Below are 112,148 nucleotides of genomic sequence, written 5' to 3' on the forward strand. Positions count from 1 at the left end.
CCGAAGTGAGGCGACAGCTCGCTGAGCTTGCGGAGAGGACTCACGCGGACGAGCTCATGCTTGTGCATCAAGGCCCAACCCTCGCCGACCGAATTGCCTCGCTGCGCCTGACGGCACAGAACGCGTCCGACGATCTCGCGGCCAACAATTCAGACAGCTGACGAAGGAGACCCGTTGCCCAACATCAATACCATGCACGGCCCGATTCACTACGACGAGTTCGGCGACCCGAACCTGCCTCCCCTGCTCCTGGTTCACGGACTGATGGGAGACGCATCAACGGTCGCGCCGATCGCTGAAAAGCTCAGCAACCGGTTCCGCGTCATCACCCCGGATGCGCTCGGACACGGAAAATCGGCCCGGCCGGAGAGCTTCACCATCCAAGACCAGGGCCACATGCTCGTCGACCTGGCCGCCCGACTCGGCTATCAGTCGGCGAACCTGGTCGGCATCTCGATGGGCTCCTACCTCGCTGCGCAGGCGGCAATCCTCGCCCCGGACCGGATCAAGCGACTCGTGCTCGTCGTCAGCAAAGCCCACGGAACCACCTCTTCCGTAGCGGACTACGCTGCCCGACGAGGGGTCGACCTGGGGGCGTTGAGTCCACAGGAAACCATGGCGGTTATGTCCGAGGCCATCTGGTCGCCGCACACCGCGCAGGAGAAACGCGACCGAATACTGTCGTCCGCCGCGGTGAGGTCCCCTCTGAGCGCCGACGAACAAGCCATCGTCGAGCAATCCCTCGCCGGTTTCGACCTCCGTCCCGGTCTTCACCTGATCACAGCCCCGACCTTGGTGCTCGCAGGAGCAGCCGACGGCCTAAACCCGCCAGAGGCCGGCCGCGAACTCGCCGCACACATTCCCGGCTCCCGGTTCGCGGTGTATGAGCGGTCCGGGCACATGCTCGCTTACGAGGAGCAGGAAAGGCTTATCAACGACATCACCGCCTTCCTTACTCCTCTCGCCCAGCACTAATCAGCCGTCCGCACGCTCGACTTTGTACCTGCAGGTAGGTACAGTAGACGCATGAGCACGCGAGACGACCTGATCGAGGCGACCCGGGAACTGATGTGGGAGCGCGGCTACAGCGCGACCAGTCCAAGAGAGATCTTGGAGGCCGCTGGCGCCGGCAAGGGCAGCATGTACCACCACTTCCATGGCAAAGAGGCACTGGCACACGCAGCGATCGCGCGCAACACCGAACAGATGCGGGCGCAAGTCCAGACCGCATTGGCTTCGGGCACCACCGCCACCGCCCGGGTACGGGCGTATCTGACGCGGGACCGCGAGGTGATACTCAAGGGCTGCCAGTTCGGTCGGCTGGTGCAAGAGCCGGAGGTAATTGATACTCCCGCGCTGCGGACCGAGGTGCAGGAGATGTTCGTCTGGATCCGCGGGCAGCTTGCCGCTGTCATCGCCAGCGGCGTCGACAGCGGCGAGTTCCGCCCGGACCTCGACCCGACGCGCACGGCGGCCGCGATCGCGGCGACCCTGCAAGGCGGGTATGTGCTGGCACGGGCGGCACAGGATGCCTCAGTGTTCGACGATGCGGTCGAGGGCGTGCTGGCTCTGCTCGAGGCGGCGCGCGCGTGACCGCGCTCGCCGCACCCACGCGCACGGCCTGGTCGGCCCGCGGCTGGGCGATCTACCTCGGCTGGGTCGTCATCACCCTCGACGGCAGTGCACTGAACCTAGCGTTGCCGCGGATCGCCGCCGACCTGGGCGCCCAGGCCGGAGGGATCTCCTGGGTGGTCGACGCATACACGCTCCCGCTGGCCTCCCTGCTGCTTCTCGGGGGGAGTCTCGGCGATCGCATCGAGGCGGAGAGGCTGTTCCGTATCGGCGCGATCGGGTTCGCCGTGGCCTCTGTCGCATGTGCGCTCAGCCCGACGTTCACATTCCTGGTCGCCTGCCGAGTCGCACAGGGGGTGTTCGCAGCGTTGCTGCTGCCGATGGTCCTCGCGCTCGTCGGCAAGAGCTTCGACGACCCTACACATCGCTCCACCGCCGTAAACCTGATGACAATCTTCGGCGGGGCCGGAATGGCGGTCGGACCGTTCCTTGGCGGACTGTTGACCGACACGGTCGGGTGGCGTGCCGTGTTCTGGATCACTGCCCCGGTCGCCATCGCCGCCGCAACCCTCGTTGGGGCAGCAGACCGCGAGCCTGCCACGCAGCATCGTCGCCGCCTCGACCTGACGGGGCAACTCACGGGAACGGCGGGACTAGTGGCGGTGGTCGCCGGGCTCATCGAAGCCGGCCGAGACCCAGGTGCTCCCCTCACCTGGACACTCCTGCTAGGCGGTGTGGCGCTGCTCGCCGTCTTCGTTCTGGTCGAGTACCGCGTGAAGGACCCGATGATGCCACTCGGAGTGTTCCGCAGCCCAGGATTCCCCGGAGCCGTCCTCGGAGGCTTCGCGTTTCAGTTCGGCGCCTACGGCCTCCAGTTTTTCCTAGCTCTCTACGTCCAGGCCGCCTGGGGTGCCTCCGCGTCGACCGGTGGCCTGCTGTTGGCCTCCTTCGCTGTCGGCACCATCCTGGCGGGTGTATTCGTAAACCCGTACTTGCTGCGACGCGGGACGCGTCGGATGATCCTCGTCGGCTCCGGCAGCGCCGCCGCCGGAACGCTCCTGCTCCTCGGCGCGATGACAGCCCAAGGATGGTGGGTGCTCGTAATCGCGGAGTTTATCGTCGGAGCCGGCACCGCGATCTACTCCACCGCGTTGAATAAGACCGCCAGCATCTCCCTCGGCGCAGCCTCCGCAGGTCTCGCCTCGGGCATCTACAACACCTCGCGCCAGGTGGGACAGTCCGTCGGGATCGCCGTCCTCGGCGCCTTCGCCGCGCTCGCGGATGCCCGAGCCGGTTTCATCATCGGGATCGTTCTCATCACCTTGTGCGCGATCGCGATCGCTGTCATCGGAATGCGGACTCGCGACCACAACATCGCGAGCAACGGAAAGGTTCTCGCGCTCGAGACCCGTAAGTAGGTTGATCCAGTTGCGACCGAGGAGGGGGCGCCCGGCCGCAACTGGATCGGTCTAGAGGGACGAGATGCCCGCTTGCGGACGACCACGCGTTACGTGAGCGGACGCCATAATGCCAGCTAGCGTCGGCGCGAATCGCCGTCCGATGAGGTCGTGCGCGGCCGTGTCGGGGTGCAGTCCATCAGGCAAGGGAAGCTCGTCCGCGTCCGCCAGCCCGTAGAGGGTCAGCCCATCGACCAGGTGCAGCCCGGGGTCGGCGCGGTGCTCGACCACCTCGGCGATCGCCTCCCGCACGACTTGCAGCGTCAGCCGACCCAGCGCAGTGTCCCCTCGCGTGCCGGTCGCGATGAAGCGCACCTGATCTGTGCCGAGGCTGGCGGGGTCAATGGCGCCGGGGCCCGGGGTGTCCTCGTGAATGCCGCAGTAGATCGGTGTGACGACGAGCAACGGAGCGTCGGGATGGCCGCCGCGGATGGTGTCAAGGAACCCGTGAAGGGCCGCGGTGAACGCCCGCCGTCGCATGACGTCGAGGTTCACGATGTTGATTCCGACCTTCACGCTGATGATGTCTGCCGGCATGTCGGCCATGGCGCGTGCGACGAAAGGATCCAGAAGGGCGCTTCCGCCGAAGCCGAGATTTCGCAGCCGGACCCCTGCCGCTCGCGCTGCGACCGCGGGCCAGATAGCGGTTGGTCCGACAGCGTTCGACCCATGGCTGATCGAGCTGCCGTGATGCAGCCAGACGGCCCTGTCGTCTGGCTCCCGGCGGATCGGGGCGTCCGCTTGCAGCGCCATCAACTCTACCGACTCGTTATGCGGCAACCACAGCTCGATGACCTTGTCCCGCGCGGGGAGGTGTGCAAACGCGGCGGTGTGGGGGTCACCCGTCATGACGCTGGTCGCGCCCGTACGCAGGTCGGTCTCGGCGAGATCTCCTCCCGTGAGGACGGACGAGGCGACCGGTTCCCCGTCGATGCTGAGCTCCACCTGCCCGCGTGGACGGCTCAGACCGGCGAAGCTCAACCGGGTCGGCTGGAGGGTCAACGCCACCGCCGTGGCCTCGGACCGGAACGTCAACAGCACTCCGGAGGGCTGCGCTTCCATCGCGAGCAGCTGCGCGTCTGGGAACTGCTTTCGCAGCCATGCGGGGAGACGATGCGGCCGCAGACCACGGATCGTGTGTTCGACGTCGGCCACCTCCGAGAGGAAGGGCTCCAGGTCCGTGATCTGGATCATCGGTCCGCCTTATCTCTAGTAGCGTCGCTCGCGGTCGGCCATGCCGCGAAGAGCGCGTCGAGTGCGTCCAGCACGCGGGTCCAGGACACGTCGGGTTCGGGACGACTGTGCGCAAATCCGCCGGAAAGTTGCAGCGCGATGAAGCCGTTCACCGTGGAGCCGAGCAACCGGATCGCGTGGACCACGTCGGCGGTGGGAATGGGATAACTCCGCAGAGTGGCTTCGGCGAGCGCCGTTACCCGGCGCCCATCACTGACCTCCGCGATCTCCGCCGAGAGCGGGCGCTGCAACGCCGCCCAGAGGCCCGGCGAACGCTGAGCGAGCTCCCGATGAACGTCAGCGAACGCGCGCAGCGCCGAGAACCCTGAACGCCCCGCAAGTGCCGCCGCTAAGTTGTCAGCCAGCCGGCGCAACGCATAGACGGAAAGGCGGTCGAGCAACCCGCCACGGTCGTTCACATGACCGTACAGGCTCGGCGGCTGCACTCCGAGGTGCCGGGCAACGGAGCTCATGGTGACGGCATCCAGCCCCCCGACGTCGGCAATCGCTTCCGCCGCCCGCTCGAGGTCATTGTGTATCAATCGGCTAGCCACGCGACCATCCTACTATGCATAGGCCACACCTTTGACCCGTAGGGGGCCTGCCACCGCTGGGGCCCTGGTCTAGCCGTCAATCAACCACGCGGTGGAATTGGCGGACAGCAGAAGAGGGTCGTCGTCGACTTCGTCTGTGCGGAACACCATTTCTCCGGCCGGCAGCCGCGTGGGCGCGCCCGTGAAGTTCGTGACATTCAGCCAACCGTTAGAACGCCTGAATGCCACCACGCCGTCCCCCAGATCAACCCATTCGATCTTCTCGTCCGTACGAAGCCCCTCCCGAAGAGCCAGCGCACGCCTGTACAAGGCCAGAGTCGAAGAAGGTTCTCTCTGCTGCGCCTCCACGGAGAGCGCCCCGAACCAGCCCGGCTGCGGCAGATGCGCTGCCGAGTCGCTGAATCCGAAGAAATCACCTTCGATGGTCCACGGCAGCGGCACCCGGCATCCGTCGCGGCCAGATACCATCACGCCGTTCTCAATCCGCGCCGACGGATCCTGCACCCAACGTGCAGGAATCTCAGTGACCTCTGGGAGCCCGAGTTCCTCACCCTGATAGATGTACGCGCTTCCCGGAAGCGCCAGAGCGAGGGCTGTCGCCGCGCGCGCCCGAGCGAGGCCTCGGGCGATCGAGGCAGCGTCGTGCCGCTCCACGCGATTGGGAAAGGCCGGCTGCGGACCCTCCTGCGCATAGCGGGACACATGCCGCACCACGTCGTGATTGGAAAGCACCCACGTGCTGGTCGTACCGTTCACCTCGGCGAACTCGAGATTCGCCCGCAGCACCGAGGCGAACTCCTGGGCATCCCACGGCGCCGTCAGCAGATCGAAATTGAACGCCTGCCCGAGCCCTGACGTGCTGGCATAGCGCCCCCTCCGATGTGCCGGAACCCACGCCTCCGCGACAGCGAAGAGCGGCGGATCGTATGTATCGAAAACGCGGCGCCACGCCCCATAGATGTCATCGAGCTCGTCGCGATCGAAAAGCGGATGCTGCCCGTCGGCGAACAAGCCGTCCGAGCCGCCCATAAAAGCAGCGCCCTCTCGGATCTGCGCCCAGCTCGCGTAAGGTTCGCGCAGATCTTTTGCCAACGCCATCGCGACATCGACCCGGAACCCGTCGACGCCACGATCTCCCCAGAACCGGAGAGTGGATAAGAAGTCCTCGCGTACATCCTGGTTGTCCCAATTCCAGTCCGGCTGCTGGGGCGCGAACAGGTGCAAGTACCACTGCCCGGGGTTCCCGTCGGGCTCGACGACTCTCGTCCACGCCGGCCCGCCGAACAGCGACTGCCAATCGTTCGGTGGCAGCTCCCCATGGTCACCGGTGCCATCCCGGAAAATGTAGCGCGCGCGTTCCGGACTGCCGGGTGCGGCGGAGAGTGCTTCCCGGAACCGCTCGTGCCTATCCGAGCTGTGATTCGGAACCAGATCGATGATCACTTTGATGTTGCGGCGGTGCAGGTTGGAGACAATGGCCTCGAACTCGCCCAGTGTGCCGATCGACGGATCCACGTCGCGGTAATCATCAATGTCATATCCGCCGTCAGCAAGAGCCGACGGATAGAAGGGACTGAACCATACCGCGTCGACGCCGAGGGACTGGATGTAGTCCAGGTGCGAGAGGACCCCGGCAAAGTCGCCGATTCCGTCGCCGTTCCCATCGGCGAACGAGCGCGGATAGATCTGGTAGACGGCTGCCTGCCGCCACCAGTCCTCGCCGGTGGCACTGGGCGCCACGCTCGGCACAGGTACACCGTTCGCACTTGTCACTGTCGTGGGCCCTTCCACTCAACGGGCGGTTGTCTGCCCGCGCTGATCGCATCGCAATATAACACAAAAAGCCCCATTTGGAGCTTTCAGGAAACCAAGGGATGCGTGACCGCTGGCCGCAGAAGGCCCTCCAGCAGATCGATGCCTCGGTAGATGTCGACACTCGGGTCCAGCAGCCATTGCGTCGACAGGCCATCCAGGGCACCCACGACGAGTGCGGTCATGGCGTCGAGTGGGATATCGCTTCTCACGATTCCTTCATCCCGGGCCGCTGAGAGATGGTGCGCCAGCTCTTCGCGGACCGCTGCGTACCGATCAACGAAGAAGCGCTTCGAATGCTCATTCCCCGACTCCAGAGCGCGGGCCACCATGCTGTGCCGGAGCGCCATCAGGCCGGGCACCTGGGTGGCGTACTCGACCAGGCCCTCCGCAAGCCTGAGGGCCCCATAGATGCCATCCGGCGTCTCGAAGATTGTTCGGCGATCCTTTTCGCGCAAGACCTCGAGGAAGAGTTCCTCGCGGGTCTCGAAGTAACGTCGAAGCGCAGCGTGGCTCACACCGATCGCTTCGCCGAGCGCCCGCAAGCTCGCGCCTTCGAACCCGACGTCCGCGAAGACTTCGATCGAGCGATCGATGATCTCCTGGCGCCGCCTCACCCCTTTCGGGTATCGCCCGCGGCTTCCGGGTCCGGTCGCCGGGGAGTGATCACCCAAACGTTCGCTGGAAATTTCCATTGCTCGATCCTCCACCTCGAGGGGAACCAAAAATAAAGTTCCATTCGGAACATTTTGATGCTACCTTCGCGCTATGCACGACAGGGTCGTCCGATTTGCATAGCCGCCACGAACGCGCTGCGCGAGAGCTTCGCCCACGAAGTGATGAGACACGTCGGCATGATCGCCCCTCATCCGCCGCCTTGATCGCCCCGATCAGACCTGAAATCACGCCCGTCACGGTCGATGGGCAAGCTGGGGCTCCCATCAAGGCAGACAACACCGAGAGTCCCGAAAGGACACGGCATTGAAGACCCGAATCATCCCTGCGATGGCGACCGTCGCGATCGCGGCGCTGGCCCTGGCAGGCTGCTCCGCGACGACTCAGCCTCCGAAGCCCACCGATATCGCCGGCGACATCACCTATGGTTTTTGGGATCCGCTCCAGCAGCCCGCGATGGACGCCATCGTCAAGGCATTCGAGAAGAAATACCCGAAGGTCCACGTGACCGACGCGGTGACCCCCTTCACCGATTACTGGACGAAACTCCAGACGGAGGCCTCCTCCAGCACGCTTCCCGACGTGTTCTGGATCGACATGGCGCACTTCAAGCTGTACGCGTCGAACGCACAGCTGGCCCCCATAGACAATCTGGTGTCCTCCGGCGCGATTGACACGTCGCACTATCCCAAGAACCTCACCGAGTTCTACAAGCTCGACGGTAAGCAGTACGGCGTGCCTAAGGACGCCGACACCAACGCCATGTGGATCAATAAGGAACTATTCAAAAAGGCTGGCGTCTCCCTGCCTGCCCCGAACTGGAGCTACAACGACTTCCGCAAGACGTCCGCACAGATCCACGCCGCCCTCGGCGCCCAGGGCGTCTACGGCACCGCCTTCTATATCTACGGCCAAACCACGTACTACAGCTCCGTGTTCGCCTACGGCGGCTCCGTGATCTCACCCGACGGCAAGAGCGCTGAGTGGGAGAAGTCGGGCGCGCAGAAGGGCCTCCAGATCTGGGCGGACCTGATCAAAGACGGCTCAGCGCCGAGCGTGCAACAGCTTTCCGAGACGCGAGCCAACGACTGGTTCACTAGCGGCAAGGCGGCTATGTTCCCCAGCATCGCTGGCGCCAGCGTGGCCTTGATCGCCAACTCGCCCAACGCGGCCGATTACATGGCGGTCCCACTTCCGCAAGGAGATCGGAAGGCTACAGTCATCCACGCCATCTCCAATGTGGTCAATGCGAAGTCGAGCAACCTCGCTGCCGCTCAGGCCTTCCAAGCCTTCGCAGCCTCGAAGCAGGCCCAGCTGCTGCAATCGGAAAGCGGGGTCAGCCCATCGGCGTACGCGGGCACGCAGAACGCGTTCGTGAATAGCCACCCCGCGCTCGACCTGCAGGTCTTTGTGGACGCCATCAAGTACAGCTATCCGATGCCCGTCTCTCTGAACACCGACGCATGGGCAGCCGACGAGCCGAGGGTTGTCGCTGGCGCGTTTGCGGGCGCCACCACGGTCAAGGACGCAACGAAGAGCCTTGCCGCCAGCATGAACAAGGCACTGGCGAAAAAGTGACCTCGAACAGCATTAGCAGGCGGGGTGCGGCCTCGGCCGCGCCCCGCCCGGCCGAGGCCCGTCGGAGCCGCCTCGCCCGCTCCGGTTGGTGGCCGCTCCTCTTCGTCGGCCCGTTCTTCGTGGGCACTGTCACCTTCTACCTGTTCCCCATCATCCAGACCGTGTACTTCAGCTTCACCACCTGGGGAGCCTTCGGTGGGTCCACATTCACCGGTCTCAACAACTGGCAGGCGCTGTTTCAGGACCCCGAAATCCCCCTCGCACTGCTAAACACTGCGATCTACATCGGGATTGTTCTTCTCGGCATTCCGATCGCCGTGTGGCTGGCCAGCCTCATCAACCGACCAGGCCTACGCTTCGCGAACGTGTATAGAACGATGTTCTTCCTGCCCTACCTGGCAATGCCCATTGCGATCGCGTTGGTGTGGAAAGTCCTCTTCAACGGTGACTTCGGCGTATTCAACGCCGCCCTAGAACTAGTGGGGATTCGCGGTCCGCATTGGCTTTCCACTCCGGGCCTCGCGATCGTTGCCGTGTCCGTTGTCGGGCTCTGGATGTCGATCGGATTCAACATCATCATCTTGTCCGCCGGTTTGAAAGGCATTCCACCGGAGCTCTACGAAGCGGCGTCACTGGACGGAGCGAGCCCGAGGAAGCAGTTCTTCCAAATAACGATCCCGCTTCTGACACCTTCGATCTTCTTCGTTGCGGTCATCAATATCATTGCGGGCTTCCAACTGTTCGACCTGCTGTACGGGCTCATCGGTACCCAAAGCCCCGTCATCACGCAGTCCAAGTCGCTGGTTTTCCTCTACTACAACGAATCATTCATCAACAACAACCGTGGCTACGGTGCGGTGATCGCGATTGTCATCCTCATCGTTGTGGCCATCGTCACAGCAATCCAGTTCCGCCTTCAGCGCAGATGGGTGAACTATGTCTAAAACACGAAACAGCAACGCCACCGCGCACGTGATCTTGATCGTCGGCAGCCTCGTGATGGTCTTCCCGTTCGCGTGGCAGGTGCTGGCGTCCGTGTCAACAACCGCCGCGATAACGTCTGTACCCCCGACGATAATTCCGACCAGCTTGCACCCCGAGAACTTCGTAGCGGTGTTCCAGCGGCTTCCGTTCGTGTCCCAGTTCGCCGTGTCCGTTCTCATCACGGTCATCCGTGTTGGTGCGCAGTTGGTGCTGTGCTCCATCGCCGGCTACGCCTTCGCCCGAATGCGATTCCCCGGCAGGAACATCATCTTCTCCCTCGTGTTGGCGATCCTGCTAGTACCACCTCAGGTCTTCCTGATATCGCAGTACCAGATCGTTCAAGGCTTGGGACTACTCAACTCGATCGGCGGAATCGTCCTGCCTGGATTATTCAGCGCATTCGGGACCTTCCTAATGCGCCAGTTTTTCCTCGGACTCCCTGAGGAGCTGGAGGAAGCCGCGCGGATCGATGGCGCTAACCCTCTCCAGGTTTTCTGGCGCGTGATGCTCCCGCTCGCACGACCCGGCCTGTCCGCCCTGGCGGTGATCGGCGTACTGCTCTCCTGGAACGACCTGCTGTGGCCCCTGGTCGTTTCGACCCAGCCGGGAGCCCAGCCGCTTTCGGTAGGCCTCGCCGGACTTCAGGGTCAATACTCCACCGATTACCCCGTGATCATGGCAGCCGCCCTCCTGGCCAGCGCGCCGATCCTCATCTTGTTCCTCTTCCTGCAGCGCCGGGTGATCGAGGGCTTGGCCTTCTCGGGACTCAAATGACGCGGCCCGGAAAGATCGCACGCGTGGGGTTGGTGGGCGCGGGACGCATCGGGGGCCTGCATGCGAGCGCAATCAGAGCGGCGGGAGCAGAGATCGCGGGAGTGGTGTCCTCGACACCTCGCCGAAGTACCGAAGCTGCGGAACGACTAGGGATCCCCACCGCATACCCGAGTCTTACCGAGATGCTGTTCGATGACTCGATCCAGGCAGTGCACATCACCTCGCCGAACAGCCTCCATGCCGGTCAAGTGAGTCAGGTGATCGCCGCCGGCCGACACATCGTATCCGAAAAGCCCTTCACCACATCCCGCAGCGACGCGGAGACACTGGTCGCAGCGGCGAAAGCCGCAGGCGTCGTGGGAACGGTTGCATTCACCTACCGGTATCACCCGCTCGCACGAGAAGCGCGCGCGCGGGTGATCGCCGGAGAGGTCGGTTCGGTGCTCACGGTGCAGGCAGGCTATGTCCAGGACTGGTTGCTCGCAGCCCCGGAAACCGAATGGCGACTCGACACGAACCTCGTTGGACCCTCCCGGGCGTTCGCCGATGTCGGCTCGCATGTGACAGATCTGCTCGAGTTCGTCTCACAGCGACGCATCTCACGGCTTGCTGCTGTCGACCGCTCCGTCCTTCCCGCTCCAGGCGACAGCGTGGATGACGCAGTGGCGCTAGCTGTAGAGCTTGACAACGGCGCCATCGGAACCATTCTCGTCTCCCAAGTAACCGCAGGTCGCGGGCAAGCACTCACTCTCGAAGTCTCCGGAGACCTCGCGGGCATCGCACTGGACCAAGAGAACCCGACCGTCTTATGGAAAGGTGCGGCCGGGTCCAGTCGTCGCGAGCCGCTCACGCTCGTTTCAGAAGACTTGTCCGCGTCAGCTCAGCAGCTCGGCTTCACGCCAACCGGCACTCTCGAGGACTACTTCCACTCGTTCAACGCCTTCGTGCGGGACAGCTACGCAGCCATGGCGGGTGAACAGGTCGACGCACTGCCCACGCTGGAGGACGGCCTGCGGGCGGTGCGCATCGGCGACGCGGTCCGCCGTTCGGCGCGCGCATCGCAGTGGGTGCAGGTCTAGGCGATCCCCCCGGGCGGGACACGAGCAGTCAGATGGCCGCCTCGCGGAGGGAGGCACGCAACCGCGACGCGTCCGCCGCCGGCGGCCCACCGTACTCGCGCCGGTAATCACGAGAGAAATGCGAAGTACTTCGATAACCGACACGGGCGCCGGCTTCGGCGGCCGAGTCGCCAAGAAGAACCATGCGCCGGCGCGCCTCCCCCAGCCGGTTGCGCTTGAGAAACTGCATCGGAGTCAGGCCAGTGACCTGCTTGAACTTTCCGACCAGGGTCGACTCGCCGACGTGCAAACGCGCAGCGATGGACGCCGAACTCCACACCTCGTCGATCTCCTCGGTCAACAATGAGATCGCGCGACGCACAAGTTCCCCCTCCCCAGAATCAAGCGCCGCGAGCAGCCGCGGCGCTTGATCCGTCTGGAGGACCCTAAACACGATCTCACGCCGGATGCTCTGAGCGAGCATCGGGATCTCCTCCGGAGCGTCCAGCAAGAAAAGGAACCGCGTCACCGCGTCGGCAAGATCCCGCGTCCAGGTGCCGAGACGATCCGGAGGACTCCGCTGCAGCGCTTTGGTCGGCATCGCAGTCGCGACGTCGGCGATGAGGACCGGATCGAGATCGCATACGACCGAAACAAACCCGAGCTGCGGATCGGTCTCGACGACCCCCGCAACCACCGGCAGGTCGACGGGAGTGATGAGGAAGCGCTCCCGGCCCCACACCTGGTCATCCTCGCCGATGATCGAACGCTTACGGCCGACCAGCACAAAGGACAAGGACGGCTTGTAACGCTGGTAGCTCAGACCCGAGGGACGCGCAACATGGGTGACGCGCACGCCCAGGCGCGCGTTCGCCTCCTTGCGCCCGGCATGACGCACCCCGATTTCTGCGGCACGCTCCAGTGCTCCAGCGACTACACCATCCATGCGTCAGTTCTGCGAGATTCGGCAAGCATCGTATGGGTATGGGCAACCCTGCCTCCGCGCCGGACGGGCAGCATCGAGGTATGGAAACGAATGAAGAACGTATTGCAGGGCTGCCCACCGACGATCGACTCGCCGGACGGACCGCACTGGTAACAGGAGCATCGAGCGGAATCGGCGAAGCCATCGCGCGCGTGCTCGCACGCTCGGGGGCGACCGTTGCGGTGAACGGGCGCGACAAAGCACGCAGCCAGCGCGTAGTGGACGCGATCCGGGCAGCGGGCGGAAGGTCCGTGGCAGTGGTCGGGGACCTGTCCGCTCCGCCTTCCGCGGTGCGGGACCTCGCAGGGCGGGCGCGCTCCGCGCTCGAGGGTCGCGTCGACATCCTCGTGAACAACGCCGGCGTGTATCCGGGCTTTCTGACACCCACGGTGACCGACGAGGACATGGAAGCGCTCTGGGCCACGAACATTCGCGCTCCCCATCTCCTCGTCGCAGCCCTGGCACCGGCCATGGTCGAGCGCGGATCCGGATCGATCGTCAACGTCGGATCGTGGATGGCGCGAGTCGGCCTTCCCTTCAAAGCCCTCTACCCGGCGACGAAAGCAGCCATCGAGCAGCTCACCCGAGCATGGGCGGCCGAGTTCGGGCCACAGGGCGTGCGCGTGAACACTGTCGCGCCTGGCGCCACCGCCACGCCGGGGAACGCTGGCTCCTCCGACATGCTCGCCGCCATGACCGAGGGGACCCCTGCAGGAAGACCGGTTCGCCCTGTCGACATCGCCCTTGCAGTGCGATACCTCGTGTCCGACGACGCCGCCCTTGTGCACGGTGCGACGCTCGATGTCGACGGTGGAATCGCGGCAACGCGCCTCCACTGAGCGACGCGTCATCTCACCTTCTTCACCCGGGTCACACTGAGGGCGCCAAGCACGCCGAACACCGCACCGCTGAGGAAGAGGCCCGGGTACCCGAACGCGGCGATAAGAGCGGGCGCCGCTACCGGGATAAGCGACTGAGGCAGTGACTGGGCGAGGTTGGCAACACCCAAATCCTTCGCCGCCGTGTCTGGACTCGGCAGCACGTCGGTGAGGAGTGCGAGTTCCACGGCGAAAAAGGCTCCGAGGCCGGCGCCGAGGACAAGCTCACCGAGAAGCACGACCGGGATGGAAGGCGCCAGCGCGATGATCGTAAGACCGACGACGGCGATGATGGACGACAGGATGACGAAGGGCTTGCGCCGGCGCAGCCGGTCCGAAAGCCAGCCGAGGACCGGGGTGATCAGCAGAATGCCGACCGCATTGGCCAGGATCGCCTCGAACACCAACGTGGGGGCCTGAGAGTCGGCCACCCCGAACTGGGAAATAAGGAAGTACGCCAGGTAGCTGGTCGCCGTGAACTGCGTGGTCGTGAGGAAGAAGCGGGTCAGCCACGCCCAGCCGAAGTCGGGATGCTCCCGCGGGTTGAAGACGAAGGCGCCGAAGAACTCGCGTGCGTTGAACGGCTCCTTCGGGCCGCGCACGGCGATGCGGTCCTTCACCGGCAGCACCATGCCGATCATGAGCGCGACGCCGATCAGGCTCGGGACCAGGCTCTGGACCAGCCCAACGGGGAACAGCTGGACCAAGAACGTCGCGGCGACCCCGCCCACGTTCTGCGCCAGACTGATGAATGAAGCGGTGCGGCCGCGCCGTTCCGGGCTGACCTGGTCCGGAAGCATCGCGACCAAGGCGGCGAGCGCAAAGTTCAGGCCGACTTGGGCGATGATCCACCCGACCAAAACCAGTGCGACGTTGGGTGCAACCGCGATGACGACGATTCCCACATACCCGACCAGCCCACCGGCGACGATCCAGGGTTTCCGCATCCCAAACCTGCTGGTAGTCCGATCGGAGATCCGACCGGCGATCGGATTCGCGATCAAGGAGAAGAGCGCGCCAATGCCCAGGACGATGCCCAGATCGGCGGCCGAGTTGGCAAGGTCCAGCTCACGCAGCCGGAGCGCGATCGTGATCACCAAGGGAGGAACCAAAGCAATCGAAAAACCCAGGATCCCGAGAGGGATCGCGACTACCGGGTAGCGCGAAGGGCGCCTCGGACCGGCCGCCGATGAGTCGGTCGGGCCGGAAGAGACGACGTGCGTACCGGAGGCGGCGGGGACAGTGAGGGGCTTGGGCTCGTCCACGTTGACTTCTCTCTGCAAAACGTTTCCAGGGGGCGAATGCTCCCAACAGAGATCAAGATAACACTAAAAGCCCCACATGGAACTTTTCGACTCTTAGGAATGGACCGGCCGCAGCAACTGCTCATACAGCAGCATGCCGGCATGGAGGTCAACCTTCGGGTCCAGCAGCCACTGTGTGGACAACCCGTCCATCGCTGCAATCAGAAGCGCGGAGGCAGACTCCAGCGAGATGCCCTCCCGAACCAGGCCGGCGCCTTGAGCGAGGCGCAGGATCTCGAGCGCATCGGCGCGAAGGTGTTCATATCGCTCCACGAAGAAGGTCCGCGAGAACTCATTGCCCGGCTCCAGCGCGCGCGCAACCATGCTATGACGAAGCGACATCAGACCAGGGGCCCCCGACGCGTACGAGTCGAGGTGGCCGGCGAAGTCGGTGGACGGGCGACCGCTCTCCCGGGCATCGATCAACGCCTGGCGGTCCTTCTCGCGCAAGATCTCGAGGAAGAGCTCCTCGCGGGTCTCGAAATAACGTCGCAACGCGGCATGACTGACACCGATGGCTTCACCAATGGCCCGTAGACTCGTACCCTCCAGGCCCAGCTGAGCGAAAACCTCGATGGTGCGGTCGATAATCTGCTGGCGCCGCATGACACCCTTAGGGTAACGGCCGCGCGAACCGGGCCCTTTCGCTGGGGCGGTCGACACCGCATCAGCCCGCTCTTCCCCCGCCTGCTTGCTCTGCATGGGCATAACGGTACCAATCAGAGAATGTTCCATGCGGAACTTTCTGTTACCCTGCCCCTCATGACAGACGATCTCGACCGGGTGGAGCATCGCGTTGCGAACACCGTCCGCGACCAGCTAGCACCTGCGCTGCACCGCCGCAGCGCGCCCCTCACCATCTCCGCTTGGGAGGTCCCGGACGAACCGGTCCCCTTCGCCCAGGCCGTCCAGCAGGGTTTCGAGCCGTTCCAGGTCCGGCAGAAATGGAGCAAGCCCTGGGGCACTACGTGGTTCCACCTCACCGGGGAGGTGCCGGCCGAGTGGCGCGCGGGCTCGGAGGGGACGACGCTGCAGGTCATCGTCGACCTCGGCTTCTCCGGCCTGGTTCCCGCCTTCCAGTCCGAGGGGATGTTTTACCGGCCGGACGGCTCGATCATCAAAGGGCTCGAACCGTTCAACAACGCCATCGATATTGATCCGCACGAACGGGTGATCGACCTTTACATAGAGGCCGCTTCCAACCCGAACATGCTGGCGCACTTCTTCGTGTCTCCCCGCATCACTTCCGACGGCGGTGCCGGGTTGCCGGGCCCGTTCATGCCGGCCCCCCGACCGCCCGTCTCGCACTTCGGCGATAAGGCTACCGCCGGTTCTGAGCCGATCTACACCCTCCAGAACGTGGCACTGGTCCAGCGCGACGAGCAAGTGACGGAGTTGCTCTTGGATGTGTCGGTGCTTGCCGGGCTTGCCCGCCAGCTGGACCCCGGGCTTCCGCGTCGCGCCGAAATTATCCGCGCCCTGGACCGGATGTGCGACGTCATCGACCCGGACGACGTTGTCGGCTCGGCGGCTGCCGCCCGCGGCGCTCTCGCGGGCGCGCTCAGCGCACCGGCCCATGCCTCCGCGCACTCCATCGTTGCGATCGGCCATGCGCACCTGGATTCCGCTTGGCTTTGGCCGACGCGGGAGACGGTGCGCAAGGCAGCCCGTACCTTCTCTAACGTGCTCGATTTGATGGACGAGGATCCCGAGTTCGTCTTCGCCGCCTCCAGTGCACAGCAATTCGCCTGGGTGAAGGAGCACTACCCAGAGCTGTTCGAGAAGATTCGTGCCCGGGTCGCCGAAGGCAGGTTCGTCCCGGTCGGTGGGATGTGGGTCGAAAGTGATCTGAACATGCCGGGCGGTGAGTCCCTGGTGCGCCAGTTTCTTTACGGCCAGCGGTTCTTCCTGGAGGAGTTCGGGCGCATTTCCCGCGAGGCGTGGCTTCCGGACACGTTCGGCTTCACGGCGGCCTTCCCGCAGATTGCCCGATCGGCCGGCGCCGACAGCTTCCTCACCCAGAAAATGTCGTGGAACGATACCAACACGCTCCCGCATCACACCTTCCTCTGGGAGGGCATCGACGGTAGTCGTATTTTCACCCACTTTCCACCGAACGACACCTACGGCTCCGACCTCAGCGGCGCCGACTTGGCGAAGGCGCAGCGGCAATTCGCCGAGAAGGGCGCCTCGGACGTGTCGGCGACACTCTTCGGCTGGTCTGACGGCGGCGGCGGCCCGACCCGTGAGATGTTGGGCGCCGCCCACCGTGCGCATGATCTGGAAGGGTCACCGCGCGTGACTCTTGGCTCGCCCACACAGTTCTTCGAGCGAGCCAAGGCGGGGCTGACACACCCCGCCGTGTGGACGGGCGAGCTCTACCTCGAGACCCATCGCGGCACCTACACCTCGCAGGCGGAGACCAAACGGGGCAACCGTCGCAGCGAGCACCTGCTCCGGGAGGCGGAGCTGTGGAGCGCGGCCGCCGCCCTCCGCCATCTGGTGGACTACCCGTATGACAAGCTCGAGGCGATCTGGCGTACGGTGTTGCTGCATCAGTTCCACGACATCCTGCCTGGTTCTGCGATCGCGTGGGTGCACCAGGAGGCGGAGGCCGAGTACCGGAGGATCGAACGAGAGCTCGAATCGCTGATTACGCTGGCCCAGCGGGCGCTCGCCGGGGTGGGCGAGAGCACCGTGCTGTTCAACGCGTCCCCCGTCCCCCTGGAGGGTGTCGACCCGCTAAGCGCAGTCCCGGTCGTTTCCCCGGGCACCGGCCGCCCGTCGCCGGTCCGCACAGGCAACGGGTTCGAGCTGACGAACAACCGGGTGCGGGCCCGTTTTGACGCCGACGGTCTGCTGGTCTCCCTGCGAGACCTCGCCTCAACCCGAGACCTCATCCCGGCCGGAGACGCGGGCGCCGTGCTGCAGGTGTTCACTGACCGCCCCAATCTGTTCGAAGCGTGGGACATCGACCGCGCGTATGCGAACACCGTCACCGAGCTCCGCACCCCCGACAGCGTGGAGATCGTGGGCGACGCCCTTGTCGTTCGTCACTCGTTCGGCCGCTCCGCCGTCATCCAGCGCTACCGTCTCGGGTCCGGCGCTGCGGACCTGCAGGTGGAGACCGAGGTGGACTGGCACGAGCATGAGAAGCTGCTGAAGCTGGCTTTCCCGCTGGATATCCGCGCGGATTCCTTCAAGTCCGAGATCCAGTTCGGGCATGTGGACCGGCCGACGTTTGCCAATACTTCATGGGACACCGCCCGCTTTGAGACCGTCGCTCATCGCTGGGTGCACGTCGCGGAGCCGGGGTTCGGGGCGGTTGTGGCCAACGCCTCAACGTACGGGCATGACGTCACCCGTACCGTGCGGCCCGACGGCGGGACGACTACGCTGGTACGCCAGTCGCTGCTGCGGGCTCCGCTCTTCCCCGACCCTGCGGCCGACCAGGGCGTGCACGTGTTCAGCAGCAGCCTCGGGTTCGCGACCACACCGCTCGACGCGGCCCGATGCGGGTACGCGCTCAATCTGCCCCCGCGGGCAGTGCACCACGCCGCTGACGCCGCGATCGACCCGGTCGTTGCCGTGTCGACCCCTTCGGTGCTGGTGGAGTCGGTGAAGCTCGCGGAGGATCGATCCGGCGACCTGGTCGTCCGCCTCTTCGAGTCGCAGGGCACTCGTACGGATGCGTTGCTGACCTTCGGAGTCCCGTTCCGTGACGCCTGGCGCACGGATGTGCTGGAGCGGGAGACAGGCGAGGACTATTGGACCGCCGATGAGTCCGTCCAAGTCACCCTGCGCCCGTTCGAGATCGTCACCGTCCGGGTTCGGCCGCGCAGCTGAGCCTGGCATGGAGGAGGCCGGTCCCGCTCAACTCAGGAGCGGGACCGGCCTTTTCCTCTGGCTTCGTCGGTCAAAATGCGATGCCCGGGAACAATCCGGTGAACGAGCGCTCGGTTTCCGACAGTAGCTGGAAGCACTCGTCAGTGCCCGGGAACTATCGCGCCCGCCGTTAGTCGAGCCCCCGACTACCCACTTCGAGCGGCGAGGCTCCCAGAACCGGACCGCCGCGCTGGGCAACCCGATCAAGCGCCAGGAACGGCGCACACGATGTTTCCGCCGTCAGCGCGGCCAGACGGCCGATCAGCGTGCTCGGGTCGGCTGCGATCCCCCATCCATCCGCCGCGTACCGGCTTACCGTTTCCACGCACTCCTTCTTCTCCTCTGCGGTCGGGAACATGGAGCCGACCACCCCGATCAGTCCGCCTTGCAGTTCCGGGCCCATGTTTCTGGTGTCGATGACGAATACCCGCATCACAATCACTCCCCTGTCGATCGTTTTTGTTTGCCTTCCGGCGGAGAGATCGATGGCGAGTGGGAGGGGCGGAGTTCCGGGACCGTGGAATACCGGAGGGAGCGCAGCGAGTGAGGATATGCCGCGAAAGCCCGGCACGGTAAGCACCGGGAACGAGCTACGATCGGCAGCCGGAAAGACAAACAAAACCGGCCCGGACAGCGCCGCCGTAGGCGGCTCCGCTCAATGGCTGACGGCAACCTTGACCACCGCGCTCATCGCCGTCCAGTGACCAACGTGTCTGCGTCTGTTGTGGTCCTGCTGCGCAGGGCAGCGCTATCTGAGTGCAGTGCGGGCTGTCCGATCGTTCATCGTAGGTCGCTGACGCACCTTGCCGTTCCAACCGCGCTCTGACGCGCCCTCAGGGCTTATCTCGCCAGAGCGCGGTTGGCACTCACAGTGCTCCCACTCCCACCGACTCCCTCTATCGAACAGCCCACACCAATCAGGTTGACCACCAGGGAGCGCAGATCATGAACGAAACGAAGGGGCGGACCGCCGAACAGCGTAAGGCGCAAGCCGAGGCACTACACGCCTCGATCATTGACCAGGTTCAGCAGCTTGCTGACAGCGGGCAGTGGCGCCGATTCCTGGACTTCGCCCGCTCGTTCCACACCTACAGTCTGAACAACCTCCTGCTGATCCTCGCGCAGAACCCGGACGCGACCATGGTTGCCGGGTTCCGGCAATGGCAGGCCAAAGGCCGCCAAGTCCGCAAAGGCGAGCACGCAATCAAGATCTTCGGCTACAGCACGAAGAAGACAACCAGCACCACCCACGGGCCCGGAGCCGACCCGGAGGAAGGCGCCGTGCACTACTTCCCCGTCCTCTCCGTGTTCGACATCTCTCAAACCGACCCGATCGACGGGGCGACAGTGCCCGAAAACCCAACCCAGCCGCTCACCGGAATGGGCGACCATGGCCTCATTAGCCCGCTCACCGCGCACCTCGAGGCCACCGGATGGACTCTCGCACGCGAGCCGATCACCCACGCCAACGGGTACACCGACCCCGAAAAACACACGGTCACCTTGCGCCGTGGCCTCGCCCCAGAGCAGGCAGCGAAAACGCTCCTCCACGAGACAGCCCACATTCAACTCGGCCACATCGACAACCTCGAGCAATACCGCCACCACCGCGGACGGATGGAAGTCGAAGCCGAATCCGTCGCCTACATCGTCGCCGGCCTAACCGGAATGGACACCAGCGCCTACAGCATCGGCTACATCACCGGATGGGCCAACCAAGACACCCAACTCATCCGCGAGACCGCAACCCACGTCCTCAAAGCAGCACACACTATCGCTGACTACATTGCCTCCTAAAGCTGGACCATTCACATGCAGCTTCAGCATGCTGCCGAGGGCCCTGTTCGACAGGGGGCAGGCAGCCCCGCCACGGCGAGGCATCCGTTTGAAACATCGGCCACGACAGCGACCCATTTGACCCCTCATCCGGGCAAGCGCGCATTCGTGAAGGGCTTCGAGAGGCCGAGGGCCGGGAACTGACATCCCCTCCAGCCGACGCCCATCGATCGTGGACGACGACATGGAGGCTTTGCCGCCAGAAGCGTTTACCTGCAGCCCGGCGGCCTAGTTCTAGCGGTAGCAAGTACTCTGCCCTTCCGGGACTGACAAGCCGGGCCCGCTCCCTCTATTGGAGCGGACCCGGATTCGTCGTGATTGGTTGGTTCAGTCCTGGGCAATCTCCGAGAACAACCCGGTGAACGGGGTACCGGTTCCCACCAGTCGTTGGAAGAACTCGCCGGCGACCGGAGTGGCGACGGCGGCGGAGGCTTCCTCGTAGCTGTCAAAGTACAGGTCGAGGGTGCGGTGCGCGGGGGTCGGGCTGCCGTCCTCCTTCGGCCAGACCTTGGCCGCCTCTACTCGACGCAACCCCGGGAGACGGCGCGCGAGGGTCTCGACGTCCAGATAAGCGTCCTCGAATGCGGCGGGGTCGGCGGGGTTGTCGATGATGAGGGTGATCTTTGTGGGCATGACTGTTCTTCCTTCGGTTGTCGGTTCTTATCGGTCGCTCGTGACGAGCTGCGGGGTGGTTCGGGTGCGGGTGTCGCTGCCGGCGGTCTCCAGCAGACGCAACCACAACTCGCTCATCGTCGGGTAGGCGGGGACGGCGTGCCAGAGCCGCTCGATCGGCACCTCCCCGGTGATGGCCACGGTGGCGGCATGCACCAGTTCGGCGGTGTCGGGGCCGACGGCGGTGAAGCCGGCGATCGTGCCCGCGTCCTCGTCGATCAGCATGCTGACCCGGCCGGCGTAGCCGTCGGCGTGCAGGGATGCTCCCGCGACCGCGCCGAGGTCGTACTCGACCTGCCGCACCCGGAGGCCCGCCGCAGTGGCGCTGGCGAGCGTGTGCCCGACCGAGGCGATCTCGGGATGCGTGAAAACGACCTGTGGCACGGCGACGTGATCCGCGGTCGCCGCGTGGCGCCCCCAGGGGGCGTCGTCGACCTCGCCGCCGAGGGCGCGGGCGGCGATGACGTCGCCCGCGGCGCGGGCCTGGTACTTGCCCTGGTGGGTGAGCAGGGCGCGCCCGTTCACATCGCCTGTGGCGTACAGCCCGCCGCCCGCGACGGGGATGCCGGACGCATCCACTACCCGGAGCGACTCGTCGACCGTAAGGAAGCCGCCCGGTGCAAGGCCGACGGCCTCCAGACCGATATCGGCGGTGTTCGGCCGGCGACCGGTCGCCACCAGCACCTCGTCGGCGCGCACGGTGTCGCCGTCTGCGAGTCGGACGCTCACCGTGCCGTCGTCTTCGCGTGATACCCCGATGGGCTCAGCGCCGATCAGAAGCCGGACGCCGTCCGAGGCGAGAGCGGTCGCGACCTGCTCGGAGGCGAAGGGCTCCACGCGGGGAAGCAGCCCGTCGCGGGCGATAAGGGTCACCGCCGTCCCGAAGGCGCTGTACGCCGTGGCCAGTTCGGCGCCGACCACGCCGCCGCCGATGATCGCCAGACGCTCGGGGATGAGCTCGGCCGCCACCGCCTCGCGGCTCGTCCACGGCTTCGCCTCCGCAAGACCCGGGATCGGTGGAACCGATGCGCTCGTGCCGGTCGCGATGACGACGGCATGCCGGGCCTCCAGCACCGTGGTCGTCCCATCGGATCGGGTTACTGCGACAGTGCGCTCCCCGAGGATTCGGCCGTGGCCGCGGACGAGGGCGATGCCGGCGCTCTCGAGCCAGGAGACCTGGCCGTCGTCGTGCCAGTGCGCGGCGAACCGGTCGCGCCGCCCGAGCACGGCGGTTGTGTCCAGCCTGCCGGTGATCGCCGCGGACGCGCCGGGCAGGGTGCGCGCGGCTCGAAGAGCCGCGGCATCCCGTAAGAGGGCCTTGGTCGGCATGCAGGCCCAGTACGAGCACTCGCCGCCGACAAGCTCGGCTTCCACGATAGCCGCGGTCAGGCCGCCCTGCACTGCCCGGTCGGCCACGTTCTCTCCGACCGGGCCACCGCCAATGACGACGACGTCATACACGTCGCCGCTCATCGGGTCCCCGCCTTCGCTGCGCGGGAGAGGCGGATCGCCGACACGAGGAAGAAGATCCCGCCGAGCGTGGCGTAGCCGGCGAGGCTGACGAGCGACGCGGACGAACCGGCAGACTGCAGCGCGAACCCGGCACCGGCGAACACGGAAATCCCGCCGCTGAGGATCATCGGCCACTGGCCGCCCAGGGAGCGTCGGGAGATTCCGACGATCAGCTGCACGATCCCGGCCGTGATCGCCCACAATCCCCACACCAGGAGCACCGCCGACCGCCCGGACCCGGCCGCGAGAGCCAGGCCGACGGCAGCCAGCAGGCTCAGCGCCATGTTGACGTACAGCAGACCAGCCGACCGCGTGCCCCGCGAGGCCCGATGGTCGATCACGGCTGCGATGAGGTCGAAGACGGGGTAGAGCACGAGGAGCGTCGCGCTCAGCGGGGTGATGGCCGCTGCGGTGAGGACGATGATGATCGCCCACACGATCGCGAAGGCGAAGCGGACGAAGTAGAGAGCCCGCAGCGACGTGGCGATCGTCGCGCGCTCCGCGTCGGGGATGGTCGTGGTCATGTGCAGTCCGTTCGTAAAAGGTCAATGTAGAGTTACTAGTAACTCTACCAAAAGTGACCATAGTAAACATTTCTCGACGGCGCAACCATTGCCGCCCGAAGAGCTCGGTAGACGAACCAGTAGGTATGCGTCGTGTAAGCTGTCAGGTCAGATACATGCAAGCGACACGTACGGACGACATGGAGACCACAGTGGCGGACGCAGCAAGAACCGGTTTACTGACGCCGACTGACAGCGCGGCCCGACCGATTCGCGAGCGCATCCTGGATGAGGCGGCCGACCTGTTCTACGCGCAAGGGATCCGTGCGGTGAGCGCCGACAAGATCATCGAGCGCGTAGGAATCACGAAAGTAACCTTCTACCGCTACTTCCGCACCAAAGACAGCCTGGTCGTGGCCTATCTGGAGCAACAGGGCGCGCGGGAGCGCGGACAATTCGATCAGGTCCTCACCTCAGCGAACGACGCCGCCGAAGCGTTTCGCGAATTTGCCGAAGCAATCGGCGCCGCGAGCTGCCGCCCCGGTTTCCGCGGGTGCCCCTTCATCAATGCGGCCGCCGAGTACGCGGACCCGGACAGCCCCGTTCGGAAGGTGGTCGCCGATCATCGGGCCTGGTACCGAGACACCTTCGCCGCGATGCTCCAGCAGCTGGGGGTGACCGATCCGCAAGCCGCGGCGGGCGAGGTGATGATGCTGCGCGACGGGGCGATGGTGGCCGGCTACCTCGGCGACGCGCAACAGGTCGGACAGGAACTGGCGGCATCCATATTCGCGGTAGTTAAAGCTCATCAATCCCATCTCGACGCGTAGTTTCGATCACGCACCTGCGACATACCAGTAGGCCCGAGAGCCCGCCTCCACTGTGGAGGCGGGCTCTTTTGCGTGGCAGCGCGTCCCGCAAGAAGGGCCGATTTGCACTGCAGCCGACTTTCGCCATACGGTGAACGAACTAGTTCGTCTACATACGAACTCGCCTACCGAAAGGAACCCCATGAACCTCAAGTCTTCGAAGCGACGAGCGCTCGCAATCGCCGCCGGCCTGGCAGTGAGCGCGACGCTCGCACTGGGCGTCGCGGGCACCGCCCAGGCCGCCACCGGCCGCCACCAGGTCCAGGACTCGTCTACGAAGCCCACCGTCGTCCTCGTGCATGGTGCGTTCGCCGATTCCAGCGGTTGGGGCGGGGCCATCACCCAGCTCGAACACGACGGCTACCCAGTCATCGCAGTTGCCAACCCGCTGCGCGGCCTGGCATCCGACTCCGCCTACGTCCGAAGCGTCGTCGACTCCATCCATGGCCCGGTTGTTTTGGTGGGACACTCCTACGGGGGCGGGGTAATCACGAACGCCGCCACGGGCGCCCCCAACGTCAAGGCCCTCGTCTATGTTGCTGCGTTCGCGCCGGACCTGGGCGAAACGGTGGGCCAGTTCAACGACCCGGCCAAGTACCCGGGTAGCGAGCTCAAGCCGGAGTCTCTCGTGCTCCGCCCGTACCCGGGCGGCGTAGACGCCACGATCGACCCCGCGAGCTTCCGCGCGATCTTCGCCGCAGATCTGCCCGAACGACAGACCCGCATCATGGCCGCAAGCCAGCGCCCTGCCAACGTAGCGGTCCTCGAAGAGAAGTCGGGCGAGCCGGCTTGGAAGACCATCCCCAGCTGGTACCAGATCTCGGCCCAGGATCACGCCCTCTCCCCCGTTGCACAGCGCTTCTTCGCCAAGCGCATGGAGGCACACACCACGACGATCAACGCCTCGCACGCGGGGTACATCTCGCACCCGATCGAGACGGCGAACGTGATCGAGTCCGCTGCCCGCGCGACCCGCTAACTTCACCGCCTCCACGGCCAACACGGAGCCCTCCCCCATCGCAGTGGGGGAGGGCTTCGATACGCCCCGCCGAATTCCTAGCTACTGCCTCAGCATTTCGTCGACCTTTGGGCGCAGGCCGGCGCGTGACCGGGGAAGCAGGAGCGACTCGATTGTGGACGATGAAGCAGACAAGGAAGACTGTGTTTTCGTTCACAGGTCCTGCGGAGCAGCACTCGAGAGTTTCCTCGACCTAGAGCCACTTCTCGGCGAGGTGGTCGGCGATCACGCGGCGTGCGGTTCCCGACTTCGACCGCAGCACGATCGACTCGGTGCGGATGATCGGGCCCTTCCGGCTCACGCCCTCCACCAGGCCGCCGTCGGTGACACCGGTGGCCACGAAGAACGTGTTGTCGCCCTGAACGAGGTCGTCGATGCTGAGGATGGTGTCCATCTTCAGGCCCGCGGCGATCCCCCGGGCGCGCTCCTCGTCGTCGCCGGGCGCCAGCATCCCCTGCATGAACCCGCCGAGCGCCTTGATCGCCGCCGCCGTGATCACACCCTCCGGGCTGCCGCCGATGCCGACGCACATGTCGATGCGCGACTCGTACCGGGCCGCGTTGATCCCGCCCGCGACATCCCCGTCCAACATCAGACGCGTCCCGGCGCCGGCGGCTCGGATCTCCTCGATCAGCCCCTCATGCCGCGGCCGGTCCAGGATGGCGACACGGACCTCGCCGACCGGCTTGCCGAGGGCCTTGGCCAGCTCCCGGATGTTGTCCCCGATCGGCTGCGACAGGTCCACGACACCGCGCCCTGCGGCTCCGGTCACGATCTTGTTCATCCGGAACACGCTCGACGCGTCCAGCATCGTGCCGCGGTCGGACACCGCGATCACCGACAGCGCGTTCTGCCGCCCGGCCGCCGTCAACGACGTCCCGTCGATCGGGTCCACCGCGATGTCCACCGCCGGGCCCCGGCCGTTGCCGACGTGCTCCCCGTTGAACAGCATGGGCGCGTTGTCCTTCTCGCCCTCGCCGATCACGATCACGCCGTCGAAGTTGACCGTCCCGAGGAACTTGCGCATCGCGTCCACCGCCGCACCGTCGGCCGCGTTCTTGTGCCCGCGCCCGATCCACGGCGTCGCCCGGATCGCCGCCGCCTCCGTCGCCCGCACCAACTCCATCGCCAGGTTGCGGTCCGGATGCGTGAAATGGGGTGCGCTATTGATGCTGGTCAAGACGGTCCTTTGCTCACGTGTTGGGTTGCCGGGCCCGCACGGAGACGGAGTGCNGTGCGGGCCCGGCGCACGGGACGGGGGGATCCCGTGGATCGCTCCGACCACCCACGGACGGAGCGAACTCGTCAGGCGGTGATGCCTGCTCGGTCTTCTCGGCGGACCGGCTGGAGTCGGGTGAGCTGGGTCACGTGGGCGGGGGTCAGTTCGGCCAGCGACGACACCTGCAGCAGCTTCATCGTGCGCACCAGCTGGTCGGTGAGGATCTGGATGGTGCGGTCCACGCCCGCCCGCCCGCCGGCCATGAGCCCGTAGAGGTACGCGCGGCCGATCAGGGTGAACTTGGCGCCGAGCGCGTATGCGGCGACGATGTCGGCGCCGTTCATGATGCCGGTGTCGATCGCCACCTCGGTGTCGCGGCCGACCTCGCGCACCACCCCCGGCAGCAGGTGGAACGGGATGGGCGCCCGGTCGAGCTGGCGGCCGCCGTGGTTGGAGAGCACGATGCCGTCGACGCCGAGGTCGGTGAGCTTCTTGGCGTCCTCGACGTTCTGCACGCCCTTGATGACGAGCTTGCCCGGCCACATCCCGCGGATGATCTCCAGGTCCTCATAATCGATGGACGGATCCATCGCCGCGTTGAGCAGGTCGCCGACCGTGCCGCCGGTGGAGGACAGCGAGGCGAACTCGAGCTTCGGGGTGGTCAGGAAGTCGTACCACCACCACGGCCGCGGGATCGCGTTCACGATCGTGCCGAGGGTGAGCTGCGGCGGGATGGAGAACCCGTTGCGCTTGTCCCGCAGGCGTGCGCCGGCGATCGGCGTGTCCACCGTGAAGAACAGCGTGTCGAAGCCCGCGGCTGCCGCGCGCTCGACGAGGCCGTACGAGATCTCCCGCTGCCGCATCACGTACAGCTGGAACCAGTTGCGGCCGGCCGGGTTGGCGGCCTTCACGTTCTCGATGGAGGTCGTCCCCAGTGTGGACAGGGTGAACGGGATGCCCGCGGCGCCCGCGGCACCCGCTCCCGCGGTCTCGCCCTCGGTCTGCATGAGCCGGGTGAACCCGGTCGGGGCGATCCCGAACGGCAGCGCGGACGGGCCGCCCCAGATCTCGCACGACGTGTCCACGGTCGACACGTCGTGGAGGATCGACGGGTGGAACTCGACGTCCTGGAACGCCTGCCGCGCCCGGGCCTGCGACAGCTCGCCCTCGGCCGCGCCCTCGGTGTAGTCGAAGGCGGCCTTCGGGGTGCGGCGCTTGGCGATGCGCGCGAGGTCCTCGATGGTGAGCGCCGCCTCCAGGCGCCGCTTCTTCAGGTTCAGTTCCGGCTTCTTGAACTGCATGAGCTCCAGCAGCTCGGCCGGGCGGGGCAATTGACGGGTAACCATGGGGAGGGATCCTAACGGGGGTCGTAGCGGATGATTTGGGTGGTGCGGCCGACCAGGGTGCGAAGGGATTCCAGGTCGCCGGACAGGAAGCCGGCCGCGCGGGCCTGCACCAGGACGTTGCCGATGGCGGTCGCCTCGACCGGCCCGGCGAGCACGGGCAGCCCGCTGCGGTCGGCCGTGGCCTGGCACAGCAGCGCGTTACGCGCTCCTCCGCCGACGATGTGGACGGCCTCAACCGGCACTCCGGTGAGGGTTGCGGCCGTCTGAACGGTCGACGCGAACGCCGCGGCCAGGCTCTCGACGATGACGCGCACGATGCCGGCAGGCGAAGCGGGAGCGCGCAGTCCCCGCTCCTCGAACCACTCGACAATGCGGCCCGGGATGTCGCCTGGTGCAAGCAAGCGCGGGTCCTCAACGTCGAAGACATCGGCCGGGCGGGGCAGCTCGGCCGCCTCGGCCAGCAGGCCGGCGAGCTCGACGTGCAGGCCGCGGCGCTGCCACTCGCGGATGCTCTCGCTGAGCAGCCACAGCCCCATGACGTTGTGGAGATAGCGGATGCGCCCGTCCACCCCGCCCTCGTTGGTGAAGTTCGCCGCCCGACCCTCGTCGGAGATGACGCGGCTCTCGAGCTCGACGCCCACGAGACCCCAGGTGCCGCAGGAGATGTAGGCGGCACGGGACGCATCCATCGGCACGGCGACGACCGCCGATGCGGTGTCATGCGAGCCGACCGCCGTGACGGTGGGCCCGCTACGACTGAACCCGAATTTGTGCGAAGGGAGAAGCCGACCCAGACGAGTTCCGGGCGAGACCAGCGGAGGAAAAACTCGCCATGGAAGCCCCAACGAATCGATAAGCGCCTCGTTCCACCTGCCGTTATCCAAGAGAAGTCCGGTCGTCGAGGCGTTGGTCCGCTCCGAATATTGGGCACCGGTGAGCCAGTACCCGATGAGGTCCGGCACCAGCAGGAAACGGTCAGCGGCCGAGAGCGACCCCTCGGCCGCATCGACTGCCAGCTGGTACAGCGAGTTAAACGGCAAGAACTGCAGACCACCCTCACGATACAGTTGCGCCGGCTCCACGGCCGCGTGCACGAGCGACACCCCCCGCTGGGTGCGCTGGTCGCGGTAATGGTAGGGCTGGCCCAGCAGCCGGCCGCCACGGAGTAGCCCGTAGTCGACGGCCCACGAGTCCACTCCGATGCTGCGCAGCTCCGGATCGTTCCGAGCGACCGTCGCGAGGCCGTCGAGCACGTGCGCGTAAAGCCCGTTGAGGTCCCAGTGCAGGGCTTCGCGGTCGCCTTCCCAAACTCGAACGGGCGTGTTGGGGAACCGAGCTGCCTCCGTCAGCTCGAGCGTGTCCGGGCCGACGCGGGCGTGCATGACGCGGCCGCTGGTGGCGCCGAGATCGACCGCGGCGACCGTGCCCTTCTCGCTCATCGGAGGAAGGCGGCCGCGACCCCGGCATCTACCGGGATGTGCAGACCGGTGGTGTGGTCAAGATCCGTCGAGGTCAGGACCGCGACGGCGTTGGCGACGTTCTCGGGCAGCACTTCGCGCTTGAGGAGGGTGCGCTGGGCGTAGTACTTGCCCAGCTCCTCCTCGGGCACGCCGTAGACCGCGGCGCGCTTGGCGCCCCAGCCGCCGGCGAAGATGCCGGAGCCGCGCACGACGCCATCGGGGTTGATGCCGTTGACCTTCACCCCGTAGTCGCCGAGCTCGGCCGCGAGCAGCCGCACCTGATGCGCCTGGTCGGCCTTGGTCGCCGAGTAGGCGATGTTGTTCGGGCCGGCGAAGACGGAGTTCTTGGACGAGATGTAGACGATGTCGCCGCCGAGGCCCTGCTCGATGAGGACCTTCGCTGCCGCCTTCGAGACCAGGAACGAGCCCTTGGCCATGACGTCGTGCTGCAGGTCCCAGTCCGCCTCTGTCGTTTCCAGCAGCGGCTTCGAGATGGAAAGCCCGGCGTTGTTCACGATCAGGTCGAGGCCGCCGAACTGCAACAGCGCCTCCTGGATCCCCTTCTGGATGTCCGACTCGCTGGTGACGTTCGCCGCCACCCCGATCGCCACATCCGTGCCGCCGAGCTCCGCCGCGGCGGCCCGCGCCCTCTCCACGTCGAGGTCGGCGATGACGACGCACGCGCCCTCGGCCGCGAGCCGGGTCGCGATCGCCTTGCCGATCCCAGAGGCGGCACCCGTGACGAGCGCGATCCGGCCCGCGTGGGATTTCGGCTTCGGGAGACGCTGCAGCTTGGCCTCCTCCAGCGCCCAGTACTCGATCCGGAACTTCTCCGCCTCATCGATCGGCGCATACGACGAGATCGCCTCGGCACCGCGCATCACGTTGATCGCGTTGATATAGAACTCGCCCGCCACGCGCGCGGTCTGCTTGTCCTTGCCGTAGGAGAACATGCCCACGCCCGGGATGAGCACGATGGCCGGGTCCGCGCCCCGCATCGCCGGCGAGTCCGGGGTGGCGTACTTCTCGTAGTAGGCGGTGTACTCGACGCGGTACTGCTCGTGCAGCTGCTTCAGCCGCTCGATCGAGTCCTCGATGGACGCGTCGGCCGGCAGGTCGAGGATCAGCGGCTTCACCTTCGTGCGGAGGAAGTGGTCCGGGCACGAGGTGCCGAGCGCACCCAGCCGGACGTGCTCCTCCGAGGCGAGGAAGTCCAGCACGACGTCTGTGTCGGTGAACGAGCCGACCTGCGGCTTGTCGGTCGACGCGAGGCCGCGGAGGGTCGGCGCGAGGGCTGCCGCCTTCGCACGGCGCTCGGCCGGCTCCAGCGGTTCGTTGGCGACGATGCGGGCTCCGAACGGCTCCGCCCGGCCGTGCTCGGCGATGTAGTCGGCCGCGGTCCGGATGATCCACAGCGAGTTGGCTTCCGCCTCCTCGCTGGTGTCGCCCCACGCGGTGATCCCGTGGCCGCCGAGGATGGTGCCGATCGCCTCCGGGTTCTCCCGCTTGATCGCGGCGATGTCGAGGCCGAGCTGGAATCCGGGACGCCGCCAGGGCACCCACACCACGCGGCCGCCGAAGATCGTCTTCGTCAGCTCCTCGCCGTCCGCGGCGGTCGCGATCGCAATGCCGGAGTCGGGATGGAGGTGATCGACGTGGGCCGCATCCACCAGGCCGTGCATGGCCGTGTCGATCGACGGCGCCGCGCCGCCCTTGCCGTGAAGGGTGTAGTCGAAGGCTGCGACCATCTCATCCTCGCGCTCGACGCCCGGGTAGACGTTCTGCAGGGCGCGGAGGCGGTCGAGGCGCAGGACCGCGAGGCCCTGCTCCTTCAGGGTGCCGAGGTCTCCCCCGGATCCCTTCACCCACAGCAACTCGACCGGCTCGCCGGTCACGGGGTCGGTCTCGGTGCCCTTGGCGGAGGTGTTGCCGCCGGCGTAGTTCGTGTTCTTCGGGTCCGACCCGAGGCGGTTCGACCGAGTTAAGAGGCACTGAATCGTTTCATTTACCATTGTCGATTCCTTTGAGGTGGTGTCGTGAGGATGCCTTTGTGGCGACAGGGCGTGGGCTAGGCGCCCCATCCGGCCTGGGTGCCGCCCACGCGGTCAGCCTCGATCTTCTCCTGGTACCCGGACGCCTTGTAGGCCGCCATCGGGTCGGCGGGCAGCCCGCGCGACTCGCGCCAGGCGGCCAGGCCGCCGCGCACGTCCGTGTTGAACGCATCCATGAAGACGGTGTTGGCCGCCAGCACGTCGTTCGCGCGCTGGGCGGCGTCGAGCGCCTCGACATCCACCAGCAGAGCCTTGGCGGTCGCCTCCTGCACGTTCAGCACCGAGCGGATCTGGCCCGGGATCTTCGCCTCCAGGTTGTGGCACTGGTCGAGCATGAACGCGACCTCGGGGTTGCCGTACCCGCCGCCCTGGATCACCTCGAAGACGATCCGGAACAGCTGGAACGGGTCCGCCGCGCCCACGATCAGGTCGTCGTCGGCGTAGAACCGGCTGTTGAAATCGAACGAACCCAGCTTCCCGAGCCGCAGCAGCTGCATCACGATGAACTCGATGTTCGTCCCCGGCGCGTGGTGCCCGGTGTCGAGGCACACGAAGGCGCGGTCACCCAGCGCCGCGGTCTGGACGTAGCTCGTGCCCCAGTCGGGAACATCCGTGTGATAGAACGCCGGCTCGAAGAACTTGTACTCCAGCACCAGCCGCTGGCCCTCGCCGATCCGCTCGTAGATCTTCTGCAGGCTGTCCGCCAGACGGTCCTGCCGGGCGCGCATCGAGTCCTGACCCGGGTAGTTCGTGCCGTCGGCCAGCCAGATCTTCAGGTCGCGCGATCCGGTCTCGTTCATCACGTCGATGCACTCGAAGTGGTGGTCGATAGCCTTCTGGCGGATGCGGTCGTCGTGGTGCGTGATTGACCCGAACTTGTAGTCGTCGTCCTGGAACGTGTTCGAGTTGATCGTGCCCAGCGCGACGCCGTTGTCCTCCGCGTGCTTGCGCAGGTCGGCGTAGTCGTCGACCTTGTCCCACGGGATGTGCAACGCCACGCTCGGGGCGAGCCCGGTGTGCTTGTGCACCTGCGCCGCGTCCGAAATCTTCTCGAACGGGTCCCGCGCGGTGCCCGGGGTGCCGAACACCTTGAAGCGGGTGCCCGAGTTGCCGAACGCCCAGCTCGGCAGTTCGATCGCCTGCAACGCCAGCTGCGAGCGGATGTTAGTGGTGAGGGTCATCCATTTTCCTTAGTCTTCTATGCGGGTTATGTGCCCGGGTGAGATCGGCCGGCGCTCGTCCGCGTGGGGATTTCACGAGCATTGGAGTCGCAGCGCTGCTTGCGCGGATCACCAGTTCTGGTTGATACAGGACATGACGTGGTGCGCGCCCGGAATACTCGGCGTCCTGGAGGAGGAGGTCGATGGCGGCGCGGGCGATGAGCTCAGTTGGTTGTCGCACGGAGCTCAAGGGCACCGTCGAAGAGGCTGCAAAGGTGATGTCGTCGTAGCCGACAAGCCCCATCTGCTCGGGGGAAGCGGCTCGCGTTTCGGTGAACAGCGATGCGGCCAGGCCAATCGCGAGGAGGTCGTTCGCGGCGAACACGCCGTCAGGGCGATCCGCGGCGCGGCGCTGAGCTAGCTGGCGCCCAGCTGCGCGCCCCTCCTCTACCGTCATCTCGCGTAGCTCAATGTGCTCTAGCGAGACCGCCGCATATTTCCGGACTGCTCGGCTGGCGCCGGTGAAGCGATTGCTCACCTGTCGCATCGCGAGCGGCCCTCCGACGAATGCCAGTCGTCTGCGACCGGTGCGGACAAGGTGGTCGACCGCAATCGCGGCACCAGCGGCGTCGTCGACGGATACGGAACTGCAGGAGGCGTCACCGTCCGTTCCGACGAGCACGGCGGGAGTGCCTCGCCCTCGCATCTGTGCGAGTCGGGGGGTTGATTCGCCGACCGGGGCGACAAGAACTCCCCTGACCCGAAGCTTCTCGAAAAGCTCGAGGTAACCCGCTTCGCGCTCGAGACTGCCGTTGCTGTTCCCCACAATGACGGTGTAGCCAGCCTCGGCCGCGGCTTTCTCAGCGGCGACTGTCACATCAGCGAAGAACGGGTTGCTGGCGTCGGGAGTGATGACACCGAGGGTGTGACTGTGCCCAAGACGGAGTTGGCGCGCGGCCTCGTTAGGGACATAGGCCAGCTCCTCCATAGCAGCTTCGACACGCTTCACTGTCTCCGGAGCGACGAGCTGAGGTCGGTTGAGAACGTTCGAGACGGTGCCGATCGAAACGGAGGCTAACGCCGCGACATCTTTTATCCTCGCGGAATTCACCTCCCCTCCGATCCGCGTTGATGCTGTATCCAAGGGCTGTTGGTTGCTTGCGTTTGAATCGCGCTCACTGCGAGAGCGTGATCCTCCTCCTGGGAGAGTCCCGAAACGATTACGAACGCCTGAATAGCACCCGTAGCCTCTTCCCAAACCGGGACTGCACCCCCAAAGGCGGCATAGTCGGGGAATTCTAGTCCGGTGGCTTCCTCAAAGGTGGTGCCGCGATCTAGCCACAGATTGCGTTGATACAAACTTGAATGGCCAGAACGCCTGGCAGTGTTCCACTTCGCGGTCACCACAGCGTCATTGAGAGAGGTTGAACCGGGCAGGCCGGCGTGGAACACGCTGCGCTCGCCCAAGCGCACCGAGATCGTTAGCGGCTGACCTTTTGTTAGCCCGACCTTGGCGATGTGGTGCCCAAGCGAATAGCACGTGGCTTCGTCCACGTGTTGGAGAACGAGGCTCTCTTCCTCCCGGAGGAGCTCCGACGGGGAGGTGAAGGTGTTATCAGGCACGGCTCACCGATCCTTCCCGGGTGCCGAAGTCTTCATGAGGGCAGTGACGGGCCGCTTGCTAGATCGGTGTTGAGCCACCGTTGCTCCGCGTTGACGGGGACGTCGAATGCTTGGTGGGAGAAGGTAGTACGCATCGATGAAAGCAACCGCGACGTTCATGGCCACGGACGGCCACACCCCAAGTGCAATGTTGTACGCGATCAAGAGAAGCGCGGCGACAAGGTTGAGCACGCGAAGTGCGAGCATGCGCGACTGCAAAAGCGACACAACCAGGAGCACACTTCCCGCCCAGCCGAGGGCTTCTCGTGCGATGTCGATTACCATGCCTGTTCCTGCCGTTGGGTTGTGGCTGCGCTCATGTGATCGCGGACCCTGCGTTACCGGCATTGATGGCCGCGTCCACCTCCGCCCACACGCTCTCCATGGTGGCCAGGGTTCGAGCAGCGCTTTGCAGCGTGGACTCATTCGCCGCCTCACCGGCAGCAACATCGCGGAAATGCTGCAGCGCCGGGATGAATCCCATGGTTGTCAGACCGAAGTTCTCCGGTGCCGGCAGCGTGTAGTTGGGGCGCCAGACTTGCGCAGGACCGTCGACGGGGCGGTGGATGCAGGTATCCACGTTCTCGACGCGCACTGCTGATCCGTGCCCGTAGATTTCAGCGGATTCTCCCTGGTGGGCGAAGGAGGCGGTCGTGCAAAAGTCAAAGGAGCAGGTGGCGCCCTGGTCCGCTTTGGCAAGAACACTCACGCTCAGGCCGACGTCCGGTACGAGGTTGACCCGGGCTGTGAGGTGGCTTAGCTCGCCCAAGAAGAACCGGGCTAGGTCCACCATATGAACGGGGTTGTCGATGAGGTAGTGGCGCGGGTCGGCGAGGTACTCATCTATGCGCCCCATGGTGAAGGAAAAGTGAGCGAGCGTGGGCGTTCCGAACTCGATCGAGTCAATCAGCTGCCGGGCCCGCTGGTAGGCGGGGGCGAACCGTTTCATGTAACCGACCACTACAGGAGAGCTAGCGGCGTCGGATAGCGCGGAAAGTTCGAGAAGCTCACGGGCAGAGGCGCCAGCGGGTTTCTCGCAGAACACTGGCACGTCGGCCGTAATGCACTGTTCGATTAGGGGCCGGTAGGCGCCGGCTGGGACCGCGATGATCACGCCGTCTAGGCCGCCCGCGGCGAGCATCTCCTGGAGCGCGGTATGGTGCCGAGTCGCGCCCCACCGTTGCGCTGTGAGCTGCGCGCGCTCCCCCGAGCGGGCACATACGGCGACCAGTTCAAACCCGGCCTCCACAATCGCCGGGTACAGCGCGTTGTTGGCGTGGCGCCCAGCGCCCAAGACCCCTACCTTCATAGTGAGCGCGCGACGCTTCCGCTGGAGAGGACCTCGATTTCTGACGCCGCCTCGGTCAGGATCCCTTCGAGCGCGTCGGGCGCTCCGTAACCATCGACGAGGGCGCGTGACCACCGAGCAGCGATGTCGAGATACTCGGGCATAGGTGTGGGCAGAACACGCGAGGTGGTGCGGAGAAGCTCCAGGCTGTTGTCCATGAAGCCGTTCCACCGGGCCGCGTCGGCGCGGAACTCTTCGTTGCTGAGCGTGCTCAGGCGCGTCGGGTTCATGTTGCCCTCGGCCACCGCTCTGGTAAGGAACGATGAGGAGCTCGCCCATTCGATGAAGCGCCACGCGGACTGCTTTTCCTTGGAGGCACTGTTCATCACGAGCGACCAGGTCCACATATTCGCTTCGCGCTGACCGCCGGGGCCTACGGGCGGCTGGGTGTACGCCACCTGGCCACGCACCGCGGAATCCGGGCCCTCAAAGAAGGCAACGTAGTGGTCGGAGTCGACGATGAGACCGTAGTTTCCGGCGGCGAAGTCGCGAGCCACATCCAGCCAATGCCCATTCGGCCATGCCGTCGGACCCGACGCCCGAACCGCCGCAAGAAAGTCGCCGGTGGCTGCCAGCGCGGTGCTGCTCGCGATAGCGCTCCGCCCATCCTGGTCGAAGTCAACCGCGCCGTACGACCAGAACTGTGTGGCGAAACCGGTGTACATGGTGTGCCAGGTATCCGTGCCGCGCTGGGCGAAACCGCGCACGCCAGGCACCCGCTCGGCGATCCGCGCTGCCGCCGCGAAGTACTCCTCCCATGTCGCGGGCGGCTCGCTGAGACCGGCACGCTCCAGAACATCCGGCAGGTAGGCCATGTTATAGGTCTCCCAGTTCACCGGGATCTCAAGCAGCGGTCCCGCACCCAGTGCCTCACCACGGCGGCCAGTCCAACGGTTGACCTCGAGAAGCTCGGGAATGAAGTCCTCTGGGTCATAGCTCAAGGACGCGTTCCGCACGTAGTCGTCGAGCGGCTCCACAAGCCCTTCACCGGCCAGCTTCCACATTGAAACAGGCCCTGAGACGTAGACATCGGGCGCAGACTCGCCGCGCAGCCGTGCCCGGAGCGCGTCCAGCGAGTTGGTGACGTAGTCGGTCTCCGCAATGATCTCGAGCGTGGCGGGCAGGCCCGTGAGCTCTTCGAACTCGTCGATGTGGCGCGCGACGCTCGCGACGTAGGCGTCGTTATCGGGGCCGATGAAACGGACCATGTGTGTGCTCTCCTTGTCTGCGGGCATGACGGTGGCGCCGCGCCCGAGTATGTGGTGGATGAAGGTGCGGTTTTAGCCCGCGAATCGCCGTGCCGCGCGCTCGTGGAGCAGCGCCACGACCTCGTACAGGACGATCACTGTCACTGTCACCGCGACGACATCTGCCCACAGGCGGGAGTAGTCGAACGTGGTTGTCGCGGTGGTCATGGCCTGGGCGATGCCCGTGCCCGTTACCAGCCATTCGGCGACGAGTGCCCCGAACAGCGCAAGTGGAATGCTGATCCGGGCGGCGTTCAGAATGCCGGGAACAGCGCCGGGGAGCCGGACGAAGCGGAGGACGGACCAACGTCCGCCGCTAAAGACAGTCACGACGTCGATGGTCGAGCGTGATCGTTCTTCCAAGGCGGTGACAATGATGATCATTGCGGGGAAGAAGACCACTAGGAGGCCGGTGACCACGATGAAGGCCGGCCCCCGGCCGCAGATCGCAACCAAGAGGGGAATGAAAGCGATCTGCGGCACGCACTGCGAGGCGATGAGTAGCGGCAGCCCAAGGCGCAGCAGCACCGGGAAGCTGACCAGCACACATCCAGCAAGGAGGGCAGCGGCCATGCCGACGACGAAGATCATGCCCGTGTCGCGCATTGTTGTCAGCCAGTCCGACAGCAGTGCGTTGCGGTGATCCGCTGCCGCTTCGTTGCTGACGAGATAGTTCACGACATCGATGGGCGATTTGAAGACAAGCGGGCTTGCGCCGCCGAATGTGATCAACGCGAGCCAAATTACGATGAGCGCGAGCGCCGGGGTCAGGAACTCAAGCGCACGGCGCAGCGGGTTCACGCCCGGGCCGGCGGCGAACGATGTTTGTGCCTCAACTGGCTCTGCTCGCAGCCAGCGCCCGACAGCGGTGATGACAGCGTACAAAGCACCTCCGAGAACGGTGGCGACAATGGCGATTCCCCACGTCTGGGCGGTTTGGAGCTTCTGCTGGCTCACGACCAGGGCAACACCGAGCCCATTCTCGGCGCCGCTGAACTCAGCGACCAGCGCACCCAGAAGCGCTCCTGGTCCTGCGATGCGCATCCCTCCGATGATGTACGGCAGCGCGGACCGCACTCCCACCTTGAGCAGGATCTTCAGTCTTCCGCCGCCGGCGCAGTAGACGATCGCGGCAGTGTCGGCAGGAGTCGCGCGGAGACCGGCAAGAGTGCCGATGAGCATGGGGAAGAAGGAGAACAGGAAGGCCATCGTTATGCGAGTGGGTTGTCCGGGACCCTGAAGGCTCGAGATGAGAGGCAAGAGCGCAGGAAGGGGCAGGCAGTAGATCGCCAGGCCAACCCGGGACACGGACCGCTCCAGCAGTCCGGTCAGCGAGCCGATGGCCCCGAACACGAAGCTGACAACGACCGCGATAGCAAAGCCTTCGAGCGCCGTTACGAGGGTCGGCATGGCGTTGCTGAGGTAGAAAGGGAAATTGGCAACCAGGTCCCCGGCGACCGCTCCAGGGTTTGGAACTGAGGCAGCGGGAAGAACACCCGAGATCGCGACGATCCACCACAACGCCAGCGCGAGCGCAAAGCCACCAACTGTCCAGACGACCGCCGGCACCTGCCGTTCCGCCCGAGACTCGCGGGGAACCTTTGGCCGACGGGGCGAGCCGGACGGCGCAGCTCCCTGCCTGCGGGTAGTCTCGATCGTTGTCATCAGGCGCTCCGCGTGACCGGCTCGGTGGGAGCAGCACCTGCGGCGTCCTCGAAAAGCAGTTCGCTGAGCTCGTCGACCAAGCGGTGGAATTCCGGCGTTCGCATCATCTCAGGCACGCGTGGCCGCGGCAGATCGATGGGCACCATACGCAGGATGCGGCCGGGACGCGGCGTCATCACCACCACGACATCAGAGAGGAAGATTGCCTCTGACACACCGTGCGTCACCAGCAGCGTGGTCGCAGGACGTTCTGTCCATATTCGCTGGAGTTCCAGGTTCAGCCGCTGCCTGGTCATGTCATCAAGCGCTCCGAAAGGCTCGTCCAGGAGCAGAACTTCCGGTTCAAACGCGAGGGCCCTGGCAATCGAGACACGCTGGCGCATGCCGCCGGAGAGCTGGTTCGGCCGAGACTTCTCGAACCCGCGGAGGCCAACGAGGTCGATGATGTCCTGAATGGTCGAGCCGTCAGGTTTCCGCCCGGCTACCTCGAGAGGCAACCGGATATTGTCGGTCACGGTGCGCCAGGGCAAGAGAGCCGAGTCTTGGAATGCGACCCCCAGTCGCCCGCTCTTGCGGGCGACTGAGGGGCTGCGGCCGTTGATCGATACGTTTCCCGACGTGGGGCGGTCTAGGTCGGCGAGGAGCCGGAGAATGGTCGACTTACCGCAGCCAGAACGCCCGATGAGGCTTACGAACTGATTACGCTCCACTGTCAGGCTCACTCCGCCGAGAGCGTCTGTCCGCCTGCGGCGGGCAACGAAGGCCTTCGTGACGTCTTCGAGCTGGATGCCGGCGGGCGCCGTGGCGGGTGATTGGTCTACGTGTGCAGACATGACGAGCTCCTTCACTCCGGGGTGGGGACGGTCAGGGCAGCTTCTTCAGCTCGGGGTGTTCCTTGTACACCTCGTTCAGCAGGGAAAGGTCAAACAGATCGTTCGCGCTCGTCTTCACGCCGCTCAGCGCAAGGGTTTTCACGGTGTCCTTTTGAAGTTCATCCGTCACCGTGAGGATGCCGTTCTTTTCGGTGTCGGGCGTCTTCATCAGCGCAACCTCCGCCTGGTTAGCGGCTACCTGGTTGTCGAGGTTGAGCTTCAGTGACTTGCCGTACTTATTCACAGCCAGCTCCGCTCCCTTTTTGGGGTCGGCGATGTCCGCGCGCCAGCCCATGATGTCGGCAAGCAGGGCGGCCTTCAGCACGGCACGGTTCTTCGAAATTTGGTCTGTCGACGCGACGTACGTTTGGGTGACCGTGGCCCAGTGGAAGTCGGAGAACATCATCACGACCGGGTTCTGCCCGGCTTCCTTCAGGCTGATCGGCGAGTTCGTCGAATAGTCCAGGATGCCGTCCACTTGTCCTGCGACCAGCGGAGCCGGGTCGTACTGGAATGGAACGATATTCACGTCACTGTCCTTGAGCCCATTGACCTCCAGGAAGGCCTTCATGAACGGCTTGTCGGCATCAGACACAGCGATCGTTTTGCCCTTGAGATCGGCAGGAGTCTTCAGCGGCTTGCCGGCAAGCGACACAATCGCACGCGGGTCCTTCTGATACATCGCTCCGATGACCCGGAACGAGGCGCCGTTCTTGTTTGCACCGACAATCTCTGTCGGCGAAGACACGCCGAACTGGGCAGTTCCGTTCGCGAGCTGAGTGAGCACCGAGACGGCCGACGGGCCGCCGGAGATGAACTTGACCGAGGAGAACCCGGCCTTCGTGTAGTAGCCCTCCGTGTTAGCGATGTACGGACCCGCCTGGGTCACGTCGTTGAGCCACGAGAACGCATAGTTCAGCTGCCCAAGGTTACCCTTCGAGGTGGCGCTGGAGCCAGCGGATGCGCCCGAACACGCTGACAGCGCGACCGCAATCGCCGTCACCACACCGAGGCCGAGAATCGTCTTGCGCGTCTTGCCCCATCGGGAGCGGGACTTCATTGTCATTGTCGTGTCCTTACTTGTCGTTGGTGCCGTAGGCGACCGGGCGGAGGCGATCGAGTTCAGCAATGAACTCGGCGCGGAGGCGTGCGACGGTGGCGTCGTCCGCAAAGCAGGCGTCAAGGCCTGAAAGTGCGTACTTCTCGGCATCCTCGACAGACCAGCCCAGATGCGCAGCTGCGTCGACGAAGCATTCGTCGAGTTCTGGACCGATGAGGGCCGGGTCATCGGAGTTGACGGACAGGTTTAGCCCCGCCGCCGCCATGGCGGCGAGATCGCGACGGCGACCTTCCACTTCGAGGGCAGGCTCGTCGACGAACCAGCAGGCGGAGTAGGGAATCTGCGAGTCGACCGTGCGAGCAAGGAGTTGTGGATCGAGCAGAGCCGCATACCCGTGGTCGATGCGGTCGACCTTGAGGAGGTCCAGGCACTCCACCATCTCGGTAGAGTCACCATGCTCCCCGGCGTGAGCGGTGAGCCGAAGGCCGGCGCTGCGAGCGAGGTCGTAGGCTTCAACGAACTCTGAGGGCCTACCAGCTAACTCGTTGGAGTCGAGGCCAATGGCTACGACCTCATCATGCGGGTGCGCAATCACATCCTGCACCAACCGCACGGCAGCCTCTCCCCCGAGCTCGCGATTGATCGCGACGACAACTCGCGACACAACCCCCGCGGCCGCTTCAGCCGCACGGGCACCAGCCAGGATCCCGCCAATCATTTGGTCGTAGCTCAGCTCCGGATGGTTTTGCGGATTGAAAGCAATCTCCCGGTAACGCAGCCCGCCGCGGGCGCCGACCGTCAAGCTCTCGTACGTGACCGCTTCAAAGTCCTCAGGCGTCTGCATCGAGCGCGAAACGGCCACATAAATTGCCAGACCCTCATCGAAATTGAGGAAGTGATACCGGCCGTCCCCGACTCGCGCACCGGCGGGAAGTGTCACACCATTGCGCTCGGCGAGCGCGACTGCCGTGCTCGGCGGCACGCACCCCTCCAGGTGACAGTGCACCTCCGCCTTGGGCAGCTGACGGAGGTAATTCGCGCTGAGAATCGGGTTTTCCATGCCAGAGACAGTGACACACACCCGACGCCGTGTCAACACAATTGCGTGACTTTGTTTCTTTTGTTGCGTACGCAACACCGATCGGTATAGCCTTAGTCCGCGCAATGCGCCGCCATTCGCCGGAGGGGTTGAGCAGATGAGTATTCAGCAGGTCGCGAAGAGTGCGGCCGTCGCGCCGTCTACTGTGTCGAGGTATCTCAACGGCACTCTCGTCCTGAAGGGAGAGACCAAGGAGCGGGTGGATGCTGCCCTGGAATCAACCGGCTACGTGCACCGCCCTCGAGCCAAGCGCACCCCGCCAAAACGCAGCCCGATCGTGGGCATCATCGTTCCTGAGCTGACGAACCCCTACTTCGCTGTGCTCGCCGAGGAGCTCATAGCGGCTGCGGATCAGCAATCGCTCTCCACCGTCATTTTTTCCGCCACGAACCTTCCCGGTAACGAACGGCAGTACGTCGAGTTGGCCCAGCGCCTGAGCTTGAACGGGCTCCTCTATTTGGGCACCACATTTCGAAATGATGCGCTCGACGAAGCGATTCGCGCGAACTTCCCGCTGGTGGTCGTGGACGAACCGCAGGATTCGGAACTCGAGACGAATACCGTCTTCCAGGACGACTACTCGGGAGCCTTCCAAGCCGTTTCCTACTTGGTGGGGCAAGGACACCGCGATATCGGTTTCATCGCAGGCTCTAACATGCGAACCACTCAGGACAGGCTTCGCGCCTACGTTGATGTCCTCCGTCAAAACGGCATTGACCCCGATCAGCAATTCCGCGGCACAGGGTCATTCACGGAGGAGTACGGGGCGACAGTGCTTGCGCAGATCATGGCGTCAGAGCGTCGCCCCACCGCCGTGTTCGTGGCCAGCGACATCATTGCAGTCGGACTTATCGTTTCGGCGTCGTCGATGCGAATCCGGATCCCCAGCGATCTCTCTGTCGTCGGATACGACGACATACCCGCCGCTCACCATCTCACGCCGCCGCTGACCACCGTCCGCTCGCCCCTCCCCGAGATGGCGCGCGCGGCCGTGGACCTGCTCGTTGAGGCCATGAAGCATCCGGGCATGCAGCCGCGTCACGTAGTTGTCCCGGTCGGCATGGTCATCCGCGACTCCGCAACCGCGATGAGCCACGTGACCGCGTAGTGAGCTCACGAGAGGCATCACGATAGCCGAAGACGGTCAAGGTTGACGTGGACATTCGACAAAAGCCAGGTGTGCGCAGGCAGCTGTAACGCTCGGCGGGGAAACCCCGGAAGCGGGCACCCCGGTACCCTGGGGCGATGACCCATGAGGCCCTCCTTCAGCGCGGGGCGAGCACACGGCACTCGCTCGCCGAACTGACAGGGCTCAGCTTGCCGTCCACCTCCCGCATCGTGCGCGAATTGCGCGACGAAGGGTATCTCCTCGACGGGCGCGACCACCTCGCCAAACGCGAGAGCCGCCGGGTCGTCACCAACCCCGCGCTCGGAGTCGTAGGCGGCCTCGATCTCGGCGGGCGATCGATAGTCGCGGTGGTCACTGATCTTGCGGGACAGGTCTTGGCCGAACGCCGGCAGGGCGGCCGCTACGACATCGAGAGCGCCGCCTCGGCCGTCCACGACGCCGTGGCGTGGATGACGCCCTGCCAGCGCGAATCGCAAACGAGGGCCACGTTGCGGACGCACACCTCAGTGGGCGCTCTTGAACGGGGCGGGGACTCGTGCAGGCGCTCGATGTGTCGTCGTCTCGCCGTCGGCCCGGCCAACGACTCGGCGATGTCACTGGCGGCGGAGATCGATCGCGGGGCGGCAACAGGGCTCAGTGACGTCGCGCTGCTCATGGTCGGCGCATCGCTCGCCGCGGCTTTCACGTCGGCGGCCGGATCCTTCGCGGGGCTCATGGCGCGGCGGGCCAGGTGCCTCGGCTCCCCTTCGCCGGCGGGATGTGACCCGCCGAGCGATCACTTGTGATCTCATCCACCGGGCAGGCGCCCGACGAAGGCGCGTTCTTGGACGCTCTGGGCACTGTGAACGCGGGCATCGTCGCGACCCTCGATCCGGAGGCTGTCGTCTTCGAAGGACTAGTTCTAGTGCTCCCGACGATCGAGCCGCTTCTGCCCGCTCTCGCCGCGCGCCTGGCCGACGCCCACCTGCACGCCACAACGTGGCGACATGGGCGCAACTACTTTCGCAACCTGCCCTGCGCCGAACGACCCGGCTGGTTCACGGGCGACAAGGCCATCTCGCTCATCGAGCAGCGCTGCGCCGGGGCCGAGCCCGTCGCCGTCAGGCCTTCAGGACGTTTGGTGCGTCGTCATGGGCGTAATTCCGATTTGGTCGCGGCACGGTGCTGTCAGACCACGGAGAAGCCTTAGGACGGGAGCGAGCCGTAGAGCCAGCGGCGGCTGGCGACACCCGATCGGCACGCCAACGCCGGCGACGATCCCGAGCCAAAGCGTTTTCTAAGAGAAGCACGGAAGGGAAGGAACCGAGGAAGAGCAACGACAACAGGGAACGACGAGATGGAAGGGCGAACGGACAGAACGAGAGAGCCTACGAGCACGCAGAGGTAAGGCCTACACCAAGAGCCAATGCACGTAGGCACTCTTCGAGATGTGCGCGCGAGGTGCGCGCCAGAATGAGCGCGTAACCGGAAGTTCTAAGTGTGAGAGGTGGAGTGGCGCGCTGGAAGCGCGGGCAGGCAGCGCAGGGGGTGAGGCAGGCGGTGCAGTACGCTTTCGGCGGGGTCTGCGACGCCACTCTCACGGCCAAGACCGCCGACGGTGTCCTCGCTGCGGCCGGCTACGCAGACGCGGTGATGACCCGCTACATCGTCGAGAACGGCGCCATCCGTGACGACCTACTCACCCGCTCGCAGTTGAAGGATTGGGTCGACGGTGTGGACCCGCTCACCCGTGAGCGGCGAGGCCGGGATCTGGAGTCGCCGGTCGCTGATCTGATTCTGGATGCGACGATCAACTCGCCGAAGTCGTTCTCGATCGCGGCGATGCTGGACCCGGAGTTGGCGGCCGCGTACGAGGATCTGCAGGACCGGTTGCGGGATCGGATCATCAAGCTCTGGCAGACCGAGCTCAACGCGCGACGCGGAAAGCAGGGTTCCATTCGGGAGGAACTGGTGCGCATCGAAGTGGTCGAGCTGCGACACGAACGGTCTCGTTCACTGGATCCGCATAAGCACCGCCATCTGTGGTTGAACGTCAAGGTCCAAGGACTCGACGGGAAGTGGTCGAACGTCGACACTCGCGTTGCTCTCCGATTCCAGAACATCGTGAACGCCGAAGGCGACCTTGCCTCTAGGACCGACCCGACTTGGATCGGCGCGCTGGCTTCCAGGGGCTTCACCCTGAACTCTGACGGGGAGATCGCGCAATTGGAGCACGTGGTGCGACCGCTATCAAAGCGCGCGGTTCAGATTGAATCGAACAAGGCGGCACATCTCCGTCAGTGGATGGAGCAGCACGCCGGCGAGCAACCTTCCTCCAGCGTATTGGCCCAGATCGATCAGTGGGCGTGGGCAGCGGACCGGCCGAACAAGCCGGGCCAGTTGAACGAGGGGGATTGGGCGTCGATAGTAATGGCCGAGCTTTTGGCTGCTGATCCGGAACTCGGCCGCCCCAGGACCGCCGTGGCGGCACCATCGATCGGCATCGAGGCGCTCGATGTCAAGCTGCTTGCGGCAAAGGCTATCGTCGACGCGGACGGGAGGTCGACCAGAACGGGAGGTCGATTCAGCGACATGGACGTTCGAGCAGGGGCGATCCGAGCAGTGTCCGCAACTGGCGTCGTAGCCGATCGAACACAGCTAGCTGCGGTAGTCGACGAAGTGTGCTCGTTCGCGATCCGGACGCACACGGTCACCCTCTTGTCCGAACCGGACGTACCTCGGCATATCAAGAGCAGGATGGCGACCTCGACAGCGACCCTCAAAGCAAGTGTCGCTCGGCAGATAGAGTCGCTTGCTGCGCCCGGAGATGTACATCCGCTAGGAGAGATCACACGACTTGCAAGCTTGATGGAGCCAGAGCGAACCCTGGATCGGGGACAAGCGAGCGGCGCCTCGTCGGTTGCGGGAACTGACAGGCTCGTTGCGGTCTCGGGCGCCGCTGGAAGTGGGAAGACGACAATGCTCAAGGTGGCGGGAGCCGCCCTTCGTAGTCGCGGTCGGAACATGATCATCGTCGCCCCGACGAAGAAAGCGTCTGCTGTCGCGGGCCGCGAAGCCGAGAGCTCTTCGTCATCGCTCCACCAGCTGCTGTATGACTATGGCTGGCGGTGGGGCACGAATCAAGCCGGCGCGACAACATGGTCGTGCTTGCGAATCGGCGAGATAGATCCGGCAACCGGGGCTCGGTACTCGGGGCCTCGAATTAACATCCGCGTTGGCGACCGAATCGTTGTTGACGAAGCCGGCATGCTCGACCTCAAAGCCGCGAACGCGCTCTTGGAGATCGTCGGTCGAACAGGGGCGAGTGTTGCCCTCGTCGGAGACCAGCGTCAAGCACTTCCTGTCGGCCATTCGGGTGCCATGGCTCTCTTCTGGCGTCGTGCGACCCGGCAAGTCGAGCTCGACATCATCCACAGATTCAAGGATCCCGCATGGGCAGGTTTGAGCCTCAGACTCCGCGACCCGGACAGCCGCGAGGCCGCAGAAGTTGCTTACGAGCTCGTCCGAACCGGCCACGTCCGGATTTTGGAGAATGAAGTGGCCGCGCGCAACGAAATGGTAGCGGCATGGTTTGACGCAGCTCAGACCCGGCAGACAATTGCCCTAATAACGGCGACGCATTTAGAAGCTCAAGCGGTCAGCGAGGAGATTCAAGCGCGTCGCATCGCCGACGGATCGGTCGACGTCACAAACGGCACCTCTGGACAGTCAGGTCAGCCTATATTCGTTGGAGACGTCGTGCAGACGCGTCGCAACGACAGCGCTACGGACGTGCAGAATCGCCAAAGCTGGGTGGTGAAGCGCGTCACAGCCGATCATGTGATGCTCGCATCTAACCGAGATTCGACTGACGTGAGAAGGATCAGCCACGAGTATGCCGGCTCACACCTCCACTTGGCATACGCGACGACGGTTTACGGCGTGCAAGGTGAAACAACCGACTTGTCTTTTGTCGGCCCCGGCGTCGATGCCGCGGGTCTTTACGTCGGTCTCACCCGGGGCACGCAGAACAACGTGGCGGCGGTCATCGCCGCTAACCAGGCATCAGCGATTGCTGGCCTAGTTGGGACGATGCGGCGGGAGCCTGCTGAAGAGACGGTTGAAATGTCGCGTGCAGCTGCGCGAACTGAGCTTATTCGGGCGGCGCGGCCTCAAAGCGATCCAGTGCAAGCGGGCGCCGTCGATTCGTTCACCGGTCAATCGTTGCAGTGATCTCACCGTCAAGTGATCGCCAGCCCGCTCTCTCGGAGCCGGCGGCCGACGCGATTAACACCATCGAGGTTCCCTCCCTGAGCGTCAAACCGCAGGAGCGCTACGCCGGCGGCGTCCGCCTGGTCTTGAGCCTCAGGCAGCACACCACCTGAAAGGAAGACCAGGGCGTTCCGCCCGTCCCCAGCCGCAGTGTTCTTGGCCCAAAGAACTAACTCTGGGTCCAGATTTCCGCGGCGATTATCCACCCAGGCCAGATAGCGGCCGCTATACAGATGGCAAACTTCGCGGGCTCGATCGGCCGCCACGACGACATCATCCGCGCCCATGAAGACCATCCAGTCGCGGCAGAGTTCGATAGCTTCCTGGTCCGAAGCCCTCCACGGCTTGGGAGCTGGTGGTTCAAGCATGCATAAAGTGTGCACCGAGCCACCGAGGTTCCGTACCGACGTCGGTAAATCAATATGCGAAACCGCCGCAAATCGGGTCTCAACAGCGCGTTCCAATGAGCAAAGTGTCCTTGTGACATTGTCAGACTTCTTCGCCTTCTTGGCGCTCGTAGTCGCGGCAGCCAGCCTTGCATGGCAGTTCGCGCGCTCTCGTCTCGACCAGCCGATCATCGTAGTGACGGGGGAGATTCGATACATGCTCGACCTTGATTTCGACCCCGATCGGTGGGAACTGGTCGTAAATGTGTACAACGTAGGTGAACGACCAGCGACAGTGCTCGAGTGTGGGTGGGTGTTTGACCGAGAGGATCGATTCGTTTCGGACGAAGAGGCTGAAGGCCCGTCACGCCTAGAACCGCACGATCACCTCGAGATGGTCATCAGTAAGCCACTTGACTACGAGTGGCCCCGTAGCTTCGCTGAGCCGTTCGCGAGGGTGGTACGTCGGCCACATCGTTGGTGGACGCGAAGGCCCGGCGAGGCTACCCGCACCGTTTACGGGAGACCTCAGAGACCGATCGTTACACAGGTTGAGGTTGATGATTAGCCTGTCCACGCGCTCGCGCAACTATAAGGAAGCGCCGACAACAGCCCTTACTCGAGAAAGGATGGTGGCGTAGTCGTCCGTGGGAAACGGCTCAAGCGCGGTCGCAGAGCTCGCGTCGAATTGAGCGAGGATTGTTCTACGCGTTGGGTTCGACTTCACCGTGGCGGCGAAGGCCAGTTTCACCGGGGTGTCGACACCCTTTTGCAGACAGGAGACGGCTGTCTCAGCGACCGCGCGTTGATAAGGGCTGTCCCACTCGAAGGTCTCTAGGCACATGCTCGTGAGTAGCTGCATGGCGTATGACAACGTCCTGGGCACGAGGGTGAGTACAAGCTTTCGCGCTCGATCGATGTTCACGACATCGGGTACACGGATCTCCGAAATCGAAGCTTCGATGTCTCGAAACTGCGACCCGTCGATCCACGCGCGCGCTCCCCGGTGAGCAGCCCGCAGTCCGTCACTAATCGAACCGGAGCTCGTCAGCTTCTCGATCTGGCTATAGTCACCGCCGGCGAGGTCTCGGCACACATCTGGGTACATGTCGAGCATGGCGATGGTCGCAGTGAGCCACTCTCTGGTCGATTTTGGTTTAGCGGGTGAAAGCTCACGTCCGAATGTCTCTACTTGGGAAACAACTTGAGGAGAAAGCCCGCTTTGCCCTGATACCTCCAGAGCGATCGCGGAAGCGGCCGACCAATCGATGCTTTCGACGGTAGTGACGAGCTGCTCAAACTGGCGCTCGAGAGTCTCGAGCGTGCCCGTCTCCTGTGCTCTATAGAAGGCGAAGGACCTCCTGAGCACGTTGACGTTCACCCGAGGCCTGGACTCACCATCCATTACGAGTAGTCGGTTCAGCCCGTAAGCCTCGTCAGTGGTCAGCCTGCTCGCGGCGAAACGGTCCAGGACCCTTGAGAGAGGATCCGAGATCGTAATGCACCTATCGTCGTCCGGTAAGACGGCGCGCAACTTCTGCTGGAGTTCCGCATCAAGACTTCCGTCGACGTTCAGGGCAACTTGAGGCTCCGGGACGAGGAGCACTATCCCGTTAGCCAAGTGACCTGCTCGTCCCGCTCGTGCCGCCGCATTGAGGATTTCGTGCGCCTCAAGTTGCGTACGTTCGCGCGTATCAACGTTCATTCGGTGGTCTCCCGAAAGAATGGCTATCTGGGCCGGTAGATTCAGGCCCTGAGCTAGTGTCGGCGTAGCGACGATTGTGCGAGCGCCATCGGGACGCCTGAACAACATCTCCGCCAGCCTGCGCTCATGTCTCAGCAACTGACTGTGGTGAGGAACCGCATCCGCTGTGGGGTCGACAAGGGAAAGCTCGGGCGACCCTATCTCGTCCACAATTTCGTCCCAAAGCCTCTGCTCCAGGCGCGTCATTTCGTGAGAGCGAGCGGTAAGGCTGGAAATATTCGCCGCAACTGAGACGGCCCATGGCCTCGTGTTGACGAAGACGATGGTCTTGAGGCCTGCCTTTGCCGCCTGAGAGGCAATTGCGCTCGCAACTCCATTCGTGTTCGGAAGCAGCCGAATGGAACCACCCTCGAGCTTCCCACCCAGTTGAACCGGTTCTGGCAGCAGTGGCAAGGAGCTCACATTCGCCGTAAGCCGCCCGTTGCCGTCCAGGTAAAGCCAGTTGTGAACTAGGCCGAAAATGGCAAGCGCTCGTACCTTGAGCTCTCGCAGCGCTGCGGCGCGTAGCGACTTGGCCCTTCGACCGTCCGCGCGATCATTCGCCGCCTGCGTTGCCAGGGCACTTTGTGCAGCACTCTCAAGTTCACCCCGCGAATAGGCGACCACTCCACGCACCTGGCGAGTAGGTTTCCACAACGAGTCTTTGAAGATGCATGGACGCGAGGTGACAGCTTCGATCCACCTCGCGAGCTCCTTGCCATTTTCGACCATCGCTGACATGAGCACCCAATCGGCCTGAGGTGCGGCATCTGCGACCTTGAGCAGCGAGAACATGGCATCGATGGACCGACGGACTCCCGAGTCCGGGCTGAGTAGATGGCATTCATCGAAGATCAGCAAGCCAAGGTTTTCGAACGCGGAGGGCGCGAACGAAAGTAGTGCAAGGCACCGCTCGGGAGTCATCACCTCAAGCTGGGACAACTGCTCCGACACGAATAATCCGTCCAACGGATTCGAGCTAAGTCCCGCCACATCATCGAAGACTCGGCCCAACTCCTCTGTCAGCTGTTCAACCAGCGCGTGAGTGGGGGCGAGGAACACAACCTTCTGGCCGGCCTGCAGCGTCGCAGCTATCTTTGTCATGACGACGCTTGTCTTGCCTGCGCCAGTCGGCAGCACCAAGACTGCCGACTTGCCGCGATCTTGGAACCCATCGTTGAACAGCAGATCGAAGTGATTTGGCCATACGAAGGGCGCAACTTTGGCGCGCTCCGCGAGCCAGGCCGACCAGAGACGGCCGTCTGAATCGCGAGGCGGTGGGACGTTCACCAACGCGAGTCGACGAAGGGTTCCCATTGTCTTGTCCAACAGAGTCGCCAGCTGATGTGGACCGGGAAAGCCCGTGGTGAAGGAACGCGACTCGTCGACGTTCGTTTCGCGAGTTGTTAGAGAAAGAACATTGTCCACGATCGAAGCGGCAGACCTCGAGTCGAATGGCTCCTCGTTGAGTAGCTCAGCGGCGAATTGTTCCACCGATGTCAAGAGCTCATGGGCGAGTGACCACTCCGCAATCTCGGCCAGACGCTGACCCTCGATTGTGCGCCTGCCTTTGCGCTTCTGCCCATCCCGGTAGATGCGCAGAATCCGGCCTTCCCCCAAGTTCTTTATCGCCCGGCGCAGCAACGCGACAACCTCTGGATCGCTTCGATGGTCAAGTCGTTTTGCTGCGTCGCTTGCATCCGCGAATTGTTCTGCGATGAGGAAGAGCAGCACCGCGGAGACGTCTGGAGCTAGCGAATCGCGTGTAAGCGTGCGAGCGGTCTCCTCCTCAGGTGCGGGCGATAGAGCAGCAAGCTGCCGAGCGGTGGCAGCGACAAAGGCGCTGGGACGGCGAGTCAGGGGGTCCGACGAGGTAAGAGCTATTAGCTCATAGCAGTCCGCCACGGCGCCGAGGTCCCACGCACCCAAGTTTGAACGAGGTGTGCCTTCTGACAGGGCGAGGCGGTGAGCGGTGAGTTCCGAATATAGTCGCGCCAGTTCTGACGGCAGCGAAGCGCTCGGCAAACCCTCCACAGAGGGAGCGGACTGAAGCAGCGTCGTTGTTTCAGGGTCAAACATTCGAAGACACGCCGCCTTCGACTGGCGATCTCATCTGCTCGAGATACTCGATCGCCAATGCGGACACGTCCGCGAACCACTTCCGCAGGTCGTCATCCACAACCAAGACCTCTCCGATTCGGCGCCCCGCCGGCACGCGTTTGATGGCGTCATACCCTTTGAAGAGATTCGTGCGACGTCGGTCGGTGTCATGGCTCTGCTCGACAGCCAAGCTCGCCGCATACGCCCGATTGTCTGGACCGATAACCCGCTGAGCCGCCAGCGTTGCTTGGGTTCCGTCAAGGCCGAGCTGTTGAAGTAGCTCTGCCGCCGTTGCAAGAACCTGCCTAGTTCGATTCCCCGCTTCGTGGTCAAGAAACGCTGGAATAACCTTGTCCCTGAAGGTATCACGCGGGTTTTCACTACATTTGGCTTCGACGATGGTGACTAGTTCGATCTGAGACGTGGCGGCATCCCAGTCGATCAGTAGGCCGTCCAAACCTTGAGTCGTCGCGGACAGATGTGGGCTGAGGCTAAGTCGTCTTGGATGCGACTCCGCCCAACCAGCCATCCACACGATGCACTCGAAGACGAGACCGTCGCGGTGATACGTGAGGGCGTCGCGCTGCTCCTTAGTGGATCCGGTCACCGTTAGAGCCGCAATCGCTTCATCGATGAGCGCCTCGACCGTAGGAAGGGGTGCCACCGCGACCCCAGTCGCCTTGATTATTTCTGCGGCGTGCGATGCCTGGCCAAGGAAAATTATGGCGATCATCTGAGCTGCTGCTCGTCGATCCGGCACCAATAGTCGCTTGCCGACTCCAACACTACCTATGGTCGCGTTGGCTGCCACGATTGCATTCGCTGCCGCAGTCTCCCCCATACACCCGGACCTTTCTGGGCGCGAGTTTACAGGCGATGAATGCACCCTTCACGCTTGGCCGCGCGGCTACGACAGAAGCCACTGGGCAAAATTCAGGGGAGGCCGAAACCGGCCTCCCCTCCCACTCCAGTCAGCTGAGTGAAGCGCTGCTGCGCTCAGCCCCGGGAGTAACGGCCGGCCCGGTCGCGGATACGTCCGGGCCGTCAGCTTTTGGGGCGCGGCGGGTGACCTCTGCGGTGGTGTAGCGGAGCGAGGGGCCGACGCTGTCGGCGACGACTTCGGTGGCGGCTCGGGGTTCGCCGGTGGCCTGGTCGGTCCAGTGGCGGAACTCGAGATTGCCGTTGACGATGACGGTGTCGCCCTTGGCGAGGCTGGCGCGGACGTTCTCGGCGGTGCGGCCGAAGACGGTGGTGCGGTGGTACTGGGTGTCCCCGTCGACCCACTTGCCGTCTTCGAGCTTGCGGTCGGTGACGGCGACGGTGAACTTGGCGAACTTGGTGCCGTTCTGTGACTCACCGTAGTCGGGGTCGGCGACGAGGTTGCCTTCGATGCTGATCGGGACTCGTGTGCTCATGGTTCTTTCCTTTCCTCTGGCGCCCACATGATCGGGTCGCTCTCACTTAGAACTTCCGATTCGAAGCCGCAAAATGCGCGCAGACGGCGCGCATTTTGGCACCGTCACCAGCTACGAAATGGCGTGACTGTGGCGGATCCAGTCGGCCCATTCCGCCGGGAGGGCGTCGTCGCCGGTTTGTGTGAGTTCGGTGTGGCCGTTGTGGCATTCGCCGTTGTACCAAGTCGCCAGCCTGGGAAGGGCGACGGCGAGACGTTCGTGCCAGCCGATGGGTCCGTAGCCTGCGTCGAGGCTGTCGTAGGAGACCAGCCAGGCGGTGTGGAGGGCGGAGAGTTCCTCGACGAGGGCGCCGTGCTTGAACCAGCAAGGCGGGATCTTCCGTGTTGCGATGTTGTAGCGGTGGGTGAACCAGACCACCCAACTCCGGAGGTCGGTCCAAACCTGCGGGGCGTCTTCTTCTTCCAGGGTGCGCCAGTTGACGACGCGGATGCCGAGCATCCCCGGACTCTGCCGGGGTGCTTGGTCTCCCCAGCCCTCGGCGAGGGAAGCGACGAGGTCGTCGAGAGGGATGTCATCGCTCATTGCTGCTCCAGGGAAGCTTCTATGTAGTGCGCGATCTTGGCCTGTAGCCGAGCGATCGCTTGGACGGAGGCGGTACGGCGGGAAACGAACCCGGAGAGCGCGCGGTCGCGTTCGATTAGCTGGTGCACGTACTCGTGGCAGCGCGAGTGCAGCGCAGTCAGGTCCTCGTGGCGCTCGTGGGCGGTCCAGCCATGCGGGGTCTGGGTGACGCCGCGGTAGTCGAGGTGGTGCAGTTCGAGTGAGCGGGAGCTACCGGCGCCTAGGCAGAGGGCGCAGCGGATGGTGCCGTTGCGGTGTTCTTCATCGAGGAACCAGCGGTCGCGGCGGGCGAACCAGGCCAGCGAGTGTAGGTATCGGACGCGGTAGGTGTTGTCTCGGGAGGGGCGGCGACGGTTGGACATCAATGTCCCTCTCCCGCTGTTCCTCGGCGGTCCAGCGCGGCTTGATACTGTTCGGCAAAGACGACCTGCTGGTCGATTTCGGTGAGCCTTTTGTCCGCGCTGACCTGACGGGCGTCGTCGCGGTCGTTCCAGCCGCGCAGGTCGAGGAGGATTCCGCGACGGTTCCGGTATGCGAGAAGTCCGACGGTTTCGGGCATGCGGCGGATCTCGTCGAGTGTCATCACGGGCACCTTCTCGTTCTGTACGTTCGTGGATGACCCGTTGTCGTTGTAGGAGTGCCCGGTGCTTCGGATCCGCCGCGTCCCGAGGAGAGATTCGATGTCGCGGAGGTGGTCAACGTCGGACGCGCCACCGAGCAGGAGCTTGGCAGTGGCGGCGGACCAGATCGTGTCGGCCTCGGACCGGGACCACGCGGTCTCTGCTTGGGAGAGGGCTTGGAGGACGACGATGGTCGAGATGCCGATGCCGCCGCCATCGGCCATGATCCGCGGCAGTGCCGGCCAGGAGAACATGTTCGCGATCTCATCGAGAATCACCGCCAGTGGGAGGTCGAGGCGGGAGCCGGGTGAGGCGAGCGCTTTGCGGCGTGCGGTCTCAACGATGTCGTCGAGGACCGCGCCGAGGAAACCGCCGACCGAGCCTGCGCCAGCGCCGGTGCCGACGAGGTAGAGGCTGTTGGGTCCGGCGAGGAACGCGTCGAGGTCGAACTGCTCCCCCGGCCCAGGCGTCATAGCGCTCCGGATCGCCGGGATGGACAGCGGGCGGAGGGCGCCGAAGACGCCGAACCAGGTGTTGGCCAGGAGCTTCTCGTCGCCGTTGATGATCGCGTCCAGGTCCTCGGACCAGCCTGGCGTTCCTTGGTTGGCGAGCACGCTGACGGCTTCACGCGCGATCCTTGGGTTGGATCCCCACCGCGCCAGCGCGTCCGTGCCGCGGCCCGAGACGGCGGCGGCGTGCAGCAGCCGGGACAGCACGTTGGAGGACACCTGCGCCCATTCCTGGTTGGTCTTGGACGCGCCGAGGGCGGTGCCGGCAATGATCGCCTGACCGCGCTGGTCCGCAACGAGCGGATCCTCACATCCAGCCACCGGCGAAATTCGAAGTCCGGAGCGAATACCCGTGAGCTCTTGAGGGTCAAACACGGTAACCTCGCCGACCCGAGCGCGTTCACGCATCGTGACGGAGAGGTTGTCGTTGCGCGTCGAGGTGGTGATCAGGGGGCCGTCCCAGTCGAGGATCGCGTTGATGATGAACCGGTAGCCCTTACCGGAACGGGGCGCACCCTCCACGACGATCGAGTCCTCGATCGACACGTAGACGTCCTGCCCACGGGCGCTACCGACCTTCCACCCCGCGGAAGCCGGCGACGGATCGATTAGCGACGGGCGAAGGATTTTGGCGCGGTGTAGGGCTTTGCGCGCGGAGGTGTACTTGCGGACTTCGCCGGGCTTGGCGAGCCCGTCACGCCCCCGGAGATCGCGGATGAAGTACCGGTCGGACTGCCGGTAACGAAGCCACCAGATCACTGCGACTGCAATCGCGCTGAGAAGAAGGAAGACAGCAAGCAGATCCAGGACGCGGATCAATGTCACGGGAGCCGTGCATCCGGGCACTAGGGCGAACCCGCTTGGATCGCCGCTTATTGCCAGTTGCAGGCCAGCGAAGACACTCCCCGGCTGGCCGCCACCGTCACAAGTCGTGGTGATGGTCGCGCTCGCGACGCCGGTAGCTAATACGCCCGCGACGACGATCGCGAACAGGCTGTAGAGGGCAACATGCGTCCACGAGGAGCCGTGGGGTCTCATGCTCGTTCGCCGCCCATCGCGTCGGTGCGGAAGATGCCGAGTTCGTAGTCGGTGCAGATGTTGCGGACCTTGGCGACCCGGTCCTGGCCGATCTGCCAGAGCCCTTCGCCCTTATGCAGCTTGCGGACCAGGTCGGCTTGGGTGTCATTCCAGCCCAGAATCTCCCGCGACCGGGCAATCTCCCCCGAGTGCTGCGCGTACGAGATCCGGGTCTCGCAGTCCGCGAGCAGTCCAAGGGCGCGAGAGTGGAGGGCGCTGTTGCGGTCGCCCAGAGCGTCGAGGTCGGCGACCCGGTGCAAGAGGTACCAATTAGAAGTGCCGAGATGGCGGGCCACCTTCTCGTCCTCGACCCGGTCGGCGAGACCGTCGCCGCCGGAGACGTCGTTGAGCAGCTCGACCGCGGCCTCTTCATGGATGATCACCCGGGCCTGGCGGTTGGCACCGAGGGAGGAGCGGCGGATCCAGTTCGCGGTCGCCAGCCGGGCCAACGCCTGTGCTTCGGGCGAGGCTCCTTTCAGTGCGGAGGTGTCGACGACCATCATCGGAGCGTCGGCGTCGAAGCGGACGGTGGAGGGTCCGTCGAAGAACCCCGTGAGGTCGCCAGACACCATCCGGCGCAGCGAGTGCGCGAGCCGGTGGCCGGCTTCAACCACCTCGAGAGGCTGGGTTTGGTCGGGTTCAACCAGACGGTCGTAGACGTGCGTGATGGTGACGGTGGACTGGCCTCGGAGCGCATCCAGGGCGACGTCGAGGGCGGTGTGCTCGACCGGTTCCAGGTTTCCACCCTCGCGGAGGCGGCGGATGATCGTCTTCACCGTCGCCCGCCGGTACTGGAGGACATTCTGGTTCCAGTCCTCATCCGAGAACGACGCATCCCGCGGGCCCTCGTCGAGCAGGTTGATGCGGGCGGCCTTGCCGGGGCCGACGGAGATGGAGGTGCCGCCGACGTAGGCGGCAACGCGCACCCACTCCCCGTTCGGGTCGTGCGGCACGGCAATCTTCCGGCCCAGTCTCGCAAGCCGCGATGACCAGGACTTGGCCAGCATCGACTTCCCGGTCCCCTTCACCCCGAGGATCGCGACCGAGTGAGACCGGACCGCCTCGGCCGAGTAGGCGTCCCACGGGTCGAAGCAAAATGGCGCCCGCGAGAGGAGGTTCTCTCCGATGTACGCCCCCGTCAGGATGTCTCCGGTCTCAGCCAGGAATGGATACGCCCCGCCTAGGACCTTCGAGGAGCAGCGGTGTGCGGGCGGAGTGGCGCGCAGTGGGCCACGCAGGTTGTGCGCCTGCTTCCAGCCCCAGGCCGGCATCTTCGACGCCGGCAACTCCGCCGACTGGAGCTTCCAGCTCGAGGTCTTGTCCGCCAGGGCGGTCTGGCGGTGGCGGTCGTTGGCGCCGGGCTTTTCGTTCGCGGGGATGCGGCCGATGACTGCTGACTGCTTCATCTCATTCCCCTTCCAGCGGCACCGGCAGCGCCGCGGTCACGAACCCCGCGGCCTGCTGACCGGACATCGATGCAAGGACGAGGCGGGCGGGGTGCGAGGCCTGCTCGATGTCCGTGCGCGCTTTCGTGAGCGCGTCCTTAGACTCGGCGGAGATGGTGACGAAGCCGCGGTATTGGACATCGCCGAACCCGTCGACGAGGTCGTGCTCCCGCACAGCGAGGTCTTCCTCCTCGCGGAGGTGGGTGAGCGGGATCCGGGAGGACAGCTTCATCCGGATGGTCGCGGCGGTCTCCATGTCGGACTGGGCACGGTTCAGCTGGGCCAGTGCCTTGTGCGTGGCCACCGGTCGGACCTGGAGCGTAATCACCCGCGTGGCATCCCCGGCGTAGAGCAGCGGTTCAAGGAAGCCGGTGCGGACGTCGGTGCGCGGCCATTCAGCGACCCAGAACGTCTGATGCCAGGACTCGTCGACCCGCATCGAATCCCAGCCCTCGTCGATCCCCATCACCGGCGATGGCGCCGAGACGATCTCGGAGTCCTGCTCGCGCCGCGTCGCTGCAGCGACCGGATCCGCGGACAGCGCGTTCAACTCGTCGAGCTCGTCAGCGGTGAGCCAGCCGGCCGGAGTGAGCCGGGCGTGCTCCATCGAAGTCTCGATACCCGCGACGCGTTCCTTGAGAACCGCCGCCAGACCAGTGAGACCCTTGCCAGCGTCGCGGATGGCGCCATTGAGGGCGGCGGTGTCGAAGGTCAGAGTGATGTAGTTGGTGAACCCCATCGATCGCTTCGCCGCCGCCTTCGTCAGCGCCCAATACTGCTCGCGCAGCTCCACGCTCACCTGCGGGCCAAACTCATCCTCGCGGGCGACGAGGTAGTCCTTCAGCTGCGTCGACGACGCACGGTCAACTCGGATCCGGATCGTGGTCTCCCGCACACCAGGCAGGTTCTCCAGCGAACTGAGCCATTCGACGAAGCCGTCGTAGGCGGCCTCTTGGGTGCCCTTGTCCCGCAGCGCCCACGCTCTGGAGCCGACTCGTACAGTGACGGATGCGAGTCGGCCGCGGGCGTTGTAGATGAATCCGCCGGCGCCCGGGATCTGGATCACCTGGACGTCGCCGAGCGCTCCGGGAAGCAGGAACTTGGAGGTGACGACGGGTGCCACTGCGGCCACCTGGGCTTGGCCGACGTTCAGGGATGCCATGGTCACCCGGAGCCAGACGTCGCGGCGGAAGGCGGTCTGGCCGGTGAGGCTGCGGTAGGCGTAGCGGGCGGCCTGTGCGGCGATGACGAGCACGGGCTCACGCCGGTAGGAGGCGAGCGCGAAGAACACCACCAGAGCAACGAGCGGGAGCATCACCCAGAACGCGTTGGGGTTGATGAACAGCGTTGCCAGCAAGATGGCGACGGCGGCGCCGATGACGACGAGTTGGAGGAAGGTGAGGCCAAGAAAGATCCCTCGTCGTTCCCGGGCGGCGAAGCGGACCCGGGGTGCGCCCTCGTCGGTGAGGATCGGGTCGGCGATGAAGGTGGTCATGAGTTATCTCCCAACCTTGATGACCCGCGCGGCCGAGCGGACCGGAGCGGCGGCGGTGTTCACGCGCGAGAACTGGTCGCGCACCGAGAACCGATGGTGAAGAGCTGTGCCGACTTCGGCGCCGGCGAAGGACACGAGCTTCGTCGCCCACAACGGGGAAAACGAGGCGGCGATCACGGCCCCGGCAGCGACGAGGATGACCCCGATGCTGAGACTCGCCTTTGTCAGCTCCACGGCGAGGAGCACGACGCCGGCGGCGAGTGGTTTGGCGATCAGCAGGCCGATGGTCAGGTTCATCCATCGTTGTGCCCACGCGGTGAGCTTGGGCTGGCCGATCATCATGAGCCCCACCGGGGCCATCGCCGCCAGGGCCAGGAGCCCGAATTCGCGGATCGACATGGCGATGAAGAGGAAGAGCGAGGCGATCATCATCAGCCCGACTACGAGCAAGGCCATCACGTACTCCCCGACCGAGGCAGGACCTTGGGCACCTTGGGTGGCGATGGTGAAGATGACGCCACCTTGGGTGAATTGGGCGTTGTGCATGACCGCGTTGGGCGCTTGCCTTGTGACGTCCAGGAGCCCCACCACCCGAAGGAGCCCTTTGCTGAGGTCGCCGCCTTGGACGGTGGAGGTGAGGCTGGTGGTCACGGCGTCGGTGACTCCCGATGCCGTCTGCATCCCCCACACACAGATGGCCGAGAACGGGATGGCGAGGGCAGCGCCGGCGGCGGTGCGCCCAATCCGTGCCCAGTCCTGCAAAATCATCGCGATCCCGATCTGCACGAGCGCGACGATGAGAATGACAGGAGCCGTGACGGCGATCCAGAAGAGGAACTGCGAATGGGCGATCTCCCAGCTGCTCTGGTCGATGTTGGTGTTGAACGAGCCGGCAATCATGGTGGCGATGAAGTCGCCAAGGTTTCGGATCGTAGAACCCATGAACTGGGCGACGGTTTGTGAGGCTTGGCAGCCGAAATCGGCCATAAAGCAGCCGTAGTTCGGAGAGAACGGGTCCGGCGGAGCAGCAGCAGCAGCAATGGCGAGCATGATGTCACGCCACGTGAAGTGACTGGCCCCAGTTGATCAGTCCTGCGATTCCGGCGGCGACGGCGACCCCGGCGACGCAGCTCACCACCCCGACGATGCCCATCTTTTGGACTCGTCCGTTGCTTGAGATGTGGCCGACGACGATGAACCCGGCTGCGATCAGGCCGCCGATCACGCCGAGGGTGAGCACGATGGCGAACACGACGTTCGCGATCGACTGGAGGGCGCTCACGCCCGGGCCGGAGAAGTCGGGTGACGGGTTGTTTACCGTCAGCACATTGACCGATCGAGCGTGCGCGGTGACGAGCGCTTCGTTGAGTGCGTTCATGATTGGGTTTTCCTTTCGGCGGGATCTGTTCTCGACACGGGTTCTTCGGTCTCGGTCATTCGTCTCGCCGCCAACAGCCCGGAAACGACGATTCCGAGGAGTGTGATGCCGACGACGAGCAGGAGGCCGAGCACGTTCAGCAGGAGGTTCACGCGGCTACTCCCCACTCACGTTGGCTGCGTCCGCCGCGGACGTGGGCAGCGGCACGGTCAGATGCAAGGGCTGCCCCTCGGAGGGGACGTTCATGGTGAGGAGAAGCCGGTCGACGCCGGGCGGGAGGTACCACGCGGCGGCGAAGGAGCGCTCTTTGTCGTTCGGGATCGTCCAGGTCGACTTTCCGTGGAAGAGCCCGCTCGGCAGCCACGCGAGCCCAGCGGCCTTGGCGGCGGCGGGTCCATCGGCGGTGTCCAGGACGGCAGGTTCAGGGCGACCGTCGAACTGGGTCCCCTTGAGCGTGGTGCCGGTGACGTCCTGGTAGGTCTGGTTTCCCTGCGAGGGTTTCCATTCGCCGGTCATCGTGAACTTCACGAAGATGACAGGCGTCCCCATCGGGAAAAGTTCCTGGTTCGAATCCGGAAGGGTGCACCGGCAGCCGTGCTTCGCCGTGGAAGTCTTCGCGGGGAAGACCTGCACGTAGACGGTGTCAACGATGCCGTCAGCTGCGGGAGTCACGTCAGTGGACGGAGTCGCGGTCGGTGTGGCCGGCGCGACGGTCGCGAACGAGGGCTTTGGGGCTGGAGCACTTGCTGCGCAGCCCGTCAGAGCAAGGAACGGGAAGAGAGCCGCAATCGCGACCAGCCTCTTGTTCATCTCGATTCACCTCGGTTTCGTGTGCGCCTTCACTTAGAACTTCCGGTTCGGCACAGCTTTTGGCGCGCACCTTCCGGACTTCGTTGGTCAGGGCACCTGGATGTGTTGGTGGTTGCAGGTATCGGGGAAGTCGCTGGTGATATTCGCCAAGACACCCAGCGACATGTGGGCGCGGGCGCGGCAGTCGCTTTGCCCGGCCGATGACCCGCGGGGGGCATACGGGTCCAGCACGTGAATCAGCTGGACCGAGAGGGCGTCGGCACCCGTGAGGGACTGCCGGTTGATCGCGTAGAAGTCCACCGCTTTGCCCTTCCAGTGCGCCGACTTGGTTCCTGCGCCGGGGGTCATGCCGGTGCAGCGGCGGTTGAGGTCGCTGACGCCGACCTGTTGGAAGGTCTGGACGGCGACGACGATCAGCTGGAGGACGTGCGGGTCGATCGTGCAGTCGCGGGTTGCGGTCCCGTCGGCCATGTTGATGACCTGCTGCTGGTAGCGGGGCTCGAGGAAGTTCAGCTTCTTCGCCTGGATCGCACCGACCAAGACCAGGGCGGCGGCGCGGGCGTCCGGTGGCACCTGACAGGTGCCCGCACTCGCGCCGGTCAGAGCCACCAAGACGTGCTCCGCCGACGTCCAGAACGGGGCGTAGTGGTTGGGGTCGGCGTTGATCTGAACCGTGTGCGCGACGAGCGTTGGAGCGAGCGTCTGCCAGTCCGGGACGTGCAACATGCGTGTGTAGAACGCGGCTGCTGCAGTCCCCGGGTCCATTCGCTGCGCTGGGGTGCCGTAGCTGGCGCCCTGCTGGAAGACGCCGATAGTGGTGTTGTCGACGGCGTCCCCGTGATCGAGGTTTCGCAGCCCGGACTCGCCCATCGCAACCATCAACGCGAGAGTCTGGCCATGCGGGGGCACGCTCATCTGCTGGCCGACGCTGATGATCGTTGCTGCGATCTTCAACTGCTCCGGCCCGTACCCGTCCACGTTCCGGCCGGCCTCCACGGACGGGGCGGATCCACCGCACGCTCCCCCACCTCCACCGAAACCGCTCGCGCCCATCGCGAGCACCAGCGACACCGGAACGGCCACGAGCGCGACAGGAACGACCAGCACGATCATGGCGGCAACGATCAGCAGGTTCGAAATCCTCTTCGGATGCGTTACCCCATGAACTGCCGCCGCCCCAGCGCCGATCATTCAGCGGCCTCCTGCTCGAGGACGATCCGGGCGATCATCAGCAGCCGCTTCGCGGTCGCAATCCGAGCCCGCGCCGAGCCGGGGTGGATCTGCAGGGTGGCGGCGATGGTGGTGGCGTCCTCGCCGATCATCTCGGCGACCTCCCGGAAGCCACCGATCTCAGGGATGCAAGACACGATGACGGACCCGGTCAGCGGTAGCCCGGCGTCTGCGGCTGCCAGGGCGGCGAGTACGGTTCGGGCGGTCTGGCACACGCGGTCGTGCACCGAGCGGAGACCCCGTTTGGACATCTGATGGGCGTGCGCCACCCGGTCGACGTCGCCGTTGGCCAAGCTCAGGTCGCTCATCACGTGCCAGTCGGATGGACCGACGAAGTCGGCGACCAGCACCATCCAGCGGTGCGCGTCGAATCGACGGATCAGCGCATCCAGGGGGTCAATGTCCGTATCGGACTCGACGTCGATCGGAACCTCGTCCATGACGACGTGCTTCCGCGCGACCTCTCGAAGTACGACGTGGCGGGTGATGCCGAACACGAACGCGTGGGGTGAGCCGCGTTCAGGGTCGTACCGAGAGCTTCGGTGCCAGACCGTCTCCCGGGCCAGCTGTAGCACTGCGTCGACCTCGTTCGGCCAGCCGCGCAGTTGAAAGCGGACATACGGCAGCAGTGTGTCTACTTCGCTGAGCAGCTCCGTCAGTCGGGCATCGGCACGCGTGCGGAGTTGGATTCCTTCAGCCACGAGATCACTACCTTCCTTGTGCCGAGGTGGCTTGTGTGAAGGATCGGGTTCGGGTCTGAGGACCCGTTAGTGCGGGGCGCCGGCGCGCATGAGTGTGCGGCAGCCCGGAATGAGTGAGGGTGGTGAGCCGGGATCACGCCGGGAATTCAGGTGGGCGGCGTGCCCGGATTGGGAGATGGAGTGGCGAGGCGGACTCTGCGGTTCCGGAGTCTCAGCCACGATGCCTCACCGCCGCCCGGACTCGGTCTGTGAGTCGCGCGTCACGGTGAAGAGGGTAAGGATCGGCCGCTCCATTTGGTGCCGGACGCTACCCCCATTCGGGGGTTGCTCCGACGTGCCACGCCGAGGTGGACGGCGGGTTCTACTGACAGCTTTCGCACTGCAGGTCATTCATCGGATCGACCGGCACCAGGTAGCCGTCGACGAAGTCCTGAATGACGCCAGCCGGCTGGGTCGTCGGCAGGCTTACGCGTACGCCGTCGTCGCGGTCTGCGCGCTCGCCTCCAGCCATGCGATCACCTCCTCGCGCTTGTACAGCACCGTCCGCGGCGTCGGCTTATAGAACCGTGGCCCCTGCCCGCGATGGCGCAGCTGAGCTAGCGCCGCGATGGAGAGGCCGGTCAATTCAGTCACCTCCGCGGGCTGGATGAAGTCCCCCGTCATTTCGATCACCTCCGATTCGACAACTGAGGGATCAGTTGCTTGTCACGGCGACAATAGCGACTATCTGTTGCTTTGACAAGAGTTTCAGGGCTATTCTGTCGAAATGACGGACTTTCGATCGGAAACCAGCGTGGGTGCTCGCATCAAGCACGCCCGACGACAGCGGGGCTTCCGCACCACTCGGGACCTGGCCGACGCGATCCCCGGCGGCAACGTGACCGCCGCGATCCTGGAGAACATCGAGTCCGGGCGAAAGGCTGACATCAGCGTCAGCCAGCTCCTCAACATCGCACGTGCCCTCGGCGTTCCGCCAACCATGCTCCTCGCCCCGATCGGCCGACCGAACACCGAACTGGACCTGCCCAACCTCAGTGACGACTTCAATGGCATGACGGCCGCCGAGTTCGATTGCTGGCTTTCCGCGACAGCCGCAAGTTCTTACGTTCCTGGCCTGGCCGCCGAACGGTTCGACATCGACATCCTGACGTCATTGCGGGAGCTGGGAACACTGCGCCGGGAGGTCGACCGGCTCCGCATCGTCCGCGACGTCCACCTGACGTCCGGCGACCCGGAACTCTCGGCCTCGAGCGCCGAAATCGACGAGCGGATCGACCGCATTACCCGGGAGGCGGCCCGGGTGAGCGGCTTGCTTGAGAGCGCCGGGCTTATCGGAATCGCTAGCGAACCGGCCGGAGTTTAGGCGGTCAGCCTGAGCGCACAGGCAGCACCCGAGCGAACGCCGGCGCATCCAGCAGTCGGAAGGAGTGCAACATGGTTCGCCCGAGAACGCCGATCGGAAGCTATGGCAACGTCTCGGTGGCGCAGATCGAGGACGGGAAGTGGCGCGCCCGGACGCGATACCGCTTCGACGATGGCGTCCTTCGACAGATCGAGCGATTCGGCTCCACAAGGGCGAAGGCGCGCAACTCACTTCAGCGCGCCCTCACCGCCGTCGAGCCCAGCACCGGCAAGAGTCTCAAACGAGAGACCACTCTCTCTGCCCTCGCGGACGCCTTCCTGGAAAGCAAAGCAGATCGAGCTCCCCGCACGGTGGACACGTACCGTCAGACGATCGAACACCTAATCCGCCCGAGGATCGGCTCGCTCGCCGTTTCGGAAGCCACCACCGAACGACTCGACCGTTTCATCACTAGCGTGAGCTCCGCGAACGGCCCAGGGGCCGCCAAAGCATGCCGAGCCGTCCTGTCCGGAATGATGGGTCTTGCCGCGCGCTCAGACCTCGTGCGCACAAATCCCGTGCGCGAGATCGGCCACATCAAGCGTGCGCGTGAGGGTGCTGCGGCGATCACGCTGGACGAGCTTCCGGCGCTTCTCAACGCGGTCAAGAACGACGAACGCCTTCGTCAACTCGACCAAGTCGATGTGATCTTCTTCCTCGCCAGCACCGGCTGCCGGCTCGGCGAAGTACTGGCAGTCTCCTGGGATGCCGTCGATCTAGATGCCCGCCTGCTGACGATCAAGGCGAACGTTGTCCGAGCGCACGGTAAAGGGGTGATCATCCAGAACCATGCCAAGACCGCGGCTGGCACTCGGACCATCGCTATCGCTGACTCCCTCGTCGAGCTGCTGCGTCGTCGCCAGGCCGAGTTCAAGGTGGCCAACGCGCATGACCTAATTTTCCCGACGATCCGGGGCAAGATCCGCGACCCTCGCAACACTTCCCGCGACTGGCGCGACGCACGGGAACGGCTCGGCTTTCCTGAGGTCACCAGTCACAGCTTCAGGAAGACGGTCGCAACCGCCCTAGACCAGGCTGGGATGACTGCGCGCGAGATCGCCGAGTACCTCGGGCATGAGAATCCCTCTCTCACCCAGGACGTTTACATGGCCAAGAACACCGGCGGCGCACGGGCCGCAGCAGCGCTCAACAAGGTCGTGGGAGCGAAATGAATGTGCGGGGTTTATGCGGGGAGCGCCCTCCGCGGAGACGAAAAAGCCCCCGGAACCGTTGAGATTCCGGGGGTTTTGTAGCGAGGGCGGGACTCGAACCCGCGACACCACGATTATGAGCCGTGTGCTCTAACCACCTGAGCTACCCCGCCGTGGCATCCCCTGTCCGGCGACATGTCGCGAGACGGGAGACGGAGCCCCCTGTGGGAATCGGACCCACTACCTCTTCCTTACCAAGGAAGTGCTCTACCAATGAGCTAAGGGGGCGGAGCCGGTGCCGGCACGAGGTCCGGCCGCTTTCGGCAACCGTACGAGGATACCATCTGCGGCGACGTGCTCCGAACCATGACGGACCCGGCTCCGCCCCAGGGTCAGGCCGCCTTCGCGGCCTCCGAGGCGCCGTCGAGGGAGGCGAGCTCGTCGTCCGTCAAACGGAGGTCGACGGAGGCCAGCAGGTCGGGCAGCTGGTCGGTGGTGCGGGCGCTCGCGATCGGGGCGGTGATGGTGGGCTGGGCGGCCAGCCAGGCGAGTGCGACCGACGCCACGGAGGCGTCGTGCGCGGCCGCCACGTCGTCGAGGGCGGCCAGCACGGAGCGGCCGGTCTCGTCCAGGTACTTGGCGGCGCCGCCCGCGCGCGGGCTGTCCACCGTGACGCCGTCGCGGTACTTGCCGGTCAGGAAGCCGGCCGCCAGGGCGAAGTACGGCATGACGCCGAGGCCCTCGCGCTCGGCGATCGGGCGGTACGACGTCTCGTAGGCGCGCTCCACCAGGTTGTAGTGCGGCTGCAGCGCCACCGCGCGGTGCAGGCCCTCGCGCTCGGTGATGCGGAACCACTCCTCGATGCGCTCCGGCGAGTAGTTGGAGATGCCGATGTAGCGCACCTTGCCCGTGTCGACCAGGCCCGACAGGGCGGCGACCGTCTCCTCCAGCGGCACCGACTCGTCGTCGAAGTGCGCGTAGTAGAGGTCGATGTAGTCGGACTTGAGGCGCTCGAGCGACGCGTCAGCGGCTCGGCGGATGTTGTCGGGCGCGAGGCCCTTGAAGTCGGGGTGCTGGCTGACCTTGGTGGCGAGGACGACCTGGTCGCGGTTGCCTCGGGCGTCGAACCACTCGCCTAGGATGCGCTCCGAGTCGCCACCCGTGTTGCCCGGCACCCATGCCGAGTAGCCGTCCGCCGTGTCGACGAAGTTGCCGCCGGCGGCCGTGTACGCATCCAGGACGTCGAACGAGGTCTGGCGGTCGGCCGTCCAGCCGAAGACGTTGCCCCCGAGCGAGAGCGGGAAGACCTCGAGGTCGGATGAGCCGATCGTGCGGCGGGATGCAGTCATATGCGAGTCTCCTTCGTTGAGTCGGTCATTCCACGCTAACGCGGTCGTCCGGGGGCTATTCCGGGTGTTCCTGAAGATGTGGAAAGGTGACGCTGGGCACGTACTGTGGACGGGTGACGATCGTCCACGATTCACGCGACGCGCTCCGGGCCGACTGCTCGCAGTGCGTCGGCCTGTGCTGTGTGGCACTGGCCTTCGCGCGATCCGCCGACTTCGCCATCGACAAGGCGGCCGGCGATCCCTGCGTCAACCTGGCCGATGACGATCGCTGCCGCATCCACCCCGAGCTGCGCGAGCGCGGCTTCCGCGGGTGCACCGTCTTCGACTGCTTCGGCGCCGGACAGCAGGTGACGCAGCACACCGTGGGTGGCGCGAGCTGGCGCGACGACGCGGACACCAGGGCGACGATGTTCGGCGTCTTCCCGGTCATGCGGCAGCTGCACGAACTGCTCTGGTACCTGGAGGACGCGCTCGCGCTCCCCGCCGCGGCACGGCTGCACCCGGCTCTCCGGCAGGCGCGCGGCGACGTGCGCGACCTCGCGGACGCCGATCCCGAGACCATCCTGGCCGCCGACATCGAGGAGCTGCGTGCCCCCACCGCCCAGCTGCTCCGGGAGGCGGCACGGCTCGCCCGCGAGTCCGGCCCGATCGGCGCCGGCCCCCGTCGCGTCGCCCGCACCCGCATCCGCCCCGTCGCCGACCTCCTCGGAGCCGACCTGCGCGGCGCCGACCTTCGCGGGGCCGAACTGCGCGGCGCGCTGCTGATCGCCGCGGACCTCCGCGACGCCGACCTCGCCCGGGCCGAGCTCATCGGCGCCGACCTGCGCGATGCCCGCCTCGACGGCGCGGATCTGCGCGAGGCGATCTACCTCACCCAGGTGCAGGTGAACGCTGCGACCGGCGACGCACGGACCCGCCTGCCGGAGACGGTCTCCCGGCCGTCGCACTGGCGCTGACCCGGCGCCGTCCGTCACGGACTGCAACCGCTTCCACCCCAGTCGCTATACTCCCCCTGTGCCCGCGCGTGTCGCGGGCATCGGCGGTCGCAAGCGCTTCCACCGCAGGCGACGCAGACCGAAGCGAAGGACTCCAGGAGGTGGGATGGCCGGCATCGACGACGTCGCGCGTCTCGCCGGCGTCTCCACGGCCACCGTCTCGCGCGCGCTGAGCGGCAACGGGCCCGTCTCGCAGACCACCCGTGCACGCGTGGTTCGCGCGGCGTCCGACCTCGGCTACGTCGTCTCGTCGGACGCGTCGAGCCTGGCCTCCGGCCGCACGCGCAACATCGGCGCCGTCGTGCCGCACCTCAACCGCTGGTTCTTCACCTCGGTCATCGAGGGCGCCGAGCGCGTGCTGCTCCGCGAGGGCTACGACCTCACCCTCTACAACCTGGGCGGCGACGGCGGCGAGCGCCGCCGCGTCTTCGACCACCACCTGCTCCGCAACCGGGTGGATGCCGCCTTCACCGTCTCCCTGGAGCTCTCCGAGGAGGAGGCGGGCCGCCTGCTCGCGCTCGGCAAGCCCCTGGTCGGCGTCGGCGGACCGCTCGCCGGCGTCAGCACCGTCACGATCGACGACGTGGCCGTCGCCCACCTCGCGACCGACCACCTGGTGTCGCTGGGCCACCGCCGCATCGCCCACATCGGCGCCTCCCACGAGTTCGACCTCGACTTCCACATCCCGACCAGCCGCCGCCTCGGCTACGAGCAGGCGCTGCGCGAAGCGGGCCTTCCCGTCGACGAGCGCCTGCACCGCGCCGCCGACTTCACCCTCCCCGGCGGCTACGAGGCCGCGAAGCAGCTGCTCGGCACGCCGCACGACCGCCCGACGGCCATCTTCGCGGCGTCCGACGAGATGGCGATCGGCGCCATCCTGGCCGCCCGCGACCTCGGCCTCTCGGTGCCGCGCGATGTCTCCGTGATCGGGATCGACGACCATCCGCTCTCCGAGTTCTTCGGCCTGAGCACCGTGGCGCAGCATCCGGTCCGGCAGGGCGAGCGCGCCGCCGAGCTCCTCCTCGCCGCATTGGAGGGCGCCCGCCGGCCCGGCGGGGCCCCTGCGCCGGAGCCTGTCAGCCACACCGCGGCCGCCGACCTGATCGTCCGTTCCAGCACCGCCGTCCACCCCTGACCACCAACCGATACGAACACGAGGTGACCACCATCGCCGCATCCGCCCCGAACACCGCTTCCGCGCTCAGCCCCTCGGCCCCCGGCCGCGAGTGGTGGCGCTCCGCCGTGATCTACCAGGTGTACCCCCGCTCCTTCGCCGACTCCGACGGCGACGGGATGGGCGACCTCCCGGGCATCACCCGCCGCCTCCCCGCGCTCCGCGATCTCGGTGTCGACGCCGTCTGGCTGTCGCCGTTCCAGCGGTCGCCGCAGCGCGACGCGGGCTACGACGTCTCCGACTACCGCGACGTGGACCCGCGCTTCGGCACCCTGGACGACTTCGACCGGATGCTGACGGAGGCGCACAGCCTGGGCCTGCGGGTCATCATCGACATCGTCCCGAACCACTCATCCAGCGATCACGTCTGGTTCCAGGAGGCGCTGAAGGCCGCTCCCGGCAGCCCGGAGCGCGCGCGGTACATCTTCCGCGACGGCAAGGGCGAGAACGGCGAACTGCCGCCGAACAACTGGGAGTCCATCTTCGGCGGCGGCGCCTGGACGCGAATCACCGAGCCGGACGGCACCCCCGGCCAGTGGTACCTGCACCTCTTCGACAAGTCGCAGCCCGACCTCGACTGGGAGAACCCCTGGGTCTGGGAGCAGTTCCGCGGCATCCTGCGCTTCTGGCTGGACCGCGGCGTCGACGGCTTCCGGGTGGATGTGGCGCACGGCATGGTGAAGGAGGCCGGCCTCCCCGACTACACGCCGCCCGCCAACATGGGCAGCATGGGCGGCATCGCCCTGGAGCCGGAGATCGCGGCGCACGCTCAGAACGAACCGCCGACGCCGCCGTACTTCGCGCAGGACGGCGTCCACGCGATCTACCGCGACTGGCACAAGGTGCTCGAGGAGTACGAGGGCGACCGCGTGCTGTGCGGCGAGGCCTGGGTGGAGCCGCTCGACAAGCTGGCCCGCTGGGTGCGTCCCGACGAGATGCAGCAGACCTTCAACTTCGCCTACCTCGAGACCCCGTGGGATGCGGCGGCGCTGCGCAGCGTGATCGACCGCTCGATCGCGGCGTTCAGCAGTGTCGGCGCCCCGAGCACCTGGGTGCTCTCGAACCACGACGTCGTCCGCCACGCCACCCGCCTGGCGCTGGAGGGCGAGAACCTGCAGGGCCACGGCATCGGCCCGAAGACCCAGGGCCTCCCGGACCCGGCGTTCGCGCTGCACCGCGCCCGCGCGGCCACGGCACTCATGCTCGCTCTGCCGGGATCGGCCTACCTCTACCAGGGCGAGGAGCTCGGCCTCCCCGAGGCGATCGACCTGCCGGACGACGCCCGCCAGGACCCCACCTGGTTCCGCACCAACGGCGAGCGTTACGGTCGCGACGGCTGCCGCGTCCCCATCCCGTGGGAGGGCGATGAGGCTTCGTACGGCTTCGGGCCCGGCTCGGCCAGCTGGCTGCCCCAGCCCGCCGTCTGGGCGGAGTACACGCGGTCGTCGCAGGAGGGCGTCCCCGGGTCCACGCTCAGCATGTACCAGCAGGCGCTGGCGCTGCGCGGTCGCCACGACCTCGCCTTCGGCGCCCCCGAGTGGATCGACCTGGGCGGGAACACCCTCGCCTTCCGGTCGGGCGACGTGACGGTCGTCGTCAACTTCGGCACGGAGCCGGTCGAGCTGCCCGAGGGCGAGGTGCTGCTGGCGAGCGGCGAGCTGGACGGGCGGATGCTGCCCCGCGACACCACCGCCTGGCTCGTCTGAGTCCGGAAGGTCACTCCCACCCGGCGTAGAACGGCTCGACCCGCGGGTGGAGCTGGTCGAACAGGCCCGGCGCGGCCGCCACGAGCAGGCGGCGGTCCGCCGGGCCGCCGCCGATCCCGGCGACGCGCGCGCCGGCCTCCTCGGCGATGAGGCCTCCCGCCGCGTGGTCCCACGGGTTCAGGCCGCGCTCGAAGTAGCCGTCGAGCCGGCCGGCGGCTACGGAGCACAGGTCGAGCGACGCGGCGCCGATGCGCCGGATGTCGCGCACCTCGCCGATCAGGTCGGCGACGAGAGACGCCTGACGGCGGCGCACCTCCGCGTCGTAGCCGAACCCGGTCCCGACGAGCGCGAGCGGCAGGTCCACCCCCTCCGTCACGTGGATGCGCTCCCCGTTGAGGCGCGCGCCTCCCCCGGCCGAGGCGGTGAAGACCTCCTTGGTGACCGGGTTGACGACGGCGCCGGCGAGTGCGCGCCACGTGCTCGGGTCGGGGTCGCCCTCGACGACCGCGATGCTGACCGCCCAGGCCGGGATGCCGTAGAAGTAGTTGACCGTGCCGTCGATCGGGTCGACCACCCAGGTCAGTCCGCTCTGGCTGCTGCTGTCGCCGGACTCCTCGCCGAGGAAGCCGTCGCGCGGGCGCGAGGCGGCGAGCGCATCCCGGATCAGCTTCTCCGTCTCCCGGTCCGCCCGCGTCACGATGTCGCTGAGCGACGACTTCGAGGCCGCGATCTCGACCCCGTCGCGCCGCCGCTGCAGCGCGAAGGCGGCCGCCCGGCGGGCGACGGTGGCGGCGATCTCGAGCAGCTCGGCGTTGGAGGTCATGCCTCCAGCCTGTCAGACCCGTGCACCGCCGACGAGGCCGCGAGCCGATCGTCGGAGTTTTCGTTCCCTCCGTCGGAGATCCCCCACCGATCGCGCCGAAACTCCCGCTACAGAGCGTTGCGTCGGAGATTTCGGCACCAGTTTCCGACGATCGTCACGCCGCGACCCGACGAGAAAACCCCCGGCCGGAGCCGGGGGTTTCGATGGTGGCGAGTGAGGGATTCGAACCCCCGAAGTCGTAGACAGCTGATTTACAGTCAGATCCCTTTGGCCGCTTGGGTAACTCGCCAGGGCGCTCCCGACCACCAGTGTTCTCGTGACCGAAGGCGCCAGACAAGAATAGCCGCCGCGCGCCCGCACACGAAATCAGCGGCCGCCCAGCCGGCGCGGGGCCCACGCTCACGCGGCCAGAGCCACCACCGGGGGCTGGTTTCCGGTCGCAGCCGCCGCCGCGGGCGCCAGCTCGGTCGTCGTGACGAGCGGCCGTTCGGCCGTGTGTTCGGGCACCAGGCTGAGCACCTGCCCGACGCCGAACTCCGCCGCCACGCGGGTCAGGAGCTCGCCCTCGCTGACGCCGAGCACCCGGCAGAGCGCGGCGAGGATCTCCGACGACGCCTCCTTGCGGCCGCGTTCGATCTCCGAGAGGTAGGGGACGGAGACGCGCGAACTCGCGGAGAGCTCGCGCAGCGTCGTCCCCTGCTCCGTCCTGATCCGGCGGAGCACCGAGCCGATCGCGTGCCGCAGAAGCATGCGGACAGCCTATGTCGGATGCGGCGGGACCGCACCGGAATGTTTCGTCCGTTCTGCTCTGGGCATAACACCGCGGTTGAGCGTTCGGGCGCCGCCCGATCCCGGCGCGCGATCGCGACACCCCGGCGTGGCAACGACCGATGTCGGTGGTCCAGCGCACAATCGAGGCATGAGAACGTTGGAGATTTGCGAACGGTGCGACGGCACGGGCGCCGACCCGACGCAGCACGTCGAAGAGATCACCCTGTGCATCGAGTGCGGCGGCGACGGCTGCCACGTCACCTACTACGTCGAGCTCGCCCAGACCGCGTGAGATCCCTCAGGCCGCGGCGGCCTTCGCGGTCGCCAGGTCGTCGAACAGTTCCGTGTTGAAGCGGAACGCCAGCGCCACCTCGCCGATCACGCGGTCGCGCTCCTCGTCCGTCCACTCGACCGCGTCCAGCTCGTCGCGGTAGGTGTCCTTGAACAGCTTCGGTTTCGCGATGTCGGCGAACAGGTAGAAGCCGACACCGTTGGTCTCGAACCCGTACTGCCGCTGCAGCAGCGTCCGGATGATCTGCCCGCCCGACAGGTCGCCGAGGTAGCGCGTGTAGTGGTGGGCGACGAAGCCTCCGGGCCACGTGCGCCCGACCTCGCGGATGCGCGCGGTGTAGCGCAGCGTCGACGGCAGCGGTGCCACCCGCTCCCGCCACTCCTCACCGAGCAGGAACTCGAGGTCCGTCTCGATGGCCGGGAGGCGGGTCAGCTTCGGGCTGATGAACCGCGTCGCGACCGGATCCGCCGCCATCCACTGGGTCGCCTCCTCCAGCGCCTCGTAGATGAAGTAGTGCTGGGACAGCAGCATGATGTAGTCGTCGCGCGACCCGCGGCCGCTCATCAGGTCCTGCATGAAGACGGCGCCCTCGCTCTCCTGGTGGACGCCGCGCGTGCGCTCGCGCAGCGCCTGCGAGAAGGGGATGGGCTGCGCCATTCGGTCTCCAAACTGAGGTAAGCCTTACCTCAGCCTGACGCACGCCCGCGGTGGACGTCAAGGCGGCGGGCACCCCGCTGCGGCGGCCGCTCCCTCGTAGACTGGGGGCAGCTCAACACGGGAAGGACGGACATCATGGCAGACTCCTCGTTCGACGTCGTCAGCAAGGTCGACAAGATGGAGGCGGACAACGCCGTCAACCAGGCCCGCAAGGAGGTGGACCAGCGCTACGACTTCAAGAACGTCGGGGCGTCGGTCGAGTGGAGCGGCGAGAAGGTCCTCCTCAAAGCCAACACCGAGGAGCGCGTGAAGGCCGTGCTCGAGGTGCTCGAGTCCAAGTTCATCAAGCGCGGCATCACCCTCAAGTCGCTCGACACCGGAGCGCCGTACGCGTCCGGCAAGGAGTTCCGCATCGAGGTCGGGCTCAAGAACGGCATCGAGCAGGATGCGGCCAAGAAGATCAACAAGCTCATCCGCGACGAGGCACCCAAGAGCGTGAAGTCGCAGATCCAGGGCGACGAGCTGCGCGTCAGCTCGAAGAGCCGCGACGACCTGCAGGCCACGATGGCCCTGCTGAAGAACGCCGACCTCGACGTGGCCGTGCAGTTCGTCAACTTCCGCTGAGGCAGCGCGCGCCCAGGCCGGCAGGGCGGGCCGCGGTGGTCAGTTGAGCGCCGAGGTGAGCCGCGCCAGACCGTCGAGGAATGTCGCCTTGCCCGGCTGGTGACGCCACTCGTCCAGGGTCAGCTCGCGTCCGGCATCCCGGTACCCCTCCTCGACCTCGCGCATCCCGGCGACGAACGACCGGCCCCGCACCAGCAGTGAGGACTCGGCGTTGAGGCTGAACGAGCGGATGTCCATGTTGCTCGACCCGATGAAGGCGATGTCGTCGTCGATGGACAGGTGCTTGGCGTGCAGGATGTACGGCGCCGGGTACAGGAAGATGCGCACGCCCGCTTCGAGCAGGTCGCTGTAGTACGAGCGCTGTGCGTGATAGACGAGGCCCTGGTCGCCGATCTCCGAGACGAACAGCTGCACGTCCAGCCCCCGCTCGCAGGCGGTCGTGATGGCGTAGACCATGGCCTCGTCGGGGACGAAGTACGGGCTGGTGATGATGACGCGTTCGGTCGCCCCGTAGATCAGCGACAGGAACATCCGCAGGTTGTTCTCCGTCGGGTACGCCGGGCCGCTCGGCACCACCTGGCAGACCAGCTCCTCCGCGGACGCCGTCCGGGGCAGCACCGCGGCGGGGACGTGCTCCTGCTCCACGAACTCGCCGGTCTCGATCATCCAGTCCGACAGGAACACGGCGTTGACCGAGGCCACGACCGGCCCGGTCAGCCGCGTCATCAGCTCCTGCCACTGGAGGCCGCGCTTGATGTTCTTGGGCAGGTCGTAGCTGCGGTCGATGAGGTTCTGCGACCCCATGAAACCGACCTGGCCGTCCACGACGACCAGCTTGCGGTGGTTGCGCAGATCCGGACGCTGGTACTTGCCCTTGAACGGCATCACCGGCAGCATCCACGCCCACTTGACGCCGATGCGGTCGAGTTCGGCGAACGTCTCCTTGCTCCCGGGGATCTTCTGCGACGGGAGGTGGTCGGCGAGGAGCCGGACGGTGACGCCGCGGGCGACCGCACGCTCCATCGCCGAGAAGAAACCCCGGGTCGTGTCATCCCAGGCGACGATGAAGAACTCGACGTGCACGAACGAGGTCGCCGTGTCGATCTCCGCGGCCATCGCGTCGATCGAGCCGCGGTAGTCGCGCAGCAGCTCCGCGGAGTTGCCGCCGATGGCGGGTAGTGCGGTCAAGGACAGGTTCTGCTCGACGACCCGCTGGAACCACCGCGGCCAGCCCGCGGCCTCCTCCGGTTCTGTGCGGCCCGCGACCCGCTCGGCGATGATGGCGTTGATCCGCCGCTGCTCGTCGCGGCGCTTCCTCGGCAGCCGGAAACTTCCGATCAGGAGGAACAGCAGGATGCCGACGTACGGGATGAGGAAGATCGCCAGCAGCCACGCCATCGCGGCGGTCGGCTTGCGCCGTCGCGGGATGATGATGAGCGCCGCGATCTTGATGGCGAGATCGACAAGCGCCGCGATGATCCAGACGAGGTTGGTTCCTGTGGTGTCCATGGCAACGGGCGCCTCCATTCAGGGGCGGACGCGACCTGCGACACGAGGGCCTGCCGTCCGACGTGGCCACACCATAGCGGGAGGGCAAATCATCTGGCGATGCAGGAGATCCCGGGCGTCAGCGCTCGTCGAGGTAGCCCTGCATCCACCGCTCCACCGACGTGTACGCCGCCTGGCGCACCTCCGGGCGCGACAGGAACACGTCGTGCAGCGCATCCTGCACCCAGGACACGGTGATCGTCGGCCCCAGCCACAGCGCGCGCTCGGCGATGTCGCGGACGACCAGCACCACATCCGACCGCAGCATGTCGGGCGACCAGAACGGCAGCAGCGTCGACCGCGCGGAGAGCAGGGTGAGCACCGGCGCCTGGATGCTCAAGCCGGCGGCGACGCGGGCGTGGCCGGCGAGGATCGCGGTCAGCCAGGCGGGATGCACGGGGAAGCCGCGCACCGGACGCCACGCCAGGTCGTAGTCCCACTCGCCGTCCATCGTGCGGGAGACCGTCCGCGTGTAGAACCCGAGGTCGACGTTCGGCATGGGCGCGTTCGGCACCAGCTTCGCCCGGAGGTCCACCAGCGGGGTCAGCGCCGCACGCCCGGCGGAGTGCGCCTGGAACTCGAGCCACGGGCTGTTCAGGATGAGCGCATCCGCACGCCCCGGGTGCCGGTCGGCCCACAGGCTCAACGTCAGCCCTCCCGTGGAGTGCCCGAGCAGGATCAGCCGCCGGCGGCCCGTCGCGTCCTCGCCGTGCCCCATCGCCTCCAACGCCGCCGCGATGTCCTCGTCGTAGACGGCGAGGTCGTCGACGAAGCCGGGCGTCTGCCCCTCCCGCAGGCTGCGGCCGTACTTGCGCAGGTCGAGGGCGTGGAAGCGGGCGCCCTGGTCGTGCCAGAACCGGGCGAGCTCGGTCTGGAAGAAGTAGTCCGACCAGCCGTGCACGTACAGCACGTCGGCATCGGCGGCGGGCCCGCGGTGGAGGTGCAGCCGGGGGCGCGGCGAGTACCGCACGAGCGTCGCGACGACGTCGCCCTCGGCGTCCGTCCCGAGCGGGAGGGTCAGCTGCTCGAACGGCTCACCGAGGACGTCGGGTCGCCATTCGCGCGCGTCGCTCATGCCGGGGCGGTGGCTACTCGGCCTGTCCGGAGGGCTGGCCGGCGGACGCGGAGCCGCTTCCGACCGGTTCGCCGTTGGAGACGCGGACCATGTCGTCGCGGGGGACGACCTTGATGCGCACCCGGCCGCGCTCGGCGCCGAGCGCCTGCTCGTGCGCGTCGAGGTTGTGCCAGCCGTCGAGCGTCGTGTACTCCACACCGCGCTCGCGCAGCAGGTTCTCCACAGATTGCTCGGACGGGTCGGCGGGAGACCACCAGTTTCCCTGATCGTTGATCACATGCTTGATCGTCTCCATCGCATCCGACTTGGTGTGACCGATGAGTCCGACCGGACCGCGCTTGATCCACCCCGTCGCATACACGCCGTACATGCGCTCGTTGTCGCCCTTGCGCAGCACCTGGCCCTCGTGATTCGGGATCACGCCGTGCTTGCGGTCGAACGGGATGCCCGGAAGCGGCGACCCGAAGTAGCCCACCGCCCGGTAGATGGCGTCGATCTCGAGCTCGCGGATCTCGCCGGTGCCACGGACGCCGCCCTCCCCGTCGGGCGCGGTGCGCTCGTAGCGCAGGGCGCGGACATTGCCGTGCTCGTCGCCGACGACCTCGAGGGGCTTGGCGTAGAAGTGCAGGTGGAGGCGCCGCGAGGCACTGCCGACCTCGCGCCTTCGCCACTGCTGCAGCACGCGGTCGATCACCATGACCTGCTTGTTGCTCTGGATCGCGGCCTTCGACTGCTCATCGTAGTCGAAGTCCTCGTCGTAGAGGATCATGTCCACGTCGCGCAGCTCGCCGAGTTCGCGCAGCTCCAGCGGCGTGAACTTCACCTGCGCCGGTCCGCGCCGGCCGAACACGTGCACGTCCGTCACCGGAGAGTTCTTGAGCCCCTCGTACACGTTGTCGGGGATCTCGGTGGGCAGGAGGTCGTCCGCGTGCTTCGCCAGCATGCGGGAGATGTCGAGGGCCACGTTGCCGTTGCCGATCACGGCCACCGACTTCGCCTCGAGCGGCCAGGTGCGCGGAACATCCGGGTGGCCGTCGAACCAGCTGACGAAGTCCGCGGCGCCGTACGAGCCGTGGAGCTCCATGCCCGGGATCTCGAGGTCCGCATCCCGGACCGCGCCGGTCGCGAAGATGACGGCGTTGTAGTGGCGCTTCAGGTCGTCGAGGGTGATGTCGCGGCCGAACTGCACATTGCCGAAGATGCGGATGTCACCGCGGTCGAGCACCTCGCGCAGTGCGGTGATGATGCCCTTGATGCGTGGGTGGTCGGGGGCGACGCCGTAACGGACGAGGCCGTACGGGGCGGGAAGCTGCTCGAACAGGTCGATGGACACGTCGAAGCCGCGCTCCGCTTTCAGCAGGATGTCGGCGGCGTAGATGCCCGCCGGGCCGGCGCCGACGATGGCCAGTCGCAGTTTGGTCATTCGTTGATTCCTTCTGGTGTCGCGTCCGGCTCAGCTCGAGCGCTCGACGATGGTGTCCGCGAACCGGACGAGTGCCTTCTTCACCGGGCCGTCCGGCAGGGGCTCCAGAGCCTCCACCGCTTCGCGCGCCCAGCGGTGCGCCTCCTCCAGCGTCTGACGCGTCACGTCGTGCTCGCGCAGCGCCGCGATCGCGTCCATGGCCTCGGAAGTCACCTCGCCGTCCTCCGCGGAGCCCATGACGTCGCGCTCGAGGCGCTCGAGCAGGGCCGCCGCCTCCGGGTCCGAGACGGCGCGCTCGCGCAGGCGCAGCACGGGGAGGGTGGCGACACCCGCGCGCAGGTCGTTGCCGGGGGTCTTGCCGGTCTCGGCGACGCCCTGACCGGACAGGTCGATGACGTCGTCGATGAGCTGGAACGCCACGCCGATCTTCTCTCCGAAGGTCACGACGGGCTCCTCGTACGACGTCGGGGCGTTCGAGAACACGACGCCCATCTGAGCGGCCACGGCGATGAGAGAACCGGTCTTGTCCTTCAGGACGCCGATGTAGTGCTCGACCGGGTCCTCGCCCTCCTGCGGGCCGATGGTCTCGTGGAGCTGGCCGAGGCACAGCCGCTCGAACGTGTCCGCCTGGAGCTGGATGGCGCGCTCGCCCAGCGCGGAGACCAGCTTGCTGGCGCGCGCGAACAGCAGGTCACCGGTGAGCACGGCGACCGAGTTCCCCCACACGAACTGGGCGCTGGGGACGCCGCGGCGCATCTGCGAGTCGTCCATGACGTCGTCGTGGTAGAGCGACGCCAGGTGGGTGATCTCCACCGCCTCCGCGGCCTGGAGCACATCGGGGTTGGTGCCGTCGCCGAGCTGCGCGGCGAGCAGGGTGAGCATCGGGCGCACGCGCTTGCCGCCGGCCTCGAGCAGGTAGCGGGCCGTCACGTCGGCGAGGCCGTCGGCGAAGCGCATCTCGCGCAGCAGGCCGTCCTCGACGTGGGCGAGGCCGTCGTCGACGGCGTTGGCCAGCTCGCGGTCCTCACCGCGGATGAAGATCCGCTCGGTGAAGCCGAGCTGACCGGTCAGCGACGCGCGCCGCACGGCCGGGACACTTCGTGGCACTACTCCCCCTCGGACGGGACGGTGGACGCTGACGGTTCGGAACCGGCCGCGCCGGTGGATGCCGGCTTGGCGGGCGCGGCCTTCGGCTTCGCGGGCGCGGCCTTCGGCTTGGCGGGAGCGGCCTTCTGCTTCGCGGGCGCAGCCTTCGGCTTCGCGGGCGTCTTCGGCTTCGCAACGGGCGCCGCCTCCGGCTCCGGGACGGCCGCGCGCTCGGGCTTGAAGCCGCGGTGCAGCGCGACGATCCCCGCGGTCAGATTGCGGAAGGCCACCCGCTCGAAACCGGCCTCGCGCAGCCACCCGGCGAGCGTGCGCTGGTCGGGCCAGGCCTCGATCGACTCCATGAGGTACTCGTAGGCGGCCGGGTTGGAGCTGGCCACGCGGGCGAGCACGGGCATGCCGTACTTGAGGTAGGCGGAGTAGCCGGCACGGATCGGAGCGAGGGGCGGCTGGGAGAACTCGCACACGACCACGCGACCGCCCGGCTTCACGACCCGGTAGAACTCGGCGAGCGCCTTCTTGGGGTCGACGATGTTGCGCAGGCCGAACGAGATGGTCACCGCGTCGAACGAGTCGTCGTCGAACGGGAGCGCCATGGCGTCCGCCTGCACGAACCGGACGAACGGATTACCGGCCTGGCGCTGGCGCCCGACCTCGATCATCCCCTCGGAGAAGTCGGCCGCGACGACGGAGGCTCCGTTGCGGGCGAGAGAGGCGCTCGACGTCCCCGTTCCCGCGGCCACGTCGAGGATCGTCTCGCCCGGACGGGGGTCCACGGCTCGCGTCGTCGCCACGCGCCACAGCGCCGCATTGCCGACCGACAGGACGGCGTTGGTCCGGTCGTAGCGCGTCGACACCTGGTCGAACATGGCGGCGACCTGGGCGGGCTGCTTGCTGAGGTCGGCCTTACTCACTCCACCAGCTTAGGCTGCGGCGTCCGCGCGGTGCATTCCGGCCCCCGAATGCACGCCGAATGGTCAGCGAGCGCCGGGCGGGACCGGGAGGGTGGCATCCCACGGCATCGCTCAGTAACGCTGCCCCAGGGCCTTGGCCTTGAGGGCGTCGAACTCCCCCGCGCTGATCACGCCCTGATCGAGCAGGGTCTGCGCCTGCTGGATGTCCGCGGCCGGTGTCGCGGACGGTGTCGGATGCTGCCCCCAGCTGTCGTCCTCCGGGACCGTCGCCCGGCGCGCCAGGTTGCGGGCGGCCATCCCGCGCCCGCGCGCGATCAGGTACACCAGCAGCCCGATGCCGGGAAGGAAGATCAGGAAGATGACCCACAGCGCCTTCCACCAGCCGTTCAGCTCGGTGTCTCGGAACAGGTCCACCAGCACGGTGAACAGGACCATCAAGAACGCGACGAACGCGAAGATATAGAAGACGTACAGAAACGCATTCCAGAACGAACCCATCTCAGGCCCCTCTCATCGGCCACACGGTAATGCCGGGCCGGTGATCGTGGCTAGCAGGCATTTGCAGACTGCGGCGGGGCTACCATGCGTGCCAGGAGTCACGGGCCCGGCGATCGTGCCCGTGGGAGGAGGCCGGACGTGAGCGACGACAGCAGCTGGACCGAGGACCCGTACGAGGTGCTGCGGGTGCAGCCCGGATTCCGCCTGTCCGATCAGGACACCGACGCCTCTCCCGGCTTCGACGGCGGCAAGAAGGAGGGCGAGAAGGACCTCGCCGAGGGTGCCGGGCGCCTGGCCGACCTCCAGGAGAAGCTGTTCGCGTGCGGCCGCGAGGGCGAGCCCCGGTCGGTCCTCCTGGTGCTGCAGGCGATGGACACCGCCGGCAAGGGCGGTATCGTCTCCCACGTCATCGGGTCCATGAACCCCGGCGGCGTGCACTACGCCGGGTTCGGCAAGCCGACGCCCGACGAGCTGGCGCACGACTTCCTCTGGCGGGTCTGGCGCGAGGTCCCCGCCGCCGGACAGGTCGGCGTCTTCGACCGATCCCACTACGAGGATGTGCTCATCGGCCGCGTCCGTTCGCTCGCCCCACCCGAGGAGCTGGAGCGGCGCTACGGCGCGATCAATGCGTTCGAGAAGGAGCTCGCGCAGTCCGGCACCACCATCGTCAAGGTGATGCTCCACCTCGGCAAGGAGGAGCAGAAGAAGCGGCTCGCCTCCCGGCTCGAGCGGCCCGACAAGCTGTGGAAGTTCAACCCCGCCGACGTCGACGAGCGGCTGCACTGGGACTCGTACCAGGAGGCGTACCAGGTCGTCTTCGACCGGACGACCAGCGCCTACGCACCCTGGTTCGTCGTCCCCGCCGATCGCAAGTGGTACGCCCGCGCGGCGGTGCAGCGCATCCTCATCCGCGCCCTGGAGGGGCTGGGCCTCGAGTGGCCGGTGCCCGACTACGACGTCGAGGAGCAGAAGCGCCGCCTCGACGCGTCCTGACCGCGCCGGCGGATCAGCCGAACGCCTCCACGATCGGGCGGAACTTCATCGACGTCTCGGCGAGCTCGCGATCCGGGTCGGAGTCGGCGACGATCCCCGCCCCGGCGTACGCGGTCAGGTCCCCCGTCGGCGTCAGCTGGGCGCAGCGGAGGGCGATCGCCCACTCGCCGTCGCCGTCCCCGCCGACCCAGCCGACCGGTCCGGCGTAGCGTCCGCGGTCGAACGGCTCCAGCTCCCGGATGAGCGCGAGCGCCTCGCGGCGGGGCGTCCCGGCCACGGCGGCGGTCGGGTGCAGCGCAGCCGCGAGGTCGAGGGAACTGGACCCGTCACTGAGCATCCCGGCGATGTCGGTGGCCAGGTGCCAGAGGTTCGGGAGCTTCAGGGTGAACGGCTCGTCGCTGGCCGCGAGGTCCGCGCTGTGCGGGCGGAGCGCATCCATCACACTGGTGACCGCGAAGCGATGCTCGCCCTGGTCCTTGGCGCTCGCGACGAGTTCGGCTGCGGCGGCGGCATCCGCTGCGGCGTCCGGTCCGCGCGAGATCGTCCCGGCGAGCACGCGCGCGGTCACGGTTCCGTGGTGGACGCGGACCAGCGTCTCCGGCGACGAGCCGACCAGGCCGTCCACGGCGAAGGTCCAGCAGTCGGGGTACCCGAGCGCGAGCTCGACGAGCGCACGACGGAGGTCGGACTCGAGCGGCAGATGGCCGCGCAGATCGCGGGCCAGCACCACCTTCGAGAGGTCCTGCTCGCGGATCCGCTCGACCGCGTCCGCCACTGCCGACCGGTAGCCGTCGGACCCGAGCTCACCCGGCAACAGGCTCAGCCGGTACTCGTCGCCGAACGCCGTCGGGCGCGGGAGCCGGTCGTTCTCCGCGCCTCCGGCACGGCGGATGCGGGTGATCCAGCTGCGGCTCCCCCGGCGGCCGATGACGATCTCGGGGACGATCAGGGTGCTGACCGCGGAGCTCTCGTCATCGAACGCGAACGTCCCGAAGGCGACGAGGCCCGTCCCCGGGGTGCGGACGTCGTCCGCGACCGTCGCGGCCGCCGCGGTCGCGCGCCAGGCGGCCGACGCCTGCTCGATCCGGTCCGGCCCCGTGAAGTCGAGGCGGAGCACCTCGCCGATGCCGGCCATCCCCTCGCCTTTGCGCAGCCAGAGCAGGGGCGTGCGGGAATCGAGGAAGGGGATGAGCTGGCGGACGTCGTCGAGCGGTGTGGTCTCGGCCTCGAGGACCGTCGCGCCAGTCTCCCACCGAGTCGTCGGTGCGGATGTCACCCGCTCAGCCTACGCCCGCCAGACTGAGCGCCCGTTGGACGCCGGATGGGGACTTGATGGGCGTCGTCGTGCCGATATCGCCTGGATTACGCGCGTTCGACACTCTGCACATCAGCACCGTGACCCGAGAACCCGGGATGTAACATACATCCATGCCCGTGCCCGTGACCGGAGTCGCCAGCCCTCGCCGGCTCATCCGTGACGAAGTGTTCCTGCGCCTCCTCGACGCCATCGTCGGGGGCGACCTGCTTCCCGGCGAGCAGCTCTACGACGCCGAGATCGAGCGGTGGGTGGGCGTCTCCCGCACCCCCGTCCGCGAAGCACTGAATCAGCTGGCCACGATGGGTCTCGTCGAGATCCTCCCTCAGCGGCGCACGCGCGTCACGCCGATCGAGCCGGAGCGGGTCCGCCAGCTCATCGCCACGGTCGGCGTGGTGGTCGCCGGCGTCGTCCGCGACGCCACCCCCCTGCTCACCGACAGCGACCGTGCGGCTCTCCGCGACGCGGCGGAGGAGACCGACCCGGCGTCGCTCGTCCGCACCGGCCTGACCGCGGACGGATTCCTCGGCGTCTTCGTGCGCCGTCTCGACAACGGCACCGTCGCTCGCCTCCTGAAGCGGCACCTGCCCGAGGTGCAGCGTGCGCTGAACGCCACCCCGGGCACGGCCGCCTTCCGCAAGGCGCGGCCGTCGGTCACCGCGCTGATCGACGCGGCGGTCGCCGGCAAGGCCGAGAAGGCCGGCCGCGCCGCAGCGCAGCTGTTCGACCCGGCCCTCGTCGGCGTCGCGGACGAGTTCACCACGACCACGAAGGAGCTCCGCTGATGCCGTTGCCCGTGAACGACACCGCGCCGGTCGAGCGCCGGCTGCTGCGCGACGTGGTCTACACGCGGCTCTACGACGGCATCCTCGACGGCACCCTGGAACCCGGCGAGACGCTGCTCGACGAGAAGCTCACCGCCTGGCTCGGAGTCTCGCGCACGCCCATCCGTGAAGCGCTGATGAAACTGGCCGACATCGGGCTCGTCGAGATGGCGCCCAACCGCTACACCCGGGTCGCGCCCATCGACCTGAAGGCCATCGACGAGGCGATCTACACGACCGGACTGCTGCACGAGCACGCCGCGCGCACCATCGTGCCGACGCTCTCCAACGTCGCCGTCACGCGGATCGAGAAGGCGCACAAGGACGTCAAGAAGGCGGCGAAGTCGCGAGAGCTTCCGGCTCTCGGTCACGCCTTCAACGACTTCTTCCTCGAGCTGGCACGCGCCGGCGGCAACGAGGTGCTCGCCTCCGTGAGCGAGGGACTCAGCCCCCAGCTGCTCCGCTACATCTCGGTGTGGGACCGGCCGTTCGGGGTCGACGACCTCCCCGCTGCGCTCGGCGAGGTGCTGACCGCGATCAAGGAACGCGACGGCGACGCCGCGGGCGACCGGGTGAAGGCCCTCTACGCACGGACGCTCGCGCAGTTCCTCTCCGACTACCGCCGCAACGACGCCGACATCGATCGCACGCCCGTCCTCTGAGACCGGCTCATCGATCGCGGCTCGCGGCCTCGCGGCTCGCGTCGAGCGGCGCTCAGACCTCGAAGTCGACCGCCGCACGCCCCGCGACGACGGAGCGGATGAAGCCCGCGACCTCGAGGTGAGCCGGATGCTCCTGGTAGACGGCGATGTCGTCGAACGATTCGAAATCGCTGATGAGCACCACGTCGAAGTCGTCGCCGGGCGCGGCGCTCACGCCGACCTGCAGCGAGCGCAGCTGCGGGATCACCGCGGGGAGCGACTCCAGCCCGCGCTTGATGGTCGCCGCGTGCTCCGCGCGCACGGCGGGGTCGGAGGTGGCGAGCTTCCACGAGACGACGTGGCGGATGGTCATCGGGCCTCCAGCAGTGCGGTGCGCAGGCGGGCCGGGTCGACCCGCCAGTAGGTGTGGACACGTCCCTCGATCAGCACCACCGGGATCTCCTCCACGTACTTCTCGTGGAGGGCGGCATCCTGGAGGATGTCCTCCTCCGTCACCGCGACCTCCGGTGCCTCCGCGGGCAGGTCGTCGATGACCGTGCGGATGACCTCCCTGGCGTCATCGCACAGGTGGCAGCCGGGCTTGCCGATGAGGGTGAGGGAGACGGTGGACACGCCTCCACTCTAGACGGGACAGCAAAAAGCGCCGGGCCGAATGGACCGACGCTTGAGCCGCAGACCGGAGGTCTACTTCTTGTTGCGACGCTGGTGGCGCGTCTTGCGAAGAAGCTTGCGGTGCTTCTTCTTCGCCATACGCTTGCGACGCTTCTTGATAACGGAACCCACGTAGACCTCACAAAGAATCAGGGGTATGCCGCGGGGCGCGCGGCGACACGAAGTGACAGTCTACCCGACGTCACGCCGAGTCCGCGACGCCGCTTTCTTGGGAGGTGGCCGTCTGCAGCAGCTGCTCGACGGCGGACTCGGGCACGCGGAACGACCGCCCGAAACGGATCGCCGGCAACTCGCCGGCGTGGACGAGACGGTAGACGGTCATGCGGGAGACACGCATCATGTCGGCCACCTCGGCGACCGTCAGGAAGCGCACATCCTTCAGATCGTGTGCCATGGTCCCGTCCCTCTCCTGCCCGTCATGGTACTCGGGACGGTCAGTCCTTGCGCCACTTCTTCGGAGTCACGCGCTCGGTGGCCGACGAGACCCGGTGCCGGGTGTCGGCGAGCACCTTGCCGACCGTGCTCGCGAAGTCGCGCGTCTCCTCGGCCAGGCGGACGCTCAGCGCCACATCCTCATCGGATGCCGTGAACGGAATGACCCAGTCCTCCACGGCTTCGAGGGGCCCGGCGTCGAGCCGGTAGTAGCGGTGCTGGCCGAGCTCCCGCACCGAGACGAGGCCCGCCTCGCGCAGCACTTTCAGGTGCTTCGACACCGTCGGCTGGCTCAGTTCGAGCGTCGCCACGATCTCCGACACGGATATATCGCCTGCGGAATGCGTCGCATCCCCGCTGCGGTCGAGCAGAACGCGCAGGATCTCGCGCCGCGTCGGATCGGCGATCACGTCGAAGATGTCGGCCATGTCCCCAGGCTAGCCATTCCCCCGGCGCAGTACCATGTCCGAAGCCCGCCCCTGCACAGGAAGACGACGGGAAGGACCAGACATGAGCACCACCCGGACGGTCCGCGGACGCCCCGCCACCCCCAGTGAACGCGTGCGCGACGTCGTCAACGGCTTCGCGGCACGGAGCCCGTCGCGGTTCGCCATCCTGGTGTTCGCGCTGCTCATCCTCGTCTTCACGTTGCTGTTCTCGCTGCCGATCTCCTCTGCGAACGGCCAGTGGACAGGCCTCGCCGACTCGCTCTTCACCGCCATGTCGGTGATCTGCGTGACCGGCCTCTCGACCGTCGACATGGCCACCCACTGGTCCTACTTCGGCCATTTCCTGGTGTACATCGGCGTGCAGGTGGGCGCCGTCGGCGTGCTGACCATGGCGTCCATCCTCGGGCTGGTGGTGTCGCGGAAGCTCGGCCTGCGCGCCAAGCTGATGGCCGCCGGCGACAGCAATCCGCTGCGCGTGCACGGCGGCCCGGTCGACGAGGGGCAGGCGGTGCGGCTCGGGGATGTCGGCAAGCTGCTGACCACGGTCGCCCTCAGCATGGTGGTCATCGAGGGCGCGGTCGCGCTGCTGCTCTTCCCGCGGATGCTCATCGCGGGGATCGACGTGGGCACGGCCGTCTGGGAGTCGCTGTACTACTCGGCCATGGCGTTCACGAACACCGGCTTCACGCCGAACACCGAGGGCATCGACGCCTTCGCGACCGACTACTGGTTCCTGAGTGCGCTGATGATCGGCGTGTTCCTCGGGGCCATCGGGTTCCCGGTGATCCTGGCCATCGCCTCCAACCTCCGGCTCAAACGGCGCCGGTGGTCCATCCACGTGAAGCTGACGCTGCTCACGTCGCTGATCCTGCTCGTCGCGGGCGCCGTGCTCTACATCGTGCTCGAGTACGACAACCCGAAGACGTTCGGACGCCTGGATGCGGGTCACACGATCTTCCAGTCCCTGTTCCTCTCGACGATGGCGCGCTCGGGCGGCTTCTCGACCATCCCGATCGACGACCTCCACGGGTCGAGCCTGCTGGTCACGGACATGCTGATGTTCATCGGCGGCGGGTCCGCATCCACCGCCGGGGGCATCAAGGTGACGACGCTCGCCGTCCTGTTCCTGGCCGCTTTCGCCGAGGCGCGCGGGGTGGAGCCGATGGACGCGTTCCGCCGGCGCATCCCGACCGACGTCCTGCGCGTCTCCGTCGCCATCGCCCTCTGGGGAGCGACGATCGTCGCCGTGTCGACCATCCTGATCACGCAGATCACCAAGGCGCCGCTCGACCACGTGCTCTTCGACGTGATCTCCGGCTTCGCCACCTGCGGCCTCACGACGGGACTGACGGAGCGGTTGCCGGACGGGGGCATCTACATCATGGCCGCGACGATGTTCTGCGGGCGCGTTGGTACAGTGACTCTCGCTGCGGCCCTCGCCCAGAGGCAGCGGCGGCAGCTGTACCAGAACCCGGAGGAGAGGCCGCTCGTTGGTTGACCGGATCAAGCACAACGCCCCCGTGCTGGTGATCGGCCTCGGCCGGTTCGGCGCGGCGACCGCCGGCCAGCTCGACCGGCTCGGCCGCGAGGTGCTGGCGATCGACACGGACGCCGGGCTGGTGCAGAAGTGGGCCGACCGGGTCACGCACGCGGTGCAGGCGGACGCCCGCTCGATGGACACGCTGCGGCAGATCGGCGCGGAGGACTTCTCGATCGGGGTCGTCGCGGTCGGATCGTCGATCGAGGCCAGCGTGCTCATCACGGCCAACCTGGTCGACCTGAAGGTGCCGCAGATCTGGGCGAAGGCGATCTCGAAGTCGCACGGCAAGATCCTGGAGCGGATCGGCGCCAACCACGTCATCTACCCGGAGGCGGAGGCGGGCGAGCGCACCGCGCACCTGGTGTCCGGGCGGATGCTCGACTTCATCGAGTTCGACGACGACTTCGCCCTGGTCAAGCTGTACCCGCCGAAGTCGATCCGCGGGATGCGCCTGGGCGACTCGGGCGTGCGCTCCAAGTTCAACATCACGGTCGTCGGTGTGAAGAGCCCCGGCCGCCCCTTCACCTACGCCACCTCCGACACCGTGGTCTCCGACCACGACCTCGTCATCGTCTCCGGGGCCTCCGCCGACATCGAGCGCTTCGCCTCCCTCGACCCCTGACTGCCCCCCTCTCGTCTCTCCCTCGCCTCTCCGCCCTCCGTCGAGTACACGAAAAGTGCACGCGACTCGCCGTATTCGCGTGCACTTTTCGTGTACTCGACGGTGGGGGCTGTGGATAAGCCGCGGGCGGGGCGCGCGGACGGTTGAGTGGAGGCATGGATGAGATCGGCACGCGCACCCGGGACCTGATGGCGCATGGGACGTCCCGACGTCAGGTCTACGGGACGCGGATGCATCGGCCGTTCCATGGGATGCGGACGGAGGCTCCTCCCGAGGACCATCTCGCGCAGTGCCGGGCCGCCAGCGTGGTGCTGCCGCCGTACTCGCTGTTCAGCCACCGGTCGGCGGCGATGATCCACGGGCTCCCACTGCCGATCTGGGCTCTGCCCGAGAAGGTCGAAGTCGCCGTCTTCGAGCCGAACCGTCCACCACGGCTCCGCGGCGTGCGCGCCCATCAGCTCACCGCGGACGAGCACCGCTGGTCGGTGGTGGATGGGCTCCGAGTCGTCAGCGCCCACGACACCTGGGCTCAACTGAGCAGCCTGCTCCCCGTCCCCGACCTCGTCGCGATCGGCGACTACCTCATCACCGGCGACGAGCCGTACTCCGGGCTCACACCGCCGGCAACGCGGGCGGACCTGGACGCGGCGGTCCACCGTCACGGCCGCCGCCGGGGCGTCACCGCTCTCCGTCAGGCGCTCGAACGAGTGCGGTACGGATCACTCTCGCCCCAGGAGTCGCGGCTCCGGGTGGCTCTCGAGGACGCGGGCCTTCCGTCACCCGAACTGAACCATGTCGTCCACTCATCGGTGGATGGGCGACGCGAGGCAATGATCGACCTGGCGTATCCGGACGCTCACGTCGCGATCGAGTACCTCGGCGATCACCACCGCTCCGACCCGGACACCTATCGCCACGACATTCGCCGCCGCGAACGCCTCATCGAACTCGGCTGGGACGTGATCTTCGTCACCGCCGCCGATCCGTTCGACGCGGTCGCCCTCCGCGTGCGCCGGGCGCTCCGCCGATCGAGTACACGATAAGTGCACGCGACACGCCGCCCGGGCGTGCACTTTTTGTGTACTCGACGGAGGGGGGACGGGCGGGGTTAGCCGGCGGCTAGTTCGCGGGCGCGGGCCAGGGCGGCGTCGGTTGCCCGGGCGAAGAGGGTGGGGAGGTCGGCGGACTGGAGGACGGCGATCGCGCGCTCGGTGGTGCCGTTCGGGCTGGTGACGCGGCGGCGGAGCTCGGCCGGGTCCTCGCCGGACGAGACGAGGAGGTCGGCGGCGCCGAGGAAGGTTCCGTTCACGAGCGTGGCCGCCTGCTCCGGGGTGAAGCCCTTCTGCACGGCGGCCTCCGTCAGGGCCTCGATGAGGAGGAAGACGTAGGCCGGACCGGAGCCGGAGATCGTGCTCAGCGCATCCAGCTGCGACTCCGGCACCTCGACGACCTCGCCGACGGTCTCGAACAGGGCGCGGACGAGCGCGAGGTCGCCGGCGTCGGTGTGCGTGCCGGCGCTGACGCCGGTGACGGCCTTGCCGACGACGGCTGGCGTGTTCGGCATCGCGCGGACAACGGACACGGTGTCCGGGAGCAGCGACTCCATCGTCTCAGCGGTCACACCGGCGGCGACGCTCACGACGACCGTGCCGGGCGCCAGCGAGTCGCGGATCTCCGCGAGCAGGTCGCGCACCATGGTCGGCTTCACGGCGACCACGACGACGCCCGCGCCGTCCACCGCGAGGCGGTTCGCGTCGGCGCGGGTCTCGGTCGCGTAGGCGGTCACGCCCGGGGTCCCGGCGAGCTCCGCAGCGCGCGCCTCCGACCGGTTCGTCACGCGGATGCCGGCGACCTGCACGCCGGGTGCCAGCAGCCCGCTGAGGATCGCGCGGCCCATCGAGCCCGCCCCGAGCATCGCGATGGTCGGAAGGGTCACGTTCTGCGCGTCGTCCATGGCTCCATCCTAGGATTGGAGACATGAGCGCATCAGGTGGGACCAGGGCCATCGTCGCCGCCTTCGCGGCGAACCTCGGAATCGCGCTGACGAAGTTCATCGCGTGGGTGTTCTCCGGCTCGTCGTCGATGCTGGCGGAGGGCGTGCACTCGCTCGCCGACTCCGGCAACCAGCTGCTGCTCCTGCTGGGCGGCCGCCGGTCGCGGCGCAGCGCGGATCGGGAGCATCCCTTCGGCTACGGCCGCGAGCGGTACGTCTACGCCTTCGTCGTCTCGATCATCCTCTTCTCGGTCGGCGGCGTGTTCTCCATCTACGAGGGCATCGAGAAGCTGACGCACCCGCACCCGCTCGAGAACGCGTGGCTGCCCATCCTGGTGCTCGTCATCGCGATCTGCCTGGAGTCGTTCTCGCTCCGCACCGCCGTGCACGAGTCGCGGCCTCACAAGAAGGGGATGTCGTGGCCGCAGTTCATCCGGCGCGCGAAGGCCCCTGAACTCCCCGTCGTGCTCCTCGAGGACGTCGCCGCGTTGACCGGTCTCGTCTTCGCGCTCATCGGCGTCGGCATGACGATCATCACGGGCGACAGCGTCTGGGACGGCATCGGGACGCTGCTGATCGGCGCCCTGCTGGTCGCGGTCGCCGTCGTGCTCGGCATCGAGACGAAGAGCCTGCTGGTCGGCGAGGGCGCGAGCGACGCCGACGCCGCAGCGATCGAGCGGGCCATCACCTCCGGCGACGAGGTCGAGCGGATCATCCACATGAAGACGCTGTACCTCGGTCCGGAGGAGCTGATGGTCGCGGCGAAGCTGGCGTTCTCGGGCGAGCACCGCCTCGCCGACGTCGCCGCCGCGATCGACACCGTCGAGCGCCGCATCCGCGACGCCGTGCCGGCCGCCCGGGTCATCTACATCGAACCCGACGTCTGGATCGACCCGAACGACCGGGCGCCCGCCACCGACACCATCGTCATCAAAGGCCTCGAGTGACCCGCACCGCCGTCATCCTGCAGCACGACCCGAGCATCCACCTCGGCAACATCGGGCCCGTGCTCACCGAGCACGGCTACGACCTTCGGATCGTGGATGTGACGACGGAGGACGTGTCGTCCATCGACCCGGCGGAGGCGGACCTCGTGGTCGTGCTCGGCGGGGAGATGGGCGCGTACCAGACGGACGAGTTCCCGTTCCTGCAGGCCGAGCAGGAGCTGCTCCGCGCGCGGCTCGGCGCCGAGCGCCCGACGCTCGGCGTGTGCCTGGGCGCGCAGTTGATGGCGGGCGCGCTGGGCCGCAGGGTCTACCGGGGTGACACCACCCAGATCGGTTACCGCCGCGTCGACCCGACGGAGGCGGGGGCCTCCTCGCCCATCCGGCACTTCGACGGCGTCCCGGTGGTGGAGTGGCACGGCGACACGTTCGAGCTCCCGGAGGAGGCGACGCTGCTCGCGTCGTCGAGCGACTACTCCAACGAGGCGTTCGCGATCGGCGGCTACGCGCTCGCGGTGCAGTTCCATCCCGAGGTCACCGACGAGATGCACGAGTCCTGGGTCGCCGACGGCTACAACGAGCTGGATGAACTGGCGATCGACCCGGATGCGCTCCGGCGCGACCGCGAGGCCTACAACGCCCGGATGCAGGAGGCGTCGCGCGCGGCGTTCTCCGAGTGGCTGGAGAGCCTTCCCGCCTGAACGCGGCTCAGCGCTTCGCGCGGAAGAAGTCGAGCAGCAGCTCGCCGCAGTCCTCCGCGAGCACCCCGGCGAACACCTCGACGCGGTGGGTCAGCCGGCGATCGCGCAGCACGTCGTAGACCGAGCCTCCCGCTCCCGCCTTCTCGTCCCACGCGCCGAACACGACGGTCGGCACGCGCGCGGCGAGCACGGCGCCCGCGCACATCACGCAGGGCTCCAGGGTGACCACGAGCGTGCATCCCTCGAGGTGCCAGTCGTCGCGCGTAGCCGCGGCCTCCCGCAGGGCCAGCACCTCCGCGTGCGCGGTCGGGTCGTGCCGCAGCTCGCGCTCGTTCCGGCCGGTGCCGATCACCCGGCCCTGCTCGTCGATCACGAGGGCGGCGACCGGGACGTCCCCCGTGCCGAACGCCAGCCGCGCGTCGGCGATGGCGCGCCGCATCCACTCCTCGTAACGAGTGGGGACGGTGAGGCTCACGGCTGGATGCTCCCGGGGCTGCGGGCGGACGAGTTCGGCTAGCCTTGAGCCTATGCGAGTGCACGTTGCGGACCACCCACTCATCACCCACAAGCTGACGGTGCTCCGCGACAAGAGCACCCCGTCGCCGGTGTTCCGCCAGCTCACGGAGGAGCTCGTCACCCTGCTCGCCTACGAGGCGACGCGTGGCGTGCGCGTGGAGCCGGTGGAGATCGAGACGCCCGTGACGACGACCACCGGCGTCGCGCTGAGCGAGCCGCGTCCGCTCGTCGTCCCCATCCTGCGCGCCGGACTCGGGATGCTGGAGGGCATGGTGCGCCTGATGCCGACCGCCGAGGTGGGCTTCCTGGGCATGGTCCGCAACGAGGAGACGCTGGAGCCGACCACGTACGCCGAGCGCCTGCCGATGGACCTCTCCGACCGCCAGTGCTTCGTGCTCGACCCGATGCTCGCGACCGGCGGTTCGCTCGGCGCCGCCATCGACTTCCTGTTCCAGCGGAACGCCGTGGATGTGACCGCGATCTGCCTGCTCGCCGCCCCGGAGGGCCTCGCGGCGCTGGAGAAGGCGACCGAGGGCCGCAACGTCACCATCGTGCTGGGCTCGCTCGACGAGCGCCTGAACGAGAACGGCTACATCGTGCCCGGTCTCGGAGACGCCGGAGACCGCCTCTACGGCACGGTCTGATCGCCTGCAATAAACCGTAACCATTTGACACCGCGCGTCACGATCGGTTTTACTGTCCAGCATGACTGACAACGCGCGTACCCTGACCTCCTTCGAGGCCCTTGGGAATGCCGGCATGATGATGGCCGGCCGCGACTCGGTCATGTGTTGCCGAATGTGTCGCTAATCTGACGACCCTTCGCCGAGCAGCCGCCCTCCGACGTCACCCCGTCGTGATCGGGCGCACGCTCCCCGGGAGCTCCACACTCACGCTCCCGCGCATCGGCCCCTCTCTGTAGGGCCACAACACAACACTCCCCGCACAATCCCTGCACCTCCGCGTACCCGCGGAGTCTCGTCGCACCGGGATGCGGAACATCATCACTAAGGACGCGATCCCCATGTCTCTGGCCACCATCGACACCGCCTACCCCCGCACCTCCTCCGTCTCGCCGGTCAGCCCGGTCCGAGCCGCCGCTCCGGCTCCCGCCGCTGCCGCTCCCGCCGTTCCCGCCGAGCAGGCGCCCCGCATCCGCGCCGTCCCCGAGGGGACCGAAGCCCGCGGATTCGTCCTCTACGTCGGCATCGACGAGGCCAAGGCAGCCGCCGACGGCACCGACCTCGGCCGCATCGTCGAGGCGCTGAAGCGCCTGACCGCCGAGGTCGCGCCCTCCGCCGAGACCTACGCCGCCGTGGCGCTCGCCCCGGCCGGCGCCGGCGGCCGCGACGTGGACGTCGTCCGCCTCGCGCTGCAGGACCCGTCGGCGGTCGCGAAGCACCGCCAGGCCGTCACGATCGACGAGGACGAGGACCGCGCCGCCTCCGGCGTCGTCGTCGACATCTCGCGCAAGCGCCTCGTGCTCGACAACCAGACGGTCGCGCTCACCTACAAGGAGTTCGAGCTGCTGCAGTACCTCGTCCTGCGAGAGGGCCGCACGATCGAGCGCTCCGAGCTGATCAGCTCGCTGTGGAGCGACGCGGACGAGGACGAGGTGCCGAACGAGCGCACCATCGACGTGCACGTCCGCCGCCTGCGCGCCAAGCTGGCCCGCTACGAGGACATCGTGCGCACCGTCCGCGGCGTCGGCTACCGCTTCGACCGTCACGCCGACGTGTCCATCCGCTACGCGAGCGCGCCCTCCCCCGACCTGTTCTGATCCGGCCGCTCTGACCCGGCCGGCCCGCTGACTGCGGTAGCCAGAGGGCCGATCGACGATGCAGTAGGCTCGCCGACGGGAGCGCGGAAGCGCCGGGGAACGACCCGCACGCGCGGCCCGCAGGGGGAAATCCGGCGTGGATCCGAGACGGAACAACTTCGACGTTCTGAGGCTGCTGTTCGCGACGCTGGTGATCTTCTCCCATTCGTTCGCGCTCGTCGGGCAGGCGGAGCCGGTGCTCTGGGGCCGGACGCTCGGCAACCTCGGCGTCCACGGGTTCTTCGTGATCAGCGGCTACCTGATCGTGCAGAGCTTCCTGCGCAGCCGGTCCCTGCTGCAGTACGGCATGAACCGGGTGCTCCGCATCGTGCCGGGGCTCGTGGTGGCGCTCATCCTGTCGAGTCTCATCGCGCTGAGGCTGCACAGCTTCGCGAACAACCCGGTCCCGTACATCTCGAACGGCCCGGTGTGGACGCTGACCTGGGAGGTCGTCTGCTACGCCGCCGTGGCCGTGCTCGGCATCGTCGGGGCCCTCAACCGGACCGCCTTCCCCGCCGTGTTCGCGGCGGGCTGGGTGCTCTACCTCGCGGGCATCGGCGACACGTCCGACTTCATGCTGGCGATCGTGCCGATGTTCCTGATGTTCGCGGCGGGTGCGCTCTTCGCCCTGTACCTCACCAAGATCAGGCTGGAGGTGCTGATCCTCGCGCTGATCGGTCTCGCGCTCACGGCGGACTTCGGCGTCTTCTCGGCCGTCGTGCGCTTCGTGATGGCCGGGGTGCCCTTCCTCTACGGGCCCGACGTGAGCCTCGGCGAGATCCACCGGGTCATCTATCTCGCATCCTTCCCGGTGGTCGTGATCTGGGTGGGCAAGCTGGCCCGGCCGTCGCTCCCGCTGCGGAACGACATCTCCTACGGCACGTACATCTACGGCTGGCCCGTGGCGCAGGTGCTGGTGTTCGCCGCGCTCAAGTGGGCGCTGCCGCTGAACCCGTGGCTGCTGTTCCTGGCGACCATGCTGATCACCCTCCCGATCGCCTACCTCTCGTGGAGGTTCATCGAGAAGCCCGCGCTCGGGCTGAAGCGGCGCTTCCGCAAGCGCGCCGCCGCTCCCGCTCCGGAGCCGGAGTCCGCGGGGCCGGAGTCCGCGGAGGAGGAGCGGCCGGAGCCGGTCGGCGTCTGACCGGGCCGGCTCCGGCCGCGCGGTCAGCGCGAGCGCTGGTAGACGCGGAAGGCGCTCGTCGCCCAGGCGGCCATGACGACCGCGAGGGCCAGGAGCAGCCCGGCATGCGCCCACAGAGCGCCCCAGTCGGGATGCGCGCTGAGCGCCTGGCGTCCCACGATCACGGCCCACTCGAACGGGTTGTAGGCCGCGACGTTCTGCACCCATTCCGGCGACAGCTTCGTGTTCATGATCGCGGAGCTGAGGAACATGAGCGGCAGCGTGATCAGCTGCGAGATGCCGATCAGCGCAGTCTGCTCGCGCGCGAGCAGCGCGACGGCGTTCGACAGCGAGCAGAACACCGCGGTCAGCAGCACGACTCCGAGCAGCAGGAGCAGGATGCCGGCCAGGCCGCCGTCGAACCGCGCCCCCGCCCAGAACGCGATCGCCAGCACCACGAGCGACTGCGCGACCGCGAGGATCGACTGGTAGACGAGCGTCGAGACGATCATCGCCCCGCGGTTGGTCGGCGAGGTGAGGAAGCGGTCCATCACGCCGCGGTCCATGTCCTGGATGTAGACCGTGCCCGACCAGGCGCTTCCGAACAGGGCCAGCATCATGACGACGCCCGGCGTGAGGTACTCGAGGTAGCTCTGGCCGACGCCGAAGCCGGGGATCTCGATGACCGACTTGAACAGCTGCCCGAACAGCAGCAGCCAGATCACCGGCTGCACCAGGTTCATCACCAGGAAGGCCGGCATCCGCCACGCCGCGCGCAGCTGACGGCCGGTCAACAGGAGCGTGTGACGGAAGAAGGTCGGGCCGCCGCGGCGCAGGGTCCGGGACGGGGTGACGGCGATGGTGGTCATGATGCGCTCTCCAGAACGGACTCGGCGGACTCCTGCGCCCGCGTGAAGGTGCGGCCGGTGTGCCGCAGGTAGACGTCGTCCAGGCTCGGCCGGGCGACCGTGGCGGAGGCGACGGCGACGCCGGCGGCCTCCAGGGCGGCGAGGGCGAGCGGGAGCGTGGCCGCTCCGCTGTCGGCGCGGGCTCGCAGTGTCCGTCCGTCTCCCCCGATCTCGCGCAGCGCATCCACCCGGTCCAGGGCGGCGAGCGCTGCGGTGGGGTCGGCGTCGCCGCGGAGCTCGACGATGATCGCGTCGCCGCGGAGCCCGTTCTTGAGCTCCTCGGGCGTGCCGCCCGCCACCACCCGGCCGTGGTCGACGATCGCGAGGCGGTCCGCGAGCCGGTCGGCCTCGTCCAGGTAGTGGGTGGTGAGCAGCACCGTCAGCTGCTCGTCGGCCGTCATCCGCTCCAGTTCCAGCCAGAGCTCGGCGCGGGCCTCGGGGTCGAGTCCGGTGGTCGGCTCGTCCAGGAAGAGCACCTCCGGCCGGTGCATCAGGCCGATCGCGACGTCTAGCTTGCGGGCCATGCCGCCGGAGTACGACTTCACCTGGCGTCCGGCGTGCTCGGTGAGGCCGAACCGCTCGAGGAGCTCACGGGCGCGGGCTGTGGCCTCCCGACCGGAGAGCCCCTGCAGCCGCCCGGCGAGCACCAGGTTCTCGGCGCCGGTGTCGGACGGGTCGGACACCGGCTTCTGGGCGACGAAGCCGATGACCCGCCGCACGCGGGAAGGATGCCGGGCCACGTCGATCCCGGCGACGTACGCGGCGCCCGAGTCGGGACTCGCCAGGGTGGACAGGATCTTCATGGTGGTCGACTTGCCGGCTCCGTTGGGGCCGAGCAGACCGAAGACGGTCCCGGCCTCGACCTCGAAGCCGAGGTCGTCGAGGGCGCGGACGGCGGGCTTGCCCCTGCCGCCGCTGTAGGTCTTCACGAGATGGGCGGCGGCGAGCGCCGGCCCGGTTGCGGGTGCCATGGTGGCTTTCCTCTCTTTTTCGATGGCAGCCACCGGCACGGGGATATCCTTGAAGACAGCCCTCGGTGACTGTTGACGCAGGTTCCTCACGGAACGACTGAAGGTGTGGATGGCCGGAGAGTTGCCGCTCTCCGGCCATCGTTCATGCTCGCCCGTGTTATGTAATCGGTTCGGGGTCGGCCGCCTCCTTCCCGAAGGCGCCGGCGGCGATGCGCTCGGTCAGCTCCTCCATGCCGACTCCGTCGGCGAGCAGCCGGTGCAGCTCCTCCCAGGCGTCGTACCCGCCGATCGAGCGGTCGCGGATGCGGGCGGCGAGGTCGGCGACGAAGGCGCGCTCGGCCTGCAGCACGGCCACCCGGTAGTGGAACTCGACCATGAACAGTTCGGGCAGGCCTTTCGTCTGCTCCTGCAGCAGACGGCGCGCGGCCAGGTCGTCGTCGATGCGGTCGCGGCGGCTCTCCAGCAGGCCGGCCGCCACTTGCGGCGGGAGCATCGGCAGCAGCGAGAGCCCGGTCTCGATCGCCGGGTACTCCTTGACCGGCAGCTCGATCAGCTCGCGCAGCCATTCCTCGGCCTCTCGGCGACCCGACTCGGTGATGGCGTAGACCACGCGCTCGGGCCGGTTGCCCTCCCGCTCCGTCTGCGCGACCTCGATGAAGCCGTGCTTCTCGAGCGACTTGATGACCGAATACAGGGAGCCGAAGTTCAGCCGGATGCTGTCCTCCTTGCCCCGCTCGCGCATTGTGGTGGTCATCTCGTACGGATACATGGGGCGCTCCCAGAGGCACGCCAGCACGGCGAGAGCCAGCGGATTCGCCACAGCTCGCTTCGCCACAGGACGCCTCCGATCGATTATTCGAAACAGAGTATTCGATTTCGGATGTTCACGTCCAGCGCTTTCGCAGCTTTTCCGTCACGAACGCCTGCGGCCTCCGTCGTAATGAGCGGCGGGCGCAATCGCGCCGCCGCCATCCACCCCAGCGAAAGAGAACGCATGTCAACTGCCACGTCCACCGCCAAGCTGAACACGATGTCCATCCTGGGCTTCGTCTTCGTCTTCATCGCCAGCCCGCTCGCCGTGATCTTCGGCGCCATCGCCCTCTCGCAGATCAACCGCACGGGTGAGCGCGGCCGCGCCCTCGCGCTCTGGGCCATCGCCCTCGGCGCACTGAAGCTCGTGTTCGGATTCGTCCGCGTCATCCTCGCCGTCACGATCGGCTGGGATGCGGGCTTCTTCACGTACGTGTGGTGACGTCGCCGGTGCACCCTCGTGATCAGCGGACCGTCGCTCGATAGAAGATCGTCTGCACCGGGATCGTGGTGGGGGCGGCCCCGTATTCGGCGTCCAGCCGCCGGGCCACCTCCGCCACGACCGCGTCGAGGTCGGCGGATCGGCGCCGCAGCTGGTCCGCGACCGGGTTGCCCCGGATGAGACCGTCGGCGAATCCCTCCCAGGAGACGACGGGTGCGTCGTGGGGCACCACGTCGATCCGTACGGACCGGAATCCGGTGGACTGCGCGAGGGTGCGCAGGGCCTGAACGTCGCTCAGCCGGAACGGCACGCTGTAGAACGGCGGCGGGTCGTCCGGGAAGGTCTCCGCGAGGAGGCCGTCGACGATCGCGGCGAAGCGGTTCTCGGCATGACTGTCCCAGACCGAGAAGTGGAAGACACCGCGTGGCACCAGGACGCGCCGCGCCTCGCGGAACGCCCTCGGCAGTTCGGGCACGAACATGATGCCGAACTGGCAGGCGACCGCGTCGAACGACGCGTCGGGGAACGGAAGCGCCTGCGCGTCGGCCACCTCCACCCGGGCGGTCGCGGGCAGCGCGTGCCGTGCGAGCTCGAGCATCTCGGCGTTGAGGTCGGTGATCACGAGCTGGGCGTCCCGGTTCCGGGCCGCGATGGCAGCGGACGAGATGCCGGTGCCGGCCGCGGTCTCGAGGATGCGCCGCGGGCGCGCCTCGGCGACGGCCGCCCCCAGCACGTCGGCGTAGTGGCGGAACAGCACCGGTCCGAGACCGGAGTCGTAGTGTTCGGGGATCGAGCCCTGGAAGGCCGTGGAGTCGTCCACGAGCCCGACCATAGCGCCCAGCGTCCCGCTGGAGAACGCATAAACAATTCGCAGAAAAAATAACGACTTGGTAACTAGATGCCGTTACCTCTTCGTTATATAGTTCAAGAGCAATGGTTGTTTGCTGTGGCAGCCATCGCGGAATGTGATTGCAGGACACTCTTGGTGCAAGGGAGAGGGCCGGCCGCTAGCCTCTGCGGTCGGCCCTCAATCTTTTCCCCCGCCCGTCCTCTCACGCGCCTCCCCTCCTCCCGTCCCGTGGTGGCACGGATGCTGACCAACGCTCATGATGAGAAGATGCGAATGCATTGAGCAGGTGCGGGAGGGTGTGCCATGGCCGAGACGGCGACGCAGGGATCGACGAGTCGCGCGCGGATCAGCGCGGTGGCCGCCTGGGAGTCGTTGTTCCGCGCACAGGTCGCTGTGATGCGGACGCTCGCGGCGGAGTTCCCGACGCGGGACATCTCGTTCAACGAGTACGACGTGCTCTTCAACCTGTCGCGCCAGCCGAACCGCGAGCTCCGGCTGCGCGACCTGAACAAGCACGTGCTGCTCACCCAGCCGAGCGTGAGCCGTCTCGTCGACCGGCTCGTCGCCCGCGGGCTCGTCGCCAAGGAGCCGGAGCCCTCGGACGCGCGCGGCACGCTGATCCGCCTGACGGACACCGGATTCGAGATGTTCCGGCGGGTCGCCGTCGACCATATGAAGACCATCACAGATCGGGTCGGAGGCCGTCTCTCGCCCGAGGAGCTCGAGACCCTCGCCGATCTGTGCGACAAGCTGCGCGATCCCTCCTGACCCCATCCCCGCCCGGATCCCTCCACAGGTTCGGGACACCTTCGCTCTTCCCCCAACCTGAGCGCACGCCTGCCGGAGCAGCGAGCGGCGACGCGTAAGATTGCCGCCACGGACGCACGGTTCTAACGAGGAGAAGACGCATGAGATGGGGATGGGCGCCTGCCCTTGTCGGCTTCGTCGCCTTGAGCGGCCTGGCGGGGGTGCTCGCCGCCGCGGCGGTGACGCCGGCGGTGGCCCTGACGGGCTCGGCGGCCGATTCGACCATCAGCGTCTTCGACGGCTTGCCCGAGTACATCAAGGTCGAGCCGCTGGCTCAGGCCTCCACGATGTACGCGCTCAGCAACGGCCAGCAGGTCCCGATCGCCACGTTCTACTCCCAGAACCGCATCGAGGTCGGCTGGGACGGCATCTCGCAGAACCTCAAGGACGCGGCCATCGCCACGGAGGATCCGCGCTTCTACGAGCACGGGGGCGTCGACGTCACGGGAACCCTGCGCGGCGCGGTGCTCACGGCGCTGCACAAGTCGGTGCAGGGCGGATCGTCCATCACCCAGCAGTACGTCAAGAACATCCTCGTGCAGCGGTGTGAGAACAAGCAGCCGGATCCCACAGCGACCGACGCGGTGCAGAAGAAGCAGCTGGCCGCGTACGAGACCTGCTACGACGACGCGACCAAGGTCGACCCCTCGCGCAAGCTGAAGGAGATGCGCTACGCGATCGGGCTCGAGAAGGAGTACTCGAAGAACGACATCCTGCAGAGCTACCTGAACATCGCCCTGTTCGGCGGCCGCGTCTACGGCGTGCAGTCGGCGGCCGAGTACTACTTCGGGGTACCGGCGAAGGACGTCAACGTGCAGCAGGCGGCCACGCTGATCGCCATCCTGAACAACCCGGACAACCTGCGCATCGACCGTCCGGACGACAAGGAGAACGGCGCGGCCAACGGCTACCAGGAGACGCTCGACCGGCGCAATTACGTGCTCGACCGGATGCTCGCGAACGGCAAGATCACCAAGGAGGAGCACGACGCGGCGCGTGCCACCAAGGTCGAGCCGAAGATCACCCCGACGCAGAACGGCTGCATGACGGCGCAGCAGTACAACGCGGCGTTCTTCTGCGACTACGTCGAGCGTGTGATCGAGCAGGACCCGATCTTCGGCAAGACCGAGGACGACCGCTCCAACTTCCTGACCCGCGGCGGTCTCAAGATCTACACGACCCTGAACCTCGACCTGCAGAACCAGGCGCAGGCGGCGGTCAGCGCGTACATCCCGCCGACCAGCCCGCGGCTCGACCTCGGCTCGTCGAACGTGGCAGTGGAGGTGGGCACCGGACGCGTCGTGACCATGGTGCAGAACCGGCCGTACGACAACACGGCGCAGCCGGCACCCGGCACGACGGCGGTGAACTACAACACCGACTACGACTACGGCGGGTCCGAGGGCTTCCAGACCGGATCCGCGTACAAGGTGTTCGACCTCCTCGAGTGGCTGCAGGAGGGGCACTCCCTCTACCAGACGGTGAGCGGGACGCAGCACCTGTTCCCGCAGAACCAGTTCCACGCCAGCGACCCGTGCAACGACATCGGCGGGGCGCCGTGGCCGGTCGCGAACGACGAAGGCGAGACCGTCACCGCCACGACGGTGATGAACGCGACGGCGCAGTCGATCAACACGGTGTTCGCCAAGATGGCGACGCAGCTCGACCTCTGCGGCATCAAGGAGCGCGCGCAGGACCTCCTGGTGCACGGAGCGGACGAGCAGGCCAACAAGTTCATGGCCAACCCGTCGTCGGTGCTCGGCACCAACTACATCGCGCCGCTCACGATGGCCACGGCCTATGCCGGTCTCGCCAACAACGGCGTCGCCTGCAGCCCGGTCGCGATCGACAAGATCGTGAACGCCGACGGCACCGAGCACACGGTCCCCAAGTCGCAGTGCTCGACGCATCCGATCGACCCGCAGGTGGCCGCGGCCGCGATCTTCGCCCTCCAGGGCGTGCTGCGCGGCGGCGGCACGGCGGCATCCGCGAACCCGGGCGACGGCATCCCGATCTTCGGCAAGACGGGCACGACCGACAACTCGGTCGAGAACTGGCTGGTCACCTCCTCCACCAAGGTCGCTCAGGCCACCTGGGTGGGCAACGTGCAGGGCGGCGTCGCGCTCCGCAGCCAGAGCTTCCAGGGCGTCGGCGGCGGCAACGTCAAGTTCTCGATCGCCAAGCGCGTCATCACCGCCCTGAACGCCGCGTACGGCGGAGCGGCCTTCCCGTCCCCGATCGGCAAGTACACGACGGCGCCCGCGGTGCCCAAGCCGGCTCCCACGGCGCCGAGCGCGCCCGGGGCTCCGGCTCCCGCGCCGGGCGCCGGGCCCGGGAACGGGAACGGCGGCAACCCTCCGGGCAAGAAGCCCTGAACCCGCGTCCGGGCCCCACTACGGGGCCCGGGCCGGGCACCTACGCCACAGGTCATAGCGGCCGAGCTGTCTATCCATCGGGTGTGATATTCGGACTAGTGTTATCGCGTGGGACGCACACCAGATCCGAATCGCAAGCCGGAGCTCCTCGGCCGCATCATGGACCATGTCGCGACCGAACCTCTCTCGCGGATGACCTTCCGCAGCCTGGCGACCGCGCTCGGCGTCAGCACCTACTCGTTCGTCTACCACTTCGGTTCGCGGCAGGAGATGATCGACGCGATCCTCGAGGAGGGCGTGCGCCAGCAGTCCGAGTCGCTGACGGGCGTCGACGTGACGGCCTTCGACCGCGACCAGTTCCGCGACTGGTACAAGGAGGCGTTCCGCCACTCCCTGCGCGAGAACAACCGCACCGCACTGCGGCTGCAGTTCGAGGCGGGCGCCCTCGAGCCGATCGACCCGGACATCGGCAAGCGCGTCACCACGTCGTTCGTCCACTGGCGGGACACGGTCAAGACGTGGCTCAAGAAGCAGGGCATCGAGAGCCGTCGCGCGGGGGTGCTCGCGCACTGGCTCGTCGACTCGGCCGCCGGCCTGCACTTCGGCTTCCTCATCACCGGCGACCGCACCGGCACCGTTCAGGCGTTCGACGTCTTCCTCACGGCATTCCTGCGCGAAGCCTTCGGCGACTGACCCGGGCCGCGACCGGACCAGGCCGCCACGGAACGGAGCGCGACCGGCTCAGACCGACGGCCGCTCCGCGACCACCTTCACGCCCTCGAGCATCTTCGCCCAGTTCGCGCGCGAGTGCTCGGCCGCCTCGCGGGTCGGGTTGTTGTCCTGGTCCAGCGTGATCCGTGTGCCGCCGGGGATCTCATCCAGCTCGAAGCGGAGCGTGTGGTAGTTCTCCGGCTCGTCCGGCAGGCCACTCAACGGGCTGAAGTGCGTCAGCACGATCCGCCACGGCTCCTGCAGGTCCTCCAGTTCGATCACCCGGCCGTGGTCCTCGAAGCTCTGGCCCTGCCACTCGCCTCGCCACACGATCCGCGAGCCCAGGCGCCAGTCGGACACCACTTCGGCGCCGAACATGATCTCGGGATGCGCTCCGTTCGAGGTCAGCACCCGCCACACCGTGCGTCGCGGAGCCTCCACATCGATCTCCGCCCTCGCCACGTACTCGCCCATGTGCGCCTCCCGTCCGATGGTGCCGCCCATCCCACACCACGGCGCGCCGCCGCGCAAGGCACGGATCGAGCGGGCCGCCCCGGACCCGGCGCGCTCAGCGACGGGCGAGGACGACCGCCTCCCACGGACGCAGGCGCCCCGATGCGGCGGAGCCGGTCCCGAGATTCGCCAGCACGACCTCCGAATCGGCCCATCCCGGAAGCTCCCGGGGATCGAACTGCGCGTCGTCGCCCGTGAGGTTCGCGAGCACCAGCAGCGACTCGTCGCCGAGCGAGCGCGTGTAGGCGAAGATCTGCGGATGCTCGGAGAGCGCCGGCTCGTAGTCGCCGGTCGCCACCACCCGCGACCGATGGCGCAGCTCGATGAGGGCACGGTAGTGCGCGAACACCGAGCCGGGATGGCCGACCTCCGCCTCCGCGTTGATCTCCGCGGCGTTCGGGTTGACGGTGATCCACGGCGTTCCCGCGGTGAAGCCGGCGTTCGGGCCGCCGGTCCACTGCATCGGCGTGCGCGCGTTGTCGCGGCTCGTCCGCCGCAGCGCGACAAGCACATCCTCGGCGGGCTCGCCCTGGATGTCGACCGCCTCGGCGTAGTGGTTGAGCGTCTCGATGTCGCGGAAGTCGTCGATGGAGGCGAACGGCACATTCGTCATCCCGAGCTCCTCGCCCTGGTACACGTACGGCGTCCCGCGCATCAGGTGCAACACCGTGCCCAGCGCCTTTGCGGAGGCGACCCGGTGCTCGCCGTCGTCGCCGAAACGGCTGACGACGCGCGGCTGGTCGTGGTTGTTCCAGTAGAGGCTGTTCCAGCCCAGCCCGGCGAGCCCCTCCTGCCACTTCGAGAGGTTGCGCTTGAGGTCGAGCACCGACACGGGCCGGTAGTCCCACTTGCCGCCCGGCCCGTGGTCGAGGTCGACGTGCTCGAACTGGAACACCATGTCGAGCTCCGCGTTCTGCGGGTCGGTGAACCGGCGGGCCTGCTCGATGTCGACGCCGGGCATCTCGCCGACGGTGAGGTAGCGGTCGCCACGGCCTGTGAACACGCGCTGGTGCATCTCGTGGAGGAACTCGTGGATGCGCGGGCCCTGACCGAAGTACGGGTAGCCGTTGCCGTAGAGGCCGCCGGCCGGGATCTCGCCGTCGGGCAGGTCGGTGACCTTGGAGATGAAGTTGATGACGTCCATCCGGAAGCCGTCGACCCCGCGGTCGAGCCACCAGTTCATCATGTCGTAGACGGCCTCGCGCACCTCCGGGTTCTCCCAGTTGAGGTCGGGCTGCTTGCGCGAGAACAGGTGCAGGTAGTACTCGCCGGTCTGCGGATCGAGCTGCCAGGCGGGGCCGGAGAATGCCGAGCCCCAGTTGTTCGGCTCGGCGCCGTGCTCACCCGGCTGCTTGCCGTCCCGGGCCGGCCGCCACCAGTACCAGTCCCGCTTCGGGTTGTCGGTCGACGACGCCGACTCGATGAACCACGGATGCTCGTCGGAGGTGTGGTTGACGACGAGGTCCATCACGAGCTTCATCCCACGGGCGTGCAGTCCGTCGAGCAGCTCGTCGAAGTCGGCGAAGGTGCCGAACAGCGGGTCGATCGCGCGGTAGTCGCTGATGTCGTAGCCGTTGTCGTCGTGGGGCGACGCGTAGATCGGGGACAGCCAGACCACATCCACGCCGAGCGTCTTCAGGTAGTCGAGGTGCTGGATGATGCCGCGCAGGTCGCCGATGCCGTCGCCGTCGCTGTCCGCGAAGCTCCGCGGATAGACCTGGTAGACGACCGCCGACTGCCACCACTTGTCGCTCACGCGCCCACCCTACCGGGCGGGACGGATCACTCCCGCAGCGCGACGCGGCGGCCGGTGCGCGCGGATTCGCGTGCGGCCAGGGCGACACGCAGCGCTTCCACCGCGGCCCCGACGGGGGCGCGCGTCGGCGTCTCGGCGGTGTCGACGCAGCGCACGAAGTACCGCGCCTGCTCGGCGAAGGCGTCCCCGGCGTCCGGCTCGGCCGCATCCACCCCGGCGTCGCCGACGACCTCGAAGCCGGTGCGGAACGGCGAACCGGGAGGAAGATCCGACACGCTGAGCAGCTGGGCGGCACCGCCGCCGGCGTACTCGATCGTCGTCACGACCGGCGCGCCGAAACCGGCTCCCGGCAGCGGCACGCTGGTCACGGCGACCGCACGCCCGAGGTGCAGCGCCGCCTGGTCGATGTCGTGGATGGCGAAGTCGACGAGCATTCCGCCCGACCGCGCTTCGTCCTCGAGCCAGTCGTAGCCCACGGGCCGGTCGGAGATGCGGGAGGCCCGGACCACGCGCGGGCGTCCCACCGAGCCGGCCGCCACGCGTTCCGCGAGGGCGGCGTATCCCGGGAAGAAGCGGACCACGTGAGCCACCATCAGGAGTCCGGAGGCGCGGGATGCCGCATCCTGCACCCGCAGTGCGTCGTCCATGGTCAGCGCTATCGGCTTCTCGAGCAGCACGTTCCGGCCGGCCTCCAGCGCCTGCACCGCGAGATCGGCGTGCGACGGTGTGGGTGTGCAGATGGACACGATGGTGACGTCCGGATCCGCCAGCACCTCGTCGAGTGCGGTGGCCCAGCGGGCGTCCGGCGCATCGGCCAGGTCCGGCCGGTGTCGCGGAGAGACGACCCAGCGGACCGGCACCCCGGCGCTCCGCCAGGCGGCCGCGTGCGCGCGTCCCATCCGGCCGGCGCCGACGATCGCGGCGGCATGGCGCGCGGCGCCGTGCCGCGCGGCGGCGTGCTGCGGCGCGCCGTCCGTCATCGCACGACGAGGTCGACGCGCGCCGGGTCGAACACCGAGTCGAGGATGAGCCGGCCGGCACCGCCGATGCCCGCGTTCTCCTTGGCGACGCTCACCGCGATGTCCAGCTGGTCGGTGATCATCGGAAGGCAGGCGGAGTAGATGGCGGAGCGGACACCGGCGACGAACGCCTCCGCCTCCCCGAGGATGCCGCCCAGCACGAGGCGCTGGGGGTTGAAGAAGTTCATGATGGTGGCGAGCACGCCGCCGGTGCGCAGTCCCGCCTCCCGCAGCTCCTGCGTGGCACGGGGATGCGCGTCCCGCGCGAGGGCCAGCACCTCCCGGGTGTCGGAGATGTCGACGCCGGAGGCGCGCAGCGCCTGCACGATCGCCGCGCCGCCGGCCACCGCATCCAGGCACCCGATGCGGCCGCAGGAGCAGAGCACGTCCGGCGCGCCGGGCACCGTGACGTGGCTGATGTCGCCCGCCATGCCGTGGTGCCCGTGATAGACGCCGCCGAAGGCGACGATGCCGCACCCGATGCTCGATCCGGCCTTCACGAAGACGAGCTCGCCGACCTCGCCGCCCAGCCGGTCGTACTCCCCCAGAGCCATCAGATTGGCGTCGTTGTCAACAGCGGCCGGGAGACCGCTGATCGCGGTCAGCTCGGCGGCCACATCCACGCCGTTCCATCCCGGCATGCGCGAGGGCGACACCATGCGACCGGTGGTGGAGTCGACCGGGCCTGGCAGGCCGATCCCGAATCCGCGCAGCGTCTGGCCGGGCGCCGCGTGGGCGGCGGTGAGCTCGCGCCCGACGGCGGCGATCCAGCCGAGCACGGCCGCGGGTCCCTCGGCGATGTCCATGCGTTCGGTGCGGGACGCGATCAGGCGGCCGGAGAGGTCGATCAGCCCGAAGGTCGCGTGGTGCGAGCCGAGGTCGGCGGCGCAGACCACGCCGGTCGAAGCATCCACCTCGAGGGCGCGCGGACGGCGGCCGCCGTGGGAGACGCCCGCTCCGGCCTCGCGCAGGTAGCCGGCGGCGATGAGCGCATCCACCCGCTGGGAGACGGTGGAGGGCGACAGTCCCGTGCTCCGAGCCAGGTCGGCGCGCGAGCGGGAACGCCCGGAGCGGACGAGGTCGAGGATGCCTCCCGGCGTGCCGGGGCCGGTCTGAACCGGCGTCCCCTCGATCGTGCTCGTCATGGCATCCCCTCGACGGCGAGCGTCCATCGCCCGCACTGCGTTGAGGATACTGTACCGACTTTGTTCGATATCGCATGAAGTAAATTCGATATTGCGGTTATCGGCGCACACTTAGTACGCTCATCGAAACCTGCCCGACAACGATGCGAGGAACGATGACAGCAACCGACGCACGGCCGATGGTCAGCCTGCGCGGAGTCGACAAGCACTTCGGCGACCTTCACGTGCTGCAGAACATCGACCTCGACGTGGCCGAGCGTGAGGTCGTCGTCGTGGTGGGTCCGTCCGGATCCGGCAAGTCGACGCTGTGCCGCAGCATCAACCGCCTCGAAACCATCGACTCCGGGGAGATCCGCGTCGACGGCGAACTGCTCCCCGCCGAGGGAGCGCCCCTCGCGAAGCTCCGCGCCGAGGTCGGGATGGTGTTCCAGTCGTTCAACCTCTTCGCGCACCGCACCATCCTCGACAACGTCACGCTGGCGCCGCTCAAGGTCCGCAAGCTCGGCAAGGAGGCGGCGAAGGCGCAGGCGATGGAGCTGCTCGACCGCGTCGGCATCGCCGACAAGGCGGACAGCCACCCGGCACAGCTCTCCGGCGGCCAGCAGCAGCGTGCGGCCATCGCACGCGCCCTGGCGATGCAGCCGAAGGTCATGCTGTTCGACGAGCCGACCAGCGCCCTCGACCCGGAGATGGTCGGCGAGGTGCTCGACGTCATGACCTCCCTGGCGTCCGAGGGCATGACCATGATCGTGGTCACGCACGAGATGGGCTTCGCACGCCGAGCGGCCGACCGCGTCGTCTTCATGGACCGGGGCCAGATCGTCGAGCAGGCCCCGCCCGCACAGTTCTTCGACTCGCCGGCCACCGCGCGGGCGCAGTCGTTCCTGGCCTCCGTGCTGTCGCACTGACCCCCGCGTCGCACGAGGCCGCGCACCACCGCTCCACATCACACCCCGTCCACATCAGAAAGGGATGCATCCCATGACCCGCAGCATCCGCAGGAAGAGCGCCGTCGCCGGCGTCCTGCTCGCGGCCGTGACGCTCGCCGTCACCGCCTGTTCCGGAAACACGGCACTGCCCGGCAGCGACGCCAGCTCGACCGCGTCCGGAGACTCCGTGCTCGCCGGCGCGCCGGTCGCCAAGGCCGACCTCATCCTCTCCGGCTCGACCATGGAGAAGATCAAGAAGCGCGGCAAGCTCATCGTCGCCGAGGCGCTCGACGCCCCGCTGCTGTCGCAGCAGGACCCGACCGACCCGTCGAAGGTGAACGGCTTCGACGCCGAGCTCGCCAAGCTGCTCGCCACCTACATCCTGGGCAAGCCGAACGTGGAGATCGTCCCGCCGGCGTCCGAGACGCGTGAGGCGATGCTGCAGAACGACACCGTGGATGTCGTGTTCAACACGTACACGATCACCGAGGAGCGCGCGAAGCAGGTCGACTTCGCGGGTCCGTACTTCGAGTCCGGCCTGGCCGTCGCCGTGAAGAGCGACAACAAGGACATCTCGAGCTACAAGGACCTCGACGGCAAGACCGTGATCGTCGGCGCGAACACGCCCGCCGTCACCGAGGTGCCGAAGATCGCCCCGAAGGCGACCGTCACCGCGTTCGGCACCGACCCGGCCGCCGTGCAGGCGCTGATCCAGGGCCGCGGCGACGCGTACGTGCAGGACTACACCCTGCTCGCCAGCGACGCCGCCAGCGAGAAGCAGATCAAGGTCGTCGGCCAGCCCTTCACCAAGGAGCCCTACGGCATCGGCCTCAAGCACGGCGACGACGACTTCAAGAAGTTCGTCAACGACTGGCTGAAGACCATCCAGAAGGGCGGCCAGTGGGGCAAGGCGTGGAAGACGACGCTCGGCACCGTGACCGACTCCGACGTGCCCACCCCGCCGGAGATCGGCTCGGTCCCCGGTTCCTGAGCCCCGGCTCCTGAGCCCCGGCTCCTGAAACCCGGAGGCGACGCCTCCGAACAGACCGGCCGGGTGCGCGTGTGAGGCGACCCCCACGTCCGCGCGCATCCGGCCACCTCACCGGGCATCCCGCCCTCCCCCGCCTCCTCCCCGATCGCTGCGACGAGAGACCGATGAACCCCCTGATCGACAACCTCGGACCCCTGGTCCAGGCGCTCGGCACCACCCTGCTGATGGCCGTGGTGGCCGGCGTCGGCTCCATCGTCCTCGGGGTGCTGGTGACCATCGCCCGCGTCAGCCCGATCCCGGTGCTGCGCGCCGCGGCGTTCCTCTACGTGCAGTTCTTCATCAACGTGCCGCTGCTGGCCCTGCTCCTGCTCGCCGTGTTCGCGCTTCCGGATGCGGGCATCCTGCTGCCGCTCACGCCGACGGCTATCATCGTGCTCACCGTCTACGAGGCCGCGTACGTGGCCGAAGCCGTCCGCTCGGGAGTGAACACGGTTCCGGTCGGACAGGTGGAGGCCTCCCGCGCGCTCGGTCTCACCCTCTGGCAGTCGCTGCGCTACGTCGTCGTGCCGCAGGCGCTGCGGGCCGTCGTCCAGCCGATCGGCAACGTGATGATCGCGCTCGCGATGAACACGGCCCTCGCCGCCGCGGTCGGCGTGGTCGAGCTGACCGCCGCCGTCAACAAGGTGAACCTCGTCGCGGCGCAGCCCATCCTGATCTTCTCCAGCGCTGGACTCGTGTACATGGCCATCGCCCTCGCCATCGGCCTCGCCGCCGGCTGGGTCGAACGGAAGGTGGCGATCGTCCGATGACCGCCCAGCTCATCCCCGACCGCCCTGCGCCCGGGCGACGCTCCACGCGGCGTGCCGCGGGCCGCTCCACGCAGCGGTACGGCGCCTCCTTCATCTACGACGTGCCCGGCCCGCGCGGCCGCCGTCGCATCCTGCTCGGGTCGATCGTCAGCATCGCGCTGTTCGCGATCGTGATCGGCGCCGGTCTCTGGCAGTTCGCCTCCCACGGACAGCTGGCGCCGGAGCGCTGGGCGCCCTTCACGGAGTGGCCGATCTGGCAGTACCTGCTGGTCGGGCTGCTCGGCACGCTGGAGGCGGCGGCGATCGTCGCAGTGCTCGGCGCCCTGCTGGGCGTCCTGCTCGCCCTCGGCCGGATCAGCCACGTGCGGTGGATCCGCTTCCTCTGCGGCCTGTACATCGAGATCGCCCGCACCGTTCCCGTGCTGCTGGTGATCTACCTCATGCTGTTCGGCCTGCCCCAGATCGGCATCAACCTGCCGACCCTGTGGAAGCTGGTCGTGCCGCTGACGATCGCGAATGCGGCCGTCTTCGCCGAGATCATCCGCGCGGGCATCCTCAGCCTCCCGCGGGGTCAGCGCGAGGCCGCCCTGAGCCTCGGGATGCGCCCGGCGCAGGCGATGACGTACGTGGTCCTCCCCCAGGCGGTGCGGAACGTGACGCCGTCGCTCGTGACGCAGTTCGTCAGCCTGCTGAAGGACACGTCCCTCGGCTACATCGTCGCCTTCACCGAGCTGCTCTACCGCGGCCAGGTGCTCGCCTCGTACCTGCACCTGCTCATCCCGACCTACGTCGCGGTCACCGTCATCTACCTGATCGTCAACGGCAGCCTCTCGGCGTTCGCCTCGCGGCTGCAGCGCGGTTCGCGGCGACGGACCGCGACGCCCGCGGCCGTCCAGCCGATCCTGCCGTCCCTTCCCGTCGTCTCGGCCGTGGAGGGCGACGACGCTGACGTGGACTCCGCCTCCCTCCCCGTCTCGAAAGGCGACCATGAGTGACGCCGCGCCCACCGTGTCCATCCCCTCGTCCACCGGTTCGCCGGCGCTGGCCGAGCTGGCGGTGGTGCGCCGCTCGGGCCTCATCGAGAGCAGGCACTTCGGCAGTCTGGTCGGCCTCGACCCGTCCGGAGCGCCGCTGATCGAGCTCGGTGACGTGGATGCCGTGGTGCTGCCGCGAAGCACCGTGAAGCCGCTGCAGGCGCTCGGGTGCCTCACCGCAGGCGCCGAGCTCTCCGGCCCGGCGCTCGCCATCGCCGCGGGCAGCCACACCGGTGAGGACGAGCACGTGCGCCTGGTGCGGGAGCTGCTCGCGCGCGCGGGCGTCGACGATGCGGCGCTCGGCTGCCCGGTCGACCGGCCGGAGGACGAGGAGACGTTCGAGCGGATGGTCCGCGACGGCGAGGGCCGCTCGCGGGTGCGGATGAACTGCTCCGGCAAGCACGCCGCCATGCTGCTCGCGGCCGCCGCCAACGGCTGGCCGACCGCCGGGTACCTGGACCCTGCGCATCCACTGCAGCAGCACATCCGCGACACCATGGCCCGCCTCACCGGAGTGCCGGTGGGCCACGACGCGATCGACGGCTGCGGCGCTCCCCTGTTCGGCACCAGCGTGCGCGGGATCGCGCGCGCCTTCGGCCGGCTCGTGCAGGCCGACCCCGGGACGCCCGAGCGCGCCGTCGCGGACGCGATGCGGGAGCACCCGTACTACGTCGGGGGCACCGGGCACCAGAACACGACGCTGATGGAGACGGTCCCCGGCGCTCTCGCGAAGGGCGGCGCGGAGGGTGTGATCGGTGTCGCGGCGGCGGATGGCACATCGGTCGCGATGAAGATCGTCGACGGCAGCCCGCGCGCCACCACGCTGATCGCCCTGCGGGTGCTGGAGGCGCTGGGCACGCCGATCGAGGGCGCCCGCGCACTGGTCGACCTGCCGGTGCTCGGCGGCGGTGCGCCGGTCGGCGCGATCGAGCTCGGTGGGGACCTCGAGGCGGCGCTGGGGCGCCTCGCGTGACCTCCGTCGAGATCTGCCTGGACGACCTCGCCGGCGTCCGGGTGGCGGAGGAGGCGGGCGCCGACCGCGTCGAACTGTGCGCCGCGCTGGCCGAGGGCGGCATCACGCCCTCGATCGGGACCGTCGCCGGTGCGCTGCGCGCCGCCCGGCGGATCGGCATCCAGGTGCTCATCCGCCAGCGGCCCGGCGACTTCGTCTACGACGAGGACGAGCTGCAGGCGATGGTGGACGACATCCACTCGATGCGCGCCCTGCCCAACCCGTCGGGGGTGACCCTGGGGTTCGTGCTCGGCGCACTGCGGGCGGACGGGCGGATCAACGCGGACGCCACCCGGCGGCTGGTGGCTGCGTGCGGAGAGGCGCCCGTGACGTTCCACAAGGCCTTCGATCAGCTGCCGGACCGCGCAGAAGCCCTCGAGCAGCTCGTCGACCTCGGCGTCAGCCGGGTGCTGACCTCTGCCGGGGCGCCCAGCGCGCTCGAGGGCGCCGACGGGCTCGCCCGGCTGGTGAAGCAGGCGGGCGACCGCATAGCGGTCCTCGCCGGTGGCGGCGTCCGCCCGGCGAATGCGGCCGAGCTGGTCGAGCGCAGTGGGGTGCGGGAGGTGCACCTGCGCGCGCCGCTCACCGTCGCGACGGTGGCCGCTGGAGCGCCGACCGCGTACGACCATGGTTCGCGCGAGGTGACCTCGGCTGACGTGGTGCGTGGGGTGGTGGATGCGGTGTCCGGCGCTGGCG

Annotated in this window: 112 protein-coding genes and 3 tRNA genes (2 of these 115 only partly in view); 45 read left to right on the forward strand and 70 right to left on the reverse strand. The window is 67.1% G+C overall.

The annotated features are described in order from the left end of the window. The 4 genes in view from ACTJI1_RS11485 to ACTJI1_RS11500 are tightly spaced (at most 51 nt apart) and all read left to right on the forward strand, a layout consistent with a single transcriptional unit that may run on beyond the window. Window positions 1-161, forward strand: partial view of an MsnO8 family LLM class oxidoreductase gene (locus tag ACTJI1_RS11485; RefSeq protein WP_440742736.1) — the 3' end only. 850 nt of this gene lie to the left of the window's left edge; only the last 161 of its 1,011 coding nucleotides appear in the window; its start codon lies off the left edge, out of view; the stop codon is at window positions 159-161. A 13-nt stretch (window positions 162-174) separates the two neighbouring features. Then, complete coding sequence (locus ACTJI1_RS11490) at window positions 175-975, forward strand: alpha/beta fold hydrolase (RefSeq protein ID WP_440742737.1); 801 nt, start codon at window positions 175-177, stop codon at window positions 973-975. Window positions 976-1,026: 51 nt separating this feature from the next. Continuing rightward, window positions 1,027-1,593: a TetR family transcriptional regulator gene (locus tag ACTJI1_RS11495; RefSeq protein ID WP_440742738.1), complete on the forward strand. Its 567-nt coding sequence runs from the start codon at window positions 1,027-1,029 to the stop codon at window positions 1,591-1,593. Further along, the gene (locus tag ACTJI1_RS11500; protein WP_440742739.1) at window positions 1,590-2,990 is read left to right on the forward strand and encodes an MFS transporter; all 1,401 of its coding nucleotides are present in this window, start codon (window positions 1,590-1,592) and stop codon (window positions 2,988-2,990) included. Before ACTJI1_RS11495 ends, ACTJI1_RS11500 begins: the two co-directional genes overlap by 4 nt. A 51-nt stretch (window positions 2,991-3,041) precedes the next feature. Here ACTJI1_RS11500 and ACTJI1_RS11505 read toward each other — a convergent pair whose 3' ends face one another. From ACTJI1_RS11505 to ACTJI1_RS11520, 4 genes are all read right to left on the reverse strand, one after another. Continuing rightward, window positions 3,042-4,223: a GDSL-type esterase/lipase family protein gene (locus tag ACTJI1_RS11505; RefSeq protein ID WP_440742740.1), complete on the reverse strand. Its 1,182-nt coding sequence runs from the start codon at window positions 4,221-4,223 to the stop codon at window positions 3,042-3,044. After that, window positions 4,220-4,816, reverse strand: coding sequence for a WHG domain-containing protein (locus ACTJI1_RS11510; RefSeq protein WP_440742741.1), 597 nt, complete (start codon window positions 4,814-4,816; stop codon window positions 4,220-4,222). The genes ACTJI1_RS11505 and ACTJI1_RS11510 overlap by 4 nt, the downstream gene beginning before the upstream one ends. 69 nt (window positions 4,817-4,885) lie before the next feature. Continuing rightward, window positions 4,886-6,565 carry a glycoside hydrolase family 13 protein gene (locus ACTJI1_RS11515; protein ID WP_440742742.1) on the reverse strand — a complete coding sequence of 560 codons (1,680 nt, stop codon included), beginning with the start codon at window positions 6,563-6,565 and terminating at the stop codon, window positions 4,886-4,888. Window positions 6,566-6,675: 110 nt separating this feature from the next. Then, entirely contained in the window at window positions 6,676-7,323 is a 648-nt protein-coding gene (locus tag ACTJI1_RS11520; RefSeq protein ID WP_440742743.1) for a TetR/AcrR family transcriptional regulator, read from the reverse strand. Between the two features lie 310 nt (window positions 7,324-7,633). Between ACTJI1_RS11520 and ACTJI1_RS11525 the strand changes: the two genes are divergently transcribed. The 4 genes from ACTJI1_RS11525 to ACTJI1_RS11540 are packed head-to-tail and all read left to right on the forward strand — an operon-like array spanning window position 7,634 to window position 11,718. Further along, entirely contained in the window at window positions 7,634-8,881 is a 1,248-nt protein-coding gene (locus ACTJI1_RS11525; protein WP_440742744.1) for an ABC transporter substrate-binding protein, read from the forward strand. After that, entirely contained in the window at window positions 8,878-9,825 is a 948-nt protein-coding gene (locus ACTJI1_RS11530) for a carbohydrate ABC transporter permease (protein ID WP_440742745.1), read from the forward strand. The genes ACTJI1_RS11525 and ACTJI1_RS11530 overlap by 4 nt, the downstream gene beginning before the upstream one ends. Next, complete coding sequence (locus tag ACTJI1_RS11535; protein ID WP_440742746.1) at window positions 9,818-10,639, forward strand: carbohydrate ABC transporter permease; 822 nt, start codon at window positions 9,818-9,820, stop codon at window positions 10,637-10,639. The genes ACTJI1_RS11530 and ACTJI1_RS11535 overlap by 8 nt, the downstream gene beginning before the upstream one ends. Continuing rightward, a complete protein-coding gene (locus ACTJI1_RS11540; RefSeq protein WP_440742747.1) occupies window positions 10,636-11,718 on the forward strand; it encodes a Gfo/Idh/MocA family protein in 1,083 nt (360 codons plus the stop codon). Before ACTJI1_RS11535 ends, ACTJI1_RS11540 begins: the two co-directional genes overlap by 4 nt. A 28-nt stretch (window positions 11,719-11,746) precedes the next feature. On the opposite strand, the gene ACTJI1_RS11545 is transcribed toward ACTJI1_RS11540, so the two are convergent. Next, the gene (locus ACTJI1_RS11545; protein WP_440742748.1) at window positions 11,747-12,643 is read right to left on the reverse strand and encodes an AraC family transcriptional regulator; all 897 of its coding nucleotides are present in this window, start codon (window positions 12,641-12,643) and stop codon (window positions 11,747-11,749) included. Window positions 12,644-12,723: 80 nt separating this feature from the next. Between ACTJI1_RS11545 and ACTJI1_RS11550 the strand changes: the two genes are divergently transcribed. After that, window positions 12,724-13,521, forward strand: a complete 798-nt coding sequence (locus ACTJI1_RS11550) for an SDR family NAD(P)-dependent oxidoreductase (protein WP_440742749.1) — start codon at window positions 12,724-12,726, stop codon at window positions 13,519-13,521. Window positions 13,522-13,529: 8 nt separating this feature from the next. On the opposite strand, the gene ACTJI1_RS11555 is transcribed toward ACTJI1_RS11550, so the two are convergent. Together ACTJI1_RS11555 and ACTJI1_RS11560 are read right to left on the reverse strand one after the other, a co-directional pair. Then, window positions 13,530-14,825, reverse strand: a complete 1,296-nt coding sequence (locus ACTJI1_RS11555) for an MFS transporter (RefSeq protein ID WP_440742750.1) — start codon at window positions 14,823-14,825, stop codon at window positions 13,530-13,532. A 93-nt stretch (window positions 14,826-14,918) separates the two neighbouring features. Further along, complete coding sequence (locus ACTJI1_RS11560; RefSeq protein WP_440742751.1) at window positions 14,919-15,566, reverse strand: TetR/AcrR family transcriptional regulator; 648 nt, start codon at window positions 15,564-15,566, stop codon at window positions 14,919-14,921. Between the two features lie 60 nt (window positions 15,567-15,626). Here ACTJI1_RS11560 and ACTJI1_RS11565 point away from each other — a divergent pair, with 60 nt between their 5' ends. Then, window positions 15,627-18,710, forward strand: coding sequence for an alpha-mannosidase (locus ACTJI1_RS11565; RefSeq protein WP_440742752.1), 3,084 nt, complete (start codon window positions 15,627-15,629; stop codon window positions 18,708-18,710). A 169-nt stretch (window positions 18,711-18,879) separates the two neighbouring features. On the opposite strand, the gene ACTJI1_RS11570 is transcribed toward ACTJI1_RS11565, so the two are convergent. Next, entirely contained in the window at window positions 18,880-19,182 is a 303-nt protein-coding gene (locus ACTJI1_RS11570; RefSeq protein ID WP_440742753.1) for a hypothetical protein, read from the reverse strand. A gap of 512 nt (window positions 19,183-19,694) precedes the next feature. Here ACTJI1_RS11570 and ACTJI1_RS11575 point away from each other — a divergent pair. Beyond that, a complete protein-coding gene (locus ACTJI1_RS11575; protein ID WP_440742754.1) occupies window positions 19,695-20,546 on the forward strand; it encodes an ArdC family protein in 852 nt (283 codons plus the stop codon). Window positions 20,547-20,912: 366 nt separating this feature from the next. Here the strand turns inward: ACTJI1_RS11575 and ACTJI1_RS11580 are convergent, their stop codons facing one another. Genes ACTJI1_RS11580 through ACTJI1_RS11590 form a run of 3 tightly spaced genes read right to left on the reverse strand, consistent with a single transcriptional unit; the run spans window position 20,913 to window position 23,293 of the window. After that, the gene (locus ACTJI1_RS11580; RefSeq protein ID WP_440742755.1) at window positions 20,913-21,218 is read right to left on the reverse strand and encodes an EthD family reductase; all 306 of its coding nucleotides are present in this window, start codon (window positions 21,216-21,218) and stop codon (window positions 20,913-20,915) included. Window positions 21,219-21,245: 27 nt separating this feature from the next. Next, a complete protein-coding gene (locus ACTJI1_RS11585) occupies window positions 21,246-22,730 on the reverse strand; it encodes a dihydrolipoyl dehydrogenase family protein (protein ID WP_440742756.1) in 1,485 nt (494 codons plus the stop codon). After that, window positions 22,727-23,293, reverse strand: coding sequence for a hypothetical protein (locus ACTJI1_RS11590; RefSeq protein ID WP_440742757.1), 567 nt, complete (start codon window positions 23,291-23,293; stop codon window positions 22,727-22,729). Before ACTJI1_RS11590 ends, ACTJI1_RS11585 begins: the two co-directional genes overlap by 4 nt. 191 nt (window positions 23,294-23,484) lie before the next feature. Between ACTJI1_RS11590 and ACTJI1_RS11595 the strand changes: the two genes are divergently transcribed. Together ACTJI1_RS11595 and ACTJI1_RS11600 are read left to right on the forward strand one after the other, a co-directional pair. Beyond that, entirely contained in the window at window positions 23,485-24,102 is a 618-nt protein-coding gene (locus tag ACTJI1_RS11595; RefSeq protein WP_440742758.1) for a TetR/AcrR family transcriptional regulator, read from the forward strand. 181 nt (window positions 24,103-24,283) lie between these two features. Next, the gene (locus ACTJI1_RS11600; RefSeq protein WP_440742759.1) at window positions 24,284-25,120 is read left to right on the forward strand and encodes an alpha/beta fold hydrolase; all 837 of its coding nucleotides are present in this window, start codon (window positions 24,284-24,286) and stop codon (window positions 25,118-25,120) included. Between the two features lie 232 nt (window positions 25,121-25,352). Here ACTJI1_RS11600 and glpX read toward each other — a convergent pair whose 3' ends face one another. The 14 genes from glpX to add all read right to left on the reverse strand — a co-directional run bounded on the left by glpX (window position 25,353) and on the right by add (window position 41,309). Beyond that, window positions 25,353-26,285 (reverse strand): class II fructose-bisphosphatase, encoded by a 933-nt coding sequence (glpX, locus tag ACTJI1_RS11605; protein ID WP_440742845.1) that lies wholly within the window; start codon window positions 26,283-26,285, stop codon window positions 25,353-25,355. A gap of 179 nt (window positions 26,286-26,464) precedes the next feature. Next, window positions 26,465-27,724 (reverse strand): alpha-hydroxy acid oxidase, encoded by a 1,260-nt coding sequence (locus tag ACTJI1_RS11610; RefSeq protein ID WP_440742760.1) that lies wholly within the window; start codon window positions 27,722-27,724, stop codon window positions 26,465-26,467. Between the two features lie 11 nt (window positions 27,725-27,735). After that, window positions 27,736-29,163, reverse strand: coding sequence for a rhamnulokinase (locus ACTJI1_RS11615; protein ID WP_440742761.1), 1,428 nt, complete (start codon window positions 29,161-29,163; stop codon window positions 27,736-27,738). Beyond that, the gene (locus ACTJI1_RS11620; RefSeq protein ID WP_440742762.1) at window positions 29,160-31,196 is read right to left on the reverse strand and encodes a bifunctional aldolase/short-chain dehydrogenase; all 2,037 of its coding nucleotides are present in this window, start codon (window positions 31,194-31,196) and stop codon (window positions 29,160-29,162) included. The genes ACTJI1_RS11615 and ACTJI1_RS11620 overlap by 4 nt, the downstream gene beginning before the upstream one ends. Before the next feature lie 56 nt (window positions 31,197-31,252). After that, window positions 31,253-32,416, reverse strand: a complete 1,164-nt coding sequence (gene rhaI / locus ACTJI1_RS11625) for an L-rhamnose isomerase (protein ID WP_440742763.1) — start codon at window positions 32,414-32,416, stop codon at window positions 31,253-31,255. Further along, window positions 32,400-33,506 (reverse strand): LacI family DNA-binding transcriptional regulator, encoded by a 1,107-nt coding sequence (locus ACTJI1_RS11630; protein ID WP_440742764.1) that lies wholly within the window; start codon window positions 33,504-33,506, stop codon window positions 32,400-32,402. The genes rhaI and ACTJI1_RS11630 overlap by 17 nt, the downstream gene beginning before the upstream one ends. Then, window positions 33,503-34,018: a heme-binding protein gene (locus ACTJI1_RS11635; RefSeq protein WP_440742765.1), complete on the reverse strand. Its 516-nt coding sequence runs from the start codon at window positions 34,016-34,018 to the stop codon at window positions 33,503-33,505. Before ACTJI1_RS11635 ends, ACTJI1_RS11630 begins: the two co-directional genes overlap by 4 nt. Window positions 34,019-34,021: 3 nt before the next feature. Beyond that, complete coding sequence (locus ACTJI1_RS11640) at window positions 34,022-34,342, reverse strand: hypothetical protein (RefSeq protein ID WP_440742766.1); 321 nt, start codon at window positions 34,340-34,342, stop codon at window positions 34,022-34,024. A gap of 31 nt (window positions 34,343-34,373) precedes the next feature. Continuing rightward, complete coding sequence (locus ACTJI1_RS11645; protein ID WP_440742767.1) at window positions 34,374-35,366, reverse strand: Gfo/Idh/MocA family protein; 993 nt, start codon at window positions 35,364-35,366, stop codon at window positions 34,374-34,376. Next, entirely contained in the window at window positions 35,363-36,613 is a 1,251-nt protein-coding gene (locus ACTJI1_RS11650; protein ID WP_440742768.1) for an ABC transporter substrate-binding protein, read from the reverse strand. The genes ACTJI1_RS11645 and ACTJI1_RS11650 overlap by 4 nt, the downstream gene beginning before the upstream one ends. A 72-nt stretch (window positions 36,614-36,685) precedes the next feature. Further along, window positions 36,686-38,317 (reverse strand): ABC transporter permease, encoded by a 1,632-nt coding sequence (locus ACTJI1_RS11655; protein ID WP_440742769.1) that lies wholly within the window; start codon window positions 38,315-38,317, stop codon window positions 36,686-36,688. Further along, the gene (locus tag ACTJI1_RS11660; RefSeq protein WP_440742770.1) at window positions 38,317-39,150 is read right to left on the reverse strand and encodes an ABC transporter ATP-binding protein; all 834 of its coding nucleotides are present in this window, start codon (window positions 39,148-39,150) and stop codon (window positions 38,317-38,319) included. The genes ACTJI1_RS11655 and ACTJI1_RS11660 overlap by 1 nt, the downstream gene beginning before the upstream one ends. Window positions 39,151-39,181: 31 nt before the next feature. Further along, window positions 39,182-40,255, reverse strand: coding sequence for an ABC transporter substrate-binding protein (locus tag ACTJI1_RS11665; protein ID WP_440742771.1), 1,074 nt, complete (start codon window positions 40,253-40,255; stop codon window positions 39,182-39,184). A 10-nt stretch (window positions 40,256-40,265) separates the two neighbouring features. After that, a complete protein-coding gene (add, locus tag ACTJI1_RS11670; RefSeq protein ID WP_440742772.1) occupies window positions 40,266-41,309 on the reverse strand; it encodes an adenosine deaminase in 1,044 nt (347 codons plus the stop codon). A 136-nt stretch (window positions 41,310-41,445) separates the two neighbouring features. On the opposite strand from add, the gene ACTJI1_RS11675 reads away from it, so the two are divergent. The 4 genes from ACTJI1_RS11675 to ACTJI1_RS11690 all read left to right on the forward strand — a co-directional run bounded on the left by ACTJI1_RS11675 (window position 41,446) and on the right by ACTJI1_RS11690 (window position 46,689). After that, entirely contained in the window at window positions 41,446-42,456 is a 1,011-nt protein-coding gene (locus ACTJI1_RS11675) for a LacI family DNA-binding transcriptional regulator (protein ID WP_440742773.1), read from the forward strand. Window positions 42,457-42,593: 137 nt separating this feature from the next. Next, a complete protein-coding gene (locus ACTJI1_RS11680) occupies window positions 42,594-43,262 on the forward strand; it encodes a winged helix-turn-helix transcriptional regulator (RefSeq protein ID WP_440742774.1) in 669 nt (222 codons plus the stop codon). Continuing rightward, window positions 43,259-43,666, forward strand: coding sequence for a hypothetical protein (locus ACTJI1_RS11685; RefSeq protein ID WP_440742775.1), 408 nt, complete (start codon window positions 43,259-43,261; stop codon window positions 43,664-43,666). The genes ACTJI1_RS11680 and ACTJI1_RS11685 overlap by 4 nt, the downstream gene beginning before the upstream one ends. A gap of 302 nt (window positions 43,667-43,968) precedes the next feature. Next, window positions 43,969-46,689 carry an AAA family ATPase gene (locus ACTJI1_RS11690; RefSeq protein WP_440742776.1) on the forward strand — a complete coding sequence of 907 codons (2,721 nt, stop codon included), beginning with the start codon at window positions 43,969-43,971 and terminating at the stop codon, window positions 46,687-46,689. Between the two features lie 8 nt (window positions 46,690-46,697). Here the strand turns inward: ACTJI1_RS11690 and ACTJI1_RS11695 are convergent, their stop codons facing one another. The 16 genes from ACTJI1_RS11695 to ACTJI1_RS11770 all read right to left on the reverse strand — a co-directional run bounded on the left by ACTJI1_RS11695 (window position 46,698) and on the right by ACTJI1_RS11770 (window position 62,922). Then, window positions 46,698-47,096, reverse strand: a complete 399-nt coding sequence (locus ACTJI1_RS11695) for a hypothetical protein (protein ID WP_440742777.1) — start codon at window positions 47,094-47,096, stop codon at window positions 46,698-46,700. A gap of 607 nt (window positions 47,097-47,703) precedes the next feature. After that, window positions 47,704-50,592, reverse strand: a complete 2,889-nt coding sequence (locus ACTJI1_RS11700) for a DEAD/DEAH box helicase (protein WP_440742778.1) — start codon at window positions 50,590-50,592, stop codon at window positions 47,704-47,706. A gap of 337 nt (window positions 50,593-50,929) precedes the next feature. Beyond that, entirely contained in the window at window positions 50,930-51,769 is an 840-nt protein-coding gene (locus tag ACTJI1_RS11705) for a hypothetical protein (RefSeq protein WP_440742779.1), read from the reverse strand. A 160-nt stretch (window positions 51,770-51,929) separates the two neighbouring features. Then, on the reverse strand, window positions 51,930-52,373 hold the full coding sequence (locus ACTJI1_RS11710) for a single-stranded DNA-binding protein (protein WP_440742780.1): 444 nt from the start codon (window positions 52,371-52,373) through the stop codon (window positions 51,930-51,932). Between the two features lie 111 nt (window positions 52,374-52,484). Then, window positions 52,485-52,955: a hypothetical protein gene (locus ACTJI1_RS11715; protein WP_440742781.1), complete on the reverse strand. Its 471-nt coding sequence runs from the start codon at window positions 52,953-52,955 to the stop codon at window positions 52,485-52,487. Further along, window positions 52,952-53,356 (reverse strand): hypothetical protein, encoded by a 405-nt coding sequence (locus ACTJI1_RS11720; protein ID WP_440742782.1) that lies wholly within the window; start codon window positions 53,354-53,356, stop codon window positions 52,952-52,954. The genes ACTJI1_RS11715 and ACTJI1_RS11720 overlap by 4 nt, the downstream gene beginning before the upstream one ends. Further along, window positions 53,356-55,161 (reverse strand): type IV secretory system conjugative DNA transfer family protein, encoded by a 1,806-nt coding sequence (locus ACTJI1_RS11725; protein WP_440742783.1) that lies wholly within the window; start codon window positions 55,159-55,161, stop codon window positions 53,356-53,358. Before ACTJI1_RS11725 ends, ACTJI1_RS11720 begins: the two co-directional genes overlap by 1 nt. Further along, complete coding sequence (locus ACTJI1_RS11730; protein ID WP_440742784.1) at window positions 55,158-56,606, reverse strand: hypothetical protein; 1,449 nt, start codon at window positions 56,604-56,606, stop codon at window positions 55,158-55,160. The genes ACTJI1_RS11725 and ACTJI1_RS11730 overlap by 4 nt, the downstream gene beginning before the upstream one ends. 1 nt (window position 56,607) lies before the next feature. After that, entirely contained in the window at window positions 56,608-58,140 is a 1,533-nt protein-coding gene (locus ACTJI1_RS11735) for an SCO6880 family protein (protein WP_440742785.1), read from the reverse strand. Between the two features lie 3 nt (window positions 58,141-58,143). Beyond that, window positions 58,144-59,190 (reverse strand): hypothetical protein, encoded by a 1,047-nt coding sequence (locus tag ACTJI1_RS11740; protein ID WP_440742786.1) that lies wholly within the window; start codon window positions 59,188-59,190, stop codon window positions 58,144-58,146. Between the two features lie 4 nt (window positions 59,191-59,194). Beyond that, window positions 59,195-59,518, reverse strand: coding sequence for a hypothetical protein (locus ACTJI1_RS11745; protein ID WP_440742787.1), 324 nt, complete (start codon window positions 59,516-59,518; stop codon window positions 59,195-59,197). Then, window positions 59,515-59,670 carry a hypothetical protein gene (locus ACTJI1_RS11750; protein WP_440742788.1) on the reverse strand — a complete coding sequence of 52 codons (156 nt, stop codon included), beginning with the start codon at window positions 59,668-59,670 and terminating at the stop codon, window positions 59,515-59,517. Before ACTJI1_RS11750 ends, ACTJI1_RS11745 begins: the two co-directional genes overlap by 4 nt. A gap of 4 nt (window positions 59,671-59,674) precedes the next feature. After that, the gene (locus ACTJI1_RS11755) at window positions 59,675-60,328 is read right to left on the reverse strand and encodes a hypothetical protein (RefSeq protein ID WP_440742789.1); all 654 of its coding nucleotides are present in this window, start codon (window positions 60,326-60,328) and stop codon (window positions 59,675-59,677) included. A gap of 87 nt (window positions 60,329-60,415) precedes the next feature. Beyond that, window positions 60,416-61,519 carry a hypothetical protein gene (locus tag ACTJI1_RS11760; RefSeq protein WP_440742790.1) on the reverse strand — a complete coding sequence of 368 codons (1,104 nt, stop codon included), beginning with the start codon at window positions 61,517-61,519 and terminating at the stop codon, window positions 60,416-60,418. After that, window positions 61,516-62,259 carry a hypothetical protein gene (locus ACTJI1_RS11765; protein ID WP_440742791.1) on the reverse strand — a complete coding sequence of 248 codons (744 nt, stop codon included), beginning with the start codon at window positions 62,257-62,259 and terminating at the stop codon, window positions 61,516-61,518. Before ACTJI1_RS11765 ends, ACTJI1_RS11760 begins: the two co-directional genes overlap by 4 nt. A 465-nt stretch (window positions 62,260-62,724) precedes the next feature. Beyond that, the gene (locus ACTJI1_RS11770) at window positions 62,725-62,922 is read right to left on the reverse strand and encodes a helix-turn-helix transcriptional regulator (protein ID WP_051087285.1); all 198 of its coding nucleotides are present in this window, start codon (window positions 62,920-62,922) and stop codon (window positions 62,725-62,727) included. A gap of 103 nt (window positions 62,923-63,025) precedes the next feature. On the opposite strand from ACTJI1_RS11770, the gene ACTJI1_RS11775 reads away from it, so the two are divergent. Together ACTJI1_RS11775 and ACTJI1_RS11780 are read left to right on the forward strand one after the other, a co-directional pair. Next, entirely contained in the window at window positions 63,026-63,622 is a 597-nt protein-coding gene (locus ACTJI1_RS11775) for a helix-turn-helix domain-containing protein (protein WP_440742792.1), read from the forward strand. 71 nt (window positions 63,623-63,693) lie between these two features. Continuing rightward, on the forward strand, window positions 63,694-64,833 hold the full coding sequence (locus tag ACTJI1_RS11780; protein WP_440742793.1) for a site-specific integrase: 1,140 nt from the start codon (window positions 63,694-63,696) through the stop codon (window positions 64,831-64,833). A 78-nt stretch (window positions 64,834-64,911) separates the two neighbouring features. On the opposite strand, the gene ACTJI1_RS11785 is transcribed toward ACTJI1_RS11780, so the two are convergent. The 3 genes from ACTJI1_RS11785 to ACTJI1_RS11795 form a co-directional block, all read right to left on the reverse strand. Continuing rightward, window positions 64,912-64,985: transfer RNA gene (locus ACTJI1_RS11785), tRNA-Met, on the reverse strand. Window positions 64,986-65,028: 43 nt separating this feature from the next. Further along, window positions 65,029-65,100: transfer RNA gene (locus tag ACTJI1_RS11790), tRNA-Thr, on the reverse strand. 104 nt (window positions 65,101-65,204) lie between these two features. Beyond that, window positions 65,205-66,161, reverse strand: coding sequence for an aldo/keto reductase (locus ACTJI1_RS11795; RefSeq protein ID WP_440742794.1), 957 nt, complete (start codon window positions 66,159-66,161; stop codon window positions 65,205-65,207). Window positions 66,162-66,274: 113 nt separating this feature from the next. Between ACTJI1_RS11795 and ACTJI1_RS11800 the strand changes: the two genes are divergently transcribed. The 3 genes from ACTJI1_RS11800 (at window position 66,275) to ACTJI1_RS11810 (ending at window position 70,036) form a co-directional block, all read left to right on the forward strand. Continuing rightward, window positions 66,275-67,117 carry a pentapeptide repeat-containing protein gene (locus ACTJI1_RS11800; protein WP_440742795.1) on the forward strand — a complete coding sequence of 281 codons (843 nt, stop codon included), beginning with the start codon at window positions 66,275-66,277 and terminating at the stop codon, window positions 67,115-67,117. Between the two features lie 145 nt (window positions 67,118-67,262). Next, on the forward strand, window positions 67,263-68,291 hold the full coding sequence (locus ACTJI1_RS11805) for a LacI family DNA-binding transcriptional regulator (RefSeq protein WP_440742796.1): 1,029 nt from the start codon (window positions 67,263-67,265) through the stop codon (window positions 68,289-68,291). Window positions 68,292-68,314: 23 nt separating this feature from the next. Next, window positions 68,315-70,036: a glycoside hydrolase family 13 protein gene (locus tag ACTJI1_RS11810; RefSeq protein ID WP_440742797.1), complete on the forward strand. Its 1,722-nt coding sequence runs from the start codon at window positions 68,315-68,317 to the stop codon at window positions 70,034-70,036. Between the two features lie 10 nt (window positions 70,037-70,046). On the opposite strand, the gene ACTJI1_RS11815 is transcribed toward ACTJI1_RS11810, so the two are convergent. The 3 genes from ACTJI1_RS11815 to ACTJI1_RS11825 form a co-directional block, all read right to left on the reverse strand. Continuing rightward, window positions 70,047-70,859 carry an inositol monophosphatase family protein gene (locus ACTJI1_RS11815; protein ID WP_440742798.1) on the reverse strand — a complete coding sequence of 271 codons (813 nt, stop codon included), beginning with the start codon at window positions 70,857-70,859 and terminating at the stop codon, window positions 70,047-70,049. Between the two features lie 204 nt (window positions 70,860-71,063). Then, window positions 71,064-71,148: transfer RNA gene (locus tag ACTJI1_RS11820), tRNA-Tyr, on the reverse strand. A 110-nt stretch (window positions 71,149-71,258) separates the two neighbouring features. Further along, the gene (locus ACTJI1_RS11825) at window positions 71,259-71,609 is read right to left on the reverse strand and encodes a helix-turn-helix domain-containing protein (protein WP_440742799.1); all 351 of its coding nucleotides are present in this window, start codon (window positions 71,607-71,609) and stop codon (window positions 71,259-71,261) included. Between the two features lie 169 nt (window positions 71,610-71,778). Here ACTJI1_RS11825 and ACTJI1_RS11830 point away from each other — a divergent pair, with 169 nt between their 5' ends. Further along, window positions 71,779-71,922, forward strand: a complete 144-nt coding sequence (locus ACTJI1_RS11830; protein ID WP_310133401.1) for a hypothetical protein — start codon at window positions 71,779-71,781, stop codon at window positions 71,920-71,922. 6 nt (window positions 71,923-71,928) lie between these two features. Here the strand turns inward: ACTJI1_RS11830 and ACTJI1_RS11835 are convergent, their stop codons facing one another. After that, window positions 71,929-72,579, reverse strand: coding sequence for a heme oxygenase (biliverdin-producing) (locus ACTJI1_RS11835; protein WP_440742800.1), 651 nt, complete (start codon window positions 72,577-72,579; stop codon window positions 71,929-71,931). Between the two features lie 135 nt (window positions 72,580-72,714). Between ACTJI1_RS11835 and ACTJI1_RS11840 the strand changes: the two genes are divergently transcribed. Beyond that, window positions 72,715-73,203: a YajQ family cyclic di-GMP-binding protein gene (locus ACTJI1_RS11840; RefSeq protein ID WP_121263440.1), complete on the forward strand. Its 489-nt coding sequence runs from the start codon at window positions 72,715-72,717 to the stop codon at window positions 73,201-73,203. 39 nt (window positions 73,204-73,242) lie between these two features. On the opposite strand, the gene cls is transcribed toward ACTJI1_RS11840, so the two are convergent. The 6 genes from cls to ACTJI1_RS11870 form a co-directional block, all read right to left on the reverse strand. Beyond that, window positions 73,243-74,712: a cardiolipin synthase gene (gene cls, locus ACTJI1_RS11845; RefSeq protein ID WP_440742801.1), complete on the reverse strand. Its 1,470-nt coding sequence runs from the start codon at window positions 74,710-74,712 to the stop codon at window positions 73,243-73,245. A 118-nt stretch (window positions 74,713-74,830) separates the two neighbouring features. After that, the gene (locus ACTJI1_RS11850; RefSeq protein ID WP_440742802.1) at window positions 74,831-75,826 is read right to left on the reverse strand and encodes an alpha/beta hydrolase; all 996 of its coding nucleotides are present in this window, start codon (window positions 75,824-75,826) and stop codon (window positions 74,831-74,833) included. Between the two features lie 13 nt (window positions 75,827-75,839). Further along, complete coding sequence (locus tag ACTJI1_RS11855; protein WP_440742803.1) at window positions 75,840-77,249, reverse strand: FAD-dependent oxidoreductase; 1,410 nt, start codon at window positions 77,247-77,249, stop codon at window positions 75,840-75,842. 30 nt (window positions 77,250-77,279) lie between these two features. Then, a complete protein-coding gene (locus tag ACTJI1_RS11860) occupies window positions 77,280-78,356 on the reverse strand; it encodes a polyprenyl synthetase family protein (protein WP_440742804.1) in 1,077 nt (358 codons plus the stop codon). Next, window positions 78,356-79,267: a demethylmenaquinone methyltransferase gene (locus tag ACTJI1_RS11865; protein WP_440742805.1), complete on the reverse strand. Its 912-nt coding sequence runs from the start codon at window positions 79,265-79,267 to the stop codon at window positions 78,356-78,358. Before ACTJI1_RS11865 ends, ACTJI1_RS11860 begins: the two co-directional genes overlap by 1 nt. A 111-nt stretch (window positions 79,268-79,378) precedes the next feature. Continuing rightward, window positions 79,379-79,765, reverse strand: coding sequence for a hypothetical protein (locus ACTJI1_RS11870; RefSeq protein WP_440742806.1), 387 nt, complete (start codon window positions 79,763-79,765; stop codon window positions 79,379-79,381). 138 nt (window positions 79,766-79,903) lie between these two features. On the opposite strand from ACTJI1_RS11870, the gene ACTJI1_RS11875 reads away from it, so the two are divergent. Then, window positions 79,904-80,758 (forward strand): polyphosphate kinase 2 family protein, encoded by an 855-nt coding sequence (locus ACTJI1_RS11875; RefSeq protein ID WP_310133380.1) that lies wholly within the window; start codon window positions 79,904-79,906, stop codon window positions 80,756-80,758. Window positions 80,759-80,771: 13 nt separating this feature from the next. Here the strand turns inward: ACTJI1_RS11875 and ACTJI1_RS11880 are convergent, their stop codons facing one another. Further along, on the reverse strand, window positions 80,772-82,034 hold the full coding sequence (locus ACTJI1_RS11880; protein WP_310133377.1) for an isochorismate synthase: 1,263 nt from the start codon (window positions 82,032-82,034) through the stop codon (window positions 80,772-80,774). Window positions 82,035-82,186: 152 nt separating this feature from the next. Between ACTJI1_RS11880 and ACTJI1_RS11885 the strand changes: the two genes are divergently transcribed. Beyond that, a complete protein-coding gene (locus tag ACTJI1_RS11885; RefSeq protein ID WP_440742807.1) occupies window positions 82,187-82,858 on the forward strand; it encodes a GntR family transcriptional regulator in 672 nt (223 codons plus the stop codon). Then, on the forward strand, window positions 82,858-83,559 hold the full coding sequence (locus tag ACTJI1_RS11890; RefSeq protein ID WP_440742808.1) for a GntR family transcriptional regulator: 702 nt from the start codon (window positions 82,858-82,860) through the stop codon (window positions 83,557-83,559). Before ACTJI1_RS11885 ends, ACTJI1_RS11890 begins: the two co-directional genes overlap by 1 nt. Window positions 83,560-83,611: 52 nt before the next feature. Here the strand turns inward: ACTJI1_RS11890 and ACTJI1_RS11895 are convergent, their stop codons facing one another. From ACTJI1_RS11895 to ACTJI1_RS11915, 5 genes are all read right to left on the reverse strand, one after another. Continuing rightward, complete coding sequence (locus tag ACTJI1_RS11895) at window positions 83,612-83,911, reverse strand: Dabb family protein (RefSeq protein WP_440742809.1); 300 nt, start codon at window positions 83,909-83,911, stop codon at window positions 83,612-83,614. Then, window positions 83,908-84,171 (reverse strand): glutaredoxin family protein, encoded by a 264-nt coding sequence (locus tag ACTJI1_RS11900; RefSeq protein ID WP_440742810.1) that lies wholly within the window; start codon window positions 84,169-84,171, stop codon window positions 83,908-83,910. The genes ACTJI1_RS11895 and ACTJI1_RS11900 overlap by 4 nt, the downstream gene beginning before the upstream one ends. A 72-nt stretch (window positions 84,172-84,243) precedes the next feature. After that, entirely contained in the window at window positions 84,244-84,342 is a 99-nt protein-coding gene (locus ACTJI1_RS11905; RefSeq protein WP_003792170.1) for a 30S ribosomal protein bS22, read from the reverse strand. A gap of 70 nt (window positions 84,343-84,412) precedes the next feature. Further along, the gene (locus ACTJI1_RS11910) at window positions 84,413-84,625 is read right to left on the reverse strand and encodes a helix-turn-helix domain-containing protein (protein ID WP_440742811.1); all 213 of its coding nucleotides are present in this window, start codon (window positions 84,623-84,625) and stop codon (window positions 84,413-84,415) included. A gap of 40 nt (window positions 84,626-84,665) precedes the next feature. Continuing rightward, the gene (locus ACTJI1_RS11915) at window positions 84,666-85,091 is read right to left on the reverse strand and encodes an ArsR/SmtB family transcription factor (RefSeq protein ID WP_310133366.1); all 426 of its coding nucleotides are present in this window, start codon (window positions 85,089-85,091) and stop codon (window positions 84,666-84,668) included. An 82-nt stretch (window positions 85,092-85,173) separates the two neighbouring features. On the opposite strand from ACTJI1_RS11915, the gene ACTJI1_RS11920 reads away from it, so the two are divergent. From ACTJI1_RS11920 to ACTJI1_RS11930, 3 genes are all read left to right on the forward strand, one after another. Then, window positions 85,174-86,610, forward strand: coding sequence for a TrkH family potassium uptake protein (locus ACTJI1_RS11920; protein ID WP_440742812.1), 1,437 nt, complete (start codon window positions 85,174-85,176; stop codon window positions 86,608-86,610). Further along, the gene (locus ACTJI1_RS11925) at window positions 86,603-87,274 is read left to right on the forward strand and encodes a potassium channel family protein (protein ID WP_310133360.1); all 672 of its coding nucleotides are present in this window, start codon (window positions 86,603-86,605) and stop codon (window positions 87,272-87,274) included. Before ACTJI1_RS11920 ends, ACTJI1_RS11925 begins: the two co-directional genes overlap by 8 nt. A gap of 155 nt (window positions 87,275-87,429) precedes the next feature. Beyond that, window positions 87,430-88,317, forward strand: coding sequence for a hypothetical protein (locus ACTJI1_RS11930; protein WP_440742813.1), 888 nt, complete (start codon window positions 87,430-87,432; stop codon window positions 88,315-88,317). A 65-nt stretch (window positions 88,318-88,382) separates the two neighbouring features. On the opposite strand, the gene proC is transcribed toward ACTJI1_RS11930, so the two are convergent. Continuing rightward, on the reverse strand, window positions 88,383-89,228 hold the full coding sequence (gene proC, locus ACTJI1_RS11935; protein WP_440742814.1) for a pyrroline-5-carboxylate reductase: 846 nt from the start codon (window positions 89,226-89,228) through the stop codon (window positions 88,383-88,385). A gap of 23 nt (window positions 89,229-89,251) precedes the next feature. Between proC and ACTJI1_RS11940 the strand changes: the two genes are divergently transcribed. After that, the gene (locus tag ACTJI1_RS11940) at window positions 89,252-90,214 is read left to right on the forward strand and encodes a cation diffusion facilitator family transporter (RefSeq protein WP_310133352.1); all 963 of its coding nucleotides are present in this window, start codon (window positions 89,252-89,254) and stop codon (window positions 90,212-90,214) included. After that, window positions 90,211-90,912 (forward strand): glutamine amidotransferase, encoded by a 702-nt coding sequence (locus tag ACTJI1_RS11945; RefSeq protein ID WP_440742815.1) that lies wholly within the window; start codon window positions 90,211-90,213, stop codon window positions 90,910-90,912. The genes ACTJI1_RS11940 and ACTJI1_RS11945 overlap by 4 nt, the downstream gene beginning before the upstream one ends. Window positions 90,913-90,919: 7 nt before the next feature. Here the strand turns inward: ACTJI1_RS11945 and tadA are convergent, their stop codons facing one another. Beyond that, window positions 90,920-91,387, reverse strand: coding sequence for a tRNA adenosine(34) deaminase TadA (gene tadA / locus ACTJI1_RS11950; RefSeq protein ID WP_310133348.1), 468 nt, complete (start codon window positions 91,385-91,387; stop codon window positions 90,920-90,922). Between the two features lie 52 nt (window positions 91,388-91,439). Between tadA and upp the strand changes: the two genes are divergently transcribed. From upp to ACTJI1_RS11965, 3 genes are all read left to right on the forward strand, one after another. After that, window positions 91,440-92,072: a uracil phosphoribosyltransferase gene (upp, locus tag ACTJI1_RS11955; RefSeq protein WP_440742816.1), complete on the forward strand. Its 633-nt coding sequence runs from the start codon at window positions 91,440-91,442 to the stop codon at window positions 92,070-92,072. A gap of 380 nt (window positions 92,073-92,452) precedes the next feature. Continuing rightward, window positions 92,453-93,208 (forward strand): winged helix-turn-helix domain-containing protein, encoded by a 756-nt coding sequence (locus tag ACTJI1_RS11960; RefSeq protein ID WP_440742817.1) that lies wholly within the window; start codon window positions 92,453-92,455, stop codon window positions 93,206-93,208. A 136-nt stretch (window positions 93,209-93,344) separates the two neighbouring features. Next, window positions 93,345-94,391, forward strand: coding sequence for an acyltransferase family protein (locus ACTJI1_RS11965; RefSeq protein WP_440742818.1), 1,047 nt, complete (start codon window positions 93,345-93,347; stop codon window positions 94,389-94,391). A gap of 23 nt (window positions 94,392-94,414) precedes the next feature. Here ACTJI1_RS11965 and ACTJI1_RS11970 read toward each other — a convergent pair whose 3' ends face one another. From ACTJI1_RS11970 to ACTJI1_RS11980, 3 genes are all read right to left on the reverse strand, one after another. Beyond that, window positions 94,415-95,239, reverse strand: a complete 825-nt coding sequence (locus tag ACTJI1_RS11970) for an ABC transporter permease (RefSeq protein ID WP_310133340.1) — start codon at window positions 95,237-95,239, stop codon at window positions 94,415-94,417. Beyond that, complete coding sequence (locus ACTJI1_RS11975; RefSeq protein ID WP_440742819.1) at window positions 95,236-96,249, reverse strand: ABC transporter ATP-binding protein; 1,014 nt, start codon at window positions 96,247-96,249, stop codon at window positions 95,236-95,238. The genes ACTJI1_RS11970 and ACTJI1_RS11975 overlap by 4 nt, the downstream gene beginning before the upstream one ends. Before the next feature lie 157 nt (window positions 96,250-96,406). Beyond that, window positions 96,407-97,084, reverse strand: coding sequence for a PadR family transcriptional regulator (locus ACTJI1_RS11980; RefSeq protein ID WP_310133336.1), 678 nt, complete (start codon window positions 97,082-97,084; stop codon window positions 96,407-96,409). 159 nt (window positions 97,085-97,243) lie between these two features. On the opposite strand from ACTJI1_RS11980, the gene ACTJI1_RS11985 reads away from it, so the two are divergent. Continuing rightward, window positions 97,244-97,501, forward strand: coding sequence for a DUF4190 domain-containing protein (locus ACTJI1_RS11985; protein WP_440742820.1), 258 nt, complete (start codon window positions 97,244-97,246; stop codon window positions 97,499-97,501). Window positions 97,502-97,523: 22 nt separating this feature from the next. Here ACTJI1_RS11985 and ACTJI1_RS11990 read toward each other — a convergent pair whose 3' ends face one another. Further along, window positions 97,524-98,321 carry a class I SAM-dependent methyltransferase gene (locus ACTJI1_RS11990; RefSeq protein ID WP_440742821.1) on the reverse strand — a complete coding sequence of 266 codons (798 nt, stop codon included), beginning with the start codon at window positions 98,319-98,321 and terminating at the stop codon, window positions 97,524-97,526. A gap of 333 nt (window positions 98,322-98,654) precedes the next feature. Between ACTJI1_RS11990 and ACTJI1_RS11995 the strand changes: the two genes are divergently transcribed. The 3 genes from ACTJI1_RS11995 (at window position 98,655) to ACTJI1_RS12005 (ending at window position 102,226) form a co-directional block, all read left to right on the forward strand. After that, window positions 98,655-99,119: a MarR family winged helix-turn-helix transcriptional regulator gene (locus ACTJI1_RS11995; protein ID WP_310133331.1), complete on the forward strand. Its 465-nt coding sequence runs from the start codon at window positions 98,655-98,657 to the stop codon at window positions 99,117-99,119. A 140-nt stretch (window positions 99,120-99,259) separates the two neighbouring features. Continuing rightward, window positions 99,260-101,533 (forward strand): transglycosylase domain-containing protein, encoded by a 2,274-nt coding sequence (locus tag ACTJI1_RS12000; protein WP_440742822.1) that lies wholly within the window; start codon window positions 99,260-99,262, stop codon window positions 101,531-101,533. A 108-nt stretch (window positions 101,534-101,641) separates the two neighbouring features. Continuing rightward, entirely contained in the window at window positions 101,642-102,226 is a 585-nt protein-coding gene (locus tag ACTJI1_RS12005; RefSeq protein ID WP_310133327.1) for a TetR/AcrR family transcriptional regulator, read from the forward strand. A gap of 48 nt (window positions 102,227-102,274) precedes the next feature. Here ACTJI1_RS12005 and ACTJI1_RS12010 read toward each other — a convergent pair whose 3' ends face one another. From ACTJI1_RS12010 to ACTJI1_RS12025, 4 genes are all read right to left on the reverse strand, one after another. After that, a complete protein-coding gene (locus ACTJI1_RS12010) occupies window positions 102,275-102,748 on the reverse strand; it encodes an SRPBCC family protein (RefSeq protein WP_440742823.1) in 474 nt (157 codons plus the stop codon). Between the two features lie 64 nt (window positions 102,749-102,812). Further along, window positions 102,813-104,513: an alpha-glucosidase gene (locus ACTJI1_RS12015; RefSeq protein WP_440742824.1), complete on the reverse strand. Its 1,701-nt coding sequence runs from the start codon at window positions 104,511-104,513 to the stop codon at window positions 102,813-102,815. A gap of 26 nt (window positions 104,514-104,539) precedes the next feature. Next, complete coding sequence (locus tag ACTJI1_RS12020; RefSeq protein ID WP_440742825.1) at window positions 104,540-105,493, reverse strand: Gfo/Idh/MocA family protein; 954 nt, start codon at window positions 105,491-105,493, stop codon at window positions 104,540-104,542. Continuing rightward, window positions 105,490-106,677, reverse strand: coding sequence for an ROK family protein (locus tag ACTJI1_RS12025; protein WP_440742826.1), 1,188 nt, complete (start codon window positions 106,675-106,677; stop codon window positions 105,490-105,492). The genes ACTJI1_RS12020 and ACTJI1_RS12025 overlap by 4 nt, the downstream gene beginning before the upstream one ends. A gap of 155 nt (window positions 106,678-106,832) precedes the next feature. Here ACTJI1_RS12025 and ACTJI1_RS12030 point away from each other — a divergent pair, with 155 nt between their 5' ends. The 6 genes from ACTJI1_RS12030 to ACTJI1_RS12055 form a co-directional block, all read left to right on the forward strand. Next, window positions 106,833-107,585, forward strand: a complete 753-nt coding sequence (locus tag ACTJI1_RS12030) for an amino acid ABC transporter ATP-binding protein (RefSeq protein WP_310133313.1) — start codon at window positions 106,833-106,835, stop codon at window positions 107,583-107,585. Between the two features lie 73 nt (window positions 107,586-107,658). Beyond that, the gene (locus tag ACTJI1_RS12035; protein ID WP_310133310.1) at window positions 107,659-108,597 is read left to right on the forward strand and encodes a glutamate ABC transporter substrate-binding protein; all 939 of its coding nucleotides are present in this window, start codon (window positions 107,659-107,661) and stop codon (window positions 108,595-108,597) included. Between the two features lie 164 nt (window positions 108,598-108,761). Beyond that, the gene (locus ACTJI1_RS12040; protein WP_310133307.1) at window positions 108,762-109,406 is read left to right on the forward strand and encodes an amino acid ABC transporter permease; all 645 of its coding nucleotides are present in this window, start codon (window positions 108,762-108,764) and stop codon (window positions 109,404-109,406) included. Next, on the forward strand, window positions 109,403-110,401 hold the full coding sequence (locus ACTJI1_RS12045) for an amino acid ABC transporter permease (protein ID WP_440742827.1): 999 nt from the start codon (window positions 109,403-109,405) through the stop codon (window positions 110,399-110,401). The genes ACTJI1_RS12040 and ACTJI1_RS12045 overlap by 4 nt, the downstream gene beginning before the upstream one ends. Further along, window positions 110,394-111,413 (forward strand): asparaginase, encoded by a 1,020-nt coding sequence (locus ACTJI1_RS12050; RefSeq protein WP_440742828.1) that lies wholly within the window; start codon window positions 110,394-110,396, stop codon window positions 111,411-111,413. Before ACTJI1_RS12045 ends, ACTJI1_RS12050 begins: the two co-directional genes overlap by 8 nt. Then, window positions 111,410-112,148: the 5' portion of a copper homeostasis protein CutC gene (locus ACTJI1_RS12055; protein ID WP_440742829.1), read on the forward strand. It continues 47 nt past the right edge of the window; only the first 739 of its 786 coding nucleotides appear in the window; the start codon lies at window positions 111,410-111,412; the stop codon falls past the right edge of the window. The genes ACTJI1_RS12050 and ACTJI1_RS12055 overlap by 4 nt, the downstream gene beginning before the upstream one ends.

The sequence above is a fragment of the Leifsonia sp. 22587 genome (assembly GCF_052044215.1).
In the GTDB taxonomy this organism is placed as follows: Bacteria; Actinomycetota; Actinomycetes; order Actinomycetales; family Microbacteriaceae; genus Leifsonia; species Leifsonia shinshuensis_C.

Bases quoted from the DNA above. Each gene is read 5' to 3' on its own strand.
- ACTJI1_RS11895 (WP_440742809.1), bottom strand. From the start codon at position 83,911: ATGACCATCCGCCACGTCGTCTCGTGGAAGCTCGCCACCTCCGACCCC.
- ACTJI1_RS11715 (WP_440742781.1), bottom strand. From the start codon at position 52,955: ATGAGCGATGACATCCCTCTCGACGACCTCGTCGCTTCCCTCGCCGAG.
- ACTJI1_RS11940 (WP_310133352.1), top strand. From the start codon at position 89,252: ATGAGCGCATCAGGTGGGACCAGGGCCATCGTCGCCGCCTTCGCGGCG.
- ACTJI1_RS11610 (WP_440742760.1), bottom strand. From the start codon at position 27,724: ATGGTTACCCGTCAATTGCCCCGCCCGGCCGAGCTGCTGGAGCTCATG.
- ACTJI1_RS11590 (WP_440742757.1), bottom strand. From the start codon at position 23,293: ATGACCACGACCATCCCCGACGCGGAGCGCGCGACGATCGCCACGTCG.
- ACTJI1_RS11995 (WP_310133331.1), top strand. From the start codon at position 98,655: ATGGCCGAGACGGCGACGCAGGGATCGACGAGTCGCGCGCGGATCAGC.
- ACTJI1_RS11825 (WP_440742799.1), bottom strand. From the start codon at position 71,609: ATGCTTCTGCGGCACGCGATCGGCTCGGTGCTCCGCCGGATCAGGACG.
- ACTJI1_RS11770 (WP_051087285.1), bottom strand. From the start codon at position 62,922: ATGACGGGGGACTTCATCCAGCCCGCGGAGGTGACTGAATTGACCGGC.
- ACTJI1_RS12040 (WP_310133307.1), top strand. From the start codon at position 108,762: ATGAACCCCCTGATCGACAACCTCGGACCCCTGGTCCAGGCGCTCGGC.
- ACTJI1_RS11695 (WP_440742777.1), bottom strand. From the start codon at position 47,096: ATGCTTGAACCACCAGCTCCCAAGCCGTGGAGGGCTTCGGACCAGGAA.
- ACTJI1_RS11660 (WP_440742770.1), bottom strand. From the start codon at position 39,150: ATGTCTGCACACGTAGACCAATCACCCGCCACGGCGCCCGCCGGCATC.
- ACTJI1_RS11885 (WP_440742807.1), top strand. From the start codon at position 82,187: ATGCCCGTGCCCGTGACCGGAGTCGCCAGCCCTCGCCGGCTCATCCGT.
- ACTJI1_RS11855 (WP_440742803.1), bottom strand. From the start codon at position 77,249: ATGACCAAACTGCGACTGGCCATCGTCGGCGCCGGCCCGGCGGGCATC.
- upp (WP_440742816.1), top strand. From the start codon at position 91,440: ATGCGAGTGCACGTTGCGGACCACCCACTCATCACCCACAAGCTGACG.
- ACTJI1_RS11795 (WP_440742794.1), bottom strand. From the start codon at position 66,161: ATGACTGCATCCCGCCGCACGATCGGCTCATCCGACCTCGAGGTCTTC.
- ACTJI1_RS11720 (WP_440742782.1), bottom strand. From the start codon at position 53,356: ATGTCCAACCGTCGCCGCCCCTCCCGAGACAACACCTACCGCGTCCGA.
- ACTJI1_RS11505 (WP_440742740.1), bottom strand. From the start codon at position 4,223: ATGATCCAGATCACGGACCTGGAGCCCTTCCTCTCGGAGGTGGCCGAC.
- ACTJI1_RS11665 (WP_440742771.1), bottom strand. From the start codon at position 40,255: ATGACAATGAAGTCCCGCTCCCGATGGGGCAAGACGCGCAAGACGATT.
- ACTJI1_RS11495 (WP_440742738.1), top strand. From the start codon at position 1,027: ATGAGCACGCGAGACGACCTGATCGAGGCGACCCGGGAACTGATGTGG.
- ACTJI1_RS12020 (WP_440742825.1), bottom strand. From the start codon at position 105,493: ATGACGGACGGCGCGCCGCAGCACGCCGCCGCGCGGCACGGCGCCGCG.
- ACTJI1_RS12000 (WP_440742822.1), top strand. From the start codon at position 99,260: ATGAGATGGGGATGGGCGCCTGCCCTTGTCGGCTTCGTCGCCTTGAGC.
- ACTJI1_RS11920 (WP_440742812.1), top strand. From the start codon at position 85,174: ATGAGCACCACCCGGACGGTCCGCGGACGCCCCGCCACCCCCAGTGAA.
- ACTJI1_RS11850 (WP_440742802.1), bottom strand. From the start codon at position 75,826: ATGAGCGACGCGCGCGAATGGCGACCCGACGTCCTCGGTGAGCCGTTC.
- ACTJI1_RS11740 (WP_440742786.1), bottom strand. From the start codon at position 59,190: ATGCTCGCCATTGCTGCTGCTGCTGCTCCGCCGGACCCGTTCTCTCCG.
- ACTJI1_RS11600 (WP_440742759.1), top strand. From the start codon at position 24,284: ATGAACCTCAAGTCTTCGAAGCGACGAGCGCTCGCAATCGCCGCCGGC.
- ACTJI1_RS11890 (WP_440742808.1), top strand. From the start codon at position 82,858: ATGCCGTTGCCCGTGAACGACACCGCGCCGGTCGAGCGCCGGCTGCTG.
- proC (WP_440742814.1), bottom strand. From the start codon at position 89,228: ATGGACGACGCGCAGAACGTGACCCTTCCGACCATCGCGATGCTCGGG.
- ACTJI1_RS11730 (WP_440742784.1), bottom strand. From the start codon at position 56,606: ATGAAGCAGTCAGCAGTCATCGGCCGCATCCCCGCGAACGAAAAGCCC.
- ACTJI1_RS11960 (WP_440742817.1), top strand. From the start codon at position 92,453: ATGTCTCTGGCCACCATCGACACCGCCTACCCCCGCACCTCCTCCGTC.
- glpX (WP_440742845.1), bottom strand. From the start codon at position 26,285: ATGGAGTTGGTGCGGGCGACGGAGGCGGCGGCGATCCGGGCGACGCCG.
- ACTJI1_RS11745 (WP_440742787.1), bottom strand. From the start codon at position 59,518: ATGAACGCACTCAACGAAGCGCTCGTCACCGCGCACGCTCGATCGGTC.
- ACTJI1_RS11655 (WP_440742769.1), bottom strand. From the start codon at position 38,317: ATGACAACGATCGAGACTACCCGCAGGCAGGGAGCTGCGCCGTCCGGC.
- ACTJI1_RS11710 (WP_440742780.1), bottom strand. From the start codon at position 52,373: ATGAGCACACGAGTCCCGATCAGCATCGAAGGCAACCTCGTCGCCGAC.
- ACTJI1_RS12010 (WP_440742823.1), bottom strand. From the start codon at position 102,748: ATGGGCGGCACCATCGGACGGGAGGCGCACATGGGCGAGTACGTGGCG.
- ACTJI1_RS11550 (WP_440742749.1), top strand. From the start codon at position 12,724: ATGGAAACGAATGAAGAACGTATTGCAGGGCTGCCCACCGACGATCGA.
- ACTJI1_RS11645 (WP_440742767.1), bottom strand. From the start codon at position 35,366: ATGAAGGTAGGGGTCTTGGGCGCTGGGCGCCACGCCAACAACGCGCTG.
- ACTJI1_RS11970 (WP_310133340.1), bottom strand. From the start codon at position 95,239: ATGACCACCATCGCCGTCACCCCGTCCCGGACCCTGCGCCGCGGCGGC.
- ACTJI1_RS11835 (WP_440742800.1), bottom strand. From the start codon at position 72,579: ATGGCGCAGCCCATCCCCTTCTCGCAGGCGCTGCGCGAGCGCACGCGC.
- ACTJI1_RS11520 (WP_440742743.1), bottom strand. From the start codon at position 7,323: ATGGAAATTTCCAGCGAACGTTTGGGTGATCACTCCCCGGCGACCGGA.
- ACTJI1_RS11755 (WP_440742789.1), bottom strand. From the start codon at position 60,328: ATGAACAAGAGGCTGGTCGCGATTGCGGCTCTCTTCCCGTTCCTTGCT.
- ACTJI1_RS11975 (WP_440742819.1), bottom strand. From the start codon at position 96,249: ATGGCACCCGCAACCGGGCCGGCGCTCGCCGCCGCCCATCTCGTGAAG.
- ACTJI1_RS11545 (WP_440742748.1), bottom strand. From the start codon at position 12,643: ATGGATGGTGTAGTCGCTGGAGCACTGGAGCGTGCCGCAGAAATCGGG.
- ACTJI1_RS11985 (WP_440742820.1), top strand. From the start codon at position 97,244: ATGTCAACTGCCACGTCCACCGCCAAGCTGAACACGATGTCCATCCTG.
- ACTJI1_RS12050 (WP_440742828.1), top strand. From the start codon at position 110,394: ATGAGTGACGCCGCGCCCACCGTGTCCATCCCCTCGTCCACCGGTTCG.
- ACTJI1_RS11570 (WP_440742753.1), bottom strand. From the start codon at position 19,182: ATGCGGGTATTCGTCATCGACACCAGAAACATGGGCCCGGAACTGCAA.
- ACTJI1_RS11540 (WP_440742747.1), top strand. From the start codon at position 10,636: ATGACGCGGCCCGGAAAGATCGCACGCGTGGGGTTGGTGGGCGCGGGA.
- ACTJI1_RS12030 (WP_310133313.1), top strand. From the start codon at position 106,833: ATGACAGCAACCGACGCACGGCCGATGGTCAGCCTGCGCGGAGTCGAC.
- ACTJI1_RS11830 (WP_310133401.1), top strand. From the start codon at position 71,779: ATGAGAACGTTGGAGATTTGCGAACGGTGCGACGGCACGGGCGCCGAC.
- ACTJI1_RS11585 (WP_440742756.1), bottom strand. From the start codon at position 22,730: ATGAGCGGCGACGTGTATGACGTCGTCGTCATTGGCGGTGGCCCGGTC.
- ACTJI1_RS11915 (WP_310133366.1), bottom strand. From the start codon at position 85,091: ATGGCCGACATCTTCGACGTGATCGCCGATCCGACGCGGCGCGAGATC.
- ACTJI1_RS11680 (WP_440742774.1), top strand. From the start codon at position 42,594: ATGACCCATGAGGCCCTCCTTCAGCGCGGGGCGAGCACACGGCACTCG.
- ACTJI1_RS11775 (WP_440742792.1), top strand. From the start codon at position 63,026: ATGACGGACTTTCGATCGGAAACCAGCGTGGGTGCTCGCATCAAGCAC.
- add (WP_440742772.1), bottom strand. From the start codon at position 41,309: ATGGAAAACCCGATTCTCAGCGCGAATTACCTCCGTCAGCTGCCCAAG.
- ACTJI1_RS11535 (WP_440742746.1), top strand. From the start codon at position 9,818: ATGTCTAAAACACGAAACAGCAACGCCACCGCGCACGTGATCTTGATC.
- ACTJI1_RS11575 (WP_440742754.1), top strand. From the start codon at position 19,695: ATGAACGAAACGAAGGGGCGGACCGCCGAACAGCGTAAGGCGCAAGCC.
- ACTJI1_RS11565 (WP_440742752.1), top strand. From the start codon at position 15,627: ATGACAGACGATCTCGACCGGGTGGAGCATCGCGTTGCGAACACCGTC.
- ACTJI1_RS11780 (WP_440742793.1), top strand. From the start codon at position 63,694: ATGGTTCGCCCGAGAACGCCGATCGGAAGCTATGGCAACGTCTCGGTG.
- ACTJI1_RS11615 (WP_440742761.1), bottom strand. From the start codon at position 29,163: ATGAGCGAGAAGGGCACGGTCGCCGCGGTCGATCTCGGCGCCACCAGC.
- ACTJI1_RS11560 (WP_440742751.1), bottom strand. From the start codon at position 15,566: ATGCAGAGCAAGCAGGCGGGGGAAGAGCGGGCTGATGCGGTGTCGACC.
- ACTJI1_RS11760 (WP_440742790.1), bottom strand. From the start codon at position 61,519: ATGATCGGCGCTGGGGCGGCGGCAGTTCATGGGGTAACGCATCCGAAG.
- ACTJI1_RS12025 (WP_440742826.1), bottom strand. From the start codon at position 106,677: ATGACGAGCACGATCGAGGGGACGCCGGTTCAGACCGGCCCCGGCACG.
- ACTJI1_RS11805 (WP_440742796.1), top strand. From the start codon at position 67,263: ATGGCCGGCATCGACGACGTCGCGCGTCTCGCCGGCGTCTCCACGGCC.
- ACTJI1_RS11735 (WP_440742785.1), bottom strand. From the start codon at position 58,140: ATGACCACCTTCATCGCCGACCCGATCCTCACCGACGAGGGCGCACCC.
- ACTJI1_RS11725 (WP_440742783.1), bottom strand. From the start codon at position 55,161: ATGAGACCCCACGGCTCCTCGTGGACGCATGTTGCCCTCTACAGCCTG.
- ACTJI1_RS11650 (WP_440742768.1), bottom strand. From the start codon at position 36,613: ATGGTCCGTTTCATCGGCCCCGATAACGACGCCTACGTCGCGAGCGTC.
- ACTJI1_RS12035 (WP_310133310.1), top strand. From the start codon at position 107,659: ATGACCCGCAGCATCCGCAGGAAGAGCGCCGTCGCCGGCGTCCTGCTC.
- rhaI (WP_440742763.1), bottom strand. From the start codon at position 32,416: ATGACCCTCACCACTAACATCCGCTCGCAGCTGGCGTTGCAGGCGATC.
- ACTJI1_RS11640 (WP_440742766.1), bottom strand. From the start codon at position 34,342: ATGGTAATCGACATCGCACGAGAAGCCCTCGGCTGGGCGGGAAGTGTG.
- ACTJI1_RS11910 (WP_440742811.1), bottom strand. From the start codon at position 84,625: ATGGCACACGATCTGAAGGATGTGCGCTTCCTGACGGTCGCCGAGGTG.
- ACTJI1_RS11930 (WP_440742813.1), top strand. From the start codon at position 87,430: ATGGATGAGATCGGCACGCGCACCCGGGACCTGATGGCGCATGGGACG.
- ACTJI1_RS11525 (WP_440742744.1), top strand. From the start codon at position 7,634: ATGGCGACCGTCGCGATCGCGGCGCTGGCCCTGGCAGGCTGCTCCGCG.
- cls (WP_440742801.1), bottom strand. From the start codon at position 74,712: ATGGACACCACAGGAACCAACCTCGTCTGGATCATCGCGGCGCTTGTC.
- ACTJI1_RS11840 (WP_121263440.1), top strand. From the start codon at position 72,715: ATGGCAGACTCCTCGTTCGACGTCGTCAGCAAGGTCGACAAGATGGAG.
- ACTJI1_RS11620 (WP_440742762.1), bottom strand. From the start codon at position 31,196: ATGGTAAATGAAACGATTCAGTGCCTCTTAACTCGGTCGAACCGCCTC.
- ACTJI1_RS11870 (WP_440742806.1), bottom strand. From the start codon at position 79,765: ATGGGTTCGTTCTGGAATGCGTTTCTGTACGTCTTCTATATCTTCGCG.
- ACTJI1_RS11815 (WP_440742798.1), bottom strand. From the start codon at position 70,859: ATGACCTCCAACGCCGAGCTGCTCGAGATCGCCGCCACCGTCGCCCGC.
- ACTJI1_RS11675 (WP_440742773.1), top strand. From the start codon at position 41,446: ATGAGTATTCAGCAGGTCGCGAAGAGTGCGGCCGTCGCGCCGTCTACT.
- ACTJI1_RS12045 (WP_440742827.1), top strand. From the start codon at position 109,403: ATGACCGCCCAGCTCATCCCCGACCGCCCTGCGCCCGGGCGACGCTCC.
- ACTJI1_RS11580 (WP_440742755.1), bottom strand. From the start codon at position 21,218: ATGCCCACAAAGATCACCCTCATCATCGACAACCCCGCCGACCCCGCC.